This window comes from Pseudomonas sp. H1_F01 (assembly GCF_054681425.1).
In genome coordinates this window covers 1,496,130-1,611,472 of the sequence record NZ_CP162823.1, presented here as the reverse complement: position 1 = coordinate 1,611,472, position 115,343 = coordinate 1,496,130, and the positions used below count along the sequence as shown (strand labels likewise).

The following is a 115,343-nucleotide window of genomic DNA, read 5'->3' as shown; positions in this document are numbered from 1 at the left end:
ACGTCGGCCAGCAGTTGATTGCGCGGCAAGCCGGCCAGGTACAAGCGCTTGGCGAAGGCCTCGACCCGGTCGGGATGGCCGCAGAGTAAGGCCTGGGTTTGCCGCGAAACAAGCCGCAGTTGCGCCAAGGCGGACGGCGCCTCGGCCGCGGTCAGCAGCTCCACGCTGAGGTTTTGATGCTTGGCCGCCAGCGCCGCCAGGGGTTTGGCCAGGTAATGCCCGGCTCCATCATGGGCCACGTGAATAAGGCGAATCGCGCCTTGGTGATGCTGGCGCAAAGCTTCGCGCAGCAAGCCAAACAACGGCGCCAGGCCAGTGCCAGCGGCGAGCAGCCACAGCGGCCGGTCGTGCCAGTCGGGGTCGTAATGCAAGGCACCGCCACGCAGTTCGCCCAGGCGGATCGGGTCGCCGGCCTTCATCTGCCGGGCCGCCTCGATGAATTGGCCGGGCTCGCGGCAATCGAGGTGGAACTCCAGGAAACGGTCTTCCTCGGGCAGGCTCGCCAGGGAATACGGCCGGGCCACGTCACCGGCCCACAGCACCAGGTGCTGCCCGGCCTGATAACGCAGCGACCGCTCGGGGGTGATGCGCAGGCGCAGCACCTCGCCACCGAGCCAATCCACTGCTGCCACGTGAGCGGCCTGGCCGTCGCGTTGCGGGTCGAAGGTGTGGATCTGCACATCCTCGACCACCTGGCATTGGCAGGCCAGCCGCCACCCCTGGTCGCGCTGCGTCGGGCTCAGGGCGTCGGGGCGGCTGTCGCGCACATCGCCGCCCACGCACTGCACCAGGCAAGCGTGGCAGCTGCCGGCGCGACAACTGTAGGGCACCGCCACACCGGCGCCGTTCAACGCGTCCAGCAGGTTACTGCCCGCCGCCACCGTCCATTGCCGACCGGCGACTGTCAGTTCAGGCATCGGTGTTCTCCCAGCCGGCAGCGCACCGATTGCGGCCGTCTCGCTTGGCACGGTACAGGGCCTGGTCGGCACGCTGCAACGCGTTGTCCAGGTCATCCCCCATTTCCAGCATCGTCATGCCCGCCGACAAGCTGAGGGCGCCGACCTGCAGACCGATCAGCTCGACTTCAGTGAACGCCAGCCGCAGCCGCTCGCAGCAGGCCGTCAGGCGCTGGGGGTCGCAGGCGGGCAGCAGCATGACAAATTCCTCGCCGCCATAACGGGCCAATACATCGCCCTCGCGCAGGCACGCGGTGGCGACCGCGGCAAAGGCCTGCAGCACCTGGTCGCCCGCAGCGTGGCCGTGCAGGTCGTTGATGCGCTTGAAATGGTCGAGATCGATCAGGGCCAGGCCATGGGCGATGCCGGGCCTGAGGGTGTTGAGCTCGCGGGAAGCGAGGCGCAGGAAGTGCCGGCGATTGAACAGCCCGGTCAGCTCATCGGTGGCCACCAGGTCTTCGAGCTGGCGCATCATCCCGCGCAAGGTGTCCTGGTGCGCCTGCAAGGCAAACCGCCGCTGGCGCATGCGCTGGCGTGATATCTGGACGTAGCGGGCGTAAAACACCAGCCACACCAGCACGAGAAACAGCACGGCCACCTGCAACCCGGCCAAGGTGGGATCGGGCAGCCTGAAGAAGTAACCGTCCCATAGGGTAATCGCGGTGAAGCTGATGAACACCAGCGACGCGCAGCGCACAAAGGCCCGGCGCGACAGGTGGAACAGCCCGAACAACAGGATCAATACATAAAACACCAGGAACACGCCCCGGGCCTGGTCCAGGTGCGCCATCATCCAGGTCTGCCAGCCCAGGCCGATCAGCACCTGCGCTTCGGTGAGGCTGGGGTCGGCGAAGCGCAGGTTACGGTCGGTGATAAACAGCGCGAACAACCCGGCCTGGCACAGCACGACCAACACGCTGCCGATGATGACACCGCGCAACGAATCGAGGTAATGACCACTGAAAAATGCCAGCCACAACAAAACCAGTGCCAGCGCGTACGTCGCGGCCGCCAAAGCGAAGCGTTTCAGCAAAAGACGTTGAATGGCGTTATGGGTCAATCGTTGACTCACCATGGGAAAGGAAACTGACAGGAGGCGTCCTACGCTACAGGCCAGACGCCACTTTAGTGGCGTGTAGGACAAATGACCATTCAATTCTGGAGCAGAAAAATGGCGTCAAAGCAATGGCCTATATTGACGCAGTGGTTTGGTGCCTGACACGTTACCTGTGCACCGCTCTGTTGGGCTGTGGGAGCAAAGCTTCTGTGGGAGCAAGGCTTGCTCCCACAGGGGGGCTAGCCTGCGATATACTGCCGCGCCTTTTTAGCGTCGCGCCAGCATGCCCGGCGTGCCTTATAGAGGTGCCGCCCGTCGACCGATGCACCCAGCGGCCGGCACCTTATTGAATGTTCCCGTCTTTAGAGAGGAGCGCGACTCATGACCGTGATCAAGCAAGATGACCTGATACAGAGCGTTGCCGACGCCCTGCAGTTCATTTCCTACTACCACCCCGTGGATTTCATCCAGGCGATGCACGAGGCCTACCTGCGCGAAGAATCGCCGGCAGCCCGCGACTCCATGGCGCAGATCCTGATCAACTCGCGCATGTGCGCCACCGGCCATCGGCCGATCTGCCAGGACACCGGCATCGTGACCGTGTTCGTGCGCGTGGGCATGGACGTGCGTTGGGATGGCGCGACCATGAGCCTGGACGACATGATCAACGAGGGCGTGCGTCGCGCCTACAACCTGCCGGAAAACGTCCTGCGTGCCTCCATCCTCGCCGACCCGGCAGGCGCACGTAAAAACACCAAGGACAACACCCCGGCGGTCATCCACTACTCCATCGTCCCGGGCAACACCGTGGAAGTGGACGTGGCGGCCAAAGGCGGCGGCTCCGAGAACAAGTCGAAGATGGCCATGCTCAACCCGTCCGACTCCATCGTCGACTGGGTGCTGAAAACCGTTCCGACCATGGGTGCCGGCTGGTGCCCACCGGGCATGCTCGGTATCGGCATCGGCGGCACCGCCGAGAAAGCCGCGGTCATGGCCAAGGAAGTGTTGATGGAATCCATCGACATCCATGAGCTCAAGGCTCGCGGCCCGCAGAACCGTATCGAAGAGATGCGCCTGGAGCTGTTCGAGAAGGTCAACCAACTGGGCATCGGCGCCCAGGGCCTGGGTGGCCTGACCACCGTGCTCGACGTGAAGATCATGGACTACCCGACCCACGCCGCCTCCCTGCCGGTGTGTATGATCCCCAACTGCGCCGCCACCCGTCACGCCCACTTCGTGCTCGACGGCAGCGGCCCGGCGTCGCTGGAAGCGCCACCGCTGGACGCCTACCCGGAAATCGTCTGGGAAGCCGGCCCGTCGGCCCGTCGCGTCAATCTCGACACCCTGACTCCGGAGGACGTGCAGAGCTGGAAACCGGGCGAAACCGTGCTGCTCAACGGCAAGATGCTCACCGGTCGCGATGCCGCGCACAAGCGCATGGTCGAGATGCTTAACAAGGGTGAAACCTTGCCGGTGGACCTCAAGGGCCGCTTCATCTACTACGTCGGCCCGGTCGACCCGGTAGGCGACGAAGTCGTCGGTCCGGCCGGCCCGACCACGGCCACGCGGATGGACAAGTTCACCCGCCAGATCCTCGAGCAGACCGGCCTGTTGGGCATGATCGGCAAATCCGAGCGCGGCCCGACCGCTATCGAAGCGATCAAGGACAACAAGGCTGTATACCTCATGGCCGTCGGCGGCGCCGCTTACCTGGTGGCCCAGGCGATCAAGAAATCCAAGGTCCTGGCGTTCGCCGAACTGGGCATGGAAGCGATCTACGAGTTCGAGGTCAAGGACATGCCGGTGACCGTCGCCGTGGACAGCAAAGGCGAGTCGGTGCACATCACAGGCCCAGCGATCTGGCAGCAGAAGATCAGCGAAAGCCTGGCGGTGGAAGTGCAGTAACCCGCACGCAAGCGTTGTGACGAAGGCCGGTGAGCGACAAGCCCACCGGCCTTTTTCATGTCTCAACCAAAAACCTGTGGGAGCGAGCACAGCCATTCATCGGCTGCACCCACCCACCTGTCAGATCTGACAGGTTACACCCCTGCTCTCTCTTGGCATCCTCACCCTGGCCGGGGATCAACCCTGGCGCGGATCAAAGGGATGAACCTTCAATGGCAGAGCAAGCCCCCCTCCAGATCATCACGCCCACCATTGCCGGCGGCGCGTCAATCGCGACCCTCGGCAACAGCCTCGGCCCGGTAGGCACAAGGGGCGCCGCCTCGTTCGAGTTGCCGCTGCCCGTGTCGAGCGCCCGGCATCTGACGCCGGACCTGGCTCTGCAATACAACAGCCAAAACGGCAATGGCCTGTTCGGCATCGGCATGCAGTTGTCGGTCCCCAGCATCAGCCGCAAGACCAGTAATGGCGTCCCGCACTACGGGGAAGACGACGTCATGGTCGGCCCCGATGGGGTGGATCGCTGGCCAGATCTTGAGCGGCAGACCAGCCGCAAGATGGGCGAGCGTATTTTCGCGGTGGTGCGCTATTACCCGAGGGTCGAGAGCACCTTCGATATTTATGAACTCTGGACCTCCATCGATGGCCATCCGTTCTGGCGAGTACAGGGCAGCAACGGCCACGTGTATTGCTATGGGAAAAGCACGACGTCACGTATTGCCGACCCGCAGGTCCCGTCGCGCATTGCCCAATGGCTGCTGCTGGAAGAAGTCAGCCCGCTGGGCGAGCACATCTATTACGAGTACAAGGCCGACCCCTGTCCCCCTGACGGCCCCCACGACTATAGCGCCCAGCGTTACCTGCAACGGTTGTGTTATGGCAACGCCACGGCCAGCGAAACCTTGTATTGCTTTGAAGTTGAAGATCCGACCGAACTGGCCTGGCACTTTCACCTGATATTCGATTACGGCCAACGCCCCCTCGAACTCGAGGAAAAACCCGCCTGGACCGCCCTCGACGAAAACGCCTGGCAACTACGCAGCGATCCTATCCACGCTTACCGGTACGGCTTCGAGGTGGGCACCCGGCGCCTGTGCCATCAGGTGCTGATGTTTCACCAATTCCCTGCCGGAGCCGACAACGAACCCGCGCTGCTGCGTCGGTTGCTGTTGGAATACACCCCGACCGAGTTGGGCTACAGCCTGTTGACCGCCGCCCATTATCAAGACTGGGATGCCGAGGGTCGGGTCGGATACAGCCCTCCGGTGGAACTCCGATACACCGACTTCGAGCCGAACCTTGAGCCAGCGGCATTTTTTGCCTTGGAAACCATGCCCGCCCTGGAAGACGGTCGTCGCTACCAGTGTGTCGACCTCTACGGCGAAGGCATTCCGGGTTTCTTGTGCCGCCATGCCGATAGTTGGTACTACCGCGAGCCTGAGCGCGGCGAGAGCGAAGATCATGACGAAATCAGCTATGGTCCCTGGTCAATGCTGCCCAGCATCCCGATCGCCACCGATAACTCGGCGGTGATGCAAATACTGACGGACCTCACCGGCAGCGGTCGTCTCAATTGGGTCATCGCCCAACCCGGCATGAGTGGCTTTTATACCCTCAACCCCGACCGCAGTTGGTCGACCTTTACCGACTTCAAGCGCTTCCCCAGCGAATTCCTGCATCCCGCCGCCCAACTGGGCGACTTGTCCGGCGACGGCTTGCGCTCATTGGCCCTGATCGGCCCGAAAAGCGTGCGGCTCTACGCCAATCTGCGGGAAGAGGGTTTCGCCCCCGGCGTGGACGTTCCCCATGAACCGGACAGCGACCTGCCCCTGTTCAGCGACGTGCGCAGCGAGTTGGTGTTGTTTGGCAATATGCTCGGCAGCGACAGCACCGAGCTGTGCCGTATTCGCTGCAATGAAATCAAGTGTTGGCCGAACCTGGGCCATGGACATTTCGGGGAGGGCTTCGTCGTGAGTGCCCTACCCTTCACCTATAGCGAGTTCGATGCCGAGCGGGTGCGGATCGCCGATCTGGATGGCTCCGGGGCACCTGCGTTGATTTATCTGCAAAGCGATTGTTTCGAGATCTACTTCAACCGCGGCGGCAATGGCTTGGAGCAAACACCCCTGCGGGTCCAGTGGCCCGACGGCCTGCGCTATGACCGCCTCTGCCAGGTCACCCTGGCCGATCTGCAAGGCTTGGGTTGTGCCAGCTTGATCCTGAGTGTTCCCCATCACACGCCGGATCTGAAACCGCGCCATTGGCGCTACGACTTCGTCGCGACACGGCCCTACCTGCTCAGCGCCACGAACAACAACATGGGCTGCAGCAGTAGCCTGGCCTACCGCAGCAGCGCGCAGTTCTGGCTGGACGAAAAACAGCAGATCCTGAAACGCTCCCAGCCGCCGGTCTGCCATCTACCCATGGCTTTGCCGCTGGTAGCCAGCCAGCAACAATTGGACGAAATCACTGGAAATTGCCTGACCCAGCGCTTCACGTATTTCGAGGGCGACTACGACAGCTTTCAGCGAGAATTCCGAGGCTTCGCCCGGCTGTATCAGCTCGACAGCGAAACCCCCGCTGCAGACTTGGACAGCGGTTTTACCGCGCCGGCACTGGTCAAGACCTGGTTTCACACCGGTCGTAGCGTCGACCAGCCCCTCAAGGATTGTTTCGAAGCCGACAACGACGCGCCAGTGCTGGGCCCAACATTGCTGACTCGTTTCCACGAACAGGACGGAGCCGACCAGATCATCACGCCCGACCCCGAGACCGCCCGGGAAATGGCCTACGCCTTGGCTGGCCATGTATTGCGCAGCGAGACCCACCACGCCGAATCCATCGCCATGCTCCAACCCTACACCGTGACGCAACAACGCTACCTGTTGCGTCAACCTCATGCGGGCCATAAAAGCTTATTGGTACTGGCACTGGAAACAGTCAGCCTTCAATACGATGGGTTTATCAACGACCCACAAGCCCAGCACGGCATCTCCCTGAATTGGAATCACTACGGCCAGCCGGTGCACAGTTTCGTCGTTCATTACGCCCGACGCCTGATCGCAAATGATAATCCCCCCTTCGAAGACGAAGACGAGAACACTTGGTGGCGCGATGCCCATGACGATCAGCAACAGATCTTCCATATCATCGAGAGCCGATCCGAATCACTGGACCTGTCCGACGAGACCGGACTGCGCATAAAGCTCGGCCTCCCTTGGCGCGCTCGCACCAACGGGTTGCGACGCCCCAAGGGAAACCTCCCCGAAGGATTGAACCCGCAACAGGTCAGCTATGAATGCTTCCTGGAACATCAGGATTCGGCTGAGTGGACAGCTGCCCGGGTGTTGATCAGTCTTGACGAACAAACCTACCTGCGCGATGAATCGAACACTATCCTGTTCCAGGCCTTGCCCGGTCCGTTGGAAGTGGCCGAGTTCGACAAGCAGGCGCTGGACGCCTATGACGCCGTGCCAGACCCGTTCGACATTCGCCAGCAATTGGAAACGATTGGCTTCGAACCCATGAGGCTGTTCCTGCCTGAAGACCCAGGCAAGGACGCTGCGCAGGAACTGTGGTCAAGGAAACTCGGTTTCACCACGTACCTGCCGCTGGAAGGTTTCTTCCATGCCAGTGCGTTGCAGGAAACCCAGAGCCATGGCGTTACCACGACCGACTATGACGCCTATCACCTGATGCCCATCGCCGTAACCCTACCGGACGGCTGCGCAACCCACATCGAATACAACTATCACTCGCTGCTGCCACGAAAAATCATCGACGCCAACGACAATATCCAAGAGGCGCTTTATGGCCCGGACGGCGTGCCCTTGGCTATCACCTTTCACGGCACCGAGAATGGCGCTCCGGCGGGTTTCGATTCCATCGATACTTATGAGCCGCCCGAAGACCTGTCTCCCGCTCACGCCATTGAAAATCCGGCGGACACCTTGGGCGACATGGCCAGCGCCGTACGGATCGAAGATTTGAGCTGGATGGGCACGCTCGACCTGGCGCTGGTGTTGCCGGAGCAGCGCGATGAATGGATCAGCGCCCGCTACGTGCTGCCCAGCGGCCACATTCGCGCCTCGGCGCGCATTCGCCTGGCCCGGCTCAAGACGCGGAGCGCCGGCGAGGAACTACTCTGGATGCTGATCCAGTCCACAACCCGGGAACCGGCCCACAGCGTCGTGTTGAGCGCCGATCGCTATCCGGATGATCGACTGCGACAGATCCGCATCGCCGTCAGCGCCGTCGACGGTTTTGGTCGCCCGCTGCAAAGCAAGCAATTGGTCGAGCCTGGGCAAGCCTATGCCGTGGCCGAGGACGGCTCGCTGAGATTGGGCGACGATGGGCGGCCGATCCAACATGATGCCAACCCGCGCTGGCGCGTCAGCGAACGGGTCGAGTACAACAACAAAGGCCTGGTCACGCGGGTCTACCGCCCTTACTTCGCCGATGCCTGGCGTTACATCAACGACGCGTCGCTGCGTGAACACGGCTACCACGACCGGCAGTTCTACGACCCGCCAGGGCGGCTGGTCAAAGTCGTCAATGCCAAGGGGCATGAGGCTTGGCATGTCTATCACCCGTGGTACCAGTGCGATCACGATTACAACGATACCGCGCCACTCGATGGTTCATCGTAGAAGGGCTGACATGAACAGTGTTCACTCCCGAACCCCGGATATCGCTGCCGTCGACGGCCGTGGCCTGCCGGTGCGGCAGATCGCTTATCTGCGAAGCCAGGCCAAGGCCCCCGCAGCCGCGCTGATCACTCGTCAACGGTTCAACGTAACCGGCCATTTGACCGAGCAATGGGACCCACGTCTGTTCGACCATGCCCCTAAACCCAATCAGGCCACGGTCTACAACCTCCTGGCCAGCCCCCTGCAGACCGACAGCGTCGACGCTGGATGGCGCCTGGCCTTGCCGGGGTTGGCGGGTGAAACCTTGCAGGTATGGAATGCGCGCGGCAACCATTGGCGCACGCAGTATGACAACCAGCTGCGCCCGCTAGCCCTGGAGGAGAATGGCCAGGCGAATGCCGAAACGTTCACCTACGCCGACGCCACTGAAGACACCGTAGATAACCTGCGTGGGCAGTTGCTGGAGCAGACCGACACCTCGGGCACCTTGCGCCTCGACCGTTACAGTCTGTTGGGTGAATCGTTGCGCCAGGTACGCAGTTTTGCCGACGCTATCCCCTATACCAGTACACAAACCCGGGACGCCCTCGGCGCACTGGTAAGCCAGACTGACGCCGGCGGCCACCGATATGATTTACGCCTGGACGTTTGCGGGCAACTCAGACAAGCGGACCTGAAACTCAAGGACCATGAGGCATCACAACCGATTTTGCTGGACACCCTCTATAACGCAGCCGGCCAGATCGAGCGCCAGGACACCGCCAACGGCGTGACCAGCCGCTGGACACGTGATCCGGCGGATGGTCGGATGAGCACCCTCAAGACAGGAAAAGCCGGTGAGGCCCTGCGCCAGGACCTGGCCTATTTCTATGACCCCGTGGGCAATGTGCTGCGCATCGAGGACCAGACAGTGAGCACCCTGTACTTTGCCAATCAGCGCATGGACGGTCACCGTGAGTTCACCTACGACTCGCTCTATCGCCTGACCAGCGCCACCGGCCTGGAGGGAGACACACCACACCTGCTGCCCGGTTTACCGGCCCCGGTCGTTCCCATCGACCCCTCCGTCCGTTTCAACTATACCCAGCTCTACACCTACGACAGCGGCCACAACCTGACCCAACTGCGGCATGTTCGCGAAGGCAACAATCACACCCAGGCACTGCGCATCGCCCCCCACAGCAACCGGGGCGTGCGCTGGACAGTAGACGACCCGGAACCGGATTTCGACGCGCTGTTCGATGCCCACGGTAACCCATTGTATTTGCAACGCGGTGCCCAGCCACTGGTATGGAATGCCCGCGACCAGCTCAGCAGAGTGACATTGCTCAAGCGCGACAACGGCATGGCCGACGATGACGAAACCTACCTTTACAGCCTGGGCGAGCGGGTCAGCAAGACCCACATCACCGCCAGTACCCGCCACGAAACCCGTTATTTGCCGGACCTTGAAATCCGCACGAGCAGCCACGGGGAGCAATTGCACATCATCACATTTGCGTTGGCCCACGGCAGCGTCCGTTGCCTGCATTGGGAAGCCGGCCAACCGGACGGCATCGAAGCCGACCAACTGCGCTACAACCTCGACGACCACCTGGGCTCCAGCACATTGGAGCTGGACCGCGAGGGCGCCTTGATCAGCCTTGAGCATTACTATCCGTTCGGTGGTACCAGCTGGCAGGCCGCCCGTTCGAGAATAGAAGTCGACTACAAGACTTTGCGGTATTCGGGCAAGGAGCTGGATGCCAGTGGCCTGTATTACTACGGTGCGCGTTATTACCCGCCGTGGTTGCAGCGCTGGTTGAGCCCGGACCCGGCGGGCACTGTCGACGGGTTGAACCTGTATGGATTCGTCGGCAACAACCCGATGACGCTGACCGACGACCAAGGCTTGATCCTGGAGACACAGGCAGAGAGAGATGACAGGAAAGCGCAGGCCGCGGCCGACCATGAAGGGCGGAAGAAAAAACACAAACTGAACCGGGAGATAGCCAAGTTCAAGGACATCCTGAAGCTGACTTCACGCAGGGCCCGCGAAGCGCAGACCCAACTGGAAAGCCATCGCTCGGTAGCGGCTCACGCCCAGTCCGCCGCGGTACGTGTCGGCGCTCATGTTGGCGCGCAGGTCATCAGTTATGGCGCGGGCATCGCGGTGGGCATGGGGGCGGCGGCACTGGGCAGCGTTGCGGGCCCACCCGGTATCATCCTGGGGGCCGCGCTGGGGTTCACGACCAGCAAAGGCGTGAGCATTGGCCTTGACTATGCACTGGAGCGATTGAGCCTGAGCGCAGCGGTCAACTTCAAGACCCGCAAACTGGACCCGAATCGCATCGTGAAGAGAGGCGAATACAAGCACCTCAATCTGGACGAGTATGCCAAGGCGAAAGGTCAGGACCTGCTCCATGCCGTGACCGCGCCCACCACCCGAAACGTCTTGAAAGCCGGCAAGGAAGCGGCTGTCACCGGCACCAAAATCGCGCTGAAAGCCAGCGGAAACGTGACCGCCAGCGAAATCGGGGCCGCGGTGGGTACAGTGCTCGGGACAATCGAGATCATTCACGAAATCCGCGGCGCCAACCGTGAACTTTCCGAGGAAAAAATCGCCCGGGCCGACGAGTACATCAATGGCATGATCGAGGTGCTGAACGCACAAATGGACTACATCGACAAGCTGTTCAATAAGGCGGAACTCGGCGCTACCAATACCTACCAGCCGCTGGAAAAGCTATTCGGAGAATCCAGTGGCGACACGCCTCAAAACCTGAGACTTCAGATGAAAGCCACGATCGTTCAACTGAAGAAGACCCAAAGCATGCTCAGATAGCCGGTTTGTCTTGAAGCGAAAGCGGCGGATCGGCTTGCTTCAACGCCGAATGTGAACCTCTTTACGAACTGGCTCTCGATAGCGGCGATTCAGCCGCTAATTCGGCGTGCTATCGTGCCCATCCCTGCCCTGCCCTTGAAACAATCAAATGCCCGCAATGCCGCGCCCCTTGCGCCTGCTCCTTGCCATCGTCCTGATCCTCGCCGGCGCAGCCCTTGCCGCCGTCCTCGCCGTGCGCCATGCCGAGCGCGCAGCCCTGGAGGAAGACGCTAGCCGTGCGAGCCAGCAACTGGCGCTGTACGCCAATTCCCTCCACACCCTGATCGAACGCTACCGCGCCCTGCCCGCCGTGCTGGCGCTGGACCCGCAGTTGCGTGATGCCCTCAAGGGCTCGCTGAGCGCGACGCAACAGGATGCATTGAATCGCAAACTGGAAAAAATCAACGGCGCCGCACAATCGTCCACGCTTGAATTGCTCGACCATACAGGCCTCGCCGTGGCGGCCAGTAACTGGCGTCTGCCCAGCAGCTACGTCGGGCACAATTATGGTTTCCGCCCCTACTTCATCCAGACTCGCACCCAGGGCACCGGGCGGTTTTATGCAGTGGGCGTGACCAGCGGTATTCCGGGTTATTTCTTATCCAGTGCGGTGACCGGCGACAATGGTGACTTCCTCGGCGCGATGGTGGTGAAGTTGGAGTTTCCGGAGCTTGAGCGCGAGTGGCGCCAGGGCAGCGACACGCTGTTGGTCAGCGACGCGCGGGGGATTATCTTCATTGCAAATCGCCCGGGCTGGCGTTATCGCCACTTGCAGCCGCTGAGCGACAGCGCCCGCGCCGAACTCAAGGCCACCCGTCAATACGACAAACAACCGTTGCAACCGCTGGCCTATGAACCCCTGCGGCGCTTTGACGACAATAGCCATCTGGTCCGGGTCGAGACGCCCGATGGCTCGGCGCACTACCTGTGGGAATCCTTGCCGCTGACCGCCGAAGGCTGGACGCTGCACTTGCTGCGCCGTCCGCAGATCGCCTTCGAAGACCGTCGCAACGCCGGGCTCGCGGCCGCCGGGTCGTGGCTGGCGCTGGTGTTCCTGCTGCTGTTTCTCAACCAGCGCTGGCGCCTGGCAAAGTTGCGCCAGCGCAGCCGCGAAGAGCTTGAACGGTTGGTCGAAGAACGTACCCGGGATCTGCACACGGCCCAGGACGGGCTGGTGCAATCGGCCAAGCTGGCGGCACTGGGGCAGATGTCGGCGGCCCTGGCCCATGAAATCAACCAGCCCTTGACCGCCCAACGCATGCAATTGGCGACCCTGCGTTTGCTGCTCGATCATGGTCGGGTCGATGACGCCTACAAGGCCCTCAAGCCGGTGGACGACATGCTGACCCGCATGGCCGCCCTCACCGGTCACCTGAAGACCTTCGCCCGCAAAAGCCCCAGTGGCCTGCGCGAACGCCTGGACCTGGCGGCGGTGGTCGACCAGGCGCTGCAATTGCTGGACACGCGCCTGCGCGACGAACAGATCAGCACCGTGCTGCACCTGACTCGACCGGCCTGGGTGCGCGGCGATGCGATCCGCCTCGAACAGGTATTGATCAACCTGCTGCGCAACGCCCTCGACGCCATGGCCGACCAACCCATCAAGCGCCTGGAAGTGCGCCTGGAAGCCGATGAGCAATTGTGGCGCCTGACCGTCAGCGACAGCGGCACCGGGATCGCCGAGGAACACCTGGCCCAGGTGTTCGATCCATTCTTCACCACCAAGGCGGTGGGCGATGGCCTGGGTCTGGGGCTGGCGGTTTCGTTTGCAATCATCCATGAATCCGGTGGACGACTGACGGCGGACAACCATGAGCACGGCGCGGTATTCTGCGTGACCTTGCCCATTGATAAGGAGGCGCAACTGAATGCTTGATTCAGTCATGGTCGTTGATGACGAAGGCAGCATTCGCAGCGCCGTCGAGCAATGGTTGAGCCTGTCGGGGTTTCAGGTGCAGTTGTTCAGCCGCGCCGATGAATGCCTGGCCCGGTTGCCGGAGCATTTCCCTGGAGTGATCCTCAGCGATGTGCGCATGCCCGGCCTCAGTGGCCTGGAGCTGTTGGCCGAAGTGCGCCGCCGCGATCCGGACCTGCCGGTGATTCTGTTGACCGGCCACGGCGACGTGCCGATGGCCGTGGAGGCCATGCGCGACGGAGCCTACGACTTCCTGGAAAAACCCTTCAGCCCCGAAGCCCTGCTCGGCAGCCTGCGCCGGGCTCTGGACAAACGCACCCTGGTCCTGGAAAACCGTCGCTTGCATGAACAGGCCGACGCCCGGGTCCGCCTCGATGGCACGCTGCTGGGCGTTTCCCGTGCGTTGCAAAACCTGCGGCGCCAGGTGCTGGACCTGGCCGCACTGCCGGTCAACGTGTTGATCCGCGGCGAAACCGGCAGCGGCAAGGAACTGGTCGCCCGCTGCCTGCACGACTTCGGCCCGAGGGCGAGCAAGCCCTTCGTCGCGTTGAACTGCGCGGCCATTCCCGAGGCGCTGTTCGAAGCGGAGCTGTTCGGCCACGAAAGCGGCGCCTTCACCGGCGCCCAGGGCAAGCGCATCGGCAAGCTCGAATACGCCGATGGCGGCACGCTGTTTCTCGACGAAATCGAGAGCATGCCCCTGGCCCAGCAGGTCAAGTTGCTGCGGGTGTTGCAGGAACAGAAGCTCGAACGCCTGGGCTCCAACCAGAGCATCCAGGTGGACCTGCGCATCATCGCCGCCACCAAGCCCGACCTGCTGGACGAAGCCCGGGCCGGACGTTTTCGCGAAGACCTGGCCTATCGCCTGAACATCGCCGAACTGCGCCTGCCACCGCTGCGCGAACGGCGCGAGGACATTCCCCTGCTGTTCGAACACTTCACCCACAGCGCCGCCGAACGCCTGGGCCGCTCCGCCGCGCCCCTGAGCGGCCCGCAGTTGAGCCATCTGCTCAGCCACGACTGGCCGGGCAACGTGCGTGAGCTGGCCAACGTCGCCGAACGCCAGGTGTTGGGGCTTGATCAACTGCCCGTCCTGGAGACGGAGCCGGGCCAATCCCTCGCGGCCCAACAGGAAGCCTTCGAAGCCCAATGCCTGCGCGCCGCCCTGACCCGGCACAAAGGCGATGTGAAAGCCGTGCTTGAGGAACTGCAACTGCCGCGCCGCACCTTCAATGAAAAGATGCAGCGGCATGGGTTGAGTCGGGAGATGTTTTTGTAAGGCCCGCTGAATTCTCTGGGTCTGTACCGGCCTCATCGCGAGCAAGCTCGCTCCCACAGGGGCATGTGTAAGCCGGACGAAATGTGGGAGCGAGCTTGCTCGCGATGGGGCCAGTACAGACAACAACCCTCTCCCTGCATAAGCGGATTCCCGCCCACACCCCCAGCCACAATGAGCGATTTTCCGCTCACCTAGCGCCATGCCCCCCTCTAAACCGGCCTTCTGCCACCTGGCACAGCTCCTGCTATAGCCCTGTCAGGCTGCGTTCCCACGCGCTCCACAAAAACAATTAAACGAAGGGATCCTTCAATGGACAACTCCAACGCCCTGCCCCTTGGGTCGGCTGCCGTGCCCGCCCGTGAAAGAACCACCGCCAGCCGGATCAAATCGATCTTCAGCGGCTCGGTCGGCAACATGGTCGAGTGGTATGACTGGTACGTCTACGCCGCATTCTCGTTGTACTTCGCCAAAGTCTTCTTCCCCAAGGGCGACACCACCGCCCAATTGCTCAACACCGCCGCGATCTTCGCCGTGGGCTTCCTGATGCGTCCGATCGGCGGGTGGTTGATGGGCCTGTACGCCGACCGTGCCGGTCGCAAACGTGCGCTGATGGCGTCGGTGTACCTGATGTGCTTCGGCTCGCTGATCATTGCCCTGAGCCCGAGCTACGAAACCATCGGCGTCGGCGCACCGATCCTGCTGGTCTTTGCCCGCTTGCTCCAAGGCCTGTCAGTGGGTGGCGAGTACGGCACCTCGGCCACCTACCTGAGCGAGATGGCGACCAAGGAACGTCGCGGCTTCTTCTCCAGCTTCCAGTACGTGACCCTGATCTCCGGCCAGCTCATCGCCCTGGGCGTGCTGATCGTGCTGCAACAGACCCTCACCACCGAACAGCTGTATGCCTGGGGCTGGCGCGTCCCGTTCGCCATCGGCGCGCTGTGCGCTGTCGTGGCGCTGTACCTGCGACGCGGCATGGAAGAAACCGAGTCGTTCACCAAAAAGGAAAAAGCCAAGGAAAGCGCGATGCGCACCTTGATGCGCCATCCCAAGGAACTGATGACCGTGGTCGGCCTGACCATGGGCGGCACCCTGGCCTTCTACACCTACACCACCTACATGCAGAAATACCTGGTGAACACCGTCGGCATGAGCATCTCCGACTCCACCACCATTTCTGCCGCCACATTGTTCCTGTTCATGTGCCTGCAACCGGTGATCGGCGGGCTGTCGGACAAGATTGGCCGCCGGCCGATCCTGATCGCCTTCGGCATCCTCGGCACGCTGTTCACCGTGCCGATCCTCACCACCTTGCACACCATCCAGACCTGGTGGGGCGCGTTCTTCCTGATCATGGCCGCGCTGATCATCGTCAGCGGCTACACCTCGATCAACGCCGTGGTGAAAGCCGAGCTGTTCCCCACCGAAATCCGCGCCCTGGGCGTCGGCCTGCCGTACGCACTGACCGTGTCGATCTTCGGCGGCACCGCTGAATACATCGCCCTGTGGTTCAAGAGCATCGGCATGGAAACCGGCTACTACTGGTACGTGACGGCCTGCATCGCCGTGTCGCTGCTGGTGTACATCACCATGAAAGACACCCGTAAGCACTCGCGGATCGTGACTGACTGACAGAGGGGGCCACAGTCACTGCAACGGTGACGGTGATGGCCCCGTCGCGAGCAAGCTCGCTCCCACAGGGTTGGCGTAAATCCCTGTGGGAGCGAGCCTGCTCGCGATTGGAGACGACTCGGTTTCAAGTCAACTCAGCAGCGCCCTGCTTGCCATAACGGTTCTGCGCATAGGTTGCGCCAACGATCATCACGATCAATATCCCCGCCAGCACCGCCGACGAGCCGATGGTGCCGAAGTCCAGGCCACCCTTGTCATGAGGCTTGGTCATCAAGTCGCCCAGCGTCGCTCCCAGGGGGCGCGTCAGCACGAACGCGATCCAGAACAACACCACTGACGAAATGCGGGTGAAGTACTTGAGCAGCACGACCACGGCAATGGTCGAGCCGATCAGCAATGCGCCGCCGGCAAAGCCCAGGCCCGAATCGTCGGCCAGGTAATCACCGAGCGCGGTGCCCAAGGTGTTGGAAAACAGAATCGCCATCCAATAGAACATCTCGCCGCGAAAGGTCTGCACCTTGGTGACGTTGAGCGAATCCCCACTCAGGCGCCAAGCCGCGAAGATCGCCAACAGAATCGCAATCAGGATCATCGACCCGGTGGCGTAACCCAACTCAAGGGTGCGATCCATGAAGTCGGACATTGTGGTGCCCGCAGTGCTGGTGGACAGGATCACGATCCAGTACAGCATCGGCTTGTAGGTCTTGGCCATCAGTTGGGTAACCAGTGTCAGGACGAACACGCTGATCAGAATCAGCGAGCTGATGGCGTAACCGACATCAAGGGTCATCGACAGCAAATCCCCCGCGGTTTCGCCCAGGGTGGTCGCGCAGATCTTCATGACCCAGAAGGCCAGGGTAATTTGGGGCAATTTATTCATCGCAGGGCAATCTCCAGTGTGTGACGGCAGGCTCTTGGTGACCATGGGGGGGCAGACTGGAGATGCATGGGTGAAAAACAGGTCGGGAATGTATGAAAAATCTGTCACACAGCCAAAACAGCGATTAATCACCCGTTAATGCTGGTGCTGCATCTTGGGCTCACCTGATCGATGACCTGCGCGACGTTCGCTCCGACGATGGAAGCGAATTGCATACGCCGCCCTTAATATCTATTTAATCGATTGTTTTTAGCATTATTTTGCGCTTTTCAATCAACTTAGTTGGCGTAGCATTCAACCCATGCAAGGCACATCGCCAACGCCCCCTTGGAGTAACCACCATGAAAACCAAACTGATCCTCGCCCTGACCCTGTCCGTACTCGCTGCCAACACCTTCGCCGCTGACGGTTTCGACCGCACCAGCTCGGCCATCGCCGCCGACGGTTATGACCGTACTAGCGCTGCCACCGTTGCTGCTGATGGCTTCGACCGCACTGGCGGCGCTACCGTCGCTGAAGATGGCTTCGACCGTACTGGCGGCGCTACCGTTGCTGAAGATGGCTTCGACCGCACTGGCGGCGCTACCGTCGCTGAAGATGGCTTCGACCGCACTGGCGGCGCTACCGTCGCTGAAGATGGCTTCGACCGCACTGGCGGCGCTACCGTCGCTGAAGATGGCTTCGACCGCACTAACACTGCTGCCATCAGCTAATCCGAGAACGACACCCTCACAGCCCGGCTTCGGCCGGGCTTAGTTATTTATGGGTCACAGGAAAACGGGCAGTCTTAGTCGAGCACAAAGTGAAAATCACTGAAGAACTAATGTGGGAGCGAGCCTGCTCGCGATGACATCATCCGACGCGGCAACGGTTGCGCGTCGTAAACAGCTATCGCGAGCAGGCTCGCTCCCACAGAGGTATCGGGCGCTCAGGTTTTGCTTGCTCGGCTGGAAATAACTCACCAACCCTTGCACTATCCCTTCGTTTTCAAACCATTCAGGACCCGGCCCGATGCCCGACGATATCCATTTCTACGAACCCGCCAACGGCCACGGCCTGCCCCATGACCCGTTCAACGCCATTGTTGGCCCGCGCCCCATCGGCTGGATTTCTTCCCAGGATGCCGAAGGCCGCCTGAACCTGGCGCCCTACAGTTTCTTCAACGCCTTCAACTACATTCCGCCGATCATTGGGTTCTCCAGCGTCGGGCGCAAAGACAGCCTGAACAACATCGAACAGACCGGCGAATTCGCCTGGAACCTGGCCACGCGCCCGCTGGCCGAGCAGATGAACCAGAGCTGCGCGATGGTCGCGCCAGAGGTCAATGAGTTCGAACTGGCGGGTTTGATGACAGCGTCGTCACGGGTAATCCAGGTTCCGCGCGTCGCCGAAAGCCCGGTGTCCTTCGAATGCAAGGTCACGCAGATCATTCAACTGCAGCGGGCGGACAAAGGGCTGGTGCCAAGCTGGCTGATCCTCGGCGAAGTGGTCGCCGTGCATATCGCCAAGTGGCTGTTGAAGGATGGGGTATACGATACCGCCGCCGCCGAGCCGATCTTGCGCGGTGGCGGGCCGGCGGATTATTTCCAGTTGGGGCCTGAGGCGTTGTTCAAGATGCATCGCCCTCGATAGAAGGCTGCACTGTGAGAGCAAGGCTTGCCCGCGATGCAGGCCCCTCGGTTCCCAAGACCGACCGCGTTGCCTTCATCGCGGGCAAGCCTTGCTCCCACAGCGTTAATCTCGTGGGTTCCAGAGCAACCCGCCCTCGTCGTCGACGCCCTTGAGGTGGGTCAGTTGCAGGGCTGCCGCTTCATCGGCTTTGACGGCGGTCTCGAAGGTCTGCTCTTCAAGGATCTTGTTGAAACGCGGCGCACCTGAGCCGCCGATGGCCTTGGTGGCGATGGCGGCATGGTAGCCGCCGCCTTCCTTGGGAACGACGGCGGAAACAGCTTCAAAGGTTTCAAAGGCTTTGCGTGCCATGTCTTGTGCATCCTGGCGGTGGAAAATGACGCTCATTAAACCTTCAACCGGCCAGTTTGTGTACCTGCGCCCGGCACCCTTCGGTCGCCTGGGCGGCGGAGACTTCCCTGAAGGTATGAAAATCCAGGCTGCTCACCACCAGGTCCTGCACCAGCTCGGCGAAAATCGCCATGGCCGGTGAATTGAAGTAGGCATCCATCGACAGCTGATTGACCCAGAGCCCGGACACCAGCCACAAATCAGCGTCGCATTGCGATTGCTGCAAGGCAAAGTGCAAGCAACCGGGAGCCAGGCGCGAGGGCGCGATCAGCGTACTCAGGCGCGCCCCCAGTTGCCTGGAGCAACCGGCACGGGCCCGGACGAAAGCCATGTGGCTGACGGGGATCTGTGTAGTCATGTTCAACCCTCCCAGGTAATCCGTTGTGCAGCCGGGGACAGGCTGCGACAGGATCAAAGGTTAAGCGCCACGACGCCAGTTTCGTTAGTCGATTCCTGCCGACCCATTGCACAATCCTGCGCATCGGTATCACAAAATTTGCCATCGATCCGGTCGAAACCAGGGAAGTTGAAACAAAAGGTTTCAAGCAAGTTTCCACAGCATTGCAGCGTCATGGCCCCTTGCGCCGTGCAGGATCAGGCAAGCTTTCAACAGGATGTTGCTACCGCTGCGCCTTGCACAAACATAAGCTTTTGTTCATCGCTCCCTATCGCCTGAGGATCCCGGCATGTCGCCACTCGACCACGCCCACGTCCCGCTGGACACGCACTTGGAACAACAGCGCGCCGAATTGGCGTCGATCATCGACCGCAACACCAGCGAAGACGGCAGCTATGCCACGGCCATCGGCTCGCTGAACCTGTCGCGCCACAGCAAGCCTCAAAAGTTCGCTCCGGTGCTGGCCCAACCGGCGCTGTGCATCATGGCCCAGGGCAGCAAACAGGTGCGCCTGGCGGATGAGCTCTTCAACTATGACCCGCTCCATTACCTGGTGGTCTCGGTGTCGATGCCGTTGAGTGGTTGCATCGCGGACGTTTCGCCGCAAGAGCCGATCCTCGCCCTGCGCCTGGACATCGACCCGGCGGAAATTACCGCACTGATCGCCGACGCAGGCCCCCTGGGTGTTCCGACCCGCCCCGCCGGACGGGGGCTGTATGTCGAACGCCTGGACACGCCGACGCTCGACGCCGTGCTGCGCCTGGCGCGGTTGCTCGATACACCGAAAGACATCGCCATGCTCGCGCCGCTGGTGCGCCGGGAAATCCTCTATCGCCTGCTGCGCAGTCCCCAGGGTTATCGGTTGTACGAAATCGCCATCGCCAACAGCCAGAGCCATCGCATCAGCCAGGCGATCAAGTGGCTCAACGGCCATTTCGAACAGCCGCTGCGCATCGATGACCTGGCCCGGGAAGTGAACCTCAGCGTCTCGACCCTGCATCACCGCTTCAAGGCCATGACTGCCATGAGCCCGCTGCAATACCAGAAGCAACTGCGCCTGCAGGAAGCCCGCAGGCTGATGCTCGCCGAAGGGCTGGAAGCCTCGGCGGCGGGGTATCGGGTGGGTTATGAAAGCCCTTCGCAGTTCAGCCGCGAGTACAGCCGGTTGTTCGGCGCGCCGCCGTTGCGGGATCTGGCGCGGTTGCGGATGACTGTTTGACCTGGGGTTTGTGTTGACTGGGCCGGCCCCATCGCGAGCAAGCTCGCTCCCACAGGGGTTCGCTGTTCACAACAATCAACTGTGGGAGCGAGCTTGCTCGCGATGAGGCCAGTAAAAGCACCTCATTTCTTGAACTCAGGCACCGAGCAACCGACACGCCTGCGCCGGTATGGTCACCGACACCGCATGCCCAATGCCCAGGTCCATGCCCTGGCAAGGCGTGTTCAGCGCCGTGAACGAGATCCCGGAACACTCCACCGTGGTCTCGACGGTCGCGCCAATGTCCCGCACGAACGTCACCTTGCCCAGCAACCGGTTACCCGCCGAGGCCTGGGGCGAGGACAGTTGCAGGTCTTCGGGGCGCACCAGCAACTTGATCTTCTCGCCAGCGATGACGCTATGGCTGGCCGGCACGTCCAGCGTGTCCCCGCCCGGCAGCCCGACCCGTCCGTTGCCCAGGGTGGTCGCCGGAAAAATGTTGCCTGAGCCGATGAAGTCGGCGACGAACTCATTGGCGGGGTGCCGGTAGATCTCGATCGGCGTACCGACCTGTTGCACCCGATGCTCCCCCAGCACCACGACGATGTCAGCCATCGTCATGGCTTCGCGCTGATCGTGGGTCACCAAAATGGTAGTGATGTTCAACCGCTGTTGCAGTTGGCGGATTTCCACTTGCATCGACTCGCGCAACTTCGCGTCCAGAGCCGACAGCGGTTCGTCCAGCAGGAGGATTTTCGGCCGGGCGGCAATGGCCCGGGCAATCGCCACGCGCTGGCGCTGGCCGCCGGACAGTTTCGCCACGGGCCGGTCGATCATCGCCTGGAGCTGGATCAGTTCCAGCAACTCCACCACCCGCGCCTGTTGCTCGACCTTGCCCACGCCCCGCAGCTTCAGCGGATAGGCGATGTTCTCGCCGACGGTCATGTGGGGAAACAGGGCCAGCGATTGAAACACCATGCCGAAGTTGCGCAGGTGCGCCGGGGTGTGGCCGATGTCTTGGCCATCCAGGCGAATTTCGCCGCCGCTGAGGCTTTCCAGGCCGGCGATCATGCGCAGCAAGGTGGTCTTGCCACAGCCCGAAGGCCCGAGGAAACACACCAGTTTGCCCTCGGGCAAATGCAGGTTCACGTCCGTGACCGCGCAGGCCGAGCCGTAATGCTTCTCGACGTTTTCCAGTATCAGTCCAGTCATGTCTTCACCTCGAAATCAAAAGGAAACGCCGCCCTCGCCCACCAGCTTCTCCAACGCCCAGATCAACACGAAATCGATCAGCACGATGAGCACGGCAAACGAGAAAACGGTGGGGTCCAGCGACGACACGGTGCGGCTGTACATCCAGATCGGCACGGTCATGACATCGATGGTGTAGAGGAAATAGGTCACGGTGAATTCGTTGAACGAGACAATGAACGCCAGCAGCATCCCGGCGAGAATCCCCGACTTCATCAACGGCACCACCACATCGACGATGGCCCGCCGTGGTGTCGCCCCGAGCATTCGCGCGGCTTCTTCGACTTCACTGCCGATACCGAGCATGGCGGCGGTGCAGTTTTTCACCACGAACGGCAAGGCGAGGATCACGTGGGCAATGACCAGTCGCGAGGTGGTCATCTGGAATGGCAGGCTGTCGAACACCAGCAGCAGCGCCAACCCCAGCACCACCATGGGAAACACCAGCGGCAGCGACATCAGTTGCAACGCCACAGCCTTGCCACGGAACTCGCAACGGGTCAGCGCGTAGGCCGCCGGCACCGCAATCAGCGTAGCGAAAATCATCGTCAGGCAGGCCACCAACAAACTGGTGCCCATGGCCTGGCCCAGGCTCAGCACGTCGCTGGCATCCGGCGATACGAAGGTGTGCCACGCCGCCCGATACCATTGCAGGCTGTAGCTGCTCGGCGGAAAGTCCAGGTTCGCCGCGCCGCTGAAGGACATGACGATCATGGTCAGGATCGGCAGCACCGCCAGCAACAGGATGAAACCCGACAGCAGCCCCACTGCGCGCCCGGTTTCACCGGGCAACAGCGACTGGCGTTTTTTGCTCAACGCGGTCATTGAGAAGCCTCCAGCATCCGTCGACGACGGCCGGTGAAATATTCGGACAGGGTCATGATCATCAGCGTGGTGACAATCAGCACCACCCCTGCAGCGGACGCAGCGGGCCAGTTCATCAACGGGGCAATCTGGTCGTGGACCATCACCGCCAACATCGGCACCCGCCGCCCACCCAACAGCAGCGGCACGACAAAGCTGCTGGCGTTGTAGGCAAACACCAGCGTCGCGCCGGTAATGATCCCTGGCAGGCTCATGGGCAGCACCACTTGGCGAAACACCTGGAAGCGGCTCGCGCCGAGGGTGGCGGCGGCCTCTTCATAACTGCGGGCAACGCCACGCATGGCGCTGGCGATGGGCAGCACGGCCAGCGGGAAGGCCGTCTGGACCAGGCCCATCAACACACCATTCTGGTTGTACAGCAGCATGATCGGCCGCTTGATAAGGCCCAGGCCCATGAGCGCCTGATTGAGCATGCCGGCAGGGCCGAGGATCACCAGCCAGCCATAGCTTTGCAGCAGCAGGTTGACCAACAGCGGTAACAGCACCGCCGCCAGGAACACCCGCCGCAACAACGGCGAGGCCAGGCGCGACATGGTGTAGGCCACAGGGATCGCCAGCAGCACGGCGATCACCGCACTGATCAACGCAAGGCGCAAGGTCAGCAGCAGGGACTTGAGGTAATAAGGCTCCAGCAACTGCCCGTAGCTGGCGAGGCTGAACCCACTCCACTCCGCACCCTTGGTGCCGACGCTCATGCGCAGCACCAACAGGCTGGCAGCGATCAGCACGCCGAGAAACAACATCGACGGCGACAGGAACAGCCAGGCTCGGCGGGTGGGGGAAATCTCCCGGGGTGGACGCATGGGCGCGACACTCTGGTGATGGGTTAACGGTAGGTGTTCCATGGCAAGATCTCGTCAGTGGAAAACGACAGAACAAACACAATCTCAAAACAACCCAATTCCCTGTGGGAGCGAGCCTGCTCGCGAAGGCGACAGCACAGTCAGCATCTCCATCAACTGAACCACCGCTATCGCGAGCAAGCTCGCTCCCACACTGGTTCTCGGCTGGGCCGCAAGACCAATGCACACCCCAATGCCCCTGTGGGAGCGAGCTTGCTCGCGATGGCGACGGCACAGTCAGCATCTCCAGCAACTGACTCACCGCTATCGCGAGCAAGCCCGCTCCCACACTGGTTCTCGGGCGGTCACAGAGGCCGCATTGCTGGGCAGCCGGTGTCTGGCATGCGTTTCAGGAAGAGAAAATTTCCGTGTACCGGCGGATCCATTGGTCATGCACCGTCGCCAGGAAGGCGTTGTCGTGCATGATCGCTTTGTCGGCGATTTGCTCCGGGGTGAGGATGTAGGGGCTCTTGCGCGCTTCGCTGGAGATGATTGCCTTGGCGTTGACCGGGCCGTTGAAGATGTCTTCGGCCATCTTGCCCTGCACCAGCGGGTCGAGGGAGTGGTCGATGAAGGCGTAGGCCAGGTCGGTGTCGCCCGGGCGGTTTTTCGGCATGACCGAGAGCATCAGGTCGGTATAGAAACCTTCCTTCATGCCGAACGTCGCCCCCAGGCTGTAGGCCGGGTCGCGGATCTGCTTGGGAAAAAACGCTGGCGCATACAAGCCCCCCATGTCCAGGGAGCCGGTGCGAAACAACTCGGCGATCTGGTTCGGGTTTTCCCCCAGAGTCACCACCCGGTCCTTGAGCTCGGCGAGTTTCTTGAAACCGGGCTCGATGTTGTGTTCGTCACCACCGGCCAGCTTGGCGGCGATGATGATCAGGTCCATGGCCTCGGTCCAGTTCGGCGGCGGCAGGAAGATGTTCGGTGCCAGCTCCGCATCCCAAAGCGCGGCGTAACTGTCCGGCGCCTGACTCAAGGTCCGGGTGCTGTAGACCAGGCTGTTGCACCACAGCAGGTAACCAATGCCATGGCCGCCGGCACCCGTGCGGTATTGCGCCGGCACGTCAGCCAGGTTGGGAATGCGGTTGAGGTCGGGTTTTTCCAACAGCCCGGCGGCGGCCAGGCCCTCGGCGCCGACGCCGGCCAGGGTGATGATGTCGTACTGCGGCCGGTCACCACCAGCCTTGAGCTTGGCGACCATTTCCGAGGTACTGCCGGTGCGGTCGGCAATGACCTTGGCCCCGGTCTTGGCCTCGAAGGTGGCGGCGATGTTGCGCAACGCCGCCAGCCCGGTGTCATCGGACCAGGTGAGCAGACGCAGGGTCTTGCCGACGAACCGCGTATCGCTGGCCCGGGCGCTGATGAAGGGCACGCTCATGGCGGCCGCCGCTACCGAAACCACACTTGCAGTCTTGATGAATTGACGTCTGTTCAGATCATGCTCGCCCATGGAGGACTCCCTTTATTCTTTTAAGTATGAGGTGGGTAAAAACCGTTGCGCCCGCACCGTTCGACGTCGAGCAAAGCCCCGTACAACAAGGGCTTCACCGCCGTCTGCGGCCATCCTGAGGTTGTGCAAAATCCCTGACTATCGAAAAAAACTCATTGGAGCCATGTTCCTGGCGCATGCCTTTTTTCGAGGCATGCGTGACCTGATAACGTGCCGTCAGACCGCCCGGATCACATGCTTGATTTCCTGAAACGCGGCCAATCCCCAGGGCCCCAATTCGCGGCCGAGACTGCTCTGTTTGTAACCGCCCCACGCCGCCTGGGGGAAAATCACCTGCGGCGCGTTGATCCACACCAGCCCTGCCTGCAAAGCGTTGGCCACCTCTTCGGCAGCCGCCGTATCACGGCTGACCACGCTGGCCACCAGGCCGAAACGGCTGTCGTTGGCCAGGGCGATCGCCTGCGCCGGGGTGCTGAAACGGCGCACGCACAACACAGGCCCGAAGATCTCTTTGCACCACAACGCACTGTCCAGGGGCACGTCGGTGAAGATTGTCGGCTGTAAAAAAAAGCCGCGCGGCAGATGCGCGGGTCGCTGCCCACCGCACACCAGCGTCGCTGCGGCGCTCAAGCCACGGTCGATGTGCCCCAGCACCCGCTGGTATTGCGCCTGGTTCACCAGCGCGCCCATCTCCACATCCGGGTCGAACGGGTCGGCCACGCGGATCGCCTCGGCGCGGGTCTTGAGCCGTTGCAGGAATTCATCGGCCAGTTCATCGGCGACCAACACACGACTGGTGGCCGAACACATCTGCCCGGCATTGAAGAAACCACCACCGCAGGCCAGCTCCACCGCCAGGTCCAGGTCGGCATCGGCCAGCACCAGCAGGGACGATTTGCCGCCCAGTTCCAGGCTCACGCCCTTCACCGTTTCCGCCGCCCGTTGCATCACCTGCACACCCACCGCATTGCTGCCGGTGAAGGAAATCTTTGCCACGCGCGGGTCCGCCGACAATGGCGCCCCAACTGCCAGGCCCGTACCGCAGACCAGGTTGAACACGCCGTCAGGCAATCGGCATCCGGCGATGATCGAGGTCAGCTCCAGCTCCGGCAACGGCGTGACCTCCGAGGGCTTGAGCACCACGCAGCAGCCGGCAGCCAACGCCGGGGCGAGTTTCCAGGCCGTGGTGACCATCGGGAAATTCCACGGCACGATCAGGCCGACCACGCCGCAGGGTTCGCGGCGCAGGCGTGCGCTGAAATCAGCACTGGGCAACGCCAGCGGGCTGTCTTGCCGGGCGTCCAGGCCTTCGGCCAACTCGGCGTAATACTCGAAGGTGGCGACCACATCGTCGACATCGATGGCCGCTTCGAACAGCGGTTTGCCGTTGTTGCTCGATTGCAGGTGCATCAACCGTTCACGAGCGTCCCGCACGCCAGCGGCAATCCGGCGCAGAATCGCGCCACGCTCGGCGCCGGTGGTGTTCGACCAGTGCGTGAAAGCCTGGGTCGCCGCGTTCAACGCCTGATCGACAGCGCCCTCGTCGCCGCCATAAACGGTGGTCAGCAGCGCTTCGGTCGCCGGGTTGATCACCCGCAGCGGTTGATCGCCGGCCAACCACTCACCGTTGATGTACAGCCCGTCTTGCGTCGTAGGGAAATTCATTTCGACACCTGCGCCATCCAGGTTGCCTGGTCGATTTCGATCAGCGTCGGGCCCTGCCGGTCGCAAGCGGCGAGCAACGCGGCGTGCAGTTGCGCCACGCCGTCGATGGCTTCGGCAGCGCAGCCCAAGGCCTTGGCGACGCCGATGAAATCCGGGGTGTATATGTCCACGCCCACCGGTTCGATGGCGCGGTTGACCATGTATTTCTTGATCTCTTCGTAGCCCTGGTTATTCCACAGCAGCACGATCACCGGCGTGCGCGCCTCCACGGCGCTGGCCAGTTCCGGCAGGGTGAACTGCAACCCGCCGTCGCCAATCAAACACACCACCGGCGGGCGACCGTGGCCCCGGTCCTTGCCACCTAGCCAGGCACCAATGGCCGCTGGCAAGGCGTAGCCGAGGGTGCCGTAGCCGGTGGATGAATTGAACCAGCGGCGTGGCTGCTCCGGGTTGAAGGTCAGGTTGCCGGTGTACACCGGTTGGGTCGAATCGCCGACGAACACCGCCTCCGGCAGCGCTTGCAAGACGGTGTCGAGAAACAAGGTCTGGGCACGGGTCGCCGCGTCCCAACTGCCTTGAAGATCCGCGCGCAACCGGGCGGCACGCGTCGCGCCCCAATCGTCACGGCGCTCGGCCAAGGGGTGCTGGCTCAAGGCGTCGAGCACGGCCCGGGCGGCGACGCGGGCGTCGGCCACCAGCGCCAGGTGCGGCGGGTAGTTGCGCACGGTCTGGTCCGGGTCGATGTCGATGCGCAGCAGCGCACCGGGGATCTCGAAGCCGCCGGCGAAGGTAATGTCGTAGTCGGTCTCGGCCAGCTCGGTGCCGATGGCCAGCACCACATCCGCCTCGGCCACCAACGCGCGGGTGGCGACCAGGCTCTGGGTGGAGCCGATCAGCAACGGATGCCGGGACGGCAACAGGCCCTTGGCATTGATGGTCAACGCCACTGGCGCGCCGAGACGTTCGGCCAGTTCGGTCAATTCGGCCGCCGCGTCGAGGGCGCCGCCGCCGGCCAGGATCAATGGCCGCTTGGCCGATGCCAGCTTTGCCGCCATTTGCGCCACGGCACTCGGTGCGGCACCGGCGCGGTTGATGTTCACCGGCACGCTGGCGAGCAGGGCATCGGCGTCTTCGACCAGCACGTCCAACGGAATTTCGATGTGCACCGGCCGCGGGCGTCCAGCCTGGAACACGGCGAACGCCCGAGCCAGCACGCCGGGCAATTCAGCGGCGGACATCAGCGTGTGGGAAAACGCCGCCACCCCACCCACCAATGCAGCCTGGTTCGGCAGTTCATGCAACTTGCCGCGCCCGCCGCCCAACTGGCTGCGCGACTGCACGCTGGAGATCACCAGCATCGGGATCGAATCGGCGTAGGCCTGGCCCATGGCGGTGGTGATGTTGGTCATGCCGGGGCCGGTGATGATGAAACACACGCCGGGCTTGCCGCTGACCCGGGCGTAACCATCGGCCATGAAGCCTGCGCCCTGTTCATGACGCGGGGTCACATGGCGGATGCTGGAACGGGCCAGCCCGCGGTACAACTCGACGGTGTGCACGCCAGGAATGCCGAACACCTGCTCCACGCCATACGCTTGGAGTAACTTGACCAATACTTCGCCGCACGTCGCCATTGCCATTGCCTTTTTCTTGTCGTGTAAAGGGCCTCGCACAGCCTGCGGCGGGACCCTTTTTTGTCTTGGGAATGGCGTTATTGGAACGGTCCGACCATAGCGGCAACAATGGATAAAAAGTCATACTAGCCATGTCCTCACGTCATGGCTTGGATCCGAAATGAAACGACTTCCCCCGCTGCCGGCGCTGCACACGTTTCTGATCACGGCCCAATGCTGCAACTTCACCCGGGCCGCCGAACAACTGCACATCACCCAGGGCGCGGTGAGCCGGCAGATCGCCGGGTTGGAAGATCATCTGGGTTATGCGCTGTTCCAGCGCCAGGCACGCGGCCTGAGCCTGACCGCCGAAGGCCAGGCGTGGCTACCCCGAGTGCAGCAGGTGTTCAGCCTGATCGGCGAAGCGGTCGAGCAGGTCGGCGAAAAACGCCAGACCCTGCAACTCAAGGCTCCGACCTGCGTGATGCGCTGGCTGCTGCCGCGCCTGTTGCAATGGCAGAAGGAACGGCCGGACGTGCCGGTGGAACTGACCACCACGGTCAGGCACGGCGTGGACTTCCAGCGCGAAGCCTTCGACGCCGCGGTGGTCTATGGCCCACCACCTGACGCCTCGCTGGCGTGCGTGCATCTGTTCGATGAACAACTGACGCCCGTCTGCTCTCGCCCGATCCTGGAAGGCCCGGTGCCGCTGCGTGAACCCGCCGACCTGCAACAACACCTGCTGTTGCACCCCACCCGTGACGAGCGCGACTGGAACGCCTGGCTGGCGGCGGCCGATGTGCACTTGAGCAATGTCAGCAAGGGCCAGCATTTCGAAACCCTGGACCTGGCGATGTCCATGGCTTCCCAAGGCACTGGCGTGGCGATTGGCGACTGGTCGCTGATCGGCGACGACCTGAGCGCCGGCCGGCTGGTGATGCCGTTCGAACTGAAGGTCAAGACCGGGCTGGGTTATCACCTGGTACACCCGCACAAACCCCAAGTGTCGGGGCCGTTGCAGGAATTGATGGGGTGGTTGGTGGAGCAGGCCCAGGCGCGGTCCTGTGGGAGCAAGGCTTGCCCGCGATGAAGGCGACGCGGTCCTGATCATTCCCACGCTCCTGCGTGGGAATGCCGCCAGGGACGCTCCGCGTTCCGCTTCTGGAAGGTGACGCGGAGCGTCACGGGATGCATTCCCACGCAGAGCGTGGGAACGATCAAGATCAGAGCAGATTAGGCGCCTGCACCGGCTCGATCTGCGCCCAGTGCGACGTGTCTTCACGGTGCTGCTGCAGATACGGCAACACGGCCCCCAGCAACGGCGCCTTGAATGCCTCCTGGAAACGATGGGCCAGGCCCGGGATCAACTTCAACTGGCTGCCTTGGATGTGCGCCGCCAGATGCACGCCGTGCATCACCGGCAGCAAAGGGTCGGCGGTGCCGTGGACCACCAGGGTCGGCACCCGCAGTTGATTGAGCAGCGTAACCCGACTCGGCTCGGCCATGATCGCCATGATCTGGCGCTTCACGCCTTCGGGGTTGAAGGCCCGGTCATAGGCCACGGCGGCCTGATGCAGCAATGCCTGGCGATCATCCACCACCATCGGGCTGCCCAACGCGGCCAGCAGATCGGCCTGCTGCTGCAGGGCCGCTTCGCGATTCGGCGCACTGCGCCGCGACAGCAACTGCACCAGCGCGGCGCTGGGTGCGGGCAAGCCTTCGGCACCGGAACTGGTCATGATCAGGGTCAAGCTTTCGACCCGCTGCGGCGCCATGGCGGCCATGTGCTGGGCGATCATCCCGCCCATGCTCACGCCCAACACATGGAAGCTTTGCACCTGCAAGGCGTCCATCAGCCCCAGCCCATCATCGGCCATGTCGGTCAAGGTATAAGGCGCGGCCACGGGCAAGCCGAGTTTGTAGCGCAGGGCTTCGAAGGTCAGGTTGGCGCTGCCGGGAGCCTGGCGCCAGGTGGACAGGCCGACGTCGCGGTTGTCGTAGCGAATCACCCGGAAACCCTGCTCGCACAGGGCGACCACCACTTCGTCCGGCCAATGGATCAACTGCCCACCCAGGCCCATCACCAGCAACAGCGCCGGATCCGAAGCACGGCCAACGCTCTGGTAGGCCAGGCTCACCTGATCCAGATCGACCCGTTGGGTCGCAACATTGATGTCACACCGAGAAGCCGCCATCGACGGCAGGCCGAAAAACAACGCGGCCAGGAAAATGAATACACGCATGAAGAAACACCGAAACGCAGAACCCCAGTAGAGCGCGAGTCTGATGAAGTTTGTTCAAGCGCGCTGCCACAGTTGCGTGACAGTTTGATGAAGATTGCCGAATGGTTGCCTGCGCGAAGGATATATCTGTGGGTAAGGATGTATCTGTGGGTAAGGATGTATCTGTGGGTAAGGATGTATCTGTGGGTAAGGATGTATCTGTGGGTAAGGATGTATCTGTGGGTAAGGATGTATCTGTGGGAGCAAAGCTTGCTCGCGATACAGGCACCTCGATTCCAGAGAAATCGCGCTGGCTTCATCGCGAGCAAGCTTTGCTCCCACAGGTACCCGCCCAGGCGTCAGCTTCAGGCCAGCTGGCTACGCAACTGCCGCGCCGCCGCCACCATGTTCACCAGTGCCGCTTCCGTTTCCGGCCAGCCCCGGGTTTTCAACCCGCAGTCGGGGTTGATCCACAGCCGCTCGGCGGCGATCCGTTTTACCGCCTTGCTCATCAGCGCAACCATCTCAGCCGTGTCCGGCACCCGTGGCGAGTGGATGTCGTAGACGCCCGGGCCGATGTCGTTCGGGTAGTCGAACGCCTCGAAAGCCTCCAGCAACTCCATGTCCGAACGCGAAGTCTCGATGGTGATGACATCGGCGTCCATGTCGGCGATGGCCTTGATCACATCATTGAATTCGCTGTAGCACATGTGGGTATGGATCTGGGTTTCGTCGCCCACCCCCGACGCGCACAAACGGAACGCGTCAACCGCCCAATCCAGGTACTCCTGCCATTGCCCGTGACGCAGCGGCAACCCTTCGCGGAACGCCGCCTCGTCGATCTGCACAATCTTGATCCCGGCCTTTTCCAGGTCCAGCACTTCGTCCCGCAGGGCCAGGGCCAGTTGTTGCGCCTGGACCTGGCGCGACACGTCTTCGCGGGGGAACGACCACATCAGCATGGTCACGGGGCCGGTGAGCATGCCTTTCATGACCTTGTCGGTCAGGCTTTGCGCGTAGCGGATCCAGTCGACGGTCATGGCGCTCGGCCGACTGATGTCGCCATAGATGATCGCCGGTTTCACGCAGCGCGAACCGTAGCTCTGCACCCAACCGAAACGGGTGAAGACGTAGCCGTCCAGTTGCTCGGCAAAGTATTCCACCATGTCGTTGCGCTCGGCTTCACCGTGCACCAGCACGTCCAGGCCCAGGCGCTCCTGGATCTGCACGGCATGGCGGATCTCGGTGTGCATGGCGTCCTGATAGTCGTTGGCCGACAGCTTGCCTTGCTTGTAGGCCTGGCGTGCCAGGCGAATGGCCGGGGTCTGCGGGAAGGAACCGATGGTGGTGGTGGGAAAGGCCGGCAGTTTCAGTCGGGCGCGCTGGCGTTCGATGCGCTTGGCAAACGGCGAACGTCGCTGACTGTCCTGCGGCCCGACTGCCGCCAGGCGCGCCTGGACCGCGGGTTTGTGAATGCGTGCCGAGCTGGCGCGACTGGCCTGCACCTGGCGGCTGTCGGCCAAGGCCTGCTGCACAGCGGGGGCCTGGGGATCGTTCAGGGCATCACGCAGCACCGCGACTTCACCGCATTTCTGCACGGCAAAGGCGAGCCAGCTCTTGAGTTCCGGATCGAGGCGGTCTTCACGCTCCAGGTCCACCGGGCTGTGCAGCAGCGAGCACGAGGTGCTGACCCAGAGGTTGTCGCCAAAGCGCTCCTGGGCCGGTTGCAACTGCGCCAGCGCCTGTTCCAGTTCGCAGCGCCAGACGTTGCGCCCGTTGACCAGGCCCACCGAAAGAATCTTGTAGGTCGGCAGGCGGTCCAGCACCTGGCCCAGTTGTTCCGGATCACGTACCGCGTCGATGTGCAAGCCATCCACCGGCAGGCTCACCGCCAGGCCGAGGTTGTCTTGCAGGCCACTGAAATAGGTGGCCACGAGTTTTTTCAGCGGCGAGTACTGGAGGATGTGATAAGCCCGCTCGAAAGCGCTCTTCCAGGCTTGAGGCAGATCGAGGGTGAGGATCGGTTCGTCGATCTGCACCCATTCCACGCCCTGGGCCTTGAGGCGGTTGAGGATTTCCCCGTAGACCGGCAGCAGGCGCTCCAGCAGGTCGAGCTTGTCGAACGCCTCGCCCTTGGCCTTGCCCAGCCACAAGTAGGTCAACGGGCCGATGATCACCGGTTTGACCTGATGGCCCAAGGCATGAGCCTCGTCCACTTCATCGAACAACTGTTCCCAGCTCAGGGCGAAGGTCTGGTCGGCGGAAAACTCCGGGACCAGGTAGTGGTAGTTGGTGTCGAACCACTTGGTCAGCTCCTGGGCGTATTGCGCCTGGCCGTGGTCGGCACCGCAGCAACTGGCCGTGGCGCCACGGGCCATGGCGAACAGGGTGTCGAGGGTCGGCCGGCCCTGGGCATTCAAGGTGCTGTGGAAACGCTGTGGAACCGCGCCCAGGGTCAAGGAGTGGCTGAGCACCTGGTCGTACCAGGCAAAGTCGCCGACGGGCAGCAGGTCGATGCCGGCGTCTTTCTGCAATTGCCAGTGCCGGGCCCGCAGTTCGCGACCCACCGCCTGCAACGCGGCCGGGGCCAGGTCACCTTTCCAGTAGGCTTCGAGGGCTTTTTTCAGTTCGCGGTCGGCGCCGATGCGGGGAAAACCGAGGGTGTGGGCCAGGGCCATGGTGTGCGTCCTCCTGTAAAAGATGGCGCCATTGTCGACAGCTGACCCTACATGAGACAAACTCAACCTTTTCGTGTTGATCACAAGTTTTACTCATGGAGCAACTCCGGTGCTTGAACTCCGTCACCTCAAGACCCTGCACGCCCTGCGCGAAGCCGACAGCCTGGTCGAAGCCGCCGAACGCCTGCACCTGACCCAGTCCGCTCTCTCCCACCAGTTCAAGGAACTGGAAGAGCGCCTGGGCATGCAGTTGTTCGTGCGCAAGACCAAGCCGGTACGGTTCACCAGCGCCGGCCTGCGCCTGTTGCAACTGGCCGATGCCGCCCTGCCCTTGCTGCGCGGCGCCGAACGGGATATCGCCCGCCTGGCGGGCGGCACCGCCGGACGGCTGCACATGGCCATCGAGTGCCATAGCTGCTTCCAGTGGTTGATGCCGACCATCGATCAGTTCCGCGATGCCTGGCCGGAAGTCGAACTGGACCTGGCCTCGGGCTTCGCCTTCGCGCCGTTGCCAGCCCTGGCCCGGGGCGACCTCGACCTGGTGGTGACCTCCGACCCGCTGGAACTGGCCGGCATCACCTACGTGCCGCTATTCACCTACGAAGCGATGCTCGCCGTGGCCAACCAGCATCGACTGGCGGGCAAGCCCTACATCGTGCCCGAGGACCTGATCAGCGAAACCCTGATCACCTACCCGGTGGAGCGCGACCGGCTGGACATCTTCACCCGCTTCCTGGAACCGGCCGACATCGAACCGGCCCAGGTACGCACCTCTGAACTGACGGTGATGATGATGCAACTGGTGGCCAGCGGTCGCGGCGTCTGCGGCATGCCGCACTGGGCCCTGCATGAATACAGCTCGCGGGGCTACGTGAAAGCCAAGCGGCTGGGAGAGAAAGGCTTGTTTGCCACGCTGTATGCGGCGGTGCGCACCGACATGCTCGACGCGCCGTACATGCGCGACTTTTTGCTGACGGCCAAGGACACGTCGTTCTCCACACTCGACGGCGTCAGTGCCGTGCGCTGAAGCACAGGGGGTTTCACTCGGTGTGCAAAATGACCATCCGTCTTGATCTCGCACTCGCCTGTCAGATCTGACAGGCGACACTCTTCTCCTTTCGCGCTCTGATGGTGTCTGTCCCGAATCAGTTCAGGCACCGCAGCCGAGGAGAAAAAGATGAACAGCCTCCGCAACTCATCGCAGGCCGACGCAGCTCTTGAGCTGTGGCCCATGTACATTCCAGGATGGAAGACACCCGTGCTGCCGACAGGGACCTACCACGGCGGCATTCCCCTGACCATTCACTCGCCGTCCATCCGCCTGTACATGGTGATTGATCCGCTCAAGACACTCTCTAAACCACTGGCCATCGATGATTCCGTGGAGCTGTGGGTCAATGGCCAACCGACATCAGTGATCAAGATCATCAAGGTGGGCGAGGAGAACGACCGCATAGACATGGAATTGCCATGGGGATGGCTGGTGAACGGCGCAAATACAATGTTTTACCGAGTGACTCGGGTCAGCCAGAATCACGATGACTCGCTCCCGATCCTGGACCTGCTGTTTCATTACCCGCCATCCGAGATCACCGTCAGCCATCCGGCCAGCGCCAACCCCGCACAGCCAGGCACGTTTACGTTAACCCGCAGCTACCCGCGCGAATATGATGGGGTGACACTGACCGTGGGGACTTGGAGTAAAACGATTCCCTATGTTCATCCCGCCAACCCAATCACTTACACGTTGACGGCCGCTGACCTTCAGCAGATCGGCGACGGCACGCATCCGGTGAGCGCCCGGATAGTTGATCAATTGGGCAACAGTAATGTATCGACGACGAGCTCCATCATCATCGGCACGGCACCGGTGGAATGGGAGGATCACTACACTTCACTGGCGGACGCTTATAACGGCTGGATTCCCTATCTGGCGGCTCGTTCCGGATCTATCCGTCAGCACGTCATGAACCATCAATTAGTAAACGCGTTTTTCAACTTCACCGACCAAGGCACCCCATACGGCTTCGCCGGGGTCATCCTCTATCAAGACTTCCTGTTCATTCCCGGGCAATACCAATTCACGTTCGAAGGAACCCATGTTGCCGACAACAGCCACATTCCGGGGCTGGTCAACCCGATCCTTTACCCAGATACCGGCATGCCGCAATGGCGTGGCGTTCCCCGCCATGTCCCCAAGGATGGAGTCTGGTACGTGTTTTCAATCGTATTCACCATCATCGAAAGAGGGACGGTACGAATGTATATAAACAATGACCAGGATGGCAGTAACGGTAACGATTTCGGCATACGAAACATAAGAATCGTGCGATTGAACAGTGGAGCAGGAAGCATGAGTGCGCCTGCGCAGGAATCCGATTTGCCCGTCTATACCGGTCCACGGCCAGAGATCAAATACCCTTGACCGATTATCGGGACAGGGGCGAATCGACCTCTTCGCACTTGATCTCAGGCATCGATATCTGGCGCCACATGTGGATTTTGTCGAAGTAATCCTCGCCCACCCGCACCGCTAAAGGTTCAAGTCCGAACTGGATGAAGCCGCAGCGCTGGTACAACTTGAAGGCGGCCTCATTGCCGGCGGTAACGGTGAGCTGGATGAGTTTCAGTGCAGGATGGTTTTGCGCCTCGGCCAGTGCTGCTTGCACCAGCTCATGACCCCAACCGTGCTGACGAAAATCGGCCGACACATACATGCCAAACAGTGTTGCCTTGTGGCGAGCCTTTTCCCGCGCTTCGAAGGCCAGGCCAACGATGCCGGCCAACTTGCCTGCTTCGAACGCGCCCAGCAGCACATCGAGCTTGCTGGTCAATCGCCCCTCCCACCAACTCAACGGCATCATTGCCCGCTCCCGCACACTGGAGGTGAACGCCTGCGGATGGCAATCGTAGGCTTCAAGCATCAGCTCGCGGTAGGCCAGGGCATGACTGGCATCCAACCGTTCGATCCACATGCTCACGCCGTCCTGCGTTGTTCAAGCATCAGTCGCAACGCCAGCGCACCGAGGACAAACCCCATGAAGTAGCGCTGCGCCGCCAGCCAGGTCGGGTTGTGGACGAACCATGAGGCAATGCCTGCAGCGAACAGGGCGATCAGCAGGTTGACGCTGAAACTGACGCTGATCTGGGTCAGGCCCAGGATAATGCTCTGGGTGAACAGCGAACCGTGTTCCGGGCTGATGAACTGCGGAAACACCGACAAATAGAACACCGCGATCTTGGGGTTCAGGGCGCTGGTGAGAAAACCCATGGTGATCAACTTGCGTGTCGAGTCCGCTGGCAACTGCTGGGCCTCGAAGGGCGAACGCGCGCCCGGCTTCACGGCCTGCCAGGCGAGCCACAACAGGTACAGCGCACCGGCCCACTTCAATACTTCATAGGCCACAGGCACCGCCAGGAACACCGCCGTCAACCCGGCGGCCGCGGCGAACATGTGCACGAAGAACCCCGCCACCACCCCCAGCAAGGAGGTGACGCCGGCCTTGCGGCCCTGGCAGATCGAACGGGAGATCAGGTAGATCATGTTCGGGCCGGGCGTCAGTACCATCAGCAACGCGGCGGCGGCGAAAATCAACAGGTCCGGCAATGGAATCATGAGCGTCAGTCCTTGAGGCGTGAATCAGCAGGTAGCGAGAAGTGTCGCTCGATAAAACGGCAGGATCACCTCGCCTGTCAACGGTGCCAGCAAAAGATTGCTGTCGCCGGCCGGGTCGATCCAGCACACCTCTTCAATTTCGGCAGCCGGCGAAACCGGGGCGTCGATGCTCAGCAAAAACACCTCGGCCTGCACGACAAACCCCGGCTCGTTGGCCGCCGGAGCGCTGAATACGCCCAGGTAACGGGCCTGTGCCGGGTCGATCTGCAGCCCGAGCTCCTCCTCCAGCTCACGGGCCAGCGCCTGCACGGGCTGTTCATGGGCCTCGATCTTGCCGCCCGGCTGCATGAAGGCCCGGGTGCCGCGCTTGCGCACCAGCAGGGTTCGACCGTCCGGCCCGAGCAACAGGGCGGCGGCGATGCGGATGAGGGAAGTGGTCATGGGTGATCGAAGCCTTGGCCGGGAAAGTGACGGGGAGATTACAACGCGTAGGGGTGGGAGCAAAGCCTGGCGCTGGACTAAAAATCAGTGCAGTTCCTGTGGTCAGTTTCGACCGATTGGGGTTGGTGTGTATATCCGTTGCTGCGGTCACGGCGACTTAGGGTTCCGCCCTGACGGCGGGTCACTTTTGAAAAGCCCGGAAGCCGACCCAGTCAAAAGTAACCAAAGCGCTCCTGCCCCACCACTCGGTGCCTCGCCTAGGCTCGGCATGCCTGAACGAAGGCATTGCTCCGTGGGCCCACCGCGAAGGGCCATCCATGGCCCAGCGCGGTTAACGGGGCGCCGAGATCAACGTCCGCCGCGAGGCGGCCTAGTAGCCGGCCTGGCTCTTGCGGTCGTACACCTCATCAGATCTGTGGGAACCATCAGATCTGTGGGAGCAAAGCTTGCTCGCGAGGCGGCCTGACAGCCGACCTGGCTCTCCCGGTCGTACCCCGGTCCAATTGTGGAAGCGAGCCTTCTCGCTTCTGCGCGCGGTGTGGTCAGGGTTGTGTATTGACGTTGTCCAGCATCCGATTCGCCAATAAAGCGCCCAGCTCGATCAGTTGCTGAATGCCAAGGGCAACATGGCGTCGCGAGCCTTTAAGGTCGAAGGCAAGGTCGCTGACCATGGCATCGGCTGAGGCCAAAGTTTCGCTGAGGTTGGCCAGCAGGCTTTCGGTGTCGACACCGTCCACGACGGTGAACAGTTGACCTGAGGGCTTTTTCTTTTTGGCTTGAGGCTTGGGGTCGAGATAATGGTCGATGGCGCGCTTGGCGGCTTCATCGAGTTCTTGGGGATCGGTTTCGGGGGGATTGGGTGTGGCTTTGAACATAGGGTGACACTCCGTCTACAGGTTGGAGCTGCGACGTTCGTTTCCAAGCGAGGGGTGGCAGCCGTACGCAGGTTGGAAAACCGGGGTAAACGAGCCCGACAGACCCGAAGGTCTCCCGCGCACAGCTGCCATAACGAAAGCATGGTCAAAAAACGACCGCAAGCATACGTCATGAAGGGCGCTTTCGCGCCGTCTACTTATCGGATTTCCAAGCCCGGCCGCTGAATTTGCAGCGACGGGAAAAGACTAGCGACAGCCCTTCCCACCCGGCAACCGCCAGAGTTCGTCGGAAAAATCTGCTGCAACCCGGAGGATTGTCCGACCATTCCCACAATCCTGGTCGGCTGTCAGGCCGCCTCGCGAGCAAGCTTTGCTCCCACAGATCTGACAGGTGTACGACCAAGAGAGCCAGGTCGGCTACTAGGCCGCCTCGCGAGCAAGCTTTGCTCCCACAGATCTGACAGGTGTACGACCAAGAGAGCCAGGTCGGCTACTAGGCCGCCTCGCGAGCAAGCTTTGCTCCCACAGATCTGACAGGTGTACGACCAGGAGAGCCAGGTCGGCTACTAGGCCGCCTCGCGAGCAAGCTTTGCTCCCACAGATCTGACAGGTGTACGACCAGGAGAGCCAGGTCGGCTACTAGGCCGCCTCGCGAGCAAGCTTTGCTCCCACAGATCTGACAGGTGTACGACCAGGAGAGCCAGGTCGGCTACTAGGCCGCCTCGCGAGCAAGCTTTGCTCCCACAGATCTGACAGGTGTACGACCAAGAGAGCCAGGTCGGCTACTAGGCCGCCTCGCGAGCAAGCTTTGCTCCCACAGATCTGACAGGTGTACGACCAGGAGAGCCAGGTCGGCTACTAGGCCGCCTCGCGAGCAAGCTTTGCTCCCACAGATCTGACAGGTGTACGACCAAGAGAGCCAGGCCGGCTGTCAGGCCGCCTCGCTTTTGATCTTGATCTTGATCTTGATCTCGGGCGCCCCGTTAACCACGATGGCCGAACGCAGGCATTGTGGAGTGGGCATCCCGGCATGGATGCCGGGATAGCCGCGCTGGGCCATGGATGGCCCTTCGCGGCGGGCCCACGGAGCAATGCCGGAGTGAGGGCATGCCGAGCCTAGGCGAGGCACCGAGTGGTGGGGCAGGAGCGCTTTGGTTACTTTCGCGCTTTTCGAAAGTGACCCGCCGTCAGGGCGGAACCCTAAGCCGCCGTTACCGCAGCAACGGATATGTACCCAACCCAATCCAATCCAACCCAGACCCCAGTCACCCCAAAATCGGCTTCGGCGCCGCAGGGTCGGCCTGCTCTTCGGGGATCTTGACGAACACGCTGTACCGCGCACCCTCCATCGATTCGAAGGCAATGAGTTTTTCGATCAACGGCCCGCTCAGGATTTTGCCGGCGTTGAGCAGCAACATACCGTTGTCGGCATTGAGGTTGCGCGCCAGAATCATCCCCGCGGTCAACTCGCGCGTGGTGGAGACTTGTACCGTCGGGTCCGACAGGGTCACGTCTTCCAGGTATTCGGCACACGCCTTGATGAAATCCTCGATCATATCCGGGTCATACAGCTTGCCAGCGTACTTGCGAATGTAGACCAGCGCTTCGTCGCTGTTCATCTGCCGCTCCAGGATCAACCCGCGCTGCAGCTCGATGAAGTCCACCGCCAGTTTCAACAGCCGCGCACCGAACGGAATGGCCTCGCCCCTGAGGTGCTCGGGGAAGCCGCTGCCGTCCCAACGCTCCTGGTGATGGCGAATGATCCGCGCCGCGTCCTTCATCGGGTCCAGGGTCATCAGCAGCGACTCACTCTGCTTCGGATAGGCCCGATAGAGATCCAGTTCGTTGTGGTGCAGCAAGTCGGCGGGCGTGACCATCATGTTGTCGGTCCAGCTCAGCTTGCCGATGTTGTAGAGCGCCGCGGCCATGGTCAGGTCGCGGTCGGTGGACTCATCGAGGAAATGCAGCCGGCTATAGACCCTGATCAACTCGATGATCTGCCGGTTGGTCTGCTTGGCCTTGGGCAGGCGCAGGTTGGCGATCAGCGAAAACACTTCGGTGCTGGTCACATAACTGCGCTTGAGCTCGTCATAGGCCAAATCGAGCATGTCGGCGGTCTGCTGCAGCTCGGAGGTGCGCGACGCCACGCGTTTTTCCAGGGTGGCGTTAAGAGTCTTGAGTTGCTGGTTCTGCTCGCGGTTCAGCGCTTCGAGGCGCTGGCGCTCGCTTTCGGAATGCTGGTGGGACAGGGCCTGGCGCAAGGCCTGCACCAGTTCCTCATCGTTCCAGGGCTTGCTGAGGTAGCGATAGAGCTGCCCCTCGTTGATGGCCTTGGTCATCATATCCACATCGGCATAACCGGTGAGCAGGATGCGCAAGGTCGATGGGTACAGCTTGCGGATCTCGGCCAGCAATGTGGCGCCATCCATGTTCGGCATGCGCGCATCGGTCATCACCAGGTCGACCGGCCGCTCCTTGAGAATTTCCAGGGCCTTGGCGCCACTGTCGGCCAGCAGGATCTCGTACGGCTGGCTGCGCAATAACCGACGCAGGCTATTGAGGATCGACTCTTCGTCATCGACCAACAGCACCGCTGGCTTTCTTACCGGAACATCCGGCGATTGATCTTCCATTTGAAACCCCCTCCTATTCACGACAACCGTTCTACCTTACCCCCGAAATACAGGCTAGTAGATTGAGAACATTTAGACACATTTGCCATCACTGACCGAGCGTATCCCGATGAGGCGACTATGCTGTATCCCATGAAGGGCCAAGTACAGGCCGAATACTCATGCCAGCGAAAGGGATATCAGATGTTTCCAGGGTTCTATAGTCAGCATCAAAACGGTGCACGGCCATGAGCCTGCCGTTGGATAAAACCAATCGGCGAATCCTGATCGTCGACGACACGCCGACTATCCATGAGGATTTTCGCAAGATCCTCAGCCCCGAGGCGAACACCCAGGACAGCCTGAGCAGCGCCGAACAAGCCCTGTTCGGCTCGCCTGTGGCGGTTTCCTGCATGAGTTTCGTGCTCGATTCGGCATTCCAGGGCATGGAAGCCTTGAACAAGGTCGAAACGGCACTGGCCCAGGGGCAACCCTTCGCCATGGCGTTCATCGACATGCGCATGCCGCCGGGCTGGGACGGCCTGGAAACCATCGAACGGCTGTGGCGCGCCGATCCCAAGCTGCAGGTGGCCCTGTGCACCGCTTACTCGGATTATTCCTGGGAAGACATCGCCGATCGCCTTGAACTGGGCGATCGCCTGCTCATCCTGAAAAAACCCTTCGACGCCATCGAGATCCGCCAGATGGCCAGCACCTTGACTGTCAAATGGCAGATGACCGAAGACGCGGCGCTGAAAATGGACATGCTCGAGCGCGCGGTCGAGGAACGCACTCGCGAACTGGCCGACGCCAACATCATCGTGCAGAACAGCCCGACCATTCTCTATCGCCTGCGGGGCGAGCCGCCGTTCGCATTGATGTACATCTCCCACAACATCACCAAGTTCGGCCATTCCGCAGCGCAACTGACCAATTCTCCGGACTGGGCGCAAACCCTGATCCACCCCGACGACCAGGAGAAGGTCCATGAGGCCATGGTCCGTGTCCTGGACCGCGACACCGCAGGGGCGTCCATCGAGTTCCGCATGCGCACCGGCGACGACACGTACCGCTGGGTAGAAAACCGCTACATCCCGGTGCGCAACGAGCAAGGCCTGTTGCTGGAAATAGAAGGCATCATCCTCGACATTACCGAGCGCAAGCTGGCCGAAGAGAAAATCGCCCTGCTGGCCCGCACCGACGGCCTGACCGGACTGGCCAACCGCGCCACCATGATCGAGCGCCTGCACCAGGCCTTCGCCGCCGCTCGTCGGGGTGCGGCGCCGTTTGCGATGTTCTACCTGGACCTGGACCACTTCAAACGGATCAACGACACCCTGGGTCACCCCATCGGCGACCTGTTGTTGCAGGAAGTTGCCAAGCGGATCAAGGGCTGCACCCGGGAAAACGACGTGGTGGCACGCCTGGGGGGCGACGAGTTCGCCATCCTGCAACTGGACGTCCATGAAGCGACCCATTGCGCCGCGCTGGCGGGCAAGATCCGCGATACGCTCGTGGCGCCCTATTCCCTGGACGGCAACGACGTGCGGATTTCGGTGAGCATCGGCATCGCCCTGTACACCCCGCAGAGCCTGAGTGCCGACAGCCTGATGGCGCAGTCCGACATGGCCCTGTACCGCTCCAAGGAAAAGGGCCGCAACCAGTACCATTTCCATAACGAGGAAATTAACCAGGAAGTCACCGACCGGGTCGCCCTCGCCAACGACCTGCGCCAAGCCATTGAAAACAACGAACTGCACCTGCACTACCTGCCGGAAGTCGACCTCGGCAGCGGCAAGATCCTCGGCATGGGCGTGCAAGTACGCTGGAACCATCCCCAACGTGGCTGGCTGGAACCGGCGGTCTTCATGCCCGCCGCCGAGAAAACCGGGATCATCATTGGCCTGGGGCACTGGGTGCTGGACCAGGCCTGCCAACAAATGCGCCAGTGGCGCGACCAGGGCATGGCGCCCCCGGTGATCGCCATCGACCTGTCCCTGACCCAGCTCAAGACCGGGCCGGAACTGATCTACGACGTGCTGCGCACCACCGCGCGCTGGGAACTGGCGCCTTGGGACCTACGCTTCGACGTCACCGAAGCCACCCTGGCCCAGACCAAGTGGACCCACAACGACGTGCTGCCGCGCCTCTGCGAATTGGGCGTGCAGATCGCCATCGATGATTTCGGCACCGAGTACTCCTCGTTCGATTACCTCAAGACCTACCGGGTCAATCACCTCAAGCTTGCCCAGCGTTTCCTCGACAGCGCCAACGCCGACCCCGAAAACGCCACGACGTTGCGGGCGATCATCAACTTCGCCCGGGACGTGGGCATCGGGATCATTGCCGAGGGCGTCGAGACCCAGGAGCAACGCACCACGCTGATGTCCAGCGGCGGGGAGATGCAGGCCCAAGGGCATTACTTCAGCACCGTGGTCGACAGCGACCAGGCCGCCGAACTGCTCAAGGCCGGCACCATCATTCCGGCGACAGACCACTGGACCCGACCGGCGAGCCAGCTATCGGAGAGCAATCCATGAATCCAATGTCGGTACCTGCCAACCGGCGAATCCTGGTGGTGGACGACACGCCCGCGATCCACCAGGACTTTCGCAAGATCCTCAGCCCCAGCGCCGGCAGCGATGACTCACTGGACGACACCGAGAGCCTGCTGTTCGGCACCCCGCAGGTCAGCCGGCTGCAATTCCAGATCGACTCGGCCTACCAGGGCGAGGAGGCGCTGGAACTGGTCAAGCGCGCCCAGGCCGAAGGCCAGCCCTATGCGCTGGTGTTCGCCGACATGCGCATGCCTCCGGGCTGGGACGGCCTGCAAACCATCGAGGCGCTGTGGGAGGCCGACCCGCGCCTGCAAATCGCCCTGTGCACGGCGTTCTCGGACTACTCCTGGGAAACCATGTCCGAACGGATCGAGTTCGACGATCAGTTGCTGATCCTCAAGAAACCCTTCGACACCCTGGAAATCCGCCAGATGGCCAGCGCCATGACCTGGAAATGGCAGTTGGCCCAGGATGCGGCAAGAAAAATGCGCAGCCTGGAACGCACGATCGAAGAGCGCGTCCAGGAATTGCTCAAGGTGTCCCACCTGCTGCAATACGACGTGCTCACCGAGTTGCCCAACAGCATGTTGCTCGGCGACCGCCTGACTCAGGCCATGGCCCAGTGCCGCCGGCACGACCGGCAGCTGGCGGTGATGTTCATCGGCCTGGACCGCTTCAAGCGCATCAATAACGCGCTGGGCCATCCCGTGGGCGATGAAATGCTCAAGCGAGTGGCCCGGGCACTGGCGACCGTGGTGCGTGAATCCGATTCGGTGTTTCGCTACGGTTCCGATGAGTTCGTGGTGGTACTGGGAGATGTCGTCGACCCGCAACAGACCAAAGGCGTGGCCGACAAACTGCTGGCGGCTATCAGTTCCCCGCAACCCATCGACGGCCATGACCTGAGCGTCACCGCGAGCCTGGGCATCAGCGTGTACCCCACCGACGGTTTCGACGCCGTGGCGCTGATCAAGAAAGCCGAGACAGCGATGCGCAACGTCAAGGAAACCGGCCCCAACGACTACCGGTTTTTCACCGAAGACATGAACCGCCGGGCCCGACAGCAACAGACCATCGAATCCGGCCTGCGCCTGGGCCTGCAACGCAAGGAATTCGTGCTGCATTACCAACCCAAGCTCGACCTCAAGAGCGGCAAGGTGGTCGGTGTCGAGGCGCTGGTACGCTGGGACAGACCGGATCATGGCCTGGTCTATCCCTCGGATTTCATTCCAGTGGCCGAGGACAGCGGCCTGATCGTTCCGCTGAGCCAATGGGTGTTGCAGGAAGCCTGCCAGCAGGCCTGCCGCTGGCAAGCCCAGGGCATGCGCCCGCTGTACCTGTCGGTGAACGTCTCGGCCATCGACTTTCGCCAGCGCGGCTTCGTCGAAGGCATCGCCCGCACCCTCAAGGAAACCGGCCTGGCTCCGACACAGTTGGAACTGGAGATCACCGAAAGCGTCCTGATGCAGAACGTCGACACCACGGTCGCCATCCTCAAGGCCATCAAGCAGCTGGGGATTCGCCTGGCCATCGACGACTTCGGCACCGGCTATTCGAGCCTGAGCTACCTGCAGAAATTTCCGGTGGATGTGTTGAAGATCGACCAGTCGTTCGTCGGTGACCTGAGCATCGACAGCAACGACGCCAAGCTGGTGAGCACCATTATCAGCCTGGGCAAGAGCCTGAACCTGCACATCATTGCCGAAGGTGTGGAAACCCTCGAGCAGTTGGAATTTCTCAAGAAGCACCAATGCGAGGAGGTCCAGGGTTATTACTTCAGCAAGGCCGTCGAACCGCAGGCCTTCGCCGACTGGATGACCGAGTGGGAAAAACGCCAGAACCCGTTTTCGTGAACACCTGAGTGTTATCAACCAAAGTTTCAAGGAAAGCATCCCATGGCGTCACATGGACTGATTCTGGCTCTCGGCCTGCTCGTGGGATCAAGCGTGACCGCTCACGCCGAGCCACTGGACGAACCCCTCAAACCCCTGCCACCGGCTCCGGCCCTGGACCCCAAGCACGTCCAACTGGGGCTACGGCTGTTCAATGACCCGCGGCTGTCGGTCAACAACACCCTGTCCTGCGCCAGTTGCCATCGCCTGGACAGAGGCGGCGCCGACGACAAGCCGTTTTCCTTAGGCTTCGATGGCAAGCCGGTGGAGGTCAACACGCCCACCGTGTTCAATGCCGGCCTGAACTTCCACCAGTTCTGGGATGGCCGCGTCGACACGTTGGAAGAACAGGTCAACGCGGTCGTGACCAGCCCGGTGGAAATGGGCAGCACCTGGGAATCGGTCGTCAAGCGCATCGCCGATGACCCCGGCTATGCCAAGGACTTCAAGGACGCGTACCCCGATGGCGTGACCAAGCCTAATATCCAGGGCGCACTGGCCGATTACGAGCGCACCTTGCAGACACCCAATTCGCGCTTCGACCAATACCTGCTGGGCAATACCGACATCCTCACGCCCCGGGAAAAGTTCGGTTACCAGCGCTTCAAGGAGTACGGCTGCATCGCCTGCCACCAAGGCGTGAACATCGGCGGCAACATGTTCCAGAAGTTCGGGGTCATGGGCGACTACATCAAGGACCGGGGCAACCCCACCCGAGCCGACGAAGGACGCTACAACATTACCGGCGACGAAGCCGACCGCCAGGTCTTCAAGGTGCCCAGCCTGCGCAACGTGGCCGTCACCGCCCCGTATTTCCATGACGCGTCGGCACCGACCCTGGAACGCGCGGTGGAGGTCATGTTCAAGTACCAACTGGGCCGCGAGCCTCTGAAAAACGATACGACCCTGATCGTCGAGTTCCTCAAGACCCTGACCGGCGAATCGGAGGGCAAGCCTCTATGACCACTCTCCGTCGCCTCGGTCTTGCATTCATCGGTCTGCTACTGGCTTCGGTCCTGCTGTTCATGTACGTCAATTCGGGGGCCCAGCAGGCCGCCTCGTACATTGAGTCCCGGGATCTGATCCGCCTGCTCAAACAGCAAGACGCCATTTGGGACAACGAGGTGCTCAAGTCGCGGATCGCCCTGACCCACAACTACGATCCCCTGGTCTCGCCCCTGCACGAAATGTCGCGCCTGTGGCAGCGTCTCGACGCCATCGAATCGGAGCCCGGGCGCCACAAACCGTCGCTCTGGGAAGCCCAGCGCGACGAGTACCTCAAGGCGATCAAGGAAAAAACCCGGCTGGTGGAACAGTTCAAGTCCCACAACGCGGTGCTGCGCAACTCCATGGCCTTCCTGCCCGCCGCCGAAGACGACATCCAGTCCCAATTCGCCCGGCTGGCTGACACCGAGCGGCTGCAGCTGCAAAACGTCGCCATCGACACCTATGACCTGTTGCTCAGCAGCATGGAGTTCGCCCAACTGAGCACCAGCGAGGTAGCCGCCGAGGTGCTGCTGGGCCTGAACCGGCTGGACGTCAACAAGGAGCGCATGCCCCAGGGGCTTCAAGGCCCCGTTGACATTCTGAGCAGGCACATCGCGCTGATCCTGCGCGAACAACCGCGGGTCAATGAGTTGTTACAGGCCATCGAAGCGATCCCCGTGGCCAGGCACCTGGACACCATTACCGACCTGTTGGAGAAAGACCAGAGCAAAGCCGCGGCCAAATACGAACGTAACCACATCTACCTGCTGGTATTCGCCACGTTCCTGGTATTGATACTGATCTGGCTGGCGATCCGGCTGGTACGCAGCTTCGCCGAGATCAAAAGGGTCAACAACGCCCTGCAAAGCGCCAACGATGAACTGGAACAGCGGGTTGAAGAACGGACCCGCCAGCTCAAGGACACCCAGAGCGAATTGATGGACACCGCTCGCCAGGCCGGCATGGCGGAAATCGCGACCAACGTGCTGCACAACGTCGGTAACGTGCTCAACAGCGTGAACATCTCCGCCGACCTGGTTAGCCGAAAACTGCGCAGCAGCAAGGCCCAGGGGCTGGGCAAGGCGATGCAACTGATCAACGAACACGCCGATGACCTCGGGCACTTTCTCACCGAAGACGCCAAAGGCAAGCTGCTGCCCGGTTACCTCAACCAACTGGTCGAGGCCATCGCGCTCGAGCAACAGGGCCTGACCGACGAACTGGCCCAGTTGAGCAAGAGCGTGGACCACATCAAGGACATCGTCTCCACCCAGCAATCCTATGCCGGGGCCAACAGCCTGCTGGAACCCTTGGTGGTCAGCGAGCTGCTTGAAGATGCCCTGCGCATGAACTCGGGCGCCCTGACCCGTCACCATGTTACGGTGATCAAGGAATACGGCGAAGTGCCGCGGATCATGGGCGACAAGCACCGCTTGCTGTTGATCCTGATCAACCTGATCAGTAATGCCAAATACGCCATGGCGGGGGTTTCCAATCATGCGCGTAACATGACCCTGAAGGCCGCCGTCATCGATGGCCAGACCCTGCAAATCAGCGTCAAGGACGAAGGCGAAGGTATCCCGGAGGAAAACATGACGCGCATCTTCGCCCACGGTTTTACCACGCGTAAGGAAGGCCACGGCTTTGGCCTGCACAGCTGCGCATTGGCGGCCATTGAAATGGAAGGCCGCCTCACCGCCCACAGTGAGGGGCCAGGCAGGGGGGCGACGTTCCAACTGCAACTGCCCCTGAAACTTGCAGAAGGTGAGCCATGAATAGCATGAGTAACCGCCGCATCCTGTTGATCGACGATACACCCGCCATTCATGAAGATTTCCGCAAGATCCTCACCCCGGAGGATGACAGCAACGCTGACTTGCTGGACATGGAAAGCGCGCTGTTCGGCGATGCGCCAAAACCTGCCGCCACCGTGTTCGAACTCGACTCGGCCTATGGCGGGCAGGAAGGCTTGAACAAATTGCTGGAGGCAACGGCAAAAGGGCGACCTTATGCCCTGGCCTTTGTCGACATGCGCATGCCCGAAGGTTGGGATGGCGCCAAGACCATCGAAGAACTCTGGAAGCGCGACCCGCAGTTGCAAGTGGTGGTCTGCACCGCGTATTCGGATTATTCCTGGGATGAACTGCTCGACCGCCTGAACGGCCACGACCGTTTGCTGATCCTGAAAAAGCCGTTCGACAACATCGAAGTCCAGCAGATGGCCAACACCCTGACCACCAAGTGGGAAATGACCTCCCGTGCGCAACTGAAAATGAACAAGCTCGAAGACCTGGTGGAACAACGCACCCAGGCGTTCAAACAGGCCAGCGAGCTGCTGCAAATGGAAATCGACGAACGCAAGATGTTGGAAACCCAACTGGTGCAATCGGAAAAGCTCGCCTCGCTGGGCCAGTTGGCGGCTGGGGTGGCCCACGAAATCAACAACCCGATCGGCTTCATTTCTTCCAACCTGGGGGCATTGGACGGCTACTTCGGCAAACTCCAGGAAATGCTCAGTGCCTACGGCAGCGCCGAGGGGGCCATCGCCTCGCCGGAGCTGGTGGTGCAATTGCGCAAGCTGCGCGAACAGGTGGAGCTGGACTTTCTCGTCGAGGACATCCCGTTGCTGATCAAGGAGTCCAAGGATGGCATCGGCCGCGTCGGACAAATCGTCAAGGACCTGAAGGACTTCTCTCGCGTCGATTCCAGCCAGGAATGGCAGATGGCCAATTTGCAGCAGGGCATGGATTCGACGTTGAACATCGTCGCCAATGAAATCAAGTACAAGGCCGACGTGGTCAAGGAGTACACGCCGTTGCCGGAGGTGGAATGCCTGCCGTCGCAGATCAACCAGGTGATCATGAACCTGATCGTCAACGCCGCCCAGGCCATCGGCCCCGAGCGCGGCACCATCACCCTGCGCAACGGCGTCGGTGATGAAACCGTATGGATCGAAGTCGCCGACAACGGCTCGGGCATCCCCCCCGATACCCTGCAGAAAATCTTCGACCCATTCTTCACCACCAAACCCATCGGCCAGGGCACAGGGCTCGGGCTGTCGTTGTCCTACGGCATCGTGAAAAAACACAACGGCGAGATCACGGTACGCAGCGAAGTCGGCGTCGGCACCACCTTCCGCGTGGAATTGCCGGTGCGGCAGATGAAGCAGGCGAGCTGAGCAACGCCTCTGTGAATCTGTGAATCTGTGGGAGCAAGGCTTGCCCGCGATGGGGACGACTCGGTATTGCAGAAACCGAGGCGCCTGTATCGCGAGCAAGCTTTGCTCCCACAGCTTTAATCCCACATACCCTTGCTCCCACAACAATCCCCTCGCCACAGGGTTGCCCGCCGTTTCGTCGCCGGCGCAGAATGCCTGCGCTACCCTCCCTCCCAAGGAAACCGTATGAGCCTGTCTCTGCTGAGTCGTTACGCCTTCTTTGCCGGCTGTATCATCTTCACCCTCGCCAGCCTGCCGTTCCTGCAACACGACTGGCTTTGGCCGATCACGCTGGTGACCGGGCTGTTGAGCCTGCTGGGGTTGTTCGACTTGCTGCAAAGCCGCCATGCCGTACGGCGCAACTACCCGATCCTGGGCAACATCCGCTACCTGGTCGAAGGCATCCGCCCGGAGATCCGCCAGTACCTGCTCGAATCCGACAGCGATGCCCTGCCCTTCTCCCGGGCCCAGCGCTCGCTGGTGTATTCCCGGGCCAAGAACGAAAGCGCCGACAAGCCGTTCGGCACCTTGATCGACGTCTACCAGACCGGCTTCGAATTCATCGGCCATTCCATGCGCCCGGCACCGTTGAGCGATCCCAGCGGTTTTCGCGTGGCGGTCGGCGGCCCGCAATGCACCCAGCCGTACTCGGCGTCGGTGTTCAACATCTCGGCCATGAGCTTCGGTTCCCTGAGCGCCAACGCCATCCGGGCGTTGAACCAGGGGGCCAAGCTCGGCAATTTCGCCCACGACACCGGTGAAGGCAGCATCAGCCCCTACCACCGCGAACACGGTGGCGACCTGACCTGGGAACTGGGCAGCGGCTATTTCGGCTGTCGCACCTCCGACGGACGCTTCGACCCGGAGCGCTTCGCCGCCCAGGCGCAGAACCCGCAGGTGCGGATGATTGAAATCAAGATGAGCCAGGGCGCCAAACCCGGTCATGGCGGGATCTTGCCCAAGCACAAGGTCACCCGGGAAATTGCCGAGACCCGAGGCATCCTCATGGGCGAGGATTGTGTTTCGCCGTCACGTCACAGCGCGTTTTCCACCCCGATCGAACTGATGCAATTCGTCCAGCAACTGCGCGAACTGTCCGGCGGCAAACCGGTGGGCTTCAAGTTCTGCCTGGGTCACCCCTGGGAGTTCATGGGTATCGCCAAGGCCATGCTGGAAACCGGGATCCTGCCCGACTTCATCGTGGTCGACGGCAAGGAAGGCGGCACGGGCGCGGCGCCAGTGGAATTCACCGACCACATCGGTGTGCCGTTGCGCGAGGGCCTTTTGTTCGTGCACAACACCCTGGTGGGCCTGAACCTGCGAGACAAGATCAAGCTCGGCGCCAGCGGCAAGATCGTCAGCGCCTTCGACATCGCCAGCGTCCTGGCCATCGGTGCCGACTGGGCCAACGCCGCGCGTGGCTTCATGTTCGCCATCGGCTGCATCCAGTCGCAAAGCTGCCACACCAACAAATGCCCCACCGGCGTCGCCACCCAGGACACCCTGCGCCAGCGCGCCCTGGTCGTCCCGGATAAAGCCCAGCGGGTCTACAACTTCCACCGCAACACCCTCAAGGCCCTGGCCGAAATGCTCGCCGCCGCCGGGCTTGAGCATCCGTCACAGTTGCAGCCCAAGCACCTGGTACGGCGTATGTCGGCCACTGAGGTGAAGTTGTTCTCCCAACTACACGTCTTCTTGAAGCCGGGGGAATTGCTGACCGGAGAGGTCAATGGGGCATTTTATTCGCGGATGTGGCAGATGGCGCGGGCGGACAGTTTTGAGCCGCGGGAGGTGGTGGCTGCGTAATGGTCACTGGATTGCCAGCCTCATCTGGGGCTGGTGTCGTTTTAAGGGTAAACAGGGAAGCAACCATCGCCCCATCCCTAAGAGTAAGGGTGTTTTCCCAATCTTTTTCCAATAGCGGCCTGATGTCAGATAAAGATTTCGCCGCCACCCACCAGACCCTGTTTCCATGACATTTAAGTACCTGAGGATTGTTGAAATAAACCCACTTGGAACCCTCAGAAATCAGGGCATAGCCACTACGGTCAAAAACTTCTAGAGCAGTGCTGGGAGGTAAGCGAATGTAAAGCTTCGGTCGTATGCCGGTCTGATTGTAATAACTGAATGGCAAGTACCAGATCAAAGACTCCAGCACGATTTCGTCGCCTGGTCGAACGGCTTCCTGGAGTTTAGCGGCCAGTACATCGAGCCTGAAATCCCTCCGCAAATCGGTACCATTCAAGCCATCCTCTTGTCTATGTACCGATTGCAAACCCAGTACTTCCGCTGCCAGCACAATCATTCCGGCCAAAACCAAAACCTCAGGTCGTCGTGCCAATCTATCCAGCGCTACAGCGACGACGAAAGGCATTCCAACCGCCGCAAATACCAGATAGCGAGGAACAAACATCGGAATAACTAGTGCCACCAGCGCAAGAATGACAGTAGGGATAAAAAAATAGCCAGCCAATAAGCCGCTGAAACGAAGCTGGGCCTTATCGTTCCAAACCAACATTGCCGCACATAATGCAACTCCTATCAAAGGTAGCGCACACACAAGCAACGATTGCGCCTGCCACCCGTTCATCAAAATGAACTGCCAAACGAGACTCAGCAACGCCTGCATTGTGATGGGCGGTATCCAATTGAGCACATACCTGGCATATAGCTGATCGGTGAAATGAGGTAGCCAAGGCAGGAATAGCATCACGATGAGACCATTGACCAACATCCAGGACCGCACAGGTAGCACGGTTTGGTATTTCCCCGGACGTCCCCACCACCAATAAAACCAATGAACGAGCACGCACAGCGCAGCAAAGTAGTGAGTATAGAAAGCGGCCGTCATCAACAGCACATAGATAATCGGGAAACGCTTTTTTTCCGGATCTTTAACCCAGCACACCAATGCGACGGTTGCCCCCATCAGCCAAAACCCGAGCAAGGTGTACATGCGCGCTTCCTGGCTGTAACGGACCGAGATCGGCAGCAACGCCAATAGCAACGCAGCCATCAAGGTAGCTCTTCGCGTGGCAACCAGACTCATCAACTTGATGCTCAGCAAGACCGTACCCACGTCTGCTATCACACTAAGCGACCTTACGGCCAAGGCTCCATCGCCAAACAGAATCATCCAATAGTGCAGCACAAGGTAATAAAGAGGCGGGTGAACATCTCGCGCCGTAATAGACCAGATCTGCCACGGCTCATGTCTGGCAAGCAGTACGCTGAAAGCTTCGTCATACCAGATGGCAGGCAGCGTGATTCCGTGAAATCGCACGGCTAGCGCAAGAACCGTCACAGCGACCAACGCTGAGCGGTCCAGCCCAATCAGTGAGTTGCTGAGAAAACCGCTCGATAACGTTTTCACGGGTGCTCCCGACCCAGCAGGCCCTTGCCTGGCGCCGTTCAATCTATGTTCTGTGCCTGCACTGGGTCTACTGTAAGAACTAACAGGAGTTTGACTGCGCCGCAGGCACAAAAGCTCATGAACAATTGGGGAGGTTTCGAAGGCCTCAACAAAAAAGCCCCGATCATCCGACCGAGGCTCTGTTTACATCGCGGTTAACCTACGAAGCTGAACGCACCGAACCCTGCACATCACCTGTCGGCTGCAACTTGAAGGTATAAAACAGCCCCGTCAGCAGCACCAGGAACGCCGGGCCGACATACAACGCCACGCGGGTGTCCGGGAAGTACGCCATCAGGCCCACCACCAGCACCAGGAAGGCCAGCGCCAGGTACGAGCTGACCGGGTACAGCCACATGCGGTATTTCAGGGCCGCACGCTCTGAAGCGCTGAGGCTTTTGCGGAACTTGAGCTGGGCCAGCAGGATCATCACCCAGGTCCAGATCGCGCCGAACGTGGCAATCGACGTCACCCAGACGAAGACTTTCTCCGGCACCAGGTAGTTGAGCAGCACGCCCAGCAGCAATGCGGCGATGGACAGCAGCAATGCGCGGCGCGGTACGCCGTTGGCCGAGGTCTTGGCGAAACCGGCCGGGGCCTGGCCATTCTGCGCCAGGCTGTAGAGCATCCGCCCGGTGCTGAAGATCCCGCCGTTGCAGGACGACAGCGCGGCGGTGATCACCACGAAATTGATGATGCCGGCGGCGGTCTTGATGCCCAGGCGCTCGAAGGTCATCACGAACGGGCTGCCCTGGGTGCCGATCTCGTTCCACGGGTAGATCGACAGGATCACGAACAGCGCGCCGACGTAGAACAGCAGGATTCGCCAGAACACCGAGCCGATGGCGTTGGGAATGGTTTTCTGCGGGTTCTTCGCCTCACCGGCGGTCAGGCCGATCATCTCCACGCCCAGATACGCGAACATCACCATTTGCAGGGACATCAACACGCCGGACACGCCGTTGGGCATGAAGCCGCCGTGGGCCCAGAGGTTGGAAATGCCCAGGGCCACGCCGTCGTTGCCGAAGCCGAAGGCGATGATGCCGACACCACCGATGACCATGGCGATGATGGTGACGATCTTGATCAGGGCGAACCAGAATTCGAACTCACCGAAGGCCTTGACCGCGATCAGGTTGATCGAGCCCATGCTGACCAGCGCCGCCAGGGCCCAGATCCAGCGGGGCACATCAGGGAACCAGATGCCCATGTACACCGCCACCGCGGTGATTTCCGCCACGCAGGTCACCAGCCACAGGAACCAGTAGTTCCAACCGGTCAGGAAGCCTGCCAGCGGGCCGAGGTAGTCCTGGGCATAGCGGCTGAACGAACCGGCCACCGGGTTGTGCACGGCCATTTCGCCGAGGGCGCGCATGATCACCAGGATCGCCAGGCCGCCAATGATGTAGGACAGCATGATCGCCGGACCGGCCATTTCAATAGCCTTGGCCGAGCCGAGGAACAACCCGACACCGATGCAGGCGCCGAGCGCCATCAGGCGGATATGCCGCTCACCGAGTTCACGTTTGAGCGGACCACCCTGGGTGGTCTCGCCATGGGGCAGATGATTGCCGACAGGCATAGGGATACAACCTCGTCTTGTTATTGGATTAGCCACCGAGTGTCCAAAGCCACAGGCCGGTGAGCCTGCCGCCTTGCCGAAACCGGGTCTGTCTTGTGGGCAGACCGTCCTGTGGAACGACAACCTCAGGATCAGCGGGCCATGCAGTATAAAAAGCCAGGGATAGAGAGTTTCACTGTAAAACCTGGGAAATTCAGGGATAAGCCTGCGCCACAAGTGGCTTTTGGAGAGGCGTTGTCTGGGATTTCAGGTCATACGGAAACGGCGCCGAGTATTGCACAGCATTGGTGCAGCGTCATGTTTTGGCATGGGTAGGTGGCTCTAGCGCAGGGCTTTCGGACAACTCCCCGTTTCGCAGCGCCCGCAGTTTTTGATCGTTCCCACGCTCCTGCGTGGGAATGTCGCCAGGGACGCTCCGCGTTCCGGTTCTGGAAGGTGACGCAGAGCGTCACGGGATGCATTCCCACGCAGAGCGTGGGGAACGATCACACCGACAGAGCGGCACCACCGGAGCCTCCTGACAGACGAGGGCAGACAATTTCCCCTCCCCCCACGCCAACCACCGTCTAAGCTTCAAGCAAGTCCGATCAATCTGCGTGAATGGATCAGTCGACTATGGGCGCTTTGTGGCAAACCGATTCGAATGAACCTGTGGTCCCGACTGAACGTATGGAAGAAGCGCCTTTACCTCAAAAAAAACGCCGCGCACGGCACGGCTGGCGGGCATTCTGGTTACTGCTGCTGATTATCGTGGTGGTGGTCGGCCTGGCGGTGGCCAAGGAAATGCGCACCTCGCGATTTCAGGCCCGGGAGATCAGCAAATACGCTGCGTCCCTGAGCTATGCGGTGCAGCCGGGGCCCAGCGATGCCATCGTTTACCCGGGCGCAGGCCCGTTCGACCGGCGCTTGGGCTACAGCGCGCTGGGGGAATTCCTGCCGCGCCTGCTCAAGCGCGACTACGTGATCCAGGCCCAGGCGCGGTTCTCGCCGGCCTTGATGGACTACGTCGAAAAAGGCCTGTTCGTACCCTATGCGGAAAAGATCCAGGCCGGCCTGACAATCACCGACTGCCGCGCCGCGCCGGTCTATCAGTTCAAGTACCCGCAGCAACTGTATGCGAACTTCGAAGCGATCCCGCCCGTGGTGGTGCAGAGCCTGTTGTTTATCGAGAACCGCTTCCTGCTCGACCCCAAGCAACCTTTGGCCAACCCGGCAGTGGACTGGCCGCGCTTCGGCATGGCGGCCTGGTCGCAGGTCGCCAAGCTGTTGAGCCTGCCGGGACAATCCGCTGGGGGCAGCACGCTGGCGACACAATTGGAGAAGTACCGTCACTCGCCTGAGGGCCTGACCGTGTCCGGCGCGGAGAAAATCCGCCAGATGATTTCCGCCAGCGTGCGGGCTTATCAGGCCGGCCCGCAAACCCTCGAGGCGCGGCAGCGGATCATCCGCGACTACCTCAACAGCGTGCCGCTCTCCGCCGTGCCCGGGCATGGTGAAGTCCATGGCATGGCTGAAGGCTTGCGGGTCTGGTACGGCGCCGATTTCAAGCGGGCCAATGAACAGCTGTTCAGTACCGCCACCGACCCCAAGAGCCTGGCGGGAAAAGGCTTGGCCCTGCGGGAAATGCTGTCGTTGATGATCGCCCAGCGCCGCCCCTCCCATTACCTGTCCAAGGGTCACGATGAACTGGCGCGCCTGACCGACAGCCACATCCGGCTGTTGGCGCAGAACGGCGTGATCGATGCGGCACTGTCCGAGGCAGCCCTGGCGAGCCAGGTCAGTTATCGCGACTGGGTCCAGGACCCGACCGTCCAGCCCAACGAAACCAACAAAGGCATCAGCGCCGCCCGCAGTCGCCTCGCCGCCCTGCTCAATCGTCCGCTGTACGACCTCGATCGCCTCGACCTCTCCGCCACCAGCACCTTGCAAAGCGACTTGCAGGCCCAGGCCACCGACTACCTCAAGCGCTTGGCCGACCCGGCCTTCGCGACCGAGATCGGCCTGATGGGCGAACGCCTGCTGACCCCCACCAGCACCACCCAGGTGCGCTACAGCTTCACCCTGCTGGAACTGACCCCCGACGGCTCGCGCGTGCGGGTGCAGACCGACAGCACCGACCAGCCCTTCGACATCAACGAAGGCAGCAAGCTGGAACTGGGCTCCACCGCCAAGTTGCGGGTGCTCACCACGTATCTGCAGATCATCGCCGAGCTGCACGAGCGCTATGCCCAGCAAACCCCGGCGGCATTGAAGAAAGTCGACATCGCCGAGCCGGACCGCCTCTCCCGCTGGGCCGTGGACTACCTGATCCAGAACACCGACCGCAGCCTGCCGAAAATGCTCGAAGCCGCGCTGGACCGCACCTATTCAGCCAGCCCCGGAGAAGCGTTCTTTACCGGTGGCGGGCTGCACACCTTCCACAACTTCCGTAACGAGGACAACGGCCGCATCCCCACGCTGCGCGACGCCCTGCGTGAATCGATCAACCTGCCTTTCATCCGCCTGATGCGCGACCTGGTGCGTTACGCCACCTATGCCGGCCCCAATAACAGTTCCGAACTGCTCAAGGACGACAAGGACCCGCGCCGCCAGGAATACCTGGCCCAGTTCGCAGACCGCGAAGGCACCTCGTTCCTGCTCAGGTTCTGGAAGAAGTATCAGAAAAAGGACACCGGCCAACGCCTGGAAACCTTCCTCGACGGCATGCGCCCTACGGCGATCCGCCTGGCCGCCGTGCACCGTTATTTCTTTCCCAACGACAGCCAGGAGAGCTTCAACCGCTTCGTGCGCGCGCACTTGAAGTCGGCCAAGGGAGCCGAAAAACTCACCGACGAACGCCTGGAACGGCTCTACCAGAGCTACGGCCCCGGCGCCTATGACCTGCCGGACCAAGGCTTCATCGCCAAGGTCCACCCGCTGGACCTGTGGTTGATGGGTTACCTGCTGAACAACCCCGACGCCAAGTTCAGCCAGATCGTCAAGGCCAGTGAGTTCGAGCGCCAGGAAGTCTACAGCTGGCTGTTCAAGAGCCGGCACAAGAGCGCCCGCGACAGTCGCATCCGCACCATGCTGGAGATCGAAGCCTTCCTGGATATCCATCAGCGCTGGCAACAAGTCGGCTACCCTTTCGACCACCTGGTACCGTCGCTGGCCACCGCCATCGGCAGCTCCGGCGACCGCCCCGCCGCGCTGGCGGAACTGGTGGGCACTATCCTCAACGATGGCATCCGCAAGCCCGCGCTGCGCGTCGACAGCCTGGATTTTGCCGTCGGTACGCCTTACGAGACACGCCTGGTGAGCAATCCGGATAACGGCAAGCGCGTGATGCCGGCGGAAGTGGCCCAGGCCTTGCGCGGTGCGCTGTCCCAGGTGGTGGATGCCGGCACCGCGAAACGCGTGGCCGGCAGTTTCAAACTGGCCGATGGCACACCGTTGGCCATGGGCGGCAAGACCGGTACCGGTGACAACCGCATCGAAGCCGTCGGCTCCGGCGGGCGAGTGATCAGTTCCAAGTCGATCAACCGCACCGCCACCTTCGTCTTCTACATCGGCGACAGCCATTTCGGCACCCTGACCGCCTTCGTGCCAGGCGCCTCGGCGCAGAACTTCAAGTTCACCTCGGCCTTGCCAGTGCAGGTGCTCAAGGGCATGGCGCCGTTCCTCTCGCCCTACTTGCAACCGGGCAGCCACACCCAATGCAAGCCCTTGGTGGCAAGCCACTGATGGTCAGCGACGTGGTGTGGGTCAAGGGGTTACGCGAGGCACCGCGTCGAAGATCACGGTCAAGTCGGCGGTGTACAGGCCGTGCTGACCATCGTAGACCTTGTCCGAGGCCATGATGTGCATGTCCGCCTGGGTGCCTGGCGTGGACGTTGCGTCATCCACCACTTCCTGGGACACACCGGTCAGGCGGATATTGTTGAACCTGACAAGCAGGGGAATGGCGTCACTGCCGTTGGTCAACCACGCCCGGCCGCCCTCGAGATAGGCGTGGACCGAGCCATCGGTGTGCTTCACATCGAAGGTCTGGCGCAGCGGGCTCAGTTGGCTGTTCACCGGGTCGAAATGCATGACCTCATCCTTGCCGAAGTCCGGATTGCGCGGCTGCACATGGAACTGCTTGTTGGGAATGTTCGCGGTGATATGGATGGCGGTGCGTGCATCATCAGCCGCCAGCACCAGTGAAGGACTCAGGATTGCAAGGGTCGTCATGAACATCACTTTTCTAAACATGCTTGATACCTTTTCAGAGTAATGAAACGAAGTGGAGACCACCTTGTGGCGAGGGCGCTTACTCCCGCCGGTTGCGCCTGCAGCAGCTATGTTGATCGTTCCCACGCTCTGCGTGGGAACGCATCCCGTGACGCTCTGCGTCACCTTCCAGAAGCGGAACGCGGAGCGTCCCTGGCGACATTCCCACGCAGGATCGTGGGAACGATCAAGATCAAAAGATCGCAGGCTTCGCCAGCTCCTACAGAACCGGGACGCTCGTAGCCCGTATTCCAACCCACACCTTTGCGCCTCACGGCGCAATGGCATCGAACACCATGTGCACCGTGCCGTAGTAATCGCCGGGCTTGTATTCGTCGGCGGGTTTGATAGCGGCGATTTCCAGCGGCACCTGGCGTCCGGGCCGGGCCTCGATAGCTGACACCACGTGGTTCGAATCCAGGGTCAACTCGACGTTGTTGAACCGTACCCGCAGGTCGATGCGCTCACGACCGTTGGATAGGTACGCCTCTTCGGCCAGGCGCGCGCCGATAGCACCGTTGCTGTTCTTCACCTCATAGGTCGCCCGCAACGGGCTGAGCTCGTTGGTGATGGTGCTGAAGGGCAAGCGTTGTTCACGCTGGACCAACTGCGGATCGAGGGGCAGCACATAGAAATCCAGCGTCGGGATGGTCACGTAGAGTTCGAAGGTTTCCCGTTCGACCGCGCCCCAGGCCGGGCTCCAGGGCAACATCAGAGCGGTCAATGCGAGGGGACTTAGCAGTGTCTTGAACATTTTGATTACCTGTGGCGTCAACGACGGTTCGGCGACGGCAACCGTCAACCCTTGATCTCGACGGTCTTGCTCTGGCCGCCCTCGATCAGCGTGAAGCGATATTCACGCCCCGCCTCCTTGTCGAACGAAAACGCGCGACCGGCCATGACGTGGTGTTTGGTGGTCGGCCGGCAGTCGTTTTCTTTCTTCACCGCACAATCCTTGAACTCATCGAGCACCAGGACGCTGTTGCCGTTGTTGCGCATAACGTAGCGACTGGCGCTGTCATCGATCACCGTCTCGAAACGGGTGTCCTTGGGACGCACAAAGAACACCGTGCCGTAGCCCGCCAGGACCTTGACCCCCGCCGCCACGCGTTCTTTCTTGTACTCTTCGCGCTCCTGCGCACTGACGGCAAATTCGTCCTCCGCTTCCGGCACCACCGGCACGAAACGCACCCGGAAGTAACGCTCCTTGTCACGGTTGCCCATGAACAGCAAGCGTGTGCCCTGCATGCCGTTGGCCGGCACGATCAGCCGCGCCGGGCTGGCCATCAGGCCATCCTTGGCCATGGCACTGGCCTGGTTCTGCAGCGGCACTTCCTGATAGGTGCCGTCCTCGTTGTAGATGATTTCCAGAATGTTGACCTTGACGAATGCCGTGGACGTCCCGCCGTTGAACACCCGTTTCATGTAGGTACTTTTGTCGCCATCAAGGTAGTCGTAGACCACCCCGACACCAATCTGCGGCCCGGCCTGGGCCATGCCACAAAACAGATAAAACCCAATCCATGCCCATAGATGCTTCATCACTTTTTCAACCTCATGCATTAAACGTAATTCACTGAATATGGCTGGCCCTAAGGGCTCTCAGACTTCCGAATCCCAGATCACCGTGACATTGCCGGCATAGGCCTTGGCGCCGCTGTCGAGCATCTCTTCGACGCTGGTGCGGGCTACTTCAAAATGCAGAGTGCCCGGCCGGCGATCGATGTAAAAACCCGGCTGGAACAGCTCGGTGCCACTGCCGTCACGCAGTAATCGGCGGCGGTTGATCGATTGCCCGGCGGCGTCGGTCAACCCGTCGGGCAGGGTCACGCTGACGTCCACCGGCACGGCATGACCGGTGCCGGTTTCGGCAATCGCGCAGGTGTTGCCGCTGGTGTGCTGGCATTCGATGGCCATCTTGAAACGTGACGAGGCCGAGATATGGAAACGTTGGTCGCGAAACAGCTGCGCCGGTTTTCGCCCGCTGTTCAGCCAGGCTTGCCAGCCTTGCGGCGGCACCAGTTCCACGCGGTTGCCGCCGGGGGGCACTTCGACCTGGAGGGTGTGCTCGATATCGAGTTTGAAATTGAGGGTGATCACCGAGTCACTGGGGAGCATGACGTCGCCCATGTCGAAGTCTTGTCCCGGCCCAACGCCATAGCTCACTGAACCGGTGTATTGGCCGGACGACATCCTCAATGGGTTGGGGGTGCGCAGTTCGTAGGCGAAATCCAAGTGGCGGTAGGACATGCTGGGGATCAAGTAGCTGGCCCTTTTGGCACACACCCCCTCGGTCGGTGTCTTCCAGAAAAAGTTATAGATCCACTCGTTCATGGTCGCAAAATTACTGGATCGACAGGGCGAAGGCGCATACCTCCAGCTGGAACCGCTCCATAACCTGGTATGAGCGGTTGAGAGATCCACACCGCCGCCCACCAGGCTGATTACGCTGACAGGAAGTTGGTAACGCGAACCTATGCCGGAGATGCGAACTTGAACAATTTCAGTTTCGCCCGTACCCGTATGGGTCACCTGTGCCAGACGCCAAGTGGCCGGTACATCGAACATTGCCCCTTGCCGGGAATCCCCATGATTGGCCTGAATGGGACCGGTGGAGTCGAAGACAATGGGCAGCTGGATGCTGAACATTTTTTCCGCATCGCATACCGCCGGATACAGTGCGCAATAACCCGAGACCGGGGTGGTATTGAGAAAGGTGTTTTGGTTGGGCTTCGAGGGATCGGGCCTGAAGATCGCGCTGATATCCTTGCTCACGGCATCAGCCGTCGATGCGCACGTCAACACCACCACCGATACCATGCCTTGCACTGCCATTGGTAACTGCTTCATCTCTACCTCACCCTCAAATCGGCCCGGACCGCCCAAGCCACTCCTTTTTAAACTTCCGAATCCCAAATAACGGTGACGTTGCCGGTGTAGGCCTTGGCGCCGCTGTCGAGCATCTCTTCGACGCTGGTGCGGGCCACTTCAAAGTGCAGAGTGCCCGGCCGGCGATCGACATAGAAACCTGGCTGGAACAGTTCGGTGCCGCTGCCGTCACGCAGTAACCGGCGGCGGTTGACCGGTTGCCCGGCGGCGTCGGTCAAGCCATCGGGCAAGCTGACGCTGACATCCACCGGCACGGCATGACCGGTGCCGGCTTCGGAGATCGCGCAGGTATTGCCACTGATGATTTGGCATTCGAGCGCCATCTTGAAACGTGAGGAAGCGGAGATATGGAAGCGCTGGTCACGAAACAACCGCGTTGGTTTGCGACCGCTGTTCAGCCAGGATTGCCAGCCTTCCTGGGGGACCAGTTCCACGCGGTTGCCGCCGGGGGGGACTTCCACCTGGAGGGTGTGTTGGACTTCAAGATTGAAATTGAGCGTGAGCGCCGAATCGTTGGGGAGCATGACATCGCCCATGTCAATGTCCTGCCCCGGCCCGACGCTATAAGTCAGCGACCCGGTGTATTGGCCGGACGACATTTTCAGTGGGTTGGGGGTGCGCAGTTCGTAGGCAAAGTCCAGATAGCGGTAAGAAAAGCCAGGGATCAAATAATTGGCCCCTTTTGCACATACGCCCTCTACCGGGGTTTTCCAGAAGAAGGTGTAGTCGGTATTGGTATACAACCCTATACCGCTGTATCTACAAGGCGATGGGGCATATACCCAACTAAGGCCGTTCCATAACCGTTGATGGGCGATCAAGAGCGACACGCCGCCACCTACCAAGTCGATGACGTCACCAGAGAGTCGGTATGTCGAACCTATACCGGACCAGCGCACTTCAACGACCTCGGTTTCACCCGTCACTGAATGGGTCACCTGTGTCGTGCGCCAAGTGGTAGGGAGTTTAAACATCGCGCCCTGTCGAGCATCCCCATGGTTGGCTTGAATAGGACTGGTCGAACTGAAGATAAAGGGCAACCGAATGCTGAACATCTTTGTTGCCCTGCATTCCGACGGATATTGTGCGCAGTAACCGCTAACAGGCGTGGTATTGAGAAAGGTATTTTCGTTGGGTTTCGATGAGTCAGGCCTGAACAGTGCGCTAATGTCCTGGGTCAAGGCATTGGCCGTAGGCACACACGCAAACAACAACACCGAGACCACGCTGCGCACTGCAACCGATAAGGGTTTCATTTATACAACCTCATACATCAAGACAAATCATTGCAAATAGGTGGTGAGCAACTCACCTGTGGGAGCAAGGCTTGCCCGCGATGCAGGCGCCCGGGTCTTCAGGTGAACGGCGTTATCGTTCATCGCGAGCAAGCTTTGCTCCCACGGTTCTCATGAGCGCTGCTTCGTCCCGGCCTCGGCCAGCGTCGTATCGGCCAGGGTGTCCGGCGTGCAGCGCAAGTCACCGATCATCAGCACATCGCCTTCGCGGCCGGCGTTGTCCGGGTCGAGGCGGAACCGGCAGAACAACTCATTGCCGTAGCGCACTTCCAGGGTGGGCGAGCCGGCATTCATTTCCATGGAGAAGAACCCGTCCACCTCGCTGATGCCGCGACTGGCGTGGTTGATCACGTGATGGCCCCGAAGCGGCTGGCCCTGCCCGTCGAGCAAACGCCCGAGCACGGTCACGGTTTTCATCACATGGATCTTGCGGTAGTCGACCCCACCCTTGTTCAGGTGATAACGGGTGCGCGACGGCTCGATGTTCGCCGCCGGCGGATGCACGCCATCGAAGTCGAAGGTCACCATGCTGTTTTTGTAGGCGGTGATGGGGACGAAGTTACGGCCCGGACGCAACGCCGTGCTGCCACCGGTCAGGTCATCGGCGCGCAGGGCGACATCGTCCAGGTCGGTTTCCACATCGACGATCATGCCCGCGCCGCGCCCCTGGGGCAGGCCGGTGAAGGCGGCCTTCTGGCCGCCCACGGCCACGGTGCTGCTCAAGTTCAGGCCGCCGGTGAGGTTGTCGTTATAGGATGAGCGCTGGACGAAACCGTCGCCGTAAAGCGAATCGGTCATGAAACTGGCGATGCCGGACAGGCCCACGCCATAGGTGTCGGCCAGCGCCGTGGCGGAGACGCTTTGCAACACGTGATCTTCCAGGTCCCGGCGATAGGTCAGCGAGGCATTGTGGTCGCGATCGCCGTCCCGCGAGGTGCGGGTGCCGATGCTGCCCGACCAGTACTCGCCCGGCCCGCCCAGGGCGACGCTGACGCTCAGGTCGACGCCGCGATTGCGCCGGTCGGCGGTACTTGAGGTGCCGGGGCGGTCGAACACCGACAGCCGCCAGTTGGCATCGCTGCCGCGCAACTTGCCGCGCTGGGTCCAGCCCAGGTCCAGGCCGGTGCCCTGGACATTGCCTTCGCTGTAGGCCAGCCGTCCGTTGACGGAGGTCTTGTTGCTCAAGCGATGGTTGACCGACAGCGACGAGTTGCTGGTATGGCCGACGAACACGTTGCGCTGGCGGATACGAGTGCCGTCCGCCAGGGTTTCATAGGTGTTGCGGGTGTCCAGCCAACTGCGGTTGTGGCTGGCCACCACGCTGCCATGGCCATAGCTGTACAAGCCTTGCACGTCCATGCCGGTGCCGTACTGCTGGGTCTGATAGACGTTGGCGTACAGGCTGGTGTTGGTCGCCAGCGTCCAATCCACCGAGGTGCCCACTTGCAACTTGTCCTGCACCTGGCGCGTGGAGGCGCCCAGGATCACCCGCGGATGCAGCAGGTAGTTGAGGCCGACGCCCGCTGTCGTGAACCCCGAGGGCTGGTCTTCCCAGTTGCTCCAGAGCCTGGTCTCGCGCCCGGCGAACAGGTTGTAGCGCCAGCGGTCCTCCGCGTCGCTCCAGTTATTGGGCTTGTAGACCAGCTCCTGGCTGGTGGCGGTGGTTTGCCCGTCCTCGATCAGCCGCACTTCCACTTCATAGATACCGCCGGGCAAGGGCCGGGTGTCCAGGCTCTGCAAGCCGGCGCTGACCGCCTGAGTGTTGATCAGCAAGCCGCTGCGATAAATTTCCACCGACGCCTGGCGGCTGGCGGTGACGTAAATGGGGTAGACGCTGGGTTTGGGATTTTCGATCGCCAGGCTGTCGGAGCTGCCGTACATCACCCCCAACGCGGTGTCCGGGTTGGCGCCGAACGAACGGATCTGCCGATTCAAACCATCGGAGCTGGGCGTGAAATAGCCCAGGCGGAAAAAAGTCCCCTCCATTTCTCGTTGGGTATGGAGCTCATGGACAGCGTGGTACAGCTTGTCGTCCGGCCCGCCAAGACGCGAAAGCTGAAGGTCCAGCGACTGGCTCCAGTTGCCCACGCTGGAACTGGCATTGAGGCCATAACGCCCGCCCGTGTCCTGCTCCTGGCCACCGTTGATGTTCAGTTGGTTGTTGAAGATCAGGCCGAGGCTACCGCCTTCCGGTTGATCGTAATAGCGCTTGGCTTCGGTGCCTCGTTCCACATCCCGGGTCAGGATCGACACCAATGAATTTTCAAGGCTGTAGTGCACGGCCAGCAGCCCTGACGGACAGCTGCCTTCACAGGCGCCCAGTACTTGTCCTTGCTTGAGATGCTGCGCCCATTGGTCGCGCTCGACAGCTTTTATCGTGCTGTCGTGCGTGTCGGTGAATTCGAGCAGGGTTATACGATCGTCCCGCGACAAGACCACCATGGCTTCGCCGAGGTACTGTTGATTGAGTTCAATACGAACCGCCAGAGGCACATCGAAGAAGTGCGATTCAAACTCCGCCGGCAGGCCCTTGGCCTGGGACAACAGGCTTCTCGGTGTCGTACCGGGGGCAGTCGGCGCGGCCAATGCATTCGCGCACAACAATAGCGCGAGCGCACCCGCGATGGGTGTCATCGGAAACATCAACGGATTCTCATAATCTGCGAGCGATCAAGGCGTTTCAGGTGCTGGCCGCCCGGCTGGGGAGCGCCGGACGGCCTGCGGCGATGCCCGTGCAGTGAGCTGGAACTCACCGGGCATCGAACAGGATCACGGGCGCGGCACGGCGTCGAAGATCACGGTCATGTCGGCGGTGTACAGACCGTTCTGGGTATCCAGAGGCTTGGCCGCGACAATGGTCATGTCAGCCTGGGTGCCTGGAGTGGACGTCGCATCATCCACCACTTCCTGAGCGATGGCGGTCAGGGTGACGCCATTGAAGTTGGTGGTCAGGGCAATGGAGTCACTGCCGTTGTACAGCGCCGCCGGGCCACCCTCGATGTAGGCATGGACCGAACCTTCGGTGTTCTTCACGTCGAAGGTCTGGCGCAGCGAAGTCAGGGTGCCACTGACCGTGTTGTAGCTCATGATTTCATCCTTACCGAAGTTCGGGTCACGTGGCTGCACGTGGAACTGCTGGGTCGGGATGTTCGCGGTGATGTGGATAGCGGAGCGTGCATCATCGAGCGCGAATACCTGCGAAGCGCCCAAGGCAGCGGCAGTCAGGGAAGCAGCGGTTACGAATTGTTTGAGCATGTTGTTAACACCTGTTCTTGGCATAAAGAGAAAGGTTGAAGTGGCAGTTCAACAACAACTTGATCTGCTCCTCCAACGCCGGGGCATGATCGGCTCTTTGCAATTAAAAAAAAGCAGGCAGATTCCCACAAGCGTGTAGTAAAACCGGCACACGAATGGGCGAAAAATACCCGATTCTTTATAAAATTTAAGTTTGTATGTCAGAAACGGCCCACACGCCCAGCAGTATCGCCGCGCCCTTCAAAGTCAAGAAAAACCGCCGCAAAATCCCATCATCCACTGCCATATCGTATTCAGGTAAGGTCTTGTTTCATCAGAAGTAGCGGGCAACGAAACTCGATATATCTTAGTTCCTAGTTATATCCATCCTTAAAGATATATCTCACGGCAAAGTTATATCTCAGCCCTATCTTATGCAGAACGGAGAACGCATATGACAGATCCTTATTCCCATTTCAAACGCGAATACGAACACGACGGTTTCGAACGACACTCGGCGCGCCGTGAACGTAACAGTCGCGCCCCACGGGTCTTTGCCGCCGGTGACCTGAAGTTGCTGTCACTGGCGCTGATTGCCGAACAACCTTGCCACGGTTATGACCTGATCCGCCGGATCGAAAACATGTTCGACGGCGCCTACAGCCCCAGCCCCGGCGTGATCTACCCGACCCTGTCCTTCCTGGAAATGAGCGCAATGGTCACCTGTGGCGTCGATGATGGAAAAAAATGCTACAGCGTGACCGATGCCGGACGTCTATTACTTGAGGACCAGGCCCAAGCGTTGGATGAGGTGCGCACGCGCATTGAAATCAGCAAGCGCACGTTGCGCGGCCATGATCGTCCCCCGGAAATCCAGGAAGCGGTGTATAACCTGCGGCATGCGCTGCAAAAGCACCCTGGCCACTGGAGCCCGGAAGAAATCCGGCGAGTGCGCGACCTGCTCAACGACACCGCCAAAGCCATCATCGACGGCCCCGACCGTCCACCTGTCTCGGAGTCAAGCCAATGACCGAAGTCGATCCAAATGCCATTCACCGCGTCACCCACGAGATCAAACGCCGTCGCCTGCAGGTGTTGCGGGTGCAGGACCTGACCCCACGCATGCGCCGCATCACCGTCGGCGGGCCGGAACTGGCCGGGTTCGTCAGCCTGGGCACCGACGATCACGTGAAGTTGCTGTTCCCGCAGAACGCCGAGGAACATGCCGCCCTGGAAAACTTCAACCCCGGCGCCGGCAAGGCTCAGGGGCCAATGCCCGAGATGCGCGACTACACCCCGCGCCGCTATGACCTGGACACCCTGGAGATGGACATCGATTTCGTGCTTCACGGCGACGGCCCGGCATCTACCTGGGCGGCCCAGGCGGCGCCAGGGCAATACCTCCACATAGCCGGGCCACGGGGCTCGATGATCGTGCCGGACATCTTCGACAGCTACCTGCTGATCGGCGACGAAACCGCCCTGCCCGCCATCGCCCGCCGCCTCGAAGGCCTGGCGTCCAACCGGCGTGCCCTGGTGGTGGTGGAAGTGGAAAACGGCGCCGAACAGCAAGTGCTCCAAAGCCCGGCGCAGGTGCACGTGATCTGGGTGCTGCGCGAAGGCCGCCAGGACAACCTGCTGCGCACCGTGCAACAGCTGGAAATGCCCGGCGGCAAGCTGTACGCCTGGGTCGCGACCGAAAGCAAGGTGTCGCGGCAGATTCGCAAGGTGTTGCTGGAGGAGAAAGGCCTGGCCCAGGATTTCGTGAAGGCGGTGGGGTATTGGAAGGCGGAGGGTAGCGACGAAGAATGAGGGGCCGTTCACTGGCCCCTGCGCCACGGGCATCGTCTCCCATCACTCGCTCATGACAGCGTAACCTTGGCTACAGCATGCGCAGACGGATGTCGGTCACGTAGTAGTCATTGCCCACGCCACTGGCTTGGTGACTGTTGACATGCAGCTCGATTTCCCGCTCAGTCGCGACAAATTCACCCCTGAGCACTTGCCAGGTGGTCGTTGCCAAGGTGACAACCTCACTGATACGTCCATGGGTTTTCGTCGCAAGCGACAGGCTGGGCACCGCATCGGACGTGTTGGCGTGGCGTCGTGCATCGAGACTGAATTCGTAGCGTGCGCCTACCCTCAGACCTATGTAGCCCTTCCATAGCACAATCCCGGCCGAACTATCGGTATAGGTTCCATTGCCCAGGTATGTGCGTCCGCCTTCGCCCTGACTAAAATTCCAATCCCGCGGATCCTGCGCCGCCGGTCCAGCACGCCATCCATTCCAGTTAGTGTTTTCAAATCTGGACACGTCATCCAGGGGCAACGGGGTTACCAGATAAGTTCGTATTGGAAAGGCGGTGGCCTGGCTTTTATCAACGCTGCGATTGAAGGTCACATCCAGGATAAGCTTGAGGTCCGAGCCGTTGCGCAAGCGATTGATCTGGGTCCGCGGCAGCACCACCGACAGGCCCGCGGTCACTTCCCCGGGGCTCACCGGTCTCGCGGTGTACAGATCAATACTGAAATCCAGGCCGTTCAAGTCAGTCCCTTCAGCACGCAACCACACGCACTGACCTGCGGCGATCAGCGGCCAGGGCTCCACGTCGACGCGGGAGTCTCCGGCGAAGCTGTCGATGTTGAACTCAGTGCCCACACCGCCATTGGCGGCATCCACGATCAAGGGTCTGGGCAGCGCGGAAAGCTCCAGCACAGTCAATGTCAGGGGCGGCGACGGTGGCCAGGTCACGTCGCGCGTCACGGTGTAGATGACCGTCACCGACTTGCCCAGACTGTAGGCCACGACCTCGGGTGGCAGATCGATCGGTTTCTCACCCACCGTCCCCACCTCTTGCGGCGTGGTGGTGTGCGAGCCCCCCTCCGGTGTGCCGTGCCCGGCCCAGGTCACGCTCACCTTGTCCGTGCTCAGCATGCCTTGGTAATGCGGCACCAGCGCGGTCAGTGTGCTGGCGGCCTTGATAGGATCGAGCACGCTACCAGTGGCCTCTTCGATTTCGGGTGGCGGCAACCCCAGTGCCGTGCCGATGACCGTCGCAATTGCGGTTTTTGAAGAGCCTATGGGTGTGGTGCCCCTCAACAACCTGTATGACACGTGCACGGTACTGTCCGGGAAGACCTTGTCGTTAGGGATCTGAAGCACGCAGGCCTTTTTCTGCCCCAACTCATCCACCTCGACGATACCGGTCACGGGCACCACGACATCCGACTGGCCGTTGACTTTCGCCGTATAAGTCACCTCGATGGCATCCCCTGGCACAAAACGCGGGTCGCTGGTCAGGATGATCAACGACAGCGGGTTGGCACCCAGTTTGTCGAGATCAATGATGCTTGGGTCGTCGCCCGCTTCGCTCAGGATTTCCCGTGGAATCGGCGCCAACAGTCTTTGCCCGGCCTTGTCCACCTCCACTATTTGCACGGCCGACCAAACGTTGTCGAGATCCGGGCTGTTAAAGAGTTGGTCTCTGACAGTGAAGGAAAACATGAATTCAGGATCGTCGACCAGATCGGCGCTGGTGACGTCGAAACATATCCGGGTAGGCGTCGCCGAGCCGTGGTTTGGCGGGGCGGGGGCCTGGGTTGCATCCACCTTGTGAAATACGTCATGGCCATTACAATTGAGCCGGATTTCGTCATAGGCCCGGCAGTAGGGGTATTCCACGCAGACCGTCGCACTGACGAAACCTGGGCCCACACCGTTCTTGATTTCGTCCGGCAATAGCAACACCAGTTCCGAATGCCCGGGCTCACCCGGTGACCTGTCCTGGTTGCCCGGCCGGATGCTGTTGTACAGGATCTCCAGCGGAGGGGTCGAGGTTTGATCGTTCATACCGGGGCGTTTCACGGTGTACGTCAGTCGATTGACCAGGCCGGGCAACAATTTGCCATGTGGAATGTACAACGTGACATCATCATCGAGGCCCTGAGTCTGTTTGCTATCCAGCGCCTCCTCACCATTGAGGTTGATCGAAACGTTGTCGTTTGGCTGCTGGCCCCAATAAGCCTGCACCAACACTTCGCAGCCGAAGGGCAGCGGCACATAAAGGTGGATGGGGACACCATAGTCGGCGCCTGCCACGGGCTGGGTGGCGCCGGGTAAGCTGGGCGGGTACAGGTCAAGTATGGTGGAATCAGCCGTTTTCGATGAGTCGGTCATGAGTAATCCCCACGGAATGGAACAGATATACCGAGGCTCTATCAGAGCTCGAATGCGCGTGGGGGCCTACTGTCAGAGTTGACAGATCCGAACAGGTTTTAGACGAGCGGTTGGGCGGGGGATTTGAATATCACCTTGCGGATCCCGGCCAGATAATCAATTGTTCTGCCGACATTCCATTCAGGTACCCCGCCCCATGCTTTTCCTGCTCGCCTACATCAGCAGTGTCGTGCTGATCAACTTCGCGTTTTCCGCCGCACCGCACCTGGACATTATTTGGTCGGCCTGGGGCGGCCTGGTGTTTATCCTGCGGGACATGGTGCAGACCCGCTTCGGCCACGGTGCCATCGCGGCGATGCTGGTGGCGCTGGTGTTGTCCTATGTCACCTCGGACCCGACCATCGCCCTGGCGAGCGCCACGGCATTCGCGGTGTCCGAGTGCATCGACTGGCTGGTGTTCACGATCACCAAGCGCCCACTCCATGACCGGTTGTGGATCAGTTCGGCCCTGAGCATTCCCCTGGACACGTTCATCTTCTTCGGTTTGATCGACGCCCTGACGCCTGCTGTGGTGATCACCGCCCTGCTCTCGAAATTCGCCGGGGTCACCGCCGTCTGGCTGATCATGGCCTGGCGTTTACGCAAACAGGCCATCGCCGGGCGGTTCATGTAAAATGCCGCGCTTTCTCCCATGGGAAGCTCGCCCGGCGCGCAACCCGCGATGATCCGCTCCTGTTTGAGGACCTTCAGATGACCCGTATCGGAACCCCATTGTCGCCCACCGCGACCCGCGTTTTGTTGTGTGGCAGCGGTGAGCTGGGCAAGGAAGTGGTAATCGAACTGCAGCGCCTGGGCGTCGAGGTGATTGCCGTGGACCGCTACGCCAACGCGCCGGCCATGCAAGTGGCCCACCGCAGCCATGTGATCAACATGCTCGACGGTGCTGCCCTGCGTGCGGTGATCGAGGCCGAGAAGCCGCATTTCATCGTGCCGGAAATCGAAGCCATCGCCACCGCCACCTTGGTGGAACTGGAGGCCGAAGGCTTCACCGTGATCCCCACCGCCCGTGCCGCGCAGTTGACCATGAACCGTGAAGGCATTCGTCGCCTGGCCGCCGAAGAGCTGGGCCTGCCGACCTCGCCGTACTTCTTCGCCGACACCGTGGAAGACTACCGCAAGGCCGTGGAAACCCTGGGTTTCCCGTGCGTGGTCAAGCCGGTGATGAGTTCCTCGGGCAAGGGCCAGAGCCTGCTGCGCAGTACCGATGACGTGCAAAAAGCCTGGGACTACGCCCAGGAAGGCGGCCGTGCCGGCAAGGGCCGAGTGATCATCGAAGGGTTCATCGATTTCGACTACGAAATCACCTTGCTCACCGTGCGCCACGTCGGCGGCACCACCTTCTGCGCACCGGTTGGCCACCGTCAGGAAAAGGGCGACTATCAGGAATCCTGGCAGCCACAAGCCATGAGCCCGGTGGCCCTGGCCGAATCCGAACGCGTCGCCAAGGCGGTGACCGAGGCCCTGGGTGGTCGCGGCCTGTTTGGCGTCGAGCTGTTCATCAAGGGTGACCAGGTGTGGTTCAGCGAAGTCTCGCCGCGCCCGCACGACACTGGCCTGGTGACGCTGATCTCCCAGGACCTGTCGCAGTTCGCCTTGCATGCCCGCGCCATTCTCGGCCTGCCGATCCCGCTGATCCGCCAGTTCGGCCCTTCGGCCTCGGCGGTGATCCTGGTGGAAGGCCAATCGACCCAGACCGCTTTCGCCAATCTGGGCGCGGCCCTCAGCGAACCGGACACCGCCCTGCGCCTGTTCGGCAAACCGGAAGTCAACGGCCAGCGCCGCCTGGGCGTGGCCCTGGCCCGCGACGAGTCCATCGAAGCCGCCCGCGCCAAGGCGACCCGCGCTTCGCAGGCCGTCAGGATCGAACTGTAACCAATATCGCTTGCCCATGGTGACCTGTGGGAGCAAGGCTTGCCCGCGATAAAGGCGATGCGGTCTTTCCGAAGTCGAGTCGCCTGTTTCGCGAGCAAGCTTTGCTCCCACAGTTAACTGGGAGACATCGATAATAAAAAAAGGCGATACCCGCAAAGGTATCGCCTTTTTCATAAGCGCCTGTTTTATCCCAGATCGTTCCCACGCTCCTGCGTGGGAACGCCGCCAGGGACGCTCCGCGTTCCGCTTGTGGAGAGGATGACGCAGAGCGTCACCGGATGCATTCCCACGCAGGAGCGTGGGAACGATCACTCCCGCTTAATCCGGCAGTTTGTAGGCGATCACATAATCGCCCTGCTTGGTGCCCAGGGAACCGTGGCCACCGGCAACAACCAGCACATATTGCTTGCCGTCCTTGCCGGTGTAGGTCATCGGCGTGGTCTGGGCGCCGGCTGGCAGGCGGCCTTCCCACAGTTGCTTGCCGTTTTTCACGTCATAGGCACGCAGGTACTGGTCGAGGGTGCCGCTCAGGAACGCCAGGCCGCTGGCGGTGGTGAACGTGCCACCCAGGCTCGGAACGCCCATGCTCAGCGGGATCGGTACCGGCGAGCTGTCACGCACGGTGCCGTTCTTGTGCTTCCACAGGGTTTTGTTGTTGGTCAGGTCCACGGCCGCGACATAACCCCATGCAGGCGCCTGGCAAGGCAGGCCCATTGGCGAGAGCAGCGCTTCGAGGATCACACCATATGGCGCGCCCTTGTTCGGCTGCACGCCTTCGGTTTCGCTCTTGCGCCCCGGGCCACCAGCCACTTCGGCCGCCGGCACCAGTTTCGACTTGAACGCCATGTAGCTCGGGTTGACGAAGGCGATCTGGCGCACCGGGTCCACCGAAATGCCACCCCAGTCGAACACGCCGAAGTTACCCGGGTAAACGATCGAGCCTTGCAGCGATGGCGGCGTGTACATGCCGTCATAGCGCAGCGACTTGAAGTCGATCCGGCAGAGCATCTGGTCGAACGGGGTCACGCCCCACATGTCGCGTTCCTTGAGGACCGGCGGCACGAAGTTCAGGTCGGACATCGGTTGGGTCGGCGAGGTGTGGTCACCTTCCACCGCGCCTTGGGGCACCGGGATTTCCTTGATCGGGATGATCGGCTGGCCATTGCTGCGGTCCAGCACGTAGATGCTGCCCTGCTTGGTGGAAGCCAGTACAGCCGGTTTCACGCCATCGGCGGTCTTCATGTCCATCAGGGTCGGTTGACCGCCGACGTCCATGTCCCACAGGTCATGGTGAGTGAATTGGAAGTACCAGCGCACCTTGCCGGTGGCGATGTCCAGGGCGGTCAGACCGGCGGAATATTTTTCCGACTCCGGCGTGCGCAGGCCACCGAACTGGTCGGGAGTCTGGTTGCCCATCGGCAGGTAGAGCATGCCGAGTTTTTCATCGACGCTGAACATGGACCACATGTTCGGCGAGTTGCGGGTGTAGGTCTGGCCTTCGGCAATCGGTGTGGTGTCGTCCGGCTTGCCACTGTCCCAGTTCCACACCAGCTTGCCGGTGTGCACGTCGTAGGCACGGATGACGCCGCTAGGCTCGTCGGTGGAGACGTTATCGGTGACGTGGCCGCCGATCACCACCAGGTTCTGGGTAACCGCCGGTGGCGACGTGGAGTAGTAACCGCCGGCCGTGAAACCGCCGATGTTGGCGGTCAGGTCGACCTGGCCCTTGTCGCCGAAGTCTTCGCACATCTTGCCGGTGTCGGCGTTGAGGGCGATCAGACGGGTGTCGGCGGTCGGCAGGAAGATCCGCCGTGGGCAGACGGTGCTGGCCGGCGTGGAGCTGGCGGCACCCGTCGGGCTCTGCTCGGCAGAGGCGTACGCGGCGTCATCGTGATAGGTCACGCCACGGCAGGTCATGTGGGCCCAACCCTTGAAGTTTTCCGCTTTTTGCGTGGAAAGCTTCGGATCGAAACGCCAGATTTCCTTGCCGGTGTCAGGCTCCAGGGCGATCACCTGGCTGTGAGGCGTGCACACGTAGAGCATGCCGTTGGCCTTCAGCGGGGTGTTTTCGGCAGTGGTTTCACCCGGGTCGTTCGGCCCTGGCAGGTCGCCGGTGCGATAGGTCCAGGCCGGCACCAGTTTGCTGACGTTCTCGGGGGTGATCTGTGCCAGCGGCGAATAGCGGTCGCCATGGGCACTGCGCCCGTAGGAGTTCCAGTCGCCGTCCGGCATGGCCGGTGCGGTGTTGGCCATGCCCGGCACGCTGTCGCGGTCCAGTTGGCCCTTGATCTCACCCGGGTTGGTGAACTGGCTGGCGAGCGCGGCGATACCGGCGATGACCACGGCGGCGCCCAATGCGCGGGTGCCCATGGCCGAGGCTTCGGCGGTCAACAGCGGGCGGCGGAACCACGGCAGCAACATGACGATGCCCAGGGCAAACAGCATTGCCAGGCGCGGCACCAGTTGCCACCAGTCCAGGCCCACTTCCCACAACGCCCACACGGTGCTGGCGAACAGCACCAGCGCGTACAGGCCCAGGGCCGCGCGACGGGCCATGATCAGCAACACGCCGGTCAGCGCCAGGCCGATCCCGGCCAGCAGGTAATACAACGAGCCGCCAAGCGTGCTCAGCTTGACTCCCCCGGCCAACAGGACCAGGCCCATCAATAGAAGCAGAATGCCGAGCAAACTCGGTAGCAGACGGCTTCGACTCAAAGCACCCTCAGTGCTCATAGTGTGTTTCTCCGTGACGTTTTAAGGAGTCCCGCGCAAGTAGTCACTGTAGATGACGATCTTGCGAGGGCTTGGTTCAGTTGAAAAAAGGCAAATTCGGTTGCCGCGATCCCTTGTGGGAGCGAGCTTGCTCGCGATGGCGGCGTGTCAGTTGGCTTCAAGGTTGAATGTGCAATCGTTATCGCGAGCAAGCTCGCTCCCACAGGAATTCGCCGAGACAGCGCTGTCTTTCAGCGTCTGGACACTGGGCGTTTTTTAATCTTTCAGCAGGATCGAGCTGGACGCAGAGGCTTCGGCACGCCAGAAGAAGCGTTTCAGCAGGCGGCGCAAGGATAATGTCCCGTTCTCAATAGAGAAAGGGCTTTTGTTGACATGAATCATCTCGGATTCGGTAACAGTGCGCCTGGCGCTGGGCGGCCATGATGAAGGCTATGCTTCCACCCTAAGGGCACCTCGGCTAAGGTGCGCGGTTTTACACCTTTAGCGCGAAGGCCTCCCATGACCGAACCCAACAACAATCCACTGCACGGCGTGACGCTGGAGCAGATCCTCAACGCCCTCGTGCAGCACTATGAATGGTCGGGCCTGGCCGAACGCATCGACATCCGTTGCTTCAAGAGCGACCCGAGCATCAAGTCGAGCCTGACCTTCCTGCGCAAGACGCCATGGGCGCGGGAGAAAGTCGAGCGCCTGTACATCAAGTTGATGCGCACCAAGCGGCCGGTCTGAGTCGTGGGGAGTAATCAGGGTCGTCACCTCACGCTGCGACAGCGTTTTGTCTGCGTGACGGCACTGCTGGGCTGGGTGGGATTGAGCATCCAGCTGTATCTGATCCTGCTTGGTCGCTGGAAACTGGACGCGAGCCTGCTGGGCGGGCTGGTGAGTTTCTTCAGTTTCTTCACGGTCCTGACCAACACCCTGGTGGCCGTGGTGCTGACCTGGGAACTGACCGCTCGCGAGTCGGCGGCCCGGCGCTGGTTCCTGCTGCCCAGCGTGCGCAGCGGCGTCGCAGTGAGCATCGCCCTGGTCAGCCTGGCCTACAACCTGCTGCTGCGCCACCTCTGGCAACCCGAAGGCTGGCAGTTCGTGGCCGACGAACTACTGCACGACGTGGTGCCCTTGCTGTACATCGCCTATTGGTGGCTGTGGGTACCCAAAGGCACATTGCGCCTGGGCCACATCGGGCTGTGGGTGATCTACCCCTTGGTGTATTTCGCCTATGTCCTGCTGCGCGGGGATCTATTGGCGGCTTACCCCTATCCTTTCATCGATGTGGCGAATCTGGGTTATCCACAGGTGTTCATCAATGCCGGGGGGATATTGCTGGGGTTTATCGCGATTGCGTTGGGGGTGGTGGGGTTGGATCGGTTGGCATCGTTGAAATAGAGGCCTGCAGAGCACATAGCGGTGTGAGTCAAACCTGTGGGAGCAAGGCTTGCCCGCGATGAAGATCACGCGGTTTACCTGAAGACCAGGGCGCCTGCATCGCGAGCAAGCTTTGCTCCCACAGATAGGTATCCCACAGGGGTTTGTGTTCCATATCCGGCATCAGCGCCTTGCTGGCAACATCCACACCAACCCACTGGCCTTGGCCCGCTCATGACACAGCGCCAACACACTGCGCCGCTCGTCATTGTCCATCCGGCTCCAACGGGTGATCTCCGCCACGGTGCGCTGGCAACCGGTGCAGATGTCGTCATCGTCCAGCGCACAGATGTTCACGCAGGGCGAAGGCACCGGGCGTTCAGGGGCGCTCATGGTTCCTGCTCGACCAGGTCGCGGGCGTAGCGCTGGGCATTGTGCACATAGTGCGCCGCGCTGGCCTCGAGCATTTTTTTCTGGGCCTCGGTCAGTTCACGCACCACCTTGCCGGGCGAGCCCATCACCAGCGAACCGTCGGGAATTTCCTTGCCCTCGCCGATCAGCGAGTTGGCGCCGACGATGCAGTTCTTGCCGATCTTCGCGCCGTTGAGAATCACCGCGTTGATGCCGATGAGGCTGTAGTCGCCCACCGTACAGCCATGGAGCATGGCGTTGTGGCCGATGGTCACGCCGGTGCCGATGGTCAGCGGATAGCCCATGTCGGTGTGCATCACCGTGCCGTCCTGCACATTGCTGTTCTTGCCGATCAGGATCAGTTCGTTGTCACCGCGCAGCACGGCGTTGAACCAGACATTGGCGCCCTCTTCGAGGCGGACCTTGCCCACCAGCGTGGCGTTGGGCGCGACCCAGCTCTGTGGGTGGGTTTCGACACGGGCATCGCCCAGGCGGTATTTCATGAGAGTCCTCGGGGCGTCAGGTATTGATGAAACTCTTGGGCGGTTTGTGCAGGTCGATCTCGGCGTCGTACAGCAGGTTGACCAACTCCACGACCATGATCGCCGTCAGGCCCCAGATCTTGAATTCGCCAAACCGATAGCTGGGCACGTACCAACTGCGGCCCTGGTAATCGATCCGGTGCGTGTGTTCGCGCGGATCCTTGCGGAAAAACTCCAGCGGTACGCTGAACACCGCAGCGATCTCGGCATCGTTGGCCTGGTATTCGACGTAGTCCGGAATCACTCCGACATAAGGCGTGACCTTGATGCCGTGCAGCGAGATCAGCGGGCTGAGGGGGCCGATCACTTCCACCAGGCCGGGCGGCAGGCCGATTTCTTCCTCGGCTTCGCGCAGGGCGGTGAAGATCAGGTCCGGGTCTTCCGGGTCGCGGCGCCCGCCGGGGAACGCCACCTCGCCGCCATGGGTCGAGAGCCCGCTGGCGCGCAGGGTCAGTACCAGCTCCGGTTCATCGCTGCGGGTAATCGGCACCAGCACCGCGGCTTCAGGGAAACGTTGGTCAGCCTGCAGATCGTGCGGGGTATGGTTGCTTACTCGATGCAGTAGCTCGTCCAGCATGAGACTTCTCGATTTATTCGCTACCTTGCATCATGCACCAATCGTTCAAGCGGCCCAACCCCCGCACTGCGTCGTGTCGCGAAACGACAACTTGCCGACACCGGCCCGCACCGCCAAGATAGGCGCAGCATTCAGGAATCCAAGCATGAAATTCTGCAGCCAGTGCGGTAACCCGGTGACCCAGCGCATACCCGAAGGCGACTCGCGCCTGCGTTTTGTCTGCGACGCCTGCCATACCATCCATTACCAGAACCCCAACATCGTGGCCGGTTGCGTACCGACCTGGGGCAGTAAAGTCCTGTTGTGCCGGCGCGCCATCGAGCCGCGGCGCGGTTACTGGACGCTGCCGGCGGGCTTCATGGAGAACGGCGAAACGGTTGAACAGGCCGCCGTGCGCGAAACCGCCGAAGAAGCCTGCGCCCGGGTGCGAAATTTGAGCATCTATACGCTGATTGACGTACCGCATATCAGCCAGGTACATGTATTCTTCCGCGCCGAACTGGTGGATGAGGATTTCGCCGCCGGGCCCGAGAGCCTGGAGGTGAGGCTGTTCGAAGAAGCGGACATTCCCTGGGACGAACTGGCTTTCCGCACAGTGGGCCGTACCTTGGAATATTTCTACGCGGACCGCCGGGCCGAAGATTACCCTGTGCGATCCGAATCGATCCCACCGCTGGCTCAGCCTGCCAATACATAAAAAACCAATATAGCCACAACACCTCTAGGGATATCGTTTCAATGCGCTGGTTGCTTGTCTTGTTCTGCTTGTCGTTCACTGCGATGTCCCAGGCCTCTGCGGTGGGAACCTACAACGGCAAGGTCATCGAAAAAGTGCTGGTGCTCAAGTCCGCCCATCAATTGCAATTGATCAACGACGGCAAGCCGCTCAAGACCTATCGCATCTCACTGGGCAGGGGCGCCAAAAAAGGCCCCAAGCTGATCGAGGGCGACAAGCGCACCCCTGAAGGTTTCTACTGGATCGACTGGCGCAAGACCAGCGAGAACTACTACCTGTCGATGCATATTTCCTACCCCAACATCAGCGACGCCGCCCGCGCCCGCCGCGAAGGCGTTGAGCCGGGGGGCATGATCATGATCCACGGCACGCCTGATTCGGAAGAGAACCCTGAGCAGTTGTTCCATACGCTGGACTGGACCGACGGCTGCATCGCCATGCGCAATGTGGACATGCGCGAGGTCTGGAACCTGGTGCCGGATGGCACGATGATCGAAATCCGGCCGTAGCGCCTCCCCCTCCTGCGGCAGGAGCTTCTTGTGGCGAGGGAGTCCCCGCTGGGCTGCGCCTGTAGGAGCTGTCGAGTGCAACGAGGCTGCGATCTTGCCCCAGGCACTTGAGTCTCAAGCGAAAGATCAAAAGATCGCAGGCTTCGCCAGCTCCTACAGAGCCCCGCGCGAGATTGCTCCCTCACCACAGGTTACGTGGCATCAAGTCCGAAGCTCTACCCGGTCCAAGGCCTTGTTTGCCAACAACGTTCCCAGATCGATCATCTGCGCCACACCCAACGCCACATGCCGCCGCGAACCGTCCAAGTCAAACAGGAGGTCGCTAAGCACCGCATTGGCCGAGGCCAGGGTTTCGCTGAGGTTGGCTAGTAAGGTTTCGGTGTCAACGTTGTCCGATACGCTGAACAACTGCACCGAGGGTTGGGGGTCTGGTTCGCTGCCGTCGGGTTTGAGGTAATGGTCCATCGCGCGGTCGGCGGCTTCTTTCAGCTTGTCGGGGGCGTAGTCGCCGTAGGGGAAGGTGGAGGCGGGTTTTGGCATGTCAGAATTATTTTTCAATTGAAGCTCCTTTAAATTAATGGAGCCCAGGACAAAACGTCCGGGCCTGTTGCCCCTTGATTTTTTCGGACGGTCAAACCCGGTCGCTGAATTGGCAGCGACACCCAAAGGCTAGAGCCCTCGCTTCCGAGGCACAACCTTAAAAACATGTCGGAAATTTCGGGGCGTCTGACAGACCAAAGAGTGATCATTCACACAACAAAAAACCGGCCGAAGCCGGTTTTTGAGGATGGCATTTGGGTCTACACAAACGCTGCACGCTGCTCAGCCTCATAATGCCGAGTCTGAAAAGGCAGGAGGGTTTGCACCTTCAAGCCAAGACCTTCATTCAGCCCCCAAGAGAGAGCGAGTTCATCACGGCGTTTGCGAAGCGCAACAGCGGTTTGTGAGGTTATGGCTTGCTTGGGTGTCGAACGTAAAAATAGCTCAAGGGCTTTGAAGACTTCCAACGCACGGCTGTCCGTGACACACGAAAATCGGGTGAGTCGTTCAAGCAAATATCCTGCGCGACGCAACTCGACCTCATCCGTGTGTTGGCTCAGAAAAGCTTGAGCTGCGCTTATCAAGTCCGAGTTGGAATACCAGACAGCCTTGGCCGCGCTCACGAGTGCAGCATCATCTGCATGATCCAACGGGCTTTTGACCAATGTGTCCAGAGCGGCTGAGAGGACGTGGCGGTTAGCAGGCTTCGCCATCTGTATTCTCCAAATAATCTTGCAAAATTTGAGTAAGAACAGAAATTGGAGGCTCTTTGTTGCCAACATATACATCAATTGCCTGCAATGCCAGTCGACGCAGCTCAGTGGTCAATATGAAGCCGGCCCTTAGGAGCGCCATGATGTCGCCAATATCCTGATCCGTTGCTCTGCCCAACTTTGAAATCGCAATATCTACAGGGGCAGCAACGTGAACGTGTAGAGGAGACTCTACCGGGAACTCTTCAAGAGGGAGGCTTCGAGCCCAATAGTCCTCGTGAATCGGACCAAAGCTGGTGTTGTATTGGAGGTCGTAGTTGAGTTCCATCAATCGGCCGGACTTTTCGTCGACAAATTGCTCAGGCACTTCCGCAAGTAACGTTCGAAGATGAAAGCCTTCTGGAAGGCTAGCCTCATAAATTTCGGCGTCAACGTCCGTGGAGACACGATGGTTTGTATAAAGGTGCACTGCACACCCACCAAAAACGATGACTTTGACCACCCCAGGCACTGCATTCTCAGAAGTCAGCTCCGCTTCGACGGACTTGAACATTGAAACCAAAGCCTGTCCCAGCGCGGTACTTGTATTGAGGCGGGGGGCGATCGTATCCGGCATTTCCATGTTTGAACCTCAGAGGCTGATGTTGCTCCTTGAAACTGGGATCTGCCACTTGGCCTTGCCAAAGACCAGTGAGCGATCCCTGCGTTTGGAGATGTAGGCCCCGAAAACTAGAGCCCCCGTTTCTGAGGGACAACCTTAAAAACATGTCGGAAACTTCAGGGCGTCTGACAGATCAGCCATCTGATCGGGGATGTTTCGCACAAATTTCAGATAGGCTTTTTTTGGATTGAATTGGGTACATATCCATTGCTGCGGTAACGGATATTCACACCGACCAAATAAACAACCCACCACCGGCCACCACGAAAATAAACATCAAATTTCAAAACCCGCCCTCCATGCATACCACTGACCTCTAATCCCCCCAACCCAACGCAGTAACCCCACGATCTATCCACACCACCCTAATACCACTTAAAGCTAGCCACCTTTAAGCCCCCCAGAAAATCTAGACAACCCGCCAGAAGCAGCGTTGACATGGTATTCAAGTGGTATTAGCTTCGATCCCCATCACCGAGCGAAAACTCCTACAACCGCATCGGACACACCACATGAACGACATCCTGGCCCTGCGCCCCGACGACACCCAACCCACCCCGCTCTACCTGCAACTGGCCCGCAACCTGGAGGCCGCTATCCACGCCGGCCAGTGGAAAGCCGAGCAAGCAATGCCCTCCGAACGCAGCTTGAGCGAGCAACTGGGCATTTCCCGGGTCACCGCCCGCAAAGCGCTGGAAGTGCTGTTCGAACAAGGCCTGATCCGCCGCAACCAAGGCTCGGGAACGTTCATCACCCCGCGCCTCGAACAACCGCTCTCGCGCCTCAGCGGGTTCAGCGAAATGCTCCGGCTCAAAGGCTTCGTGCCCGGCTCCCAGTGGCTGGAGCGGGAAATTACCCCGCCAACCCACGAAGAACTGATTCGCCTGGGCCTGTCACCCACTGACAAAGTCGCCCGGCTCAAACGGCTGCGCAAGGCCGACAACACGGTCATGGCCATCGAGATGAGCACCCTGCCCGCATCAATCATTCCCAAGCCACAGGCGGTGGGCGATTCGCTTTATGAATTCCTCGATGGCATCGGCAAACCGGTGGTGCGCGCCCTGCAACACATCCAGGCCATCAACGCCTCGGACGAGTTCGCCGCCCTGGTGGGCATCGCCCCCGGCACCGCAATGCTACTGATGACCCGGGTCGGCTACCTGGAAGACAACACGCCCATCGAAGTCACCGACACCTATTGCCGCAACGACTACTACGACTTTGTCGCAGAGCTGCGGCGCTAGACGACCAGAGAATCCCAATGTCCGAAGACAACATCCTCACCGCCAACGGCTGGATACGCGGCCGTCTGGTCCACGAACACGGCAAGGTCGTGTCCGTCGAAGGCCAGCCCTGCGACCCGGCGAGCAACGACCTGCCCTACCTGCTGCCCGGCTTCATCGACCTGCATGTGCACGGCGGCGGCGGCAAAGACATCATGGAAGGCGCGCCAGCGTTCGAAACCATTGCCCGCACCCACGTGCGCTTCGGCACCACGGCGCTGCTCGCCACCACCATGACCGCGCCGAGCGAAGAAATCGCCAGCGTACTCAAGGCCCTCGGTGAGTTCTGCGAACAGCGGCCCAGCGGCAGCGCACGCGTGCTGGGGGTGCATTTGGAAGGCCCCTATATCAACCCCGGCAAACTCGGTGCCCAACCGAATTTCGCCCACACCGCGTTGATGGCCGAAGTGGAGGCCTACCTGGCCCTGGCACCGATCCGGGTGATTACCATCGCACCGGAAATCGCCGGGCACGACGCCTTGATTCGCGCGCTCAGCGCCCGGGGCGTGCGCATGCAGATCGGCCATACCCTGGGCAGTTACGAAGAAGGCGTCGCGGCACTGGCGGCCGGGGCCAGCAGTTTCACCCATTTGTACAACGCCATGAGCCCGTTGCATCACCGCGAACCGGGCATCGTCGGCGCGGCTCTGGCCCATGCCCGATATGCCGAGTTGATTCCCGATTTGCTGCACGTGCACCCCGGTGCCATGCGCGTGGCCTTGCGTGCGATCCCGTGCCTGTATTGCGTCACCGACTCCACCGCCGCCGCCGGAATGCCCGACGGCGAATACAAGCTGGGCAGCCACACCGTGACCAAATGCCTCGGCGGTGTGCGCCTGGCCGACGGCACGCTGGCCGGCAGCACCCTGACCATGGACCAGGCCCTGCGCAACCTGGTGAAGATCGGCCTGCCCCTCGCCGAAGCCTCGCAACGCCTGTCGCAATTCCCCGCCGACTACCTCGGCCTGCCCGAGCGCGGACGCCTGCAACCCGGCGCCTGGGCTGACTGTGTGCGCCTTGATCGTGCCCTGAACCTGATCGACGTGATGGTCGAAGGAGAAGCCATTGACTTCCAAAATGCTTGAAGAGGCCCTGGCCTCGTCCGCCGCCGTCGAGCGCCAATTGCGGCTATTGGACCCCGCCCTGCAGGAAATTGCCGGGCGTCTGCGCCGCCAACCGCCGCAAGTGGCGATGACCGTGGCCCGTGGCAGCTCCGACCACGCCGCCAGCTACTTTGCCTACCTGACCATGCAACAACTGGGGTTGCCGGTGGCGTCGCTGCCGATGTCGGTGGTGACCATGCAGCAGGCGCCGCTGAAGGTCAGCGGCCAGGTGGCGTTCGCATTCTCCCAATCGGGGCAAAGCCCGGACCTGGTGAACAGCCTGCGCCTGTTGCGCAAGCGCGGCGCGTTGAGTGTGGCGATGGTCAACGCAGAGGACTCTCCGCTGGAGGCGGCCTGTGAATTCAGCGTGCCCTTGTGCGCCGGCATCGAAAGCAGTGTCGCCGCGACCAAGAGTTTCATCGCCACTCTCAGCGCCAGCGCGCGTCTGGTGGCCCATTGGAAAGACGATGCAGAATTGCTCGAAGCCGGCACCGCGCTGCCCGAAGGCCTGCGCGATGCCGCGAGCCAGGATTGGAGCGCCGCCGTCGAGGCCCTGCGTGACGGCCAGCGCTTGATGGTCATCGGCCGTGGCGCCGGGTTCGCCATCGCCCAGGAAGCCGCGCTCAAATTCAAGGAAACCTCAGCGATCCAGGCCGAAGCCTTCAGCAGCGCCGAGGTCCGCCACGGGCCGATGGCACTGATCTATGCAGATTACCCGCTGTTGGTGTTCGCCCCGCGCGGCGCCGAGCAGGCTGGTGTGTTGAGCCTGGCCGCCGACATGCGCCAACGCGGCGCCCGGGTGCTACTGGCCGCGCCCGATGACATCGCCGAGCGCAACCTGACGCTGTCCCGCGCCGAACACCCGGCCCTGGACCCGATCCTGGCGATCCAGAGCTTTTACCGCATGGCCGCCAGCCTGGCTGAGGCCCGAGGCCTGGACCCGGACCAGCCACGGCACTTGAGCAAGGTCACCCGGACCCACTGAACCGACAATCCTTTAACGCAAGGTCAACGAAATTACAAAGAGAGCGAGCCCATGCCCAACAACAATAAAGAGCTGACCCTCAGCGCCCCGCTCAGCGGGCCGGTGCTCACCCTCGCCAACGTCCCGGACGCGGTGTTCGCCAGCGGCGCCATGGGCGACGGGATCGCCATCGATCCGCTGAACGACACCCTCTACGCCCCCTGTGACGGCGAGGTGATCCACGTCGCTCGCACCGGCCACGCCGTGACCCTGCGGGCCGACAACGGCGCCGAACTGCTGCTGCATCTGGGGCTGGACACTGTCGAATTGCAGGGCGACGGTTTTTCCATGCTGGTCAAGGAGGGCACGCGGGTCAGCAACGGCCAGGCGCTACTGCGTTATGACCTGGACAGCGTGGCACAGCGCTGCAAAAGCCTGGTCAGCCTGCTGATCATCACCAATGGCGAGCACTTCCAGGCTCGGCCGATTACCCTCAAAGGGGTCAAGGTCGGCGAGCCGTTGCTGCACATCGTCAGCAAGACACCGGGTGAAACACGCGACGATGAAGCGGACGTCGGCATCGAAGTGTTCGGCCAGATCCGCATCGCTCATCGAGGCGGCCTGCACGCGCGGCCGGCCGCCTTGGTTCGCCAGACCGCCCAAGGCTTCAAGAGTCGCTCGCACCTGCACTTCAGCGGTCGATCGGCGTCCTGCGACAGTGTGATGGGCATGATGGGCCTGGCGATCACCGAACAGGCCGAAGTGCACGTCAGTTGCCGTGGCAGCGATGCCGAGGCGGCGTTGCAAGCGCTGCTGAAAACATTATCCACAGCCCTGGCCGAAGAGGCCCATGCCGAGGCACCGCCGGCCAAGGCGCCCAGCCGTAGCGCCGAAGACGGTGTGCTGCACGGCGTATGCGCCGCGCCCGGTCTGGTCAGTGGAGCGCTGGTTCACCTGGAAGGCATTCAGTTGCCCGAGGATGTCGGGGGTCACGACGTCGCAGAACAACGGCAACGGCTTCGCGATGCCTTGGCGCAGGTCAGTCGCGAGATCCAATTGACCCTGGAAAACGCCAAGGCCCGGCGCCACGTCGATGAGCAAGCGATCTTCAGCGCCCACTTGGCATTGTTGGAAGATCCGGTCCTGCTGGACGCCGCCGACCTGTCGATCGAACAAGGTTGCGCCGCGCCCCACGCTTGGAGCCGCTCCATCGACGAGCAGTGCCAAGTGCTGCGGCAACTGCAAAGCACGCTGCTGGCCGAGCGCGCCAATGATTTGCACGACTTGCGCCAGCGGGTCTTGCGGGTGCTGTTGGGGGAAGCCTGGCAATTCGACGTACCGGCGGGCGCCATTGTCGTCGCGCAGGAACTGACCCCATCGGACCTGTTGCAACTCAGCGCCCAAGGCGTGGCCGGTGTGTGCATGGCCGAGGGCGGCGCGACGTCCCACGTGGCGATCCTGGCCCGTGGCAAAGGCCTGCCCTGCCTGGTGGCATTGGGCGAGGCACTGCTTGCACAGGCACCGGGGCAATCGGTGGTGCTGGACGCCGACGGCGGCCGCCTCGAACTCACCCCAACCGCCGAGCGCCTGGCGCAGGTGCAGCAAGCACAGACCCGACGCACAGCCCTGCGCGCCCAGCAACAGACCCTCGCCCACACGCCGGCGCGAACCGTCGATGGGGTGGAGGTTGAAGTTGCCGCTAACGTCGCCTCCAGCGCCGAAGCCAGCCAGGCCTTTGCCAACGGCGCCGATGGCGTTGGCTTGCTGCGCACCGAGTTTCTCTTCGTCGACCGCCACACTGCCCCCGACGACGAAGAGCAACGCCAGGCCTATCAGGCCGTGCTCGATGCCATGGGCGACAGGCCAGTGATCATCCGCACCATCGACGTCGGTGGCGACAAACAATTGGATTACCTGCCGCTGCCGGCCGAAGCCAACCCGGTGCTCGGCCTGCGGGGCATTCGCCTGGCCCAGGTGCGCCCGGAACTGCTGGATCAGCAATTGCGAGCCCTGCTGCAGACTCGCCCACTGCACCGCTGCCGGATTTTGTTGCCGATGGTTACCGAGGTTGACGAACTGCTGCACATCCGCCAGCGTCTCGACGCCTTGGGTGCCGAACTCGGCCTGAGCGAACGCCCGCAACTGGGGGTGATGATCGAAGTACCAGCCGCCGCCCTGCTGGCCGAGCAACTGGCCGAGCACGCGGACTTCCTGTCCATTGGCACCAACGACCTGTCCCAGTACACCCTCGCCATGGACCGCGACCACGCCGGCCTCGCCGCCCGGGTCGATGCCTTGCACCCGGCGCTGTTGCGACTGATCGCCCAGACCTGCGCTGGCGCCGCCAAGCATGGGCGCTGGGTTGGCGTATGCGGGGCCTTGGCTTCCGATCCCCTGGCCACACCGGTGCTGATAGGCCTGGGCGTACGGGAGCTGTCGGTCAGCCCGCCGCAGGTCGGCGAAATCAAGGACCGCGTGCGTCACCTCGATGCCGCCCAGTGCCGCCGCGTCAGTACCGATTTGCTGAACCTGGCCAGTGCCGCCGCCGTGCGCCAGGCCTGCCATCAACACTGGCCCCTGGGCTGAGCCACGTCGGACAACAATAAAAGGAGAGACGCCATGTACCAGCATTTCATTGAAGGGCTGCAACGCCTCGGCCGGGCGCTGATGTTGCCCATCGCGATCCTGCCGATAGCCGGCCTGCTGCTGCGCCTGGGTGACACGGACCTGTTGAATATCGCGATCATCCACGATGCCGGCGAAGCGATTTTCGCCAACCTGCCGATGATCTTCGCCATCGGCATCTCTGTGGGTTTCGCCCGGGACAACAACGGCACGGCGGGGCTGGCCGGGGCCATCGGTTACCTGGTGATGATCGCGACGCTGAAGGTGCTCGACGCCAGCATCAACATGGGCATGCTCGCCGGGATCATCAGTGGTCTGCTGGCCGGCGCGCTGTACAACCGCTTCAAGGACATCAAGCTGCCGGAGTACCTGGCGTTCTTTGGCGGCCGACGCTTCGTGCCGATTGTCACCGGCTTCAGCGCCGTCGGTCTCGGCGTCGTGTTCGGCCTGATCTGGCCGCCGATCCAGCACAGCATCAACAGCTTCGGCGAGCTGCTGATGGCCAGCGGCAGCTTCGGCGCGTTCGTCTTCGGTGTATTCAATCGGTTGCTGATCGTCACCGGCTTGCACCACATCCTCAACAACATGGCCTGGTTCATCTTCGGCAGCTTTACCGACCCGGCGACCGGGGCGGTGGTCACCGGGGACCTGACCCGTTATTTCGCCGGCGACCCCAAGGGCGGCCAGTTCATGACCGGGATGTTCCCGGTGATGCTCTTCGGTCTGCCCGCGGCGTGCCTGGCGATGTACCGCAACGCCCTGCCCCGGCGACGTAAGGTCATGGGCGGGATCCTGCTGTCCATGGCGCTGACCTCGTTTCTGACCGGTGTCACCGAACCGATCGAATTCGCCTTCATGTTCCTTGCGCCGCTGTTGTACCTGGTCCACGCGCTGCTCACCGGCCTGTCGATGGCGGTGACTAATCTATTGAACATCCACTTGGGCTTTACCTTCTCCGGCGGTTTCATCGACATGGTCCTGGGCTGGGGCGAATCCACTAACGGCTGGCTGGTCGTCCCGGTGGGCCTGGCCTACGCGGCGATCTATTACCTGGTGTTCGACTTCTGCATCCGCCGCTTCGACCTGAAGACGCCGGGGCGCGAAGAGGTACCGGCGGGCGACAAACCGGCCATCGCTGAAAACCAGCGGGCCGCTGCCTACATCCAAGCGTTGGGCGGCGCTGACAACCTGATCACCCTCGGCGCCTGCACCACGCGCCTGCGACTGGACCTGATGGATCGCAACAAGGCGTCCGACGCCCAGCTCAAGGCCCTCGGCGCCATGGCCGTGGTCCGCCCCGGCCACGGCGGCAGCCTGCAGGTGGTGGTGGGGCCGATGGCCGACAGCATCGCCGATGAAATCCGCTTGGCGTTGCCCTCTTCCGAACGGCCAGCCAGCGCATCCGTGGCCGAAGTGGTTGCGTCTGCCCCACCGACCGTCGTCTCCGAAGCCGAAGCGCAACAATGGCTCGCGGCCCTGGGCGGTGGCGGGAATGTGGTGCAGCTCGATTGCGTGGCGATGAGCCGTTTGCGCGTGCAACTGGCCGATGGCAAAGGGTTGTCGGAAGGCCAGCTCAAGGCGCTGGGTTGCCAGGGGGTCAGTTCGCTGGAGGATGGTGTGTGGCACTTGTTGCTAGGGGAAAAAGCGCCAGGGTTGTGGCGGGCGTTGGAGGCGGTGGTGCCGAGTCGTCAGGCGGGTGTCAAAGCCTGAGTTTTCGTTGCCTGAAAGTACGCCATCGCGAGCAAGCTCGCTCCCACAGGGTTCGGTGTCGATCACTTGTTTTGTGAACAACACCCATCCACTGTGGGAGCGAGCTTGCTCGCGATGGGGCCTGTACACACCCCACAACTATATCTGACACAGCGCAATCCCCGTGGCGAGGGTTCATGTACACAGAATCACGGGCAATAAAAAACCCGCTGAATCCATCAGCGGGTTTTTCATTTCAAGCGCCAGAGGATCAGAAATCCTCCAACCGCCACACTTCATACGCCGGTGTCTCGTAGGGATGGCTGTGCTTCAGCGCCTCCACCACTGGGCGGATCAACTCATCGGCCACCACCAGTTCCACCTTCCACTCCTCGACCTGCTCGACCTGCCCTGCTTCGCCAATGAACGGCTGGCTGCCGTCCAACGGGCGAAACTGGCCCAGGCCCAACACTTGCCAGGCGCAGTGGTCATAGTCGCCGATTCGCCCGCCACCGGCAGCGAATACGGCGTTTTTGACCACGTCCAGATGGCTGGCCGGAACGAAGAAGCAGAGCTTGTACACCGCCTTAGTTCACCCAGACGCGGGCGTTGCGGAACATGCGCATCCATGGCGCGTCTTCGTTCCAGTCGTCCGAACGCCACGAGTTCTGCACCGCGCGGAATACACGCTCGGGGTGCGGCATCATGATCGTGACGCGGCCGTCGCGGCTGGTCAGGCCGGTGATCCCGCGCGGCGAGCCGTTCGGGTTGGCCGGGTAGGTTTCGGTGACCTTGCCGTGGTTGTCAACGAAGCGCAGCGACACGCAACCAGACAAGTCGGCCTCGAGCAACGCTTCTTCGCTTTCGAATTCCGCGTGGCCTTCGCCGTGGGCGATGGCGATCGGCATGCGCGAACCGGCCATGCCCTGCAGGAAGATCGAATTCGACTCCTGGACCTGGACCATCGCCACGCGGGCTTCGAACTGCTCGGAACGGTTACGCACGAAGTGCGGCCAGAACTCGCTGCCCGGGATCAGCTCGTGCAGGTTGGACATCATCTGGCAACCGTTGCACACGCCGAGGGTGAAACTGTCGGTGCGTTCGAAGAAACCCTGGAACGCATCGCGAGCACGGCTGTTGAACAGCGCCGACTTGGCCCAGCCTTCACCGGCACCCAGCACGTCACCGTAGGAGAAACCGCCGCAAGCGACCATGCCCTTGAAGTCGTTCAGGTCGACACGGCCAGCCAGGATGTCGCTCATGTGCACGTCGATGGCGTTGAAACCGGCGCGGTCGAATGCCGCCGCCATCTCCACCTGGCCGTTGACGCCCTGCTCGCGCAGGACCGCCACTTGTGGGCGAATGCCTTTCTTGATGTAGGGCGCGGCCACGTCGTGGTTGACGTCGTAGCTGAGCTTGGCGCTCAGGCCCGGGTTGTCTTCTTCCAGCAGCGCGTCGAATTCCTGCTCGGCGCAATCGGCGTTGTCGCGCAGGCGCTGGATCTGGTAGCTGGTTTCCGCCCACTGGCGCTGCAACAGGCTGCGCTGGCCTTCAAAGACGGTGTCGCCATTGAAGGTGATGTTGATGTGGGCGTTGTTGATCGGCTGGCCGATCACCGAGACGCAGTCGGCCAGGCCAGCTGCGCTGAACTGGGCGAGGATGTCCGGGGTGGCGTCCTGGCGAACCTGGATCACCGCGCCCAACTCTTCGTTGAACAGGATGGCCGGGATTTCGGCCTTGGACTCGGCAACGCTGTCGAGGGTCAGGCTCAGGCCGCAGTGGCCGGCAAAGGCCATTTCCACCACGGTGGTCAGCAAACCGCCGTCGGAACGGTCGTGGTAGGCCAGCAGGTGACCGTCGGCGTTGAGACCCTGGATGACGGCGAAGAATGCCTTCAGGTCTTCGGCATCATCGACGTCCGGCGCTTGCGAGCCGAGCTTGCCGTGCACCTGGGCCAGGATCGAGGCGCCCATGCGGTTCTGGCCACGGCCCAGGTCGATCAGGATCAGATCGGTGGTGCCCTTGTCCATGCGCAGTTGCGGGGTCAGGGTCTGGCGGATGTCGGTGACCGGGGCGAAACCGGTCACGATCAGCGACAGCGGCGAAGTCACGCTCTTGTCCACGCCTTCGTCGTTCCAGCGCGTGGCCATGGACATGGAGTCCTTGCCCACCGGAATGGTGATACCCAGCTCAGGGCACAGCTCCATGCCGACAGCCTTGACCGTGTCGTACAGGCGGGCGTCTTCACCCGGGTGACCGGCGGCGGACATCCAGTTGGCCGACAGCTTGATGTCGGAAATCTTGCCGATGCGCGAAGCCGCGATGTTGGTCAGGGTCTCGCCAATCGCCATGCGGCCCGACGCCGGGGCGTCCAGCAGTGCCAGCGGTGTGCGCTCGCCCATCGCCATGGCTTCACCGGTGTAGACGTCGAAGCTGGTGGCGGTCACGGCCACGTCAGCCACCGGCACCTGCCACGGGCCGACCATCTGGTCACGGGCCACGAGGCCGGTGATGGTGCGGTCGCCGATGGTGATCAAAAAGCTCTTGCTCGCCACGGCCGGGTGATGCAGCACGCGCTCGATGGACTCGGCGAGGTCGAGGGTCGACGGATCGAAATCGTCGCCCAGCTCGGCTTCGCGAACGGCCGAACGGTGCATGCGCGGGGCCTTGCCCAGCAGCACTTCCAGCGGCATGTCCACCGGGCTGTTGCCGAAATGGCTGTCGGTGACGGTCAGTTGCGGCTCGGCGGTGGCTTCACCCACTACCGCGAACGGGCAGCGCTCGCGCTCGCAAATAGCCTTGAAGCGCTCGAAGTCCGCCGGGCCGACCGCCAGGACGTAACGTTCCTGCGATTCGTTGCTCCAGATTTCGTGCGGGGCCATGCCCGGCTCGTCGTTTGGAATGTTGCGCAGTTCGAAGCGGCCACCGCGGCCACCGTCGTTGACCAGTTCCGGGAAGGCGTTGGACAGGCCGCCCGCGCCGACGTCGTGGATGAAGCTGATGGGGTTGTGGTCACCCAACTGCCAGCAACGGTCGATGACTTCCTGGCAACGGCGTTCCATTTCCGGGTTTTCCCGTTGGACCGAAGCGAAGTCCAGGTCCGCCGAGCTGGTGCCGGTGGCCATGGAGGAAGCGGCGCCGCCGCCCAGGCCGATGAGCATGGCCGGGCCACCGAGGACGATCAGCTTGGAGCCGACCAGGATCTCGCCTTTCTGCACGTGTTCGGCGCGGATGTTGCCCATGCCACCAGCCAACATGATCGGCTTGTGGTAACCACGGACTTCCTCACCACGCGGGGTGGTGATGGACTGTTCGAAGGTACGGAAATAGCCGGTCAGGGCCGGACGGCCGAATTCGTTGTTGAACGCCGCGCCCCCCAGGGGACCTTCGATCATGATGTCCAGGGCGTTGACGATGCGCTCAGGCTTGCCGTACGGCTTTTCCCACGGCTGTTCGAAGCCCGGGATCTGCAGGTTCGACACGGTGAAGCCGGTCAGGCCGGCCTTGGGCTTGGCACCGCGCCCGGTGGCGCCTTCGTCGCGGATCTCGCCACCGGAACCGGTGGACGCGCCCGGGAACGGGGCAATCGCCGTCGGGTGGTTGTGGGTCTCGACCTTCATGAGGATGTGCACCGGTTCCTGGACCGCACCGTACTGGCGGGTCTCAGGGTTCGGGTAGAAGCGACCGGCAACGTTGCCGACGATCACCGCCGCGTTGTCCTTGTAGGCCGACAGCACACCTTCGTTGTGCATCTGGTAGGTGTTCTTGATCATGCCGAACAGGCTTTTTTCCTGGTCCTGGCCATCAATGTCCCAACTGGCGTTGAAGATCTTGTGGCGACAGTGCTCGGAGTTGGCCTGGGCGAACATCATCAGTTCGATGTCGTGCGGGTTGCGCTTCAAGCCCTGGAAGGCGTTGACCAGGTAATCGATCTCGTCTTCAGCCAGGGCCAGGCCCAGCTCGACGTTGGCTTTTTCCAGCGCGGCACGGCCGCCGCCCAGTACATCGATGGCGGTCAGTGGCTTGGGTTCGGCGTGGCTGAACAGGCCGGCGGCCTGCTCCAGGTTGCCCAGGACGACCTGGGTCATGCGGTCATGCAGACCGTCGGCGATCAGTTGGGCCTCGGCCTCGCTGAACTCACCGGCGACATAAAAGGCAATACCGCGCTCCAGACGCTGGACTTTCGCCAGGCCGCAGTTGCGGGCGATATCGCTGGCCTTGCTCGACCATGGCGAAATGGTGCCGAAACGCGGCAGCACCAGGAACAGGCGACCGGCCGGCTCCTGGACAGGAACACTGGGACCGTACTTCAGAAGGCGCGCAAGCACCTGCTGTTCGTCGCCGGTCAAACCGCCGGTGACTTCGGCGAAGTGAGCGAATTCAGCATACAAGCCACTGACAGCCGGAACCTTCTGGCTCAGTTGCTCAAGGAGTTTGCTGTGGCGAAAGGCAGAAAGGGCAGGAGCGCCGCGCAGGATCAACATCTTCGGGACAGCCTCGGGAAGGGGGTGTGCTTTGAGGCCGTGCATTCTAGCCTAAACCGCCGCCAACGGCACCCGAAACGGCACGCGCGGTGCTGGCCGAATGTCGGTCTTTGCGCACACGGCGCAATTGGACACCCGCGCCAAGGTTTTCGCAGAGTTATTTTTCAGCGACGCAAAGCCCTGCGCACCCCGGCCGGCCGGTGCTGCGGACATGTTTTGCAATGGCTAGCAGACTGGCCATTTGCTGTCGAGATATGGCGGTAGGGGCCGTTTGCGTATACTGCGCAGATGTTTTCCCCAACGGCTTTGCGTCCGCGATACGCCAGATGGCTGATCGCAACCGGACTCTTCCTGGTGCTCAGTGGTTGTGTTGAGAAACCCAACACACTGGAGCGCGTAAAGGAGGATGGCGTGCTGCGGGTGGTTACCCGAAACAGCCCCGCCACCTACTTTGAGGATCGTAACGGTGAAACCGGCTTCGAATACGAGCTGGTGAAGCGCTTCGCCGACGATTTGGGGGTGGAACTGAAGATAGAGACCGCCGACAACCTCGACGACCTCTTCAGCCAGATCGGCAAGCCCAACGGTCCGGTATTGGCCGCCGCGGGCCTGGTCAGCAGCGAACAGCGCAAGAAGCAGGTGCGGTTTTCCCGCTCCTATCTGGAAGTCACCCCGCAGATCATCTACCGCAACGGCCAGTCACGCCCGACCGACGCCGCCGCCCTGGCCGGCAAGAAAATCATGGTGCTCAAGGGCAGCACCCACGCCGAACAGCTGGCACAGTTGAAGCAGCAGTATCCGGGCATCGAATACGAAGAATCCGACGCGGTCGAAGTGGTCGACCTGTTGCGCATGGTCGACGAGGGCCAGATCGACCTGACCCTGGTGGACTCCAACGAAGTGGCGATGAACCAGGTGTACTTCCCCAACGTGCGCGTGGCTTTCGACCTGGGCGATGCCCGCAGTCAGAGTTGGGCGGTCGCCCCCGGCGAGGACAACAGCCTGCTCAACGAGATCAACAGCTACCTGGAAAAGGTGCAGAAGAACGGCACCTTGCAGCGCCTCAAAGACCGCTATTACGGGCACGTCGATGTCCTCGGCTACATGGGCGCCACCACATTCGCCCAGCATTTGCAGCAACGGCTGCCCAAATACGAACAGCACTTCAAGGCCTACGCCAAGCAAGAGAAAGTCGATTGGCGCCTGTTGGCCGCGATCGGCTATCAGGAATCGCTGTGGCAACCGGCGGTCACGTCCAAGACCGGCGTGCGCGGCCTGATGATGCTGACCCAGAACACGGCCCAGGCCATGGGCGTGTCCAACCGCCTGGATCCGAAGCAGAGCATCATGGGCGGTGCCAAGTACCTGGCGTACATGAAGGACCAACTGGACGAAAGCATCGAAGAGCCCGACCGCACCTGGTTCGCCCTCGCCGCCTATAACGTGGGCAGCGGTCATCTGGACGACGCCCGCAAACTGGCGGCCAAGGAAGGGCTGAACCCGAACAAGTGGCTGGATGTGAAAAAGATCCTGCCGCGCCTGTCGCAGAAACAGTGGTACAGCAAGACCCGCTATGGCTACGCCCGCGGTGGCGAGCCGGTGCATTTCGTGGCGAACATCCGTCGCTACTACGACATCCTGACCTGGGTGACGCAGCCACAGCTTGAAGGCAACCAGGTGGCCGAGGGCAACTTGCACGTGCCAGGTGTCGACAAGAGCAAGCCTAGCCAGGAATCCCCGCAGCTCTGACAGCCAGACACAACCCTTAATCTGGGGGGGACCTGTGGGAACAGGTGCCTGTGGGAGCAAAGCTTGCTCCCACAGGATGTGGTGGCAGGGTCAGGGTTTGGCGGCAGCCAGGATCAACGCTTTCATTTCCGCTACCGCCGACTTGAACCCGACGAACAACGCATGGGCCACCAGCGCGTGGCCGATGTTCAGCTCGTTGATGCCCTTGATGGCCGCGACGGCTTCGACGTTATGGTAGTGCAGGCCATGGCCGGCGTTGACGATCAGGCCCTGGGCCAGGCCACAGGCGACGCCGTCAGCTACTCGCTGCAGCTCGTCGGCCACATCCGTGGGGGTCTGGGCATCGGCGTAACGGCCGGTGTGCAGTTCGATGGCCGGCGCGCCAACACGCTTGGACGCCTCGATCTGCCGTTCGTCGGCATCAATGAACAGCGACACCTCGGCGCCGATCTTCGACAGGCGTTCCACCGCCATGCTGATCCGCGCCTCCTGCCCCGCCACGTCGAGGCCGCCTTCGGTGGTCAGCTCCTGGCGCGTCTCCGGCACCAGGCAGATGTGCGCCGGGCGAATGCGCTCGGCGAACGCCATCATTTCTTCGGTCACGCCCATCTCGAAGTTCATGCGGGTTTGCAGCACATCCTTGAGCAGCAGCACGTCCCGCTCCTGGATGTGACGACGGTCTTCACGCAGGTGAACGGTGATGCCGTCGGCGCCCGCCTCTTCCGCGTCCAGTGCGGCCTTGACCGGATCCGGGTAACGCGTACCGCGGGCCTGACGCAGGGTGGCGACATGGTCGATGTTCACGCCGAGAAGAATGCGATTGCTGGTGCTCACGAAAAGGCTCCTGAATGGGCAAATGGTCGGCCCACAGCATACGGGTTGATCAGGGCTTGCGAAACAACTCGCGACTGACCAGTGGCCGTCCGCCCAGATGCACAGCCAGGGCCTGGCGCATCAGCCGCTTGGCTGCCGACAAGGCGCCCGGCGCACTCCAGTCGGCCTCGGCCATGGCCAGCAGCTCGGCACCGTTGAACAACCCCGGTTGCAGCAGGTAGACCTGCTCCAGGCCGGCATCCACCTGCAAGCGGTACAGGCCATCGGCGGCGATGGGTTCGCCGTGCAGGTCAGTGTTCAGGGCGAAGCCATAGCCCAGGTCATCCAGCAGTCGCCATTCGAAGGAGCGCAGCAGCGGCTCCAGCGGCCGGCCTTCAGCCAGCGCCAGCAGCGTGGCGGCGTAGTGGTCGAAGACGGCCGGGTGGGGATCTTCGGCGGGCAGCAGGCGGATCAGCAGTTCATTGAGGTACAGGCCGCTGAACAGCGCCTCACCATTGAGCCACGCCGCAACGCCATTGCTTTCCATGCGCCCGACATTTTTCAACTCGCCCCGGCCACGGAACTCGACTTCCAGCGGCACGAACGGCCGCGCCAACGTCCCGGCCTTGCCCCGCGCCCCACGCAACACCGCCCGCAGCCGCCCTTGCGGCGTGAGGAAGTCCACCAGGGCGCTGCTTTCGCGGTAGGCGCGACTGTGGAGGACGTAGGCGGATTGGCCGGTGGGTTGGGTTGGGGGCATGGGAATCAGAGTTCTCAATGGACAAACAGAGTTTTTAAACAGCCCCAAACCAATGTGGGAGCGAGCTTGCTCGCGATAGCGGTCTGTCAGTCAACATCCATGTTGAACATCAGGCCCTCATCGCGAGCAAGCTCGCTCCCACAATGGTTCTCGGTATATCCAGTCAGCTGATCAGAGGTCGCCGTAACCCAACGAACGCAACGCCCGCTCGTCATCGGACCAGCCACCCTTCACCTTGACCCACAGGTTGAGCATGATCTTGGAGTCGAACAGCAGCTCCATGTCCTTGCGCGCCTCGGTGCCGATGCGCTTGATGCGCTCGCCCTTGTCGCCAATGATGATTTTCTTCTGGCCGTCACGTTCGACGAGGATCAACGCATGAATGTGCAGGGTCTTCCCCTGTTGCTTGAACTCTTCGATCTCGACCGTGATCTGGTAGGGCAGCTCGGCACCCATCTGACGCATGATTTTCTCACGCACCAGCTCGGCGGCGAGGAAACGGCTGCTGCGGTCGGTGATCTGGTCTTCGGGGAAGAAATGATCGTTTTCCGGCAGGTGTTCGGCAATCACCCGCTCCAGCGCGTCGAGGTTATGGCCGTGCTGGGCAGAGATCGGGATGATCTGGGCGTTCGGCAACTGTTCCTGCAACCAGGTCAGGTGCGGCATCAGCTCAGCCTTGTCTTCGATGCGATCGGTCTTGTTCAGCGCCACGATCAAGGGACCCGTCACGTACTGAACGCGTTCCAGGACCATCTGGTCTTCTTCGGTCCACTTGGTGCGGTCGACCACGAAGATCACCACGTCGACGTCTTTCAACGCCGCCGAGGCAGTCTTGTTCATGTAGCGGTTCAGGGCCTTTTCGCCGCCCTTGTGCATGCCCGGGGTGTCGACGTAGATCGCCTGCACGGCGCCTTCGGTCTTGATGCCCAGCATGTTGTGACGGGTGGTCTGGGGCTTGCGCGAGGTGATCGCCAGCTTCTGGCCCAGGATGTGGTTCAGCAGCGTGGACTTGCCCACGTTCGGCCGACCGACAATGGCGACATAGCCGCAGCGGGTGACGGTTGTATCAGTCATTGCCATTCTCCACACCCAGGGCAATCAGTGCTGCGGCGGCCGCTACCTGTTCGGCAATACGACGACTCACACCCTGACCCCGGCTTTTTTCATTCAATAGGACCACTTCGCATTCGACGAAGAAGGTACGGCAATGCGGCTCACCCTGGATATCCACGACTTCGTAGCGCGGTAGCTCGCAACTGCGCGATTGCAGGAATTCCTGCAAACGGGTCTTCGGGTCCTTGTTGGTGTCCACCAGCGTCAGGCTGTCGATCTCGGAGGTCAGCCAGGCCAGCACGCGTTCGCGCGCCATTTCCATGCCCGCATCCAGGTAGATCGCACCAATCAACGCTTCCAGGGCATCGGCCAGGATCGACTCGCGACGGAAACCGCCGCTTTTCAACTCACCAGAGCCCAGGCGCAGATAGTCGCCCAGGTCGAAACCACGGGCCAATACGGCCAGGGTCTCACCTTTTACCAATCGTGCGCGCAAACGCGACAACTGGCCTTCGCGGGCCAGCGGGAAACGCTCGAACAGCGCCTCACCGGCCACGAAGTTGAGGATGGCATCACCGAGGAATTCCAGGCGTTCGTTGTTGCGCCCGGCAAAACTGCGGTGAGTGAGGGCCAGGAGCATGAGGTCCTGGTCCTTGAAGGTGTAGCCGAGCTGACGCTCGAGACGGCTTAGAGAAACGCTCACGGTTTACCCACGCTGAGTTCGTGGCTGGATTCCACCGCCACGGCGGCAAGGCGCCGTTGGCTTGGGACAATTAACGCTGTGTTCAAAAATACGTCCTGACTATCGTTGGCTTCATGCCTTCGGGCAACCTTGCGCAGGCTCCAGAAAAGCATTCGGCGCTGTGTTCAACAGCGCCGTGTGTGATTACTTGATCAGGCCAACCCGCGAGAAATTCGGCAGGTGACTGAGTTTGGGTTCCGGCCAGCTCATCCAGACCGCAAAGGCCTTGCCGACGATGTTCCGGTCCGGGACCATGCCCAGCAGGTCCTTGGGAATGTTCGGATCATCCCAGTACCGGCTGTCGTTGGAGTTGTCGCGGTTGTCGCCCATCATGAAGTAGTGCCCCGCCGGCACGGTCCACGAATGGTCCGGCGTTGCGCGGTAGCGGCTCATTTCCTTGCGGATCAGGTGCTCGGCCTCGCCGAGTTTTTCCCGGTAGAGCTCGGCACTGCCCAGCGTACCCGGCTCGGAACCGAGCAACTGTTCGGCCACCGATTCGCCATTGACGAACAGGCGCTTGTCGGCGGTGTAGCGAACCGTGTCGCCCGGCAGGCCGACCACACGCTTGATGTAGTTGACGTTCGGGTCGCTCGGGAAGCGGAACACCATGACATCGCCGCGTTGCGGGTCACCGACTTCGATGACTTTCTTGTCGATCACCGGCAGGCGGATCCCGTAGGAAAACTTGTTCACCAGGATGAAATCGCCCACGTCCAGGGTCGGCTTCATCGAGCCTGACGGGATCTGGAACGGCTCTACCAGGAACGAGCGCAGCACCAGCACGATGAACAACACCGGGAAGAACGACTTGCCGTACTCGACCAGCAGCGGTTCCTTGTTGAGCTTTTCGACCACCACACCATCAGGCTGGCTGACGCTGCCCTGATAAGAGGCGATGGCCGCCCGGCGCCGAGGCGCCAGGAACAACAGATCAAGCAACGCCAACAGGCCGCAGACAAACACGGCGATAACCAGCAACAGCGGGAAATTTAGCGACATAGGACCTAACTATCCAACCTGAGCACCGCAAGGAAGGCTTCTTGTGGAATTTCCACGTTACCGACCTGCTTCATGCGTTTTTTACCGGCCTTCTGCTTTTCCAACAGCTTGCGCTTACGGCTGACGTCGCCACCGTAGCATTTGGCCAATACGTTCTTTCTGAGCGCCTTGACGGTTGTACGCGCCACAATCTGCCCGCCAATGGCGGCCTGGATTGCCACATCGAACATCTGCCGCGGAATCAGTTCCTTCATCTTCTCGGTCAATGCACGACCTTTGTAGTGCGCGTTGTCACGGTGCACGATCAATGCCAGGGCATCGACTTTCTCACCGTTGATCAGCACATCCAGCTTCACCAGATTAGCCGATTGGTAACGATCGAAATGATAGTCCAGCGAAGCATAGCCGCGACTGGTGGATTTGAGGCGGTCGAAGAAGTCCAGTACCACCTCGTTCATCGGCAGGTCGTAGGTCACCTGGACCTGCGTGCCGAGGAACAGCATGTCGTGTTGTACGCCACGCTTCTCGATGCACAACGTAATGACGTTGCCCAGGTGCTCCTGAGGCACAAGGATGTTGGCCCGCACGATCGGCTCGCGCATGTCTTCGATGGCCGACAGGTCCGGCAGCTTGGACGGGTTGTCGACGTAGATGGTCTCGCCGTTCTTGAGCAACAGCTCGAAAATAACCGTCGGCGCCGTGGTGATCAGGTCCAGGTCGTACTCGCGCTCCAGGCGCTCCTGGATGATTTCCATGTGCAACATGCCCAGGAACCCGCAACGGAAGCCGAAGCCCAGGGCATCGGAGCTTTCCGGGGTGTATTGCAGGGACGAGTCGTTCAGGGTCAGCTTTTGCAGGGCTTCGCGGAAATCCTCGAAATCGTCGGAGCTGACCGGGAACAGGCCGGCATAGACCTGCGGCTGGATGCGTTTGAAACCTGGCAACACATCGACGTCGGGGGTAGAGCTCAAGGTCAGGGTGTCGCCGACCGGCGCCCCGTGGATGTCCTTGATGCCGGCGATGATGAAGCCCACTTCACCGGCCTTCAGGTCTACGGTGGCGGTGTGTTTCGGGTTGAATACACCGACGCTGTCCACCAGGTGGATCTTGCCGGTGGACTTGACCAGGATCTTGTCGCCTTTCTTCACGCGGCCATGGCGCACGCGAACCAGGGAAACCACACCCAGGTAGTTGTCGAACCAGGAGTCGATGATCAAAGCTTGCAGCGGATCCTCGATGTTGCCGGTCGGCGCGGGAATGGTGTGCACCAGGCGCTCGAGCACTTCGTCCACGCCCAGGCCGGTCTTGGCACTGCAGGTGACCGCGTCGGTAGCGTCGATGCCGATGATTTTTTCGATTTCTTCCTTCACGCGGTCCGGATCGGCCTGGGGCAGGTCGATCTTGTTCAGCACCGGCATGACTTCCAGGCCCTGCTCGATGGCCGTATAGCAGTTGGCAACCGACTGGGCTTCGACGCCCTGGCCAGCATCGACCACCAGCAGCGCACCTTCGCAGGCCGCCAGCGACCGGCTGACTTCATAGGTGAAGTCGACGTGACCCGGGGTATCGATGAAGTTCAGCTGATAGGTGATGCCGTCACGGGCCTTGTAGTAGAGGGTAACGCTGTGGGCCTTGATGGTGATCCCGCGTTCACGCTCCAGGTCCATGGAGTCCAGGACCTGGGCTTCCATTTCACGCTCGGCCAGGCCGCCGCACATCTGGATGAAGCGATCGGCCAGCGTCGACTTGCCATGGTCAATGTGGGCGATGATGGAGAAATTGCGGATATGACTCAAATCACTCACGGATCAACACTCAAAAAGGCTGCAGGCATAGCCCGCCGAAAAATAGCCGGGAATTGTACCTGATACACCGCGCAAGTGGGAGCAAAGCTTGCTCGCGAAACAGCCACCTCGATCTATGAAAGACTACAGGGCCTTCATCGCGGGCAAGCCTTGCTCCCACACAGCCTTGCTCCCACAGCCCCCTCGCTACACGAGCAATCAACCGGCCCGACGCAACAGCCAGAGCCCGGCCAACGCGCAGATACCGGCCGGCACCAGCACCGCAAACAACGGCGAGAAGCCGAACACCAGGCTCGACGGCCCCAGCAGATCCTGGGCAATGCGGAAAGTGAAGCCCACCAGCACGCCGGTAAACACCCGCTGGCCAAGGGTCACCGAACGCAGCGGGCCGAAAATGAAGGAAATCGCCATCAATACCAGGGCGGCGGTGACCAACGGTTGCAACACCTTGACCCAAAAAGCCAGCCAGTAGCGACCGTTATTCAAGCCCTGGTCCGCAAGGTAGTGGATATACCCCCACAAGCCGGTAATCGACAGGGATTCAGGCGCCATCACCACGGTGCTGAGCAACTGCGGGCTGATCGACACGTCCCAACGTTCCTGCGGGGCGGCGACCACCTCGGTGCGCTTGTCATGGAACAAAGTGGTCGTGACATCGCTCAGCTGCCAGTGGTCCTCGGCGAAATTGGCGCGCTTGGCAAAGCTCGACGACAGCATGTGCCGTTGGTCGTCGAAGCGATACCGGGTCACGCCATAGAGAATGCCATTGGGCTGGACCGAGTTGATGTGAATGAACTCGTCGCCCTGACGGTGCCACAGGCCGTGCTTGGCGCTTTGCGCATCGCCGCCGCCCTGGGCCAGGGAACGGTTGGCCTGGGCAGTATTTTCGGTGGCTGGGGCGATGTATTCGCCGATCAACACACCCACCAGCATCAACACCAGCATGGGCTTCATCACCGCCCAGACGATCCGACCAATGGACACGCCGGCGGCGCGCATGATGGTCAGCTCGCTATTGCTGGCCAGGCTGCCCAGGCCGATCAGGCAACCGATCAGCGCGGCCATCGGCAGCATGTCGTACAAACGCCGTGGTGCCGTCAGCAGCACGTAGCTCGCCACGTCCGTCAGCGTGTAGGTGTCGCTGACGTCGCTCATTTCATCGATGAAGGCAAACAGGGTCGCCAGGCCGAGAATGATCCCCAGTACCGCAAGGATCGCCATGAACACACTGCTGCCGATGTAGCGATCGAGTTTAACCACGGGCCACCTCCAGCGCGCTGCGACGACTGGCCAGCTTCAGGCGCAGCGGCTCCCAATAGAGCAACCCCAGGCCGATGGCCAGGAAGATCGAGTGCACCCACCACAGGCCCAGGGCTGGCGGGATCTTGCCTTTCTCCAACGCACCGCGGGCGGAAATCAGGATGGTCAGGTAAGCCATATAGAGAAGAATCGCCGGCAGCAGCTTGAGGAAACGCCCTTGGCGCGGGTTGACCCGCGACAGCGGGACCGCCATGAGGGTCACGATGAATACCAGCAGCGGCAAGGACAGGCGCCATTGCAGCTCGGTACGGGCACGAATGTCGTCGTTGCCCAGCAGGCTGGCGGTGGGCATTGCGTCGCGGTCAGTGACTTCGTCGCTGACCTCGGGCTTGGGCAACAGCACGCCATAGGTGTCGTACTTGATGGCCCGGTAATCGGCCTGCCCCGGCTTGCCGTCATAGCGATAGCCGTTTTCCAGGATCAGGTAGCGGTTGCCGTCGGGGTTGATTTCCTGCCGGCCCTTCTCGGCCACCAGCACGGAGATGCCACGGTCCTTCTTGGCATCCGAAGACAGGTTCTTTTGTGTAATGAAGACGCCGCCCAGGTCGATCCGGTCGTCCGAGAGCTGTTCGGTGTAGGTCACCCGCGTACCGTCGCGCAGGGCCTGGAAACGCCCTGGCACCAGGGTGTCGAACTCGGTCATGGCGTCTTGCTGGTTGATCAGCAACTGGAACTGGGTGGCACCCTGGGGTGCCAGGCTCAGGCTCAGCCAGGCCACCACCAGCGCCACCAACGTGGCCGGGAACAGCGTCATGCGAAACAGCCGTTGTTGGCTCATGCCGGTGGCCGACAGCACGGTCATTTCGCTGTCCAGGTACAAGCGTCCGTAGGCCAGCAGGATACCGAGGAACAACCCCAGCGGCAGGATCAATTGCAGGAAGCCCGGCAGGCGGAACCCCATGATCAGGAACAGCGAGCCCGGGTCCAGGGCACCGGAGGCCGCTTGGGCGAGGTATTTGATGAAGCGTCCGCTCATGATGATGACCAGCAGCACGGCGCTGACGGCACTCAAGGTCAATAAGACTTCGCGGGATAGATAACGAAAGACGATCAAACCAGACACTCCAGGGTTGTCAGGCTAAGGCGGCCAAACAAGCAAACGTATCGAGTCGGCGCGCCAACGCGAGCCGCCGAAAAAAGAGCCGCATTATCCTGTGATTGGAGGCGCCTGTCACTTCGCACGCTTTAAGCCGGTGCTTAAAGCCAAAAGTTAGCGCCGTCGAGGGTTGTCAGGCTCGGGCGCCGGGGTTCAAACTGCGGCCTTTGTCGCCGGCAAGCACCGGCGCTTCTTTTATATAGAAGAAGCTCGCTCAGCGCGCCACCGTCTCGGCGCCTGGCCTCTTGACCATTGACTCAGGGATCCGGACATGGAACTGGTTGTAAAAAGCGTCAGCCCAGAAACGTTGAAAACCGCCACACTGGTAGTCGCCGTCGGTGAAAACCGCAAGCTTGGCGTGGTCGCCACCCAGCTCGATACCCTGAGCGGCGGGGCCATCAGCGCCGTACTCAAGCGCGGCGACCTGGCCGGCAAGGTCGGCCAGAGCCTGTTGCTGCAAAACCTGCCCAACCTCAAGGCCGAGCGCGTGCTGCTGGTGGGCGTGGGCAAGGACGCTGAACTGGGCGACCGTCCATTCCGTAAAATCATTGCTGGCGTGCTGGGTACCCTCAAGGGCCTTGGCGGCGCTGATGCCACCCTGGCGCTGGACGAGTTGGTGATCAAGGGCCGCGACAGCTACGGCAAGAACCGCTTGCTGGCCGAAACCCTGGTGGACGGCGAATACCAGTTCGACCAGTTCAAGAGCCAGAAAGCCGAACCCCGCGCCCTGAAAAAAATCACCGTACTGACCATCAAGGCTGCCCAGGCTGAAGTCCAGCGTGCCGTGACCCACGCCACCGCGATTGCCAACGGCATGGCGTTCACCCGCGACCTGGGCAACCTGCCGCCGAACATCTGCCACCCAACGTTCCTCGGCGAACAAGCCAAGGCACTGGGCAAGGAGTTCAAGGGCCTGAAGGTCGAAGTCTTCGACGAGAAGAAGATCAAGGACCTGGGCATGGGTTCGTTCTATTCCGTCGGCCAGGGCAGCGCCCAGCCGCCACGCCTGATCGTGATGCAATACAACGGTGGCAAGAAATCCGAGAAGCCGTACGCACTGGTCGGCAAGGGCATCACCTTCGACACCGGCGGCATCAGCCTCAAGCCGGGCGCGGGCATGGATGAGATGAAGTACGACATGGGCGGCGCCGCAAGCGTGTTCGGCACCCTGCGCGCGGTGCTCGAACTGCAACTGCCGATCAACCTGGTGTGCATCCTGGCCTGCGCCGAGAACATGCCCAGCGGTACGGCCTCGCGTCCGGGCGACATCGTCACCACCATGAGCGGCCAGACCGTGGAAATCCTCAACACCGACGCCGAAGGCCGCCTGGTGCTGTGCGATGCCCTCACCTACTCCGAGCGCTTCAAGCCGCAAGCGGTGATCGACATCGCGACCCTGACCGGCGCCTGCATCGTCGCCCTCGGTTCCCACACCTCGGGCCTGCTGGGCAACAACGACGAGCTGATCGGCCAACTGCTCAGCGCCGGCCAACAGGCCGACGACCGCGCCTGGCAGTTGCCACTGTTCGACGAGTACCAGGAACAACTGGACAGCCCGTTCGCCGACATCGCCAACATCGGCGGCCCGAAAGCCGGGACCATCACCGCAGCCTGCTTCCTGTCGCGCTTTACCAAGAACCTGAACTGGGCGCACCTGGACATCGCTGGCACGGCATGGACCAGCGGCGGCAAGGACAAGGGTGCCACCGGTCGTCCGGTGCCCCTGCTGACCCAGTACCTGCTGGACCGCGCCAAGGCCTGACACCAATGACCGTCGCTGGCGTCACCCTCGGGTGGCGCCAGCGACGGCTCAGGAACCGCAATGACCAAAGTCGATTTCTATATCCTGCCCAGCGCCGACCCGTCGGCGCGGCTGGATTTTGCCTGCAAGCTCGTTGAAAAAGCCTGGCGCATGGGGCACCGCATCTACCTGCATTGCAGCGATGCCGCCCAGCGCGAGGACCTGGACGCACGCCTGTGGGCCTTCAAGGGCGAGAGCTTCGTGCCCCACGGCCCGGCCGAGAGCGAACCCGAAGGGTTGATCGTGCTGGGGCTGGGGGATGACTGCGGCCAGCACCAGGACCTGCTGGTAAACCTCGACCTGAAAGTACCGGCCTTTGCCCAGCGCTTCGCCCGTGTGGCGGAAGTGGTGGTCGAAGACCCGGCCATCCGACAAGCCGCGCGGGAGAGTTTCCGTTTCTACCGCGAACAGGGCTATCCTCTGCAAGACCACCGTTTACAGCGACTCTGAGCCCTACGATGGACACTCCAAAACCGCCACAAAAACCCGCGCACCTGCTGGATGACCTCGAGTCGATCCGCCAACTGCTCGGCGACGACAACCTGCAACCGCCGCTGCTGACCGACACGGTCGTGCACGAGCCGGTGCATGATGAACAGATCCCCCTGCTGTTCGACCCGATCAACGGCCAGCCGGAACCCAAGCCTGCCGCCAAGACCGAAGCCAAAGGGCCCGACGCCCTGCTGCACCTGGACCGCGAACTGCGCGCTGCGGCGCAGTTGATCATGCAAGACGTCATCGACGACTTCGCCCCGCACATCGAGACCGAGATCAAGCGCCGGCTGGATGCGCGGATGGAGCGGTTGCTGAGCCAGTACGAGTAACCCCGAGATTTACTGACTACCGAACACCTTGTGGGAGCGAGCTTGCTCGCGATAGCAGTGTGTCAGTCAACATCAATGTTGCTGATCTACCGCTATCGCGAGCAAGCTCGCTCCCACATTGTTCGGTTGCGCCCACAAGCCATCTGCCAAGCTTCCAGCTTGCTGCATGTGGCTTGCACCAGCCCCGCCCGCTATACTTCCCGGCTTTTCCTGAATAAATGCCAATAGGGTCCCGCCGCGCATGGATAAGACCTACCAGCCGCACGCCATTGAAACTTCCTGGTACAACACCTGGGAGTCCGAGAATTATTTCGCTCCGCAAGGCGCGGGCGATTCCTACACCATCATGATCCCGCCGCCGAACGTCACCGGCAGCCTGCACATGGGCCACGGTTTCAACAACGCGATCATGGATGCGCTGATCCGTTTCCGGCGCATGCAAGGTCGCAACACCTTGTGGCAGCCGGGCACCGACCACGCCGGTATCGCCACGCAGATGCTGGTGGAGCGCCGCCTCGAAGCCCAGGGCCAGAATCGCCATGACCTGGGCCGCGAGAAATTCCTCGAGAAAGTCTGGGAATGGAAAGACGAGTCCGGCGGCAACATCAGCCGCCAGATCCGTCGCCTCGGCTCGTCCGTGGACTGGAGCCGCGAGCGCTTCACCATGGACGACGGTCTTTCGGAAGCGGTGAAGGAAGCCTTCGTGCGCCTGCATGAGGACGGGCTGATCTATCGCGGCAAGCGCCTGGTCAACTGGGACACCAAGTTGCACACGGCCATTTCCGACCTCGAAGTGGAGAACCACGACGAGAAAGGTTTCCTGTGGAACCTGAAGTACCCACTGGCCGACGGCGCCAAGACCGCCGAAGGCAAGGATTACCTGATCGTCGCCACCACGCGTCCGGAAACCATGCTGGGCGACTCCGCCGTGGCGGTGAACCCGAACGATGAACGCTACCAGGCGCTGATCGGCAAGTTCGTCGAACTGCCCCTGGTTGGCCGTCGTATCCCGATCATCGGCGACGACTACTGCGACCCTGAATTCGGCACCGGCTGCGTGAAAATCACCCCGGCCCACGACTTCAACGACTACGAAGTCGGCAAACGCCACAACCTGCCGCTGCTGAACATCTTCGACAAGAACGCCAACATATTGCCGGCAGCCCAGGCATTCAACCTCGACGGCACGCTGAACGAAAGCGTCGACGGCCAGATCCCGGCCGAATATGCCGGCCTGGACCGCTTCGAAGCACGCAAGCAGATCGTCGCGGCGTTCGATGCCGCCGGCCTGCTGGTCAGCGTCGACGACCATGCCCTGAAAGTCCCGAAAGGCGACCGCTCGGGCACCATCATCGAACCGTGGTTGACCGACCAGTGGTACGTGTCCACCAAGCCGCTGGCTGAGCCTGCGATTGCCGCTGTCGAAGACGGCCGCATCCAGTTCGTGCCCAAGCAATACGAAAACATGTATTTCTCGTGGATGCGCGACATCCAGGATTGGTGCATCAGCCGTCAACTGTGGTGGGGCCATCGCATTCCGGCCTGGTACGACGAGTCGGGCAAGGTCTATGTCGGCCGTGATGAAGCCGAAGTCCGCGCCAAGCACAACCTCGGCCCGGACGTGGCGCTGCAACAGGACAACGACGTCCTCGACACCTGGTTCAGCTCCGGCCTGTGGACCTTCTCCACCCTGGGCTGGCCGCAGCAGACCGAATTCCTGAAGAAATTCCACTCCACCGACGTCCTGGTCACCGGCTTCGACATCATTTTCTTCTGGGTCGCCCGGATGATCATGTTGACCATGCACCTGGTGAAGAACGAAGACGGCACGCCGCAAGTGCCGTTCAAGACCGTCTACGTCCACGGCCTGGTGCGCGACGGCCAGGGCCAGAAGATGTCCAAGTCCAAGGGCAACGTCCTGGACCCGCTGGACATCATCGACGGCATCGACCTGGAAACCCTGGTGCAGAAACGCACCTCCGGCCTGATGCAGCCGAAACTGGCAAAGCAGATCGAGAAAGCCACCCGCGAAGAATTCGCCGAGGGCATCGCCAGCTACGGCACCGACGCCCTGCGTTTCACCTTCTGCTCGCTGGCGTCCACCGGTCGCGACATCAAGTTCGACATGGGCCGCGTCGAAGGCTATCGCAACTTCTGCAACAAGATCTGGAACGCTGCGCGCTACGTGCTGGATAAAGGCGAAGACTGCGGCCAGAACGGCGAAGCCTTTGAACTGACCCTGGCCGATCGCTGGATCATTTCGCAGTTGCAGCGCACCGAGGCCGAAGTGACTCGCCAGTTGGACCAGTTCCGTTTCGACCTGGCCGCGCAAGCCTTGTACGAGTTCATCTGGAACCAGTATTGCGACTGGTACCTGGAACTGTCCAAGCCTGTGCTGTGGGACGAAAACGCCCCGGTCGAACGCCAGCGCGGCACCCGTCGCACCCTGGTGCGCGTGCTGGAAGTGGCCCTGCGCCTGGCGCATCCGTTCATGCCGTTCATCACCGAGGAAATCTGGCAGCGCATCGCACCGCTGGCAGGCGCCCAAGGCAAGACGATCATGCTGCAACCTTGGCCGGTGGCCAACGAAAGCCGCATCGATCCGGCGGCTGAAGACGACATCGAGTGGCTCAAGACCTTCATGCTGGGCCTGCGTAACATCCGCGCCGAAATGAACATCGGTCCGGGCAAGCCACTGGCCCTGTTCCTGAAGAACGCCAGCGCCGAAGACCTGCGCCGCCTCAACGAAAACGAGGCGTTGCTCAAGAAACTGGCGAAGCTTGAATCGGTGACGGTCCTGGCAGCCGGCGAAGAAGCACCACTGTCGGCCACCGCCCTGGTTGGCGAGATGGAAGTGCTGGTGCCAATGGCGGGCCTGATCGACAAGGCCGCGGAACTGGCGCGCCTGGACAAGGAAATCCTGCGTCTCAAAGGCGAAGTGCAGCGGGTCGGCGGCAAGCTGTCCAACGCCGGCTTCGTCGACAAGGCGCCGGCCGAAGTCATCGAGAAGGAACGGGCCAAACTGGCCGAGGCGGAACAGGCCTTGGGCAAGCTGGCCGAGCAGCACGCGCGGATCGCCAGCCTGTAACAGCGGTTCGCAATGAAAAAGGAGGTCCAGTTGGACCTCCTTTTTCATGCCTGTCACTTTCCTTTTCAGGTATCGCAAAACCCATGTGGGAGCGAGCTTGCTCGCGATAGCGGCGGATCAGCCAACCCATATGCCAACTGACACACTGCTATCGCGAGCAAGCTCGCTCCCACATTTAAACCACGCAGTCATCAAGACCGGGCCGGATGTGGGACAATGCCCGCCACTTTTTGAGCCATCCCCGAATCGACCCGCCCATGACCGCCCCCCGCACACCCAAACCTGCCCGCCAGAAGCCCAAGTCCGCCCCGGAGGCTAAAACCGTGGCGCCGCGTGAAAAAGCCAGCCTGCATCCGCGCAACCGCCACCAGGGCCGCTACGACTTCCCAGCGTTGATCAAGAGCACGCCGGAACTGGCAAAGTTCGTGATCATCAACCCCTACGGCAAGGAAAGCATCGACTTTGCCAGCCCTGAGGCCGTGCGGGTATTCAACCGGGCGCTGCTCAAAGCTTTCTATGGCATCGCCCACTGGGATATCCCGGCCGACTACCTGTGCCCACCGGTGCCAGGGCGGGCGGACTATGTACATTTCCTCGCCGATTTGCTCGCCAGCCACAACGAAGGTGAAATCCCCCGTGGGGCGGCGGTCAAGGTGCTGGACATCGGCACCGGCGCCAACTGCGTTTATCCATTGATCGGCTACAGCGACTACCGCTGGCACTTCCTCGGTTCGGAGATCGATCCAACGGCCATCGCCTCGGCCAAGGCCATCGTCCAGTCCAATGGGTTGAACAAAGCCATCCAGTTGCGCCAGCAAGCCAACCGCAAGCAGATTCTCCTGGGCCTGCTGGACGACACCGAACGTTTCGACCTGACGATGTGCAACCCACCGTTCCATGCCTCCCTGGAGGAAGCCACCAAGGGCAGCCAGCGCAAGTGGCGGGCACTGGGCAAGGCCGATCCGAAGCGCAAGCTGCCGGTGCTGAATTTCGGCGGTCAGGCTGCGGAGTTGTGGTGCGAGGGTGGGGAAGCCCGGTTCGTGACGCAACTGATCGGCGAAAGCGCGCAGCTGGCCGGGCAAGTGCTGTGGTTCAGCACCCTGGTGTCGAAGGCGTCGAACCTGCCTGCGATTCAAACCGCGCTGAAAAAGGCCGGGGCGCTGCACAGCCAGGTGGTGGAGATGTCCCAGGGCCAGAAGCAGAGTCGTTTCGTGGCCTGGACCTTCCAGACCCAGGCCCAGCAACAGGCTTGGCGCCAGTCGCGTTGGGTTCGCAAGGATTAGAAAGACACCTACAGGTGGTTTTCAAGGCAATAAAAAACCGTGCCCGGATCGCTCCGAGGCACGGTTTTTTTTTACTGCGGTCTTACTTGTTGACCGCGTCGGTCAGGCCTTTGGCCACAACCAGCTTGATCACTTTCTTGGCAGCGATTTCGATGGCAGCGCCAGTCGAAGGGTTGCGGCCGGTACGGGCAGGACGCTCGGTGACTTTCAGCTTGCCAACACCTGGCAGAGTGATTTCGCCGCCATTTTCCAGCTGATCGGCAACGACTTGGCCCAGTTGGTCCAGCAGCGAACGCACGGTAGCTTTTGGTGCGTCTACAGATTCAGCCAAATCAGCGATCAGTTGGTCTTTAGTAAGAGCCATGTAGTGTTCCTTCCCTATCAAATTCATATGGATTGCAGAGTGCAGTGTCAGCCATCGAGCCCGATCTCTCTTGATCAGGCACCCTCGGCAATCACCGCGACGGATCGGGGTAATAGATGCCGAAAACCGGGATTGGTTCGACCTGACAGATGCTGAATGCACGCTTAACGCAGTGACTTCGCGTAAGACCGGGCAAAACTAGCACAACGCCTCTGAAATATCCGCCTCTAGCTACCCATTTGGTCAGCTTTCTTGCGCTAAAACGTTAAAAAAATGCATATAGGGTGTCGGACGGGTCTGAAAGGGCCTTTGCCGGGTTCCAAAACCAGTGATTGCGGTACACTGGGGCCTTTTTCGGGGAGCGCTCCCTCCTCTCTTTCATCAGCCGAGAAATCCATGCCGATCCGTCATTGCATCGTCCACCTGATCGACAAAAAACCCGACGGCACCCCAGCTGTGCTCCATGCCCGCGACTCCGAACTGGCAGAGTCCACGGCCATCGAGAACATGCTCGCCGACCTCAACGAAAGCTATAACGCCAAGCAAGGCAAGGCCTGGGGCTTTTTCCATGCCGAGTCCGGGGCGCATCCGTTCAGCGGCTGGCTGAAGGAGTACCTGGACGGCGGCAAGGACTTCACCGCCTTCAGTCGCGTGGCGGTGGAACACCTGCAAAAGCTGATGGAAGAGTCCAACCTGTCGGTGGGCGGCCACGTGCTGTTCGCTCACTACCAGCAAGGCATGACCGACTACCTGGCCATCGCCCTGCTGCACCACAGCGAAGGCGTGGCGGTGACCGATGAGCTGGACGTGACCCCGTCCCGCCATCTGGATCTGGGCCAGTTGCACCTGGCGGCGCGGATCAACGTGTCGGAATGGCAGAACAACAAGCAATCGAAGCAGTACATCTCGTTCATCAAGGGCAAGAACGGCAAGAAGGTCTCGGAGTATTTCCGTGATTTCATCGGCTGCCAGGAAGGTGTCGACGGCCCCGGCGAGACTCGCACCCTGCTCAAGGCCTTCAGTGACTTCGTCGAAAGCGAAGACCTGCCGGAAGAGGATGCCCGGGAAAAAACCAAGACCCTGGTCGACTACGCCAGCAGCCAGGCCAAGCTCGGCGAGCCGATGGGCCTGGAAGAACTGTCCGAACTGATCGACGAAGATCGCCCGAAAGCCTTCTACGACCATATCCGCAACAAGGACTACGGGTTGTCGCCGGAAATCCCGGCGGATAAACGCACTCTCAACCAGTTCCGTCGCTTCACCGGTCGCGCCGAAGGCTTGTCCATCAGCTTCGAAGCGCACTTGTTGGGCTCCAAGATCGAGTACGACGAAGAGGCCGGCACGCTGATCATCAAGGGCCTGCCCACGTCGCTGACCGACCAGCTCAAGCGTCGCAATTGATGTTTGGTGGGGTGCTGAAGAAATTCCTGCTGATTCTGCTGGTGGTGGTGGCCTATCAGAACTGGGGCAAGATCGAGCGGGTGTTCAACCCGTCACAGATGGTTTCCGAGCAGATCCGCAGCAACGCCCGCGTCGTGCTGTATGCCACCGACTGGTGCGGCTACTGCAAGGCAACCCGGCGGTTCCTGGATGAGAAAGGCGTGCCGTTTCGCGAGTTCGATATCGAGAAGGACACCGAGGCGCGCAAGACTTATGAGGCGCTGGGTGGCCGGGGGATTCCGATCCTGGATGTGAACGGTACGTTGATTCGTGGGTATGAGCCGGAGAATATTCTCAAGGCGTTGTCCGCGATATAGGTTTGAGGGCCTCATCGCGAGCAAGCTCGCTCCCACACAGTGATCGGCGGCAAACGCAGATCCTGTGAACCACACACCTATCCTGTGGGAGCGAGCTTGCTCGCGATAGCGGACCAACATTCAACATCAATATCGACTGATCTGGCGCCATCGCGAGCAAGCTCGCTCCCACAAGGTCATTCGTTGTTCATCGAGCCTCGATCCGGAAGCCAAACCGCGGAAAGTGCACATGCACCACCCCGCCCCGCTCGTCTTCGCGACGCAGAATCAATTCTTCGCTCCCGGCAAACACCAACTCCCCGGCCACCGGATCGACGCCATAGTCGGTCGCGGCGATGCTCACCTGCTGCCCTGCCGTGAACCCGTTCGGCTCGTCGAATACCTCATCCGGCAGCGCTGCCGGCGTAGCGTTGCGGGCAACGTCCAAGGCTTCTTCGGCACTCATCTGGCTCGAGGCACCATGGCCGAAACCCAACACCCGCGCCAACCAGGCCGAGACAGCCGGATAAGCATCCACCAGCGGCGAGGTAACCGGAGTGCCCTTGAGGAACCACAGCGGATGGGCCATGGCGAAGTCGGCAATCGACGGATCACCCAACAGGAAATCGCCCTCCTCGCGCTGCAACTGTTGTTCGAGACGCGCCATGATCGTCGGCCATTGGTGCTTGGCCTGCTCGGCGGCCAAGCGCGTAGTCGTGCCGCCACTGAACAGCCCGGCACGGTCGCTGATGAACGCCTTGATCGCTTCGGGCGATAGCTTGGCGAACCGTGCCGCCACCGACTCCGGCTGGAACACCAGGCTCACCGCATGCTGGAACACCACCGAATCGGCCCACGCTGCAAAGGACGCGGCAAGCATTTCCCGGCCTTCGGGGAACAGCACCGGCGAAGCTTTTTCCTGCTCCAGGCGGCGAGCCATCAGCGACGTATCGCAATAGACATCCGCGCCGACCTGCAACACCGGCGTCTTGCGATAGCCACCCGTCAACGCCGTCAGGTCAGGCTTGGGCATCATCGGCGGGATGTTCACCGAACGCCAGGACAGCCCCTTGAAGCCCAGCAGCAGCCGGGCTTTTTCCGCGAAAGGAGACGTTGGGTAATGATGAAGGATCAGCTCTGACATGAGATTAGCCACTGCAGGAATGAAGTCTTACAGCTTAGCGCGCCTGATCGGGACAGCCTACCGGCCTGATAAAGGCCTATCAGCCCGGCTGATTGAGCGACAGCGCACTGGCCACCAGGCATTCCTTGGCGCTTTTCTTGAGCTTTTTGATCAGCCGCTCCTGGCGCAGGGCCTCGCCCTTGTCGCGACAAGCCTCGGTGTACACCAGGGCCACTGCCGGGCTGGAAAGGAAGAAGCGTGCCCCCTTGCCGCTTTGATGCTTGGCGAAACGCCGCACCGGGTCATCACTGACGCCGCAGTACAGCGAACCGTTGGCGGCCCGCACCAGGTAGACAAACCAGGGTTTGTCCGCTTCGGTGGGACCTTGTGCAGGCAGATCGGGAGAGAGGGTGGCGGTCGTCACTAGATGTTCAACAGGTCGGTAAAGACAAGGCGCGATCTTATCAGCGACTGGCCTGGAACGCCCGCAGCCCCTTGAGGGCCTGGGCCCTGACGGCGTTGCGTACCAGTGGTGTCCAGCCCAGCAACAGGCCCTTGGCACCCAATGCCTGGCGAGACCAGCGCCACAGATCGAAGTTGTCGTGGTGCTCGCAGATCTTGCCGTCGCGAAAAACGAAGCGCGCCTGAATGTCATTGATCACAATGTTGCCGGTCTGGCTGAACAAGTACGTCGCCACCCAATGGGCACCACCGGTACGCTCATCGCTGCGCACGTTATCGAAGGTCAGGGAAAAGTCCTTGGCCCGGGTCGTCAGCATGCGCCACATGTCGCCGGCATCGCGCCCGCGCAGCTCGCCGAACGCCGGGTCGCTGAACAGCACGTCGTCGGTGTAGCAAGCGCTCATGGCTTCGGCGTCCAGGCGTTGGAAGGCCTGATAAAAACGGCTGATCAAGGCGTTGTGGGCATCACTCATGGACAGGCTCCGAAAAACGTTTCAGTAGGCCAGTACGATAATCTTCCGCCGCAGGGAAGACTATCGTCATTCGCCATGAAAATGATATCAACGAAGGTCAGTGACCCTTTCGCTGCTGACCCCGACGTACAACGCCCGGCCTGCGCCGATGCCGGCGATGATCGCCCCCAGGCCAACCAGGCCGAAGATCCAGCCCAGGGCATTCCAGCCGCCGGTCAAGTCGTGGACCACACCCACCGCGAACGGCCCCAGCGACGCCAGCGTATAGCCGAACCCCTGGGCCATGCTGGAAAGGTTGGCGGCCACGTGGGCGTCCCGCGAACGCAACACGATCAGCGTGAGCGCCAGGCTGAATGATCCGCCCTGCCCCAAGCCCAGCAGGATCGCCCAGCCCCACAAGCCATCGAGCGGCGCGTAGAGGCAACCGAACAAGCCACCCAGGACCATGAGCATGACGATCACGATGGCCAGGCGCTGGTCCTTGCCGCGCGTTGCCAACCAGGGCGCCGCGAGGGAACTGATCAACTGCACGATGACCGAACCGGACAGCACGAGCCCGGCCTGGGTCGGGGTCAGGCCACGGCCAATCAGGAT

At 61.5% G+C, this 115,343-nt stretch carries 91 protein-coding genes (2 of these 91 cut by a window edge); 40 read left to right on the top strand and 51 right to left on the bottom strand.

Annotation, left to right across the window (positions count from 1 at the left end; translation table 11 throughout):
* Window positions 1–917 carry the 5' portion of an iron-sulfur-binding ferredoxin reductase gene (locus tag AB4O09_RS07375; protein ID WP_003205121.1) on the bottom strand. Its footprint begins 19 nt before the window's first position, so only the first 917 of its 936 coding nucleotides appear in the window; the start codon lies at window positions 915–917; the stop codon falls past the left edge of the window.
* A complete protein-coding gene (locus AB4O09_RS07370; RefSeq protein ID WP_003205125.1) occupies window positions 910–2,016 on the bottom strand; it encodes a GGDEF domain-containing protein in 1,107 nt (368 codons plus the stop codon). Before AB4O09_RS07370 ends, AB4O09_RS07375 begins: the two co-directional genes overlap by 8 nt.
* Before the next feature lie 378 nt (window positions 2,017–2,394).
* Here AB4O09_RS07370 and AB4O09_RS07365 point away from each other — a divergent pair, with 378 nt between their 5' ends.
* From AB4O09_RS07365 to AB4O09_RS07340, 6 genes are all read left to right on the top strand, one after another.
* Entirely contained in the window at window positions 2,395–3,918 is a 1,524-nt protein-coding gene (locus tag AB4O09_RS07365) for a fumarate hydratase (protein ID WP_003205127.1), read from the top strand.
* A 212-nt stretch (window positions 3,919–4,130) separates the two neighbouring features.
* Window positions 4,131–8,564, top strand: coding sequence for a SpvB/TcaC N-terminal domain-containing protein (locus AB4O09_RS07360; protein WP_013694125.1), 4,434 nt, complete (start codon window positions 4,131–4,133; stop codon window positions 8,562–8,564).
* 10 nt (window positions 8,565–8,574) lie between these two features.
* Window positions 8,575–11,388: an RHS repeat-associated core domain-containing protein gene (locus AB4O09_RS07355; RefSeq protein ID WP_028237347.1), complete on the top strand. Its 2,814-nt coding sequence runs from the start codon at window positions 8,575–8,577 to the stop codon at window positions 11,386–11,388.
* Between the two features lie 148 nt (window positions 11,389–11,536).
* Window positions 11,537–13,303 carry a sensor histidine kinase gene (locus AB4O09_RS07350; protein ID WP_003205133.1) on the top strand — a complete coding sequence of 589 codons (1,767 nt, stop codon included), beginning with the start codon at window positions 11,537–11,539 and terminating at the stop codon, window positions 13,301–13,303.
* Complete coding sequence (locus AB4O09_RS07345; RefSeq protein WP_003205134.1) at window positions 13,296–14,621, top strand: sigma-54-dependent transcriptional regulator; 1,326 nt, start codon at window positions 13,296–13,298, stop codon at window positions 14,619–14,621. Before AB4O09_RS07350 ends, AB4O09_RS07345 begins: the two co-directional genes overlap by 8 nt.
* A 309-nt stretch (window positions 14,622–14,930) precedes the next feature.
* Complete coding sequence (locus AB4O09_RS07340) at window positions 14,931–16,250, top strand: MFS transporter (RefSeq protein WP_003205137.1); 1,320 nt, start codon at window positions 14,931–14,933, stop codon at window positions 16,248–16,250.
* 124 nt (window positions 16,251–16,374) lie between these two features.
* Here the strand turns inward: AB4O09_RS07340 and AB4O09_RS07335 are convergent, their stop codons facing one another.
* On the bottom strand, window positions 16,375–17,130 hold the full coding sequence (locus AB4O09_RS07335; protein WP_223471474.1) for a COG4705 family protein: 756 nt from the start codon (window positions 17,128–17,130) through the stop codon (window positions 16,375–16,377).
* Window positions 17,131–17,471: 341 nt separating this feature from the next.
* On the opposite strand from AB4O09_RS07335, the gene AB4O09_RS07330 reads away from it, so the two are divergent.
* Both AB4O09_RS07330 and AB4O09_RS07325 read left to right on the top strand, forming a co-directional pair.
* Window positions 17,472–17,843: a heme utilization protein gene (locus tag AB4O09_RS07330; RefSeq protein WP_305441422.1), complete on the top strand. Its 372-nt coding sequence runs from the start codon at window positions 17,472–17,474 to the stop codon at window positions 17,841–17,843.
* Window positions 17,844–18,141: 298 nt separating this feature from the next.
* Entirely contained in the window at window positions 18,142–18,762 is a 621-nt protein-coding gene (locus AB4O09_RS07325) for a flavin reductase family protein (RefSeq protein ID WP_043042869.1), read from the top strand.
* A 102-nt stretch (window positions 18,763–18,864) separates the two neighbouring features.
* Here AB4O09_RS07325 and AB4O09_RS07320 read toward each other — a convergent pair whose 3' ends face one another.
* Both AB4O09_RS07320 and AB4O09_RS07315 read right to left on the bottom strand, forming a co-directional pair.
* The gene (locus AB4O09_RS07320) at window positions 18,865–19,110 is read right to left on the bottom strand and encodes a hypothetical protein (RefSeq protein ID WP_027912130.1); all 246 of its coding nucleotides are present in this window, start codon (window positions 19,108–19,110) and stop codon (window positions 18,865–18,867) included.
* 43 nt (window positions 19,111–19,153) lie between these two features.
* Window positions 19,154–19,507, bottom strand: a complete 354-nt coding sequence (locus AB4O09_RS07315; protein WP_027912129.1) for a putative quinol monooxygenase — start codon at window positions 19,505–19,507, stop codon at window positions 19,154–19,156.
* Window positions 19,508–19,835: 328 nt separating this feature from the next.
* On the opposite strand from AB4O09_RS07315, the gene AB4O09_RS07310 reads away from it, so the two are divergent.
* A complete protein-coding gene (locus AB4O09_RS07310) occupies window positions 19,836–20,765 on the top strand; it encodes an AraC family transcriptional regulator (RefSeq protein WP_003205146.1) in 930 nt (309 codons plus the stop codon).
* Between the two features lie 135 nt (window positions 20,766–20,900).
* Here AB4O09_RS07310 and AB4O09_RS07305 read toward each other — a convergent pair whose 3' ends face one another.
* The 6 genes from AB4O09_RS07305 to AB4O09_RS07280 form a co-directional block, all read right to left on the bottom strand.
* A complete protein-coding gene (locus AB4O09_RS07305) occupies window positions 20,901–21,956 on the bottom strand; it encodes an ABC transporter ATP-binding protein (RefSeq protein WP_003205147.1) in 1,056 nt (351 codons plus the stop codon).
* 15 nt (window positions 21,957–21,971) lie between these two features.
* Window positions 21,972–22,820, bottom strand: a complete 849-nt coding sequence (locus AB4O09_RS07300; RefSeq protein WP_003205149.1) for an ABC transporter permease — start codon at window positions 22,818–22,820, stop codon at window positions 21,972–21,974.
* A complete protein-coding gene (locus AB4O09_RS07295; RefSeq protein ID WP_003205151.1) occupies window positions 22,817–23,725 on the bottom strand; it encodes an ABC transporter permease in 909 nt (302 codons plus the stop codon). Before AB4O09_RS07295 ends, AB4O09_RS07300 begins: the two co-directional genes overlap by 4 nt.
* Window positions 23,726–24,071: 346 nt before the next feature.
* Window positions 24,072–25,175 (bottom strand): ABC transporter substrate-binding protein, encoded by a 1,104-nt coding sequence (locus AB4O09_RS07290; RefSeq protein ID WP_003205153.1) that lies wholly within the window; start codon window positions 25,173–25,175, stop codon window positions 24,072–24,074.
* A gap of 216 nt (window positions 25,176–25,391) precedes the next feature.
* The gene (locus AB4O09_RS07285) at window positions 25,392–26,840 is read right to left on the bottom strand and encodes an aldehyde dehydrogenase family protein (protein WP_460108056.1); all 1,449 of its coding nucleotides are present in this window, start codon (window positions 26,838–26,840) and stop codon (window positions 25,392–25,394) included.
* On the bottom strand, window positions 26,837–28,474 hold the full coding sequence (locus tag AB4O09_RS07280; RefSeq protein WP_038856962.1) for a 5-guanidino-2-oxopentanoate decarboxylase: 1,638 nt from the start codon (window positions 28,472–28,474) through the stop codon (window positions 26,837–26,839). The genes AB4O09_RS07285 and AB4O09_RS07280 overlap by 4 nt, the downstream gene beginning before the upstream one ends.
* Before the next feature lie 160 nt (window positions 28,475–28,634).
* Between AB4O09_RS07280 and AB4O09_RS07275 the strand changes: the two genes are divergently transcribed.
* Window positions 28,635–29,543 carry a LysR substrate-binding domain-containing protein gene (locus AB4O09_RS07275; protein ID WP_003205161.1) on the top strand — a complete coding sequence of 303 codons (909 nt, stop codon included), beginning with the start codon at window positions 28,635–28,637 and terminating at the stop codon, window positions 29,541–29,543.
* A 133-nt stretch (window positions 29,544–29,676) separates the two neighbouring features.
* On the opposite strand, the gene AB4O09_RS07270 is transcribed toward AB4O09_RS07275, so the two are convergent.
* The gene (locus AB4O09_RS07270) at window positions 29,677–30,696 is read right to left on the bottom strand and encodes an alpha/beta fold hydrolase (protein WP_003205163.1); all 1,020 of its coding nucleotides are present in this window, start codon (window positions 30,694–30,696) and stop codon (window positions 29,677–29,679) included.
* A gap of 344 nt (window positions 30,697–31,040) precedes the next feature.
* Window positions 31,041–33,353 carry a 5-methyltetrahydropteroyltriglutamate--homocysteine S-methyltransferase gene (metE, locus tag AB4O09_RS07265; RefSeq protein WP_444758554.1) on the bottom strand — a complete coding sequence of 771 codons (2,313 nt, stop codon included), beginning with the start codon at window positions 33,351–33,353 and terminating at the stop codon, window positions 31,041–31,043.
* Window positions 33,354–33,462: 109 nt separating this feature from the next.
* Between metE and metR the strand changes: the two genes are divergently transcribed.
* Both metR and AB4O09_RS07255 read left to right on the top strand, forming a co-directional pair.
* Window positions 33,463–34,380, top strand: coding sequence for a transcriptional regulator MetR (metR, locus tag AB4O09_RS07260; protein WP_058546066.1), 918 nt, complete (start codon window positions 33,463–33,465; stop codon window positions 34,378–34,380).
* Between the two features lie 150 nt (window positions 34,381–34,530).
* Window positions 34,531–35,778 (top strand): hypothetical protein, encoded by a 1,248-nt coding sequence (locus AB4O09_RS07255; RefSeq protein ID WP_039013834.1) that lies wholly within the window; start codon window positions 34,531–34,533, stop codon window positions 35,776–35,778.
* A 4-nt stretch (window positions 35,779–35,782) separates the two neighbouring features.
* On the opposite strand, the gene AB4O09_RS07250 is transcribed toward AB4O09_RS07255, so the two are convergent.
* The 6 genes from AB4O09_RS07250 to AB4O09_RS07225 form a co-directional block, all read right to left on the bottom strand.
* Window positions 35,783–36,328: a GNAT family N-acetyltransferase gene (locus AB4O09_RS07250; RefSeq protein ID WP_003205171.1), complete on the bottom strand. Its 546-nt coding sequence runs from the start codon at window positions 36,326–36,328 to the stop codon at window positions 35,783–35,785.
* 2 nt (window positions 36,329–36,330) lie between these two features.
* Window positions 36,331–36,969, bottom strand: coding sequence for a LysE family translocator (locus AB4O09_RS07245; RefSeq protein WP_003205173.1), 639 nt, complete (start codon window positions 36,967–36,969; stop codon window positions 36,331–36,333).
* A 24-nt stretch (window positions 36,970–36,993) separates the two neighbouring features.
* Window positions 36,994–37,410, bottom strand: coding sequence for an NUDIX hydrolase (locus AB4O09_RS07240; protein ID WP_003205175.1), 417 nt, complete (start codon window positions 37,408–37,410; stop codon window positions 36,994–36,996).
* Between the two features lie 542 nt (window positions 37,411–37,952).
* Entirely contained in the window at window positions 37,953–38,285 is a 333-nt protein-coding gene (locus tag AB4O09_RS07235; protein ID WP_003205177.1) for a DUF6124 family protein, read from the bottom strand.
* A gap of 931 nt (window positions 38,286–39,216) precedes the next feature.
* Window positions 39,217–39,345: a hypothetical protein gene (locus AB4O09_RS07230; protein ID WP_003205178.1), complete on the bottom strand. Its 129-nt coding sequence runs from the start codon at window positions 39,343–39,345 to the stop codon at window positions 39,217–39,219.
* A gap of 205 nt (window positions 39,346–39,550) precedes the next feature.
* Window positions 39,551–40,918 (bottom strand): response regulator c-di-GMP phosphodiesterase, NosR family, encoded by a 1,368-nt coding sequence (locus AB4O09_RS07225; RefSeq protein ID WP_003205181.1) that lies wholly within the window; start codon window positions 40,916–40,918, stop codon window positions 39,551–39,553.
* A 227-nt stretch (window positions 40,919–41,145) separates the two neighbouring features.
* Between AB4O09_RS07225 and AB4O09_RS07220 the strand changes: the two genes are divergently transcribed.
* The 6 genes from AB4O09_RS07220 (at window position 41,146) to AB4O09_RS07195 (ending at window position 51,357) form a co-directional block, all read left to right on the top strand.
* Window positions 41,146–43,437, top strand: a complete 2,292-nt coding sequence (locus AB4O09_RS07220; protein ID WP_003205183.1) for a GGDEF/EAL domain-containing response regulator — start codon at window positions 41,146–41,148, stop codon at window positions 43,435–43,437.
* Window positions 43,434–45,308, top strand: coding sequence for a putative bifunctional diguanylate cyclase/phosphodiesterase (locus tag AB4O09_RS07215; RefSeq protein WP_003205186.1), 1,875 nt, complete (start codon window positions 43,434–43,436; stop codon window positions 45,306–45,308). Before AB4O09_RS07220 ends, AB4O09_RS07215 begins: the two co-directional genes overlap by 4 nt.
* 42 nt (window positions 45,309–45,350) lie before the next feature.
* Entirely contained in the window at window positions 45,351–46,310 is a 960-nt protein-coding gene (locus AB4O09_RS07210) for a cytochrome-c peroxidase (protein WP_003205189.1), read from the top strand.
* A complete protein-coding gene (locus AB4O09_RS07205) occupies window positions 46,307–48,109 on the top strand; it encodes a DAHL domain-containing protein (protein ID WP_003205190.1) in 1,803 nt (600 codons plus the stop codon). Before AB4O09_RS07210 ends, AB4O09_RS07205 begins: the two co-directional genes overlap by 4 nt.
* Complete coding sequence (locus AB4O09_RS07200; protein ID WP_003205192.1) at window positions 48,106–49,512, top strand: ATP-binding protein; 1,407 nt, start codon at window positions 48,106–48,108, stop codon at window positions 49,510–49,512. The genes AB4O09_RS07205 and AB4O09_RS07200 overlap by 4 nt, the downstream gene beginning before the upstream one ends.
* 225 nt (window positions 49,513–49,737) lie before the next feature.
* A complete protein-coding gene (locus AB4O09_RS07195) occupies window positions 49,738–51,357 on the top strand; it encodes an FMN-binding glutamate synthase family protein (RefSeq protein WP_013694138.1) in 1,620 nt (539 codons plus the stop codon).
* Here AB4O09_RS07195 and AB4O09_RS07190 read toward each other — a convergent pair.
* Both AB4O09_RS07190 and AB4O09_RS07185 read right to left on the bottom strand, forming a co-directional pair.
* Window positions 51,278–52,924: a glycosyltransferase family 39 protein gene (locus AB4O09_RS07190; protein ID WP_028236685.1), complete on the bottom strand. Its 1,647-nt coding sequence runs from the start codon at window positions 52,922–52,924 to the stop codon at window positions 51,278–51,280. The genes AB4O09_RS07195 and AB4O09_RS07190 overlap by 80 nt on opposite strands.
* 199 nt (window positions 52,925–53,123) lie before the next feature.
* On the bottom strand, window positions 53,124–54,545 hold the full coding sequence (locus AB4O09_RS07185; RefSeq protein WP_003205197.1) for an amino acid permease: 1,422 nt from the start codon (window positions 54,543–54,545) through the stop codon (window positions 53,124–53,126).
* A 615-nt stretch (window positions 54,546–55,160) separates the two neighbouring features.
* Here AB4O09_RS07185 and AB4O09_RS07180 point away from each other — a divergent pair.
* Complete coding sequence (locus AB4O09_RS07180) at window positions 55,161–58,268, top strand: transglycosylase domain-containing protein (RefSeq protein WP_003205199.1); 3,108 nt, start codon at window positions 55,161–55,163, stop codon at window positions 58,266–58,268.
* Window positions 58,269–58,289: 21 nt separating this feature from the next.
* Here AB4O09_RS07180 and AB4O09_RS07175 read toward each other — a convergent pair whose 3' ends face one another.
* The 7 genes from AB4O09_RS07175 to AB4O09_RS07145 form a co-directional block, all read right to left on the bottom strand.
* Window positions 58,290–58,778, bottom strand: a complete 489-nt coding sequence (locus AB4O09_RS07175) for a CS1 type fimbrial major subunit (protein ID WP_003205201.1) — start codon at window positions 58,776–58,778, stop codon at window positions 58,290–58,292.
* 289 nt (window positions 58,779–59,067) lie between these two features.
* A complete protein-coding gene (locus AB4O09_RS07170) occupies window positions 59,068–59,550 on the bottom strand; it encodes a CS1 type fimbrial major subunit (protein WP_003205202.1) in 483 nt (160 codons plus the stop codon).
* A gap of 44 nt (window positions 59,551–59,594) precedes the next feature.
* A complete protein-coding gene (locus AB4O09_RS07165) occupies window positions 59,595–60,338 on the bottom strand; it encodes a pilus assembly protein (RefSeq protein WP_038859429.1) in 744 nt (247 codons plus the stop codon).
* A 60-nt stretch (window positions 60,339–60,398) separates the two neighbouring features.
* On the bottom strand, window positions 60,399–61,631 hold the full coding sequence (locus AB4O09_RS07160; RefSeq protein WP_003205207.1) for a hypothetical protein: 1,233 nt from the start codon (window positions 61,629–61,631) through the stop codon (window positions 60,399–60,401).
* Window positions 61,632–61,693: 62 nt separating this feature from the next.
* Window positions 61,694–62,941, bottom strand: a complete 1,248-nt coding sequence (locus AB4O09_RS07155) for a hypothetical protein (RefSeq protein ID WP_305441445.1) — start codon at window positions 62,939–62,941, stop codon at window positions 61,694–61,696.
* A gap of 150 nt (window positions 62,942–63,091) precedes the next feature.
* Window positions 63,092–65,623: a CS1-pili formation C-terminal domain-containing protein gene (locus AB4O09_RS07150; RefSeq protein WP_223528964.1), complete on the bottom strand. Its 2,532-nt coding sequence runs from the start codon at window positions 65,621–65,623 to the stop codon at window positions 63,092–63,094.
* Window positions 65,624–65,749: 126 nt separating this feature from the next.
* A complete protein-coding gene (locus AB4O09_RS07145) occupies window positions 65,750–66,235 on the bottom strand; it encodes a CS1 type fimbrial major subunit (protein ID WP_003205213.1) in 486 nt (161 codons plus the stop codon).
* A 433-nt stretch (window positions 66,236–66,668) separates the two neighbouring features.
* On the opposite strand from AB4O09_RS07145, the gene AB4O09_RS07140 reads away from it, so the two are divergent.
* Window positions 66,669–67,244, top strand: coding sequence for a PadR family transcriptional regulator (locus AB4O09_RS07140; RefSeq protein WP_003205214.1), 576 nt, complete (start codon window positions 66,669–66,671; stop codon window positions 67,242–67,244).
* A complete protein-coding gene (locus tag AB4O09_RS07135) occupies window positions 67,241–68,026 on the top strand; it encodes a siderophore-interacting protein (RefSeq protein ID WP_003205217.1) in 786 nt (261 codons plus the stop codon). The genes AB4O09_RS07140 and AB4O09_RS07135 overlap by 4 nt, the downstream gene beginning before the upstream one ends.
* Before the next feature lie 70 nt (window positions 68,027–68,096).
* Here the strand turns inward: AB4O09_RS07135 and AB4O09_RS07130 are convergent, their stop codons facing one another.
* Window positions 68,097–70,391 (bottom strand): hypothetical protein, encoded by a 2,295-nt coding sequence (locus AB4O09_RS07130; protein ID WP_460108050.1) that lies wholly within the window; start codon window positions 70,389–70,391, stop codon window positions 68,097–68,099.
* 196 nt (window positions 70,392–70,587) lie between these two features.
* On the opposite strand from AB4O09_RS07130, the gene AB4O09_RS07125 reads away from it, so the two are divergent.
* On the top strand, window positions 70,588–71,064 hold the full coding sequence (locus AB4O09_RS07125; protein WP_003205220.1) for a preQ0 transporter: 477 nt from the start codon (window positions 70,588–70,590) through the stop codon (window positions 71,062–71,064).
* A gap of 77 nt (window positions 71,065–71,141) precedes the next feature.
* Window positions 71,142–72,323 carry a formate-dependent phosphoribosylglycinamide formyltransferase gene (gene purT / locus AB4O09_RS07120; RefSeq protein WP_003205223.1) on the top strand — a complete coding sequence of 394 codons (1,182 nt, stop codon included), beginning with the start codon at window positions 71,142–71,144 and terminating at the stop codon, window positions 72,321–72,323.
* A gap of 318 nt (window positions 72,324–72,641) precedes the next feature.
* On the opposite strand, the gene AB4O09_RS07115 is transcribed toward purT, so the two are convergent.
* Complete coding sequence (locus AB4O09_RS07115; RefSeq protein ID WP_003205226.1) at window positions 72,642–75,056, bottom strand: glucose/quinate/shikimate family membrane-bound PQQ-dependent dehydrogenase; 2,415 nt, start codon at window positions 75,054–75,056, stop codon at window positions 72,642–72,644.
* Between the two features lie 498 nt (window positions 75,057–75,554).
* On the opposite strand from AB4O09_RS07115, the gene AB4O09_RS07110 reads away from it, so the two are divergent.
* Window positions 75,555–75,785, top strand: a complete 231-nt coding sequence (locus AB4O09_RS07110) for a VF530 family protein (RefSeq protein WP_003205228.1) — start codon at window positions 75,555–75,557, stop codon at window positions 75,783–75,785.
* Between the two features lie 3 nt (window positions 75,786–75,788).
* The gene (locus AB4O09_RS07105) at window positions 75,789–76,442 is read left to right on the top strand and encodes a Pr6Pr family membrane protein (RefSeq protein ID WP_049798031.1); all 654 of its coding nucleotides are present in this window, start codon (window positions 75,789–75,791) and stop codon (window positions 76,440–76,442) included.
* Window positions 76,443–76,604: 162 nt separating this feature from the next.
* On the opposite strand, the gene AB4O09_RS07100 is transcribed toward AB4O09_RS07105, so the two are convergent.
* The 3 genes from AB4O09_RS07100 to AB4O09_RS07090 are packed head-to-tail and all read right to left on the bottom strand — an operon-like array spanning window position 76,605 to window position 77,951.
* Window positions 76,605–76,814 carry a DUF1289 domain-containing protein gene (locus tag AB4O09_RS07100; protein ID WP_003205232.1) on the bottom strand — a complete coding sequence of 70 codons (210 nt, stop codon included), beginning with the start codon at window positions 76,812–76,814 and terminating at the stop codon, window positions 76,605–76,607.
* Entirely contained in the window at window positions 76,811–77,335 is a 525-nt protein-coding gene (locus AB4O09_RS07095) for a gamma carbonic anhydrase family protein (RefSeq protein WP_223523890.1), read from the bottom strand. Before AB4O09_RS07095 ends, AB4O09_RS07100 begins: the two co-directional genes overlap by 4 nt.
* 16 nt (window positions 77,336–77,351) lie before the next feature.
* A complete protein-coding gene (locus AB4O09_RS07090; protein ID WP_003205236.1) occupies window positions 77,352–77,951 on the bottom strand; it encodes a CoA pyrophosphatase in 600 nt (199 codons plus the stop codon).
* A 145-nt stretch (window positions 77,952–78,096) separates the two neighbouring features.
* On the opposite strand from AB4O09_RS07090, the gene AB4O09_RS07085 reads away from it, so the two are divergent.
* Window positions 78,097–78,648: an NUDIX hydrolase gene (locus tag AB4O09_RS07085; RefSeq protein WP_028236679.1), complete on the top strand. Its 552-nt coding sequence runs from the start codon at window positions 78,097–78,099 to the stop codon at window positions 78,646–78,648.
* A 41-nt stretch (window positions 78,649–78,689) separates the two neighbouring features.
* A complete protein-coding gene (locus AB4O09_RS07080; RefSeq protein ID WP_003205240.1) occupies window positions 78,690–79,196 on the top strand; it encodes a L,D-transpeptidase family protein in 507 nt (168 codons plus the stop codon).
* 201 nt (window positions 79,197–79,397) lie between these two features.
* On the opposite strand, the gene AB4O09_RS07075 is transcribed toward AB4O09_RS07080, so the two are convergent.
* The 3 genes from AB4O09_RS07075 to AB4O09_RS07065 form a co-directional block, all read right to left on the bottom strand.
* Window positions 79,398–79,754: a DUF6124 family protein gene (locus tag AB4O09_RS07075; RefSeq protein WP_003205242.1), complete on the bottom strand. Its 357-nt coding sequence runs from the start codon at window positions 79,752–79,754 to the stop codon at window positions 79,398–79,400.
* A 242-nt stretch (window positions 79,755–79,996) separates the two neighbouring features.
* Window positions 79,997–80,449 carry a hypothetical protein gene (locus tag AB4O09_RS07070; protein ID WP_027911406.1) on the bottom strand — a complete coding sequence of 151 codons (453 nt, stop codon included), beginning with the start codon at window positions 80,447–80,449 and terminating at the stop codon, window positions 79,997–79,999.
* Window positions 80,433–81,071, bottom strand: a complete 639-nt coding sequence (locus AB4O09_RS07065; RefSeq protein WP_027911407.1) for a DUF6036 family nucleotidyltransferase — start codon at window positions 81,069–81,071, stop codon at window positions 80,433–80,435. Before AB4O09_RS07065 ends, AB4O09_RS07070 begins: the two co-directional genes overlap by 17 nt.
* A 551-nt stretch (window positions 81,072–81,622) precedes the next feature.
* On the opposite strand from AB4O09_RS07065, the gene AB4O09_RS07060 reads away from it, so the two are divergent.
* Genes AB4O09_RS07060 through nagE form a run of 5 tightly spaced genes read left to right on the top strand, consistent with a single transcriptional unit; the run spans window position 81,623 to window position 88,795 of the window.
* Window positions 81,623–82,354: a GntR family transcriptional regulator gene (locus tag AB4O09_RS07060; protein WP_003205245.1), complete on the top strand. Its 732-nt coding sequence runs from the start codon at window positions 81,623–81,625 to the stop codon at window positions 82,352–82,354.
* Window positions 82,355–82,371: 17 nt separating this feature from the next.
* Window positions 82,372–83,478, top strand: a complete 1,107-nt coding sequence (gene nagA / locus AB4O09_RS07055; RefSeq protein ID WP_003205247.1) for an N-acetylglucosamine-6-phosphate deacetylase — start codon at window positions 82,372–82,374, stop codon at window positions 83,476–83,478.
* Window positions 83,459–84,481: an SIS domain-containing protein gene (locus tag AB4O09_RS07050; protein WP_460108048.1), complete on the top strand. Its 1,023-nt coding sequence runs from the start codon at window positions 83,459–83,461 to the stop codon at window positions 84,479–84,481. The genes nagA and AB4O09_RS07050 overlap by 20 nt, the downstream gene beginning before the upstream one ends.
* A gap of 51 nt (window positions 84,482–84,532) precedes the next feature.
* Window positions 84,533–87,046 carry a phosphoenolpyruvate--protein phosphotransferase gene (gene ptsP, locus AB4O09_RS07045; RefSeq protein ID WP_003205250.1) on the top strand — a complete coding sequence of 838 codons (2,514 nt, stop codon included), beginning with the start codon at window positions 84,533–84,535 and terminating at the stop codon, window positions 87,044–87,046.
* 33 nt (window positions 87,047–87,079) lie between these two features.
* Window positions 87,080–88,795, top strand: a complete 1,716-nt coding sequence (nagE, locus tag AB4O09_RS07040) for an N-acetylglucosamine-specific PTS transporter subunit IIBC (protein WP_305441465.1) — start codon at window positions 87,080–87,082, stop codon at window positions 88,793–88,795.
* 250 nt (window positions 88,796–89,045) lie between these two features.
* Here nagE and AB4O09_RS07035 read toward each other — a convergent pair whose 3' ends face one another.
* Entirely contained in the window at window positions 89,046–89,357 is a 312-nt protein-coding gene (locus tag AB4O09_RS07035) for a YqfO family protein (RefSeq protein WP_003205254.1), read from the bottom strand.
* A 4-nt stretch (window positions 89,358–89,361) separates the two neighbouring features.
* Window positions 89,362–93,258 carry a phosphoribosylformylglycinamidine synthase gene (purL, locus tag AB4O09_RS07030; RefSeq protein WP_003205256.1) on the bottom strand — a complete coding sequence of 1,299 codons (3,897 nt, stop codon included), beginning with the start codon at window positions 93,256–93,258 and terminating at the stop codon, window positions 89,362–89,364.
* Between the two features lie 288 nt (window positions 93,259–93,546).
* On the opposite strand from purL, the gene mltF reads away from it, so the two are divergent.
* Window positions 93,547–95,007 (top strand): membrane-bound lytic murein transglycosylase MltF, encoded by a 1,461-nt coding sequence (gene mltF / locus AB4O09_RS07025; protein WP_003205258.1) that lies wholly within the window; start codon window positions 93,547–93,549, stop codon window positions 95,005–95,007.
* 90 nt (window positions 95,008–95,097) lie between these two features.
* On the opposite strand, the gene pdxJ is transcribed toward mltF, so the two are convergent.
* From pdxJ to lptF, 8 genes are all read right to left on the bottom strand, one after another.
* A complete protein-coding gene (pdxJ, locus tag AB4O09_RS07020) occupies window positions 95,098–95,841 on the bottom strand; it encodes a pyridoxine 5'-phosphate synthase (protein WP_003205260.1) in 744 nt (247 codons plus the stop codon).
* Between the two features lie 49 nt (window positions 95,842–95,890).
* A complete protein-coding gene (recO, locus tag AB4O09_RS07015) occupies window positions 95,891–96,580 on the bottom strand; it encodes a DNA repair protein RecO (protein WP_003205262.1) in 690 nt (229 codons plus the stop codon).
* A 171-nt stretch (window positions 96,581–96,751) separates the two neighbouring features.
* On the bottom strand, window positions 96,752–97,654 hold the full coding sequence (era, locus tag AB4O09_RS07010; protein ID WP_003205264.1) for a GTPase Era: 903 nt from the start codon (window positions 97,652–97,654) through the stop codon (window positions 96,752–96,754).
* Window positions 97,647–98,336, bottom strand: a complete 690-nt coding sequence (gene rnc, locus AB4O09_RS07005) for a ribonuclease III (protein ID WP_003205268.1) — start codon at window positions 98,334–98,336, stop codon at window positions 97,647–97,649. Before rnc ends, era begins: the two co-directional genes overlap by 8 nt.
* Before the next feature lie 183 nt (window positions 98,337–98,519).
* Window positions 98,520–99,374 carry a signal peptidase I gene (gene lepB, locus AB4O09_RS07000; protein WP_003205272.1) on the bottom strand — a complete coding sequence of 285 codons (855 nt, stop codon included), beginning with the start codon at window positions 99,372–99,374 and terminating at the stop codon, window positions 98,520–98,522.
* Window positions 99,375–99,379: 5 nt separating this feature from the next.
* Window positions 99,380–101,179: a translation elongation factor 4 gene (gene lepA, locus AB4O09_RS06995; RefSeq protein ID WP_003205274.1), complete on the bottom strand. Its 1,800-nt coding sequence runs from the start codon at window positions 101,177–101,179 to the stop codon at window positions 99,380–99,382.
* Between the two features lie 198 nt (window positions 101,180–101,377).
* Complete coding sequence (gene lptG, locus AB4O09_RS06990; RefSeq protein ID WP_013694154.1) at window positions 101,378–102,439, bottom strand: LPS export ABC transporter permease LptG; 1,062 nt, start codon at window positions 102,437–102,439, stop codon at window positions 101,378–101,380.
* Complete coding sequence (gene lptF, locus AB4O09_RS06985; RefSeq protein ID WP_003205278.1) at window positions 102,432–103,553, bottom strand: LPS export ABC transporter permease LptF; 1,122 nt, start codon at window positions 103,551–103,553, stop codon at window positions 102,432–102,434. The genes lptG and lptF overlap by 8 nt, the downstream gene beginning before the upstream one ends.
* A 313-nt stretch (window positions 103,554–103,866) precedes the next feature.
* Here lptF and AB4O09_RS06980 point away from each other — a divergent pair, with 313 nt between their 5' ends.
* The 5 genes from AB4O09_RS06980 (at window position 103,867) to rlmF (ending at window position 110,591) form a co-directional block, all read left to right on the top strand.
* Window positions 103,867–105,357, top strand: a complete 1,491-nt coding sequence (locus AB4O09_RS06980) for a leucyl aminopeptidase (protein WP_027911411.1) — start codon at window positions 103,867–103,869, stop codon at window positions 105,355–105,357.
* A 60-nt stretch (window positions 105,358–105,417) separates the two neighbouring features.
* Window positions 105,418–105,846 (top strand): DNA polymerase III subunit chi, encoded by a 429-nt coding sequence (locus AB4O09_RS06975; protein ID WP_003205282.1) that lies wholly within the window; start codon window positions 105,418–105,420, stop codon window positions 105,844–105,846.
* 8 nt (window positions 105,847–105,854) lie between these two features.
* On the top strand, window positions 105,855–106,220 hold the full coding sequence (locus AB4O09_RS06970; protein WP_027911412.1) for a hypothetical protein: 366 nt from the start codon (window positions 105,855–105,857) through the stop codon (window positions 106,218–106,220).
* Window positions 106,221–106,461: 241 nt separating this feature from the next.
* Entirely contained in the window at window positions 106,462–109,308 is a 2,847-nt protein-coding gene (locus AB4O09_RS06965; RefSeq protein ID WP_003205286.1) for a valine--tRNA ligase, read from the top strand.
* Window positions 109,309–109,565: 257 nt separating this feature from the next.
* A complete protein-coding gene (rlmF, locus tag AB4O09_RS06960; RefSeq protein ID WP_028236676.1) occupies window positions 109,566–110,591 on the top strand; it encodes a 23S rRNA (adenine(1618)-N(6))-methyltransferase RlmF in 1,026 nt (341 codons plus the stop codon).
* 82 nt (window positions 110,592–110,673) lie between these two features.
* Here rlmF and AB4O09_RS06955 read toward each other — a convergent pair whose 3' ends face one another.
* Window positions 110,674–110,955, bottom strand: a complete 282-nt coding sequence (locus tag AB4O09_RS06955) for an HU family DNA-binding protein (protein ID WP_003205289.1) — start codon at window positions 110,953–110,955, stop codon at window positions 110,674–110,676.
* A gap of 396 nt (window positions 110,956–111,351) precedes the next feature.
* On the opposite strand from AB4O09_RS06955, the gene yejK reads away from it, so the two are divergent.
* Together yejK and AB4O09_RS06945 are read left to right on the top strand one after the other, a co-directional pair.
* Window positions 111,352–112,356, top strand: a complete 1,005-nt coding sequence (gene yejK / locus AB4O09_RS06950; protein ID WP_003205290.1) for a nucleoid-associated protein YejK — start codon at window positions 111,352–111,354, stop codon at window positions 112,354–112,356.
* Window positions 112,356–112,712: a glutaredoxin family protein gene (locus AB4O09_RS06945; RefSeq protein ID WP_027911414.1), complete on the top strand. Its 357-nt coding sequence runs from the start codon at window positions 112,356–112,358 to the stop codon at window positions 112,710–112,712. Before yejK ends, AB4O09_RS06945 begins: the two co-directional genes overlap by 1 nt.
* Window positions 112,713–112,899: 187 nt before the next feature.
* Here the strand turns inward: AB4O09_RS06945 and AB4O09_RS06940 are convergent, their stop codons facing one another.
* The 4 genes from AB4O09_RS06940 to AB4O09_RS06925 form a co-directional block, all read right to left on the bottom strand.
* Window positions 112,900–113,835 carry a glutathione S-transferase family protein gene (locus AB4O09_RS06940; RefSeq protein WP_003205292.1) on the bottom strand — a complete coding sequence of 312 codons (936 nt, stop codon included), beginning with the start codon at window positions 113,833–113,835 and terminating at the stop codon, window positions 112,900–112,902.
* Window positions 113,836–113,914: 79 nt separating this feature from the next.
* On the bottom strand, window positions 113,915–114,238 hold the full coding sequence (locus AB4O09_RS06935) for a GIY-YIG nuclease family protein (RefSeq protein WP_003205293.1): 324 nt from the start codon (window positions 114,236–114,238) through the stop codon (window positions 113,915–113,917).
* A gap of 40 nt (window positions 114,239–114,278) precedes the next feature.
* Window positions 114,279–114,749 (bottom strand): nuclear transport factor 2 family protein, encoded by a 471-nt coding sequence (locus AB4O09_RS06930; RefSeq protein ID WP_003205294.1) that lies wholly within the window; start codon window positions 114,747–114,749, stop codon window positions 114,279–114,281.
* 87 nt (window positions 114,750–114,836) lie between these two features.
* Window positions 114,837–115,343, bottom strand: partial view of a CynX/NimT family MFS transporter gene (locus tag AB4O09_RS06925; RefSeq protein WP_060614290.1) — the 3' end only. It continues 798 nt past the right edge of the window; only the last 507 of its 1,305 coding nucleotides appear in the window; its start codon lies beyond the right edge, outside the window; it ends in the stop codon at window positions 114,837–114,839.

Bases quoted from the DNA above. Each gene is read 5' to 3' on its own strand.
- AB4O09_RS07365 (WP_003205127.1), top strand. From the start codon at position 2,395: ATGACCGTGATCAAGCAAGATGACCTGATACAGAGCGTTGCCGACGCC.
- AB4O09_RS07360 (WP_013694125.1), top strand. From the start codon at position 4,131: ATGGCAGAGCAAGCCCCCCTCCAGATCATCACGCCCACCATTGCCGGC.
- AB4O09_RS07355 (WP_028237347.1), top strand. From the start codon at position 8,575: ATGAACAGTGTTCACTCCCGAACCCCGGATATCGCTGCCGTCGACGGC.
- AB4O09_RS07350 (WP_003205133.1), top strand. From the start codon at position 11,537: ATGCCCGCAATGCCGCGCCCCTTGCGCCTGCTCCTTGCCATCGTCCTG.
- AB4O09_RS07345 (WP_003205134.1), top strand. From the start codon at position 13,296: ATGCTTGATTCAGTCATGGTCGTTGATGACGAAGGCAGCATTCGCAGC.
- AB4O09_RS07340 (WP_003205137.1), top strand. From the start codon at position 14,931: ATGGACAACTCCAACGCCCTGCCCCTTGGGTCGGCTGCCGTGCCCGCC.
- AB4O09_RS07335 (WP_223471474.1), bottom strand. From the start codon at position 17,130: ATGAATAAATTGCCCCAAATTACCCTGGCCTTCTGGGTCATGAAGATC.
- AB4O09_RS07330 (WP_305441422.1), top strand. From the start codon at position 17,472: ATGAAAACCAAACTGATCCTCGCCCTGACCCTGTCCGTACTCGCTGCC.
- AB4O09_RS07325 (WP_043042869.1), top strand. From the start codon at position 18,142: ATGCCCGACGATATCCATTTCTACGAACCCGCCAACGGCCACGGCCTG.
- AB4O09_RS07320 (WP_027912130.1), bottom strand. From the start codon at position 19,110: ATGGCACGCAAAGCCTTTGAAACCTTTGAAGCTGTTTCCGCCGTCGTT.
- AB4O09_RS07315 (WP_027912129.1), bottom strand. From the start codon at position 19,507: ATGACTACACAGATCCCCGTCAGCCACATGGCTTTCGTCCGGGCCCGT.
- AB4O09_RS07310 (WP_003205146.1), top strand. From the start codon at position 19,836: ATGTCGCCACTCGACCACGCCCACGTCCCGCTGGACACGCACTTGGAA.
- AB4O09_RS07305 (WP_003205147.1), bottom strand. From the start codon at position 21,956: ATGACTGGACTGATACTGGAAAACGTCGAGAAGCATTACGGCTCGGCC.
- AB4O09_RS07300 (WP_003205149.1), bottom strand. From the start codon at position 22,820: ATGACCGCGTTGAGCAAAAAACGCCAGTCGCTGTTGCCCGGTGAAACC.
- AB4O09_RS07295 (WP_003205151.1), bottom strand. From the start codon at position 23,725: ATGGAACACCTACCGTTAACCCATCACCAGAGTGTCGCGCCCATGCGT.
- AB4O09_RS07290 (WP_003205153.1), bottom strand. From the start codon at position 25,175: ATGGGCGAGCATGATCTGAACAGACGTCAATTCATCAAGACTGCAAGT.
- AB4O09_RS07285 (WP_460108056.1), bottom strand. From the start codon at position 26,840: ATGAATTTCCCTACGACGCAAGACGGGCTGTACATCAACGGTGAGTGG.
- AB4O09_RS07280 (WP_038856962.1), bottom strand. From the start codon at position 28,474: ATGGCGACGTGCGGCGAAGTATTGGTCAAGTTACTCCAAGCGTATGGC.
- AB4O09_RS07275 (WP_003205161.1), top strand. From the start codon at position 28,635: ATGAAACGACTTCCCCCGCTGCCGGCGCTGCACACGTTTCTGATCACG.
- AB4O09_RS07270 (WP_003205163.1), bottom strand. From the start codon at position 30,696: ATGCGTGTATTCATTTTCCTGGCCGCGTTGTTTTTCGGCCTGCCGTCG.
- metE (WP_444758554.1), bottom strand. From the start codon at position 33,353: ATGGCCCTGGCCCACACCCTCGGTTTTCCCCGCATCGGCGCCGACCGC.
- AB4O09_RS07255 (WP_039013834.1), top strand. From the start codon at position 34,531: ATGAACAGCCTCCGCAACTCATCGCAGGCCGACGCAGCTCTTGAGCTG.
- AB4O09_RS07250 (WP_003205171.1), bottom strand. From the start codon at position 36,328: ATGTGGATCGAACGGTTGGATGCCAGTCATGCCCTGGCCTACCGCGAG.
- AB4O09_RS07245 (WP_003205173.1), bottom strand. From the start codon at position 36,969: ATGATTCCATTGCCGGACCTGTTGATTTTCGCCGCCGCCGCGTTGCTG.
- AB4O09_RS07240 (WP_003205175.1), bottom strand. From the start codon at position 37,410: ATGACCACTTCCCTCATCCGCATCGCCGCCGCCCTGTTGCTCGGGCCG.
- AB4O09_RS07235 (WP_003205177.1), bottom strand. From the start codon at position 38,285: ATGTTCAAAGCCACACCCAATCCCCCCGAAACCGATCCCCAAGAACTC.
- AB4O09_RS07230 (WP_003205178.1), bottom strand. From the start codon at position 39,345: ATGGCCCAGCGCGGCTATCCCGGCATCCATGCCGGGATGCCCACTCCA.
- AB4O09_RS07225 (WP_003205181.1), bottom strand. From the start codon at position 40,918: ATGGAAGATCAATCGCCGGATGTTCCGGTAAGAAAGCCAGCGGTGCTG.
- AB4O09_RS07220 (WP_003205183.1), top strand. From the start codon at position 41,146: ATGAGCCTGCCGTTGGATAAAACCAATCGGCGAATCCTGATCGTCGAC.
- AB4O09_RS07215 (WP_003205186.1), top strand. From the start codon at position 43,434: ATGAATCCAATGTCGGTACCTGCCAACCGGCGAATCCTGGTGGTGGAC.
- AB4O09_RS07210 (WP_003205189.1), top strand. From the start codon at position 45,351: ATGGCGTCACATGGACTGATTCTGGCTCTCGGCCTGCTCGTGGGATCA.
- AB4O09_RS07205 (WP_003205190.1), top strand. From the start codon at position 46,307: ATGACCACTCTCCGTCGCCTCGGTCTTGCATTCATCGGTCTGCTACTG.
- AB4O09_RS07200 (WP_003205192.1), top strand. From the start codon at position 48,106: ATGAATAGCATGAGTAACCGCCGCATCCTGTTGATCGACGATACACCC.
- AB4O09_RS07195 (WP_013694138.1), top strand. From the start codon at position 49,738: ATGAGCCTGTCTCTGCTGAGTCGTTACGCCTTCTTTGCCGGCTGTATC.
- AB4O09_RS07185 (WP_003205197.1), bottom strand. From the start codon at position 54,545: ATGCCTGTCGGCAATCATCTGCCCCATGGCGAGACCACCCAGGGTGGT.
- AB4O09_RS07180 (WP_003205199.1), top strand. From the start codon at position 55,161: ATGGGCGCTTTGTGGCAAACCGATTCGAATGAACCTGTGGTCCCGACT.
- AB4O09_RS07175 (WP_003205201.1), bottom strand. From the start codon at position 58,778: ATGTTTAGAAAAGTGATGTTCATGACGACCCTTGCAATCCTGAGTCCT.
- AB4O09_RS07170 (WP_003205202.1), bottom strand. From the start codon at position 59,550: ATGTTCAAGACACTGCTAAGTCCCCTCGCATTGACCGCTCTGATGTTG.
- AB4O09_RS07165 (WP_038859429.1), bottom strand. From the start codon at position 60,338: ATGAAGCATCTATGGGCATGGATTGGGTTTTATCTGTTTTGTGGCATG.
- AB4O09_RS07160 (WP_003205207.1), bottom strand. From the start codon at position 61,631: ATGGCAGTGCAAGGCATGGTATCGGTGGTGGTGTTGACGTGCGCATCG.
- AB4O09_RS07155 (WP_305441445.1), bottom strand. From the start codon at position 62,941: ATGAAACCCTTATCGGTTGCAGTGCGCAGCGTGGTCTCGGTGTTGTTG.
- AB4O09_RS07150 (WP_223528964.1), bottom strand. From the start codon at position 65,623: ATGTTTCCGATGACACCCATCGCGGGTGCGCTCGCGCTATTGTTGTGC.
- AB4O09_RS07145 (WP_003205213.1), bottom strand. From the start codon at position 66,235: ATGCTCAAACAATTCGTAACCGCTGCTTCCCTGACTGCCGCTGCCTTG.
- AB4O09_RS07140 (WP_003205214.1), top strand. From the start codon at position 66,669: ATGACAGATCCTTATTCCCATTTCAAACGCGAATACGAACACGACGGT.
- AB4O09_RS07135 (WP_003205217.1), top strand. From the start codon at position 67,241: ATGACCGAAGTCGATCCAAATGCCATTCACCGCGTCACCCACGAGATC.
- AB4O09_RS07130 (WP_460108050.1), bottom strand. From the start codon at position 70,391: ATGACCGACTCATCGAAAACGGCTGATTCCACCATACTTGACCTGTAC.
- AB4O09_RS07125 (WP_003205220.1), top strand. From the start codon at position 70,588: ATGCTTTTCCTGCTCGCCTACATCAGCAGTGTCGTGCTGATCAACTTC.
- purT (WP_003205223.1), top strand. From the start codon at position 71,142: ATGACCCGTATCGGAACCCCATTGTCGCCCACCGCGACCCGCGTTTTG.
- AB4O09_RS07115 (WP_003205226.1), bottom strand. From the start codon at position 75,056: ATGAGCACTGAGGGTGCTTTGAGTCGAAGCCGTCTGCTACCGAGTTTG.
- AB4O09_RS07110 (WP_003205228.1), top strand. From the start codon at position 75,555: ATGACCGAACCCAACAACAATCCACTGCACGGCGTGACGCTGGAGCAG.
- AB4O09_RS07100 (WP_003205232.1), bottom strand. From the start codon at position 76,814: ATGAGCGCCCCTGAACGCCCGGTGCCTTCGCCCTGCGTGAACATCTGT.
- AB4O09_RS07095 (WP_223523890.1), bottom strand. From the start codon at position 77,335: ATGAAATACCGCCTGGGCGATGCCCGTGTCGAAACCCACCCACAGAGC.
- AB4O09_RS07090 (WP_003205236.1), bottom strand. From the start codon at position 77,951: ATGCTGGACGAGCTACTGCATCGAGTAAGCAACCATACCCCGCACGAT.
- AB4O09_RS07085 (WP_028236679.1), top strand. From the start codon at position 78,097: ATGAAATTCTGCAGCCAGTGCGGTAACCCGGTGACCCAGCGCATACCC.
- AB4O09_RS07080 (WP_003205240.1), top strand. From the start codon at position 78,690: ATGCGCTGGTTGCTTGTCTTGTTCTGCTTGTCGTTCACTGCGATGTCC.
- AB4O09_RS07070 (WP_027911406.1), bottom strand. From the start codon at position 80,449: ATGGCGAAGCCTGCTAACCGCCACGTCCTCTCAGCCGCTCTGGACACA.
- AB4O09_RS07065 (WP_027911407.1), bottom strand. From the start codon at position 81,071: ATGGAAATGCCGGATACGATCGCCCCCCGCCTCAATACAAGTACCGCG.
- AB4O09_RS07060 (WP_003205245.1), top strand. From the start codon at position 81,623: ATGAACGACATCCTGGCCCTGCGCCCCGACGACACCCAACCCACCCCG.
- nagA (WP_003205247.1), top strand. From the start codon at position 82,372: ATGTCCGAAGACAACATCCTCACCGCCAACGGCTGGATACGCGGCCGT.
- ptsP (WP_003205250.1), top strand. From the start codon at position 84,533: ATGCCCAACAACAATAAAGAGCTGACCCTCAGCGCCCCGCTCAGCGGG.
- nagE (WP_305441465.1), top strand. From the start codon at position 87,080: ATGTACCAGCATTTCATTGAAGGGCTGCAACGCCTCGGCCGGGCGCTG.
- purL (WP_003205256.1), bottom strand. From the start codon at position 93,258: ATGTTGATCCTGCGCGGCGCTCCTGCCCTTTCTGCCTTTCGCCACAGC.
- mltF (WP_003205258.1), top strand. From the start codon at position 93,547: ATGTTTTCCCCAACGGCTTTGCGTCCGCGATACGCCAGATGGCTGATC.
- recO (WP_003205262.1), bottom strand. From the start codon at position 96,580: ATGCCCCCAACCCAACCCACCGGCCAATCCGCCTACGTCCTCCACAGT.
- era (WP_003205264.1), bottom strand. From the start codon at position 97,654: ATGACTGATACAACCGTCACCCGCTGCGGCTATGTCGCCATTGTCGGT.
- lepB (WP_003205272.1), bottom strand. From the start codon at position 99,374: ATGTCGCTAAATTTCCCGCTGTTGCTGGTTATCGCCGTGTTTGTCTGC.
- AB4O09_RS06980 (WP_027911411.1), top strand. From the start codon at position 103,867: ATGGAACTGGTTGTAAAAAGCGTCAGCCCAGAAACGTTGAAAACCGCC.
- AB4O09_RS06975 (WP_003205282.1), top strand. From the start codon at position 105,418: ATGACCAAAGTCGATTTCTATATCCTGCCCAGCGCCGACCCGTCGGCG.
- AB4O09_RS06970 (WP_027911412.1), top strand. From the start codon at position 105,855: ATGGACACTCCAAAACCGCCACAAAAACCCGCGCACCTGCTGGATGAC.
- AB4O09_RS06965 (WP_003205286.1), top strand. From the start codon at position 106,462: ATGGATAAGACCTACCAGCCGCACGCCATTGAAACTTCCTGGTACAAC.
- rlmF (WP_028236676.1), top strand. From the start codon at position 109,566: ATGACCGCCCCCCGCACACCCAAACCTGCCCGCCAGAAGCCCAAGTCC.
- AB4O09_RS06955 (WP_003205289.1), bottom strand. From the start codon at position 110,955: ATGGCTCTTACTAAAGACCAACTGATCGCTGATTTGGCTGAATCTGTA.
- yejK (WP_003205290.1), top strand. From the start codon at position 111,352: ATGCCGATCCGTCATTGCATCGTCCACCTGATCGACAAAAAACCCGAC.
- AB4O09_RS06945 (WP_027911414.1), top strand. From the start codon at position 112,356: ATGTTTGGTGGGGTGCTGAAGAAATTCCTGCTGATTCTGCTGGTGGTG.
- AB4O09_RS06940 (WP_003205292.1), bottom strand. From the start codon at position 113,835: ATGTCAGAGCTGATCCTTCATCATTACCCAACGTCTCCTTTCGCGGAA.
- AB4O09_RS06930 (WP_003205294.1), bottom strand. From the start codon at position 114,749: ATGAGTGATGCCCACAACGCCTTGATCAGCCGTTTTTATCAGGCCTTC.